At 73.0% G+C, this 113,306-nt stretch carries 99 protein-coding genes, 3 tRNA genes and 1 pseudogene (1 of these 103 only partly in view); 59 read left to right on the plus strand and 44 right to left on the minus strand.

What is annotated here, in order from left to right; genetic code table 11:
- Nucleotides 1-121 precede the first annotated feature (121 nt).
- Nucleotides 122-922, minus strand: a complete 801-nt coding sequence (locus tag ACPXCS_RS17545; RefSeq protein WP_425944984.1) for a DUF3097 domain-containing protein — start codon at nt 920-922, stop codon at nt 122-124.
- Nucleotides 923-953: 31 nt separating this feature from the next.
- Nucleotides 954-1,685: an MBL fold metallo-hydrolase gene (locus ACPXCS_RS17550; RefSeq protein WP_425944985.1), complete on the minus strand. Its 732-nt coding sequence runs from the start codon at nt 1,683-1,685 to the stop codon at nt 954-956.
- Between the two features lie 171 nt (nt 1,686-1,856).
- Between ACPXCS_RS17550 and hrcA the strand changes: the two genes are divergently transcribed.
- The 10 genes from hrcA (at nt 1,857) to ACPXCS_RS17600 (ending at nt 12,676) form a co-directional block, all read left to right on the plus strand.
- Entirely contained in the window at nt 1,857-2,873 is a 1,017-nt protein-coding gene (gene hrcA / locus ACPXCS_RS17555; RefSeq protein ID WP_333930650.1) for a heat-inducible transcriptional repressor HrcA, read from the plus strand.
- The gene (gene dnaJ, locus ACPXCS_RS17560) at nt 2,873-4,009 is read left to right on the plus strand and encodes a molecular chaperone DnaJ (RefSeq protein ID WP_425944986.1); all 1,137 of its coding nucleotides are present in this window, start codon (nt 2,873-2,875) and stop codon (nt 4,007-4,009) included. Before hrcA ends, dnaJ begins: the two co-directional genes overlap by 1 nt.
- Nucleotides 4,010-4,222: 213 nt before the next feature.
- Nucleotides 4,223-5,311, plus strand: a complete 1,089-nt coding sequence (locus ACPXCS_RS17565; RefSeq protein ID WP_425944987.1) for a nitronate monooxygenase — start codon at nt 4,223-4,225, stop codon at nt 5,309-5,311.
- Nucleotides 5,308-6,048 carry a 16S rRNA (uracil(1498)-N(3))-methyltransferase gene (locus ACPXCS_RS17570; protein ID WP_425944988.1) on the plus strand — a complete coding sequence of 247 codons (741 nt, stop codon included), beginning with the start codon at nt 5,308-5,310 and terminating at the stop codon, nt 6,046-6,048. Before ACPXCS_RS17565 ends, ACPXCS_RS17570 begins: the two co-directional genes overlap by 4 nt.
- 15 nt (nt 6,049-6,063) lie before the next feature.
- Nucleotides 6,064-6,456 carry a VOC family protein gene (locus ACPXCS_RS17575; protein WP_425944989.1) on the plus strand — a complete coding sequence of 131 codons (393 nt, stop codon included), beginning with the start codon at nt 6,064-6,066 and terminating at the stop codon, nt 6,454-6,456.
- A 49-nt stretch (nt 6,457-6,505) separates the two neighbouring features.
- Entirely contained in the window at nt 6,506-7,063 is a 558-nt protein-coding gene (locus tag ACPXCS_RS17580; RefSeq protein ID WP_425944990.1) for a hypothetical protein, read from the plus strand.
- A 90-nt stretch (nt 7,064-7,153) separates the two neighbouring features.
- On the plus strand, nt 7,154-10,300 hold the full coding sequence (locus ACPXCS_RS17585; protein ID WP_425945384.1) for a S41 family peptidase: 3,147 nt from the start codon (nt 7,154-7,156) through the stop codon (nt 10,298-10,300).
- A 98-nt stretch (nt 10,301-10,398) separates the two neighbouring features.
- The gene (locus tag ACPXCS_RS17590) at nt 10,399-10,752 is read left to right on the plus strand and encodes a histidine triad nucleotide-binding protein (protein ID WP_425944991.1); all 354 of its coding nucleotides are present in this window, start codon (nt 10,399-10,401) and stop codon (nt 10,750-10,752) included.
- A 5-nt stretch (nt 10,753-10,757) separates the two neighbouring features.
- Entirely contained in the window at nt 10,758-11,663 is a 906-nt protein-coding gene (locus ACPXCS_RS17595) for a ribonuclease Z (RefSeq protein ID WP_425944992.1), read from the plus strand.
- 20 nt (nt 11,664-11,683) lie between these two features.
- A complete protein-coding gene (locus ACPXCS_RS17600) occupies nt 11,684-12,676 on the plus strand; it encodes an adenosine deaminase (RefSeq protein WP_425944993.1) in 993 nt (330 codons plus the stop codon).
- A gap of 7 nt (nt 12,677-12,683) precedes the next feature.
- On the opposite strand, the gene ACPXCS_RS17605 is transcribed toward ACPXCS_RS17600, so the two are convergent.
- The gene (locus ACPXCS_RS17605; RefSeq protein WP_425944994.1) at nt 12,684-13,997 is read right to left on the minus strand and encodes an MFS transporter; all 1,314 of its coding nucleotides are present in this window, start codon (nt 13,995-13,997) and stop codon (nt 12,684-12,686) included.
- Nucleotides 13,998-14,199: 202 nt separating this feature from the next.
- Nucleotides 14,200-14,982 (minus strand): IclR family transcriptional regulator, encoded by a 783-nt coding sequence (locus tag ACPXCS_RS17610; protein ID WP_425944995.1) that lies wholly within the window; start codon nt 14,980-14,982, stop codon nt 14,200-14,202.
- A gap of 104 nt (nt 14,983-15,086) precedes the next feature.
- Between ACPXCS_RS17610 and ACPXCS_RS17615 the strand changes: the two genes are divergently transcribed.
- From ACPXCS_RS17615 to era, 8 genes are all read left to right on the plus strand, one after another.
- Nucleotides 15,087-16,034 (plus strand): 5-dehydro-4-deoxyglucarate dehydratase, encoded by a 948-nt coding sequence (locus tag ACPXCS_RS17615; protein ID WP_425944996.1) that lies wholly within the window; start codon nt 15,087-15,089, stop codon nt 16,032-16,034.
- A 168-nt stretch (nt 16,035-16,202) separates the two neighbouring features.
- Nucleotides 16,203-17,324, plus strand: coding sequence for a carbohydrate kinase family protein (locus tag ACPXCS_RS17620; RefSeq protein ID WP_425944997.1), 1,122 nt, complete (start codon nt 16,203-16,205; stop codon nt 17,322-17,324).
- A gap of 154 nt (nt 17,325-17,478) precedes the next feature.
- Nucleotides 17,479-18,546: a PhoH family protein gene (locus tag ACPXCS_RS17625; protein WP_425944998.1), complete on the plus strand. Its 1,068-nt coding sequence runs from the start codon at nt 17,479-17,481 to the stop codon at nt 18,544-18,546.
- A gap of 14 nt (nt 18,547-18,560) precedes the next feature.
- Complete coding sequence (ybeY, locus tag ACPXCS_RS17630; RefSeq protein ID WP_425944999.1) at nt 18,561-19,058, plus strand: rRNA maturation RNase YbeY; 498 nt, start codon at nt 18,561-18,563, stop codon at nt 19,056-19,058.
- Nucleotides 19,059-19,064: 6 nt separating this feature from the next.
- Complete coding sequence (locus tag ACPXCS_RS17635; protein WP_425945000.1) at nt 19,065-20,369, plus strand: hemolysin family protein; 1,305 nt, start codon at nt 19,065-19,067, stop codon at nt 20,367-20,369.
- Nucleotides 20,366-20,725 (plus strand): MmcQ/YjbR family DNA-binding protein, encoded by a 360-nt coding sequence (locus tag ACPXCS_RS17640; RefSeq protein WP_425945001.1) that lies wholly within the window; start codon nt 20,366-20,368, stop codon nt 20,723-20,725. Before ACPXCS_RS17635 ends, ACPXCS_RS17640 begins: the two co-directional genes overlap by 4 nt.
- A 20-nt stretch (nt 20,726-20,745) precedes the next feature.
- Nucleotides 20,746-21,099, plus strand: a complete 354-nt coding sequence (locus ACPXCS_RS17645) for a cytidine deaminase (protein ID WP_425945002.1) — start codon at nt 20,746-20,748, stop codon at nt 21,097-21,099.
- Nucleotides 21,100-21,218: 119 nt separating this feature from the next.
- Nucleotides 21,219-22,172 carry a GTPase Era gene (gene era / locus ACPXCS_RS17650; RefSeq protein WP_425945003.1) on the plus strand — a complete coding sequence of 318 codons (954 nt, stop codon included), beginning with the start codon at nt 21,219-21,221 and terminating at the stop codon, nt 22,170-22,172.
- 13 nt (nt 22,173-22,185) lie between these two features.
- Here the strand turns inward: era and ACPXCS_RS17655 are convergent, their stop codons facing one another.
- Genes ACPXCS_RS17655 through ACPXCS_RS17665 form a run of 3 tightly spaced genes read right to left on the minus strand, consistent with a single transcriptional unit; the run spans nt 22,186 to nt 24,916 of the window.
- Nucleotides 22,186-23,508 (minus strand): GH1 family beta-glucosidase, encoded by a 1,323-nt coding sequence (locus ACPXCS_RS17655; RefSeq protein ID WP_425945004.1) that lies wholly within the window; start codon nt 23,506-23,508, stop codon nt 22,186-22,188.
- Nucleotides 23,509-23,567: 59 nt separating this feature from the next.
- Nucleotides 23,568-23,834: a protealysin inhibitor emfourin gene (locus ACPXCS_RS17660; RefSeq protein WP_425945005.1), complete on the minus strand. Its 267-nt coding sequence runs from the start codon at nt 23,832-23,834 to the stop codon at nt 23,568-23,570.
- A gap of 20 nt (nt 23,835-23,854) precedes the next feature.
- The gene (locus ACPXCS_RS17665) at nt 23,855-24,916 is read right to left on the minus strand and encodes a M4 family metallopeptidase (RefSeq protein ID WP_425945006.1); all 1,062 of its coding nucleotides are present in this window, start codon (nt 24,914-24,916) and stop codon (nt 23,855-23,857) included.
- A gap of 322 nt (nt 24,917-25,238) precedes the next feature.
- Here ACPXCS_RS17665 and leuA point away from each other — a divergent pair, with 322 nt between their 5' ends.
- The 6 genes from leuA (at nt 25,239) to ACPXCS_RS17695 (ending at nt 33,411) form a co-directional block, all read left to right on the plus strand.
- Nucleotides 25,239-26,960, plus strand: a complete 1,722-nt coding sequence (gene leuA / locus ACPXCS_RS17670) for a 2-isopropylmalate synthase (protein WP_425945007.1) — start codon at nt 25,239-25,241, stop codon at nt 26,958-26,960.
- Nucleotides 26,961-27,146: 186 nt separating this feature from the next.
- Complete coding sequence (locus tag ACPXCS_RS17675) at nt 27,147-27,845, plus strand: TerB family tellurite resistance protein (RefSeq protein WP_425945008.1); 699 nt, start codon at nt 27,147-27,149, stop codon at nt 27,843-27,845.
- A 327-nt stretch (nt 27,846-28,172) separates the two neighbouring features.
- Nucleotides 28,173-30,263, plus strand: a complete 2,091-nt coding sequence (locus ACPXCS_RS17680; protein ID WP_425945009.1) for an MMPL family transporter — start codon at nt 28,173-28,175, stop codon at nt 30,261-30,263.
- A 50-nt stretch (nt 30,264-30,313) separates the two neighbouring features.
- Entirely contained in the window at nt 30,314-31,561 is a 1,248-nt protein-coding gene (locus ACPXCS_RS17685) for a sensor histidine kinase (protein ID WP_425945010.1), read from the plus strand.
- A complete protein-coding gene (locus ACPXCS_RS17690; RefSeq protein WP_425945012.1) occupies nt 31,558-32,220 on the plus strand; it encodes a response regulator in 663 nt (220 codons plus the stop codon). Before ACPXCS_RS17685 ends, ACPXCS_RS17690 begins: the two co-directional genes overlap by 4 nt.
- A 3-nt stretch (nt 32,221-32,223) precedes the next feature.
- Nucleotides 32,224-33,411, plus strand: a complete 1,188-nt coding sequence (locus ACPXCS_RS17695; RefSeq protein ID WP_425945013.1) for a sialidase family protein — start codon at nt 32,224-32,226, stop codon at nt 33,409-33,411.
- Here ACPXCS_RS17695 and ACPXCS_RS17700 read toward each other — a convergent pair.
- The 5 genes from ACPXCS_RS17700 to ACPXCS_RS17720 are packed head-to-tail and all read right to left on the minus strand — an operon-like array spanning nt 33,408 to nt 39,945.
- The gene (locus ACPXCS_RS17700; protein WP_425945014.1) at nt 33,408-34,340 is read right to left on the minus strand and encodes a dihydrodipicolinate synthase family protein; all 933 of its coding nucleotides are present in this window, start codon (nt 34,338-34,340) and stop codon (nt 33,408-33,410) included. The genes ACPXCS_RS17695 and ACPXCS_RS17700 overlap by 4 nt on opposite strands.
- Complete coding sequence (locus ACPXCS_RS17705) at nt 34,337-35,380, minus strand: oligopeptide/dipeptide ABC transporter ATP-binding protein (protein ID WP_425945015.1); 1,044 nt, start codon at nt 35,378-35,380, stop codon at nt 34,337-34,339. Before ACPXCS_RS17705 ends, ACPXCS_RS17700 begins: the two co-directional genes overlap by 4 nt.
- Nucleotides 35,377-37,350: a dipeptide/oligopeptide/nickel ABC transporter permease/ATP-binding protein gene (locus tag ACPXCS_RS17710; protein WP_425945016.1), complete on the minus strand. Its 1,974-nt coding sequence runs from the start codon at nt 37,348-37,350 to the stop codon at nt 35,377-35,379. Before ACPXCS_RS17710 ends, ACPXCS_RS17705 begins: the two co-directional genes overlap by 4 nt.
- Nucleotides 37,347-38,309, minus strand: a complete 963-nt coding sequence (locus ACPXCS_RS17715; RefSeq protein WP_425945017.1) for an ABC transporter permease — start codon at nt 38,307-38,309, stop codon at nt 37,347-37,349. The genes ACPXCS_RS17710 and ACPXCS_RS17715 overlap by 4 nt, the downstream gene beginning before the upstream one ends.
- Nucleotides 38,310-38,313: 4 nt before the next feature.
- A complete protein-coding gene (locus ACPXCS_RS17720; RefSeq protein ID WP_425945018.1) occupies nt 38,314-39,945 on the minus strand; it encodes an ABC transporter substrate-binding protein in 1,632 nt (543 codons plus the stop codon).
- Between the two features lie 362 nt (nt 39,946-40,307).
- On the opposite strand from ACPXCS_RS17720, the gene ACPXCS_RS17725 reads away from it, so the two are divergent.
- Nucleotides 40,308-40,757: a protein-tyrosine phosphatase family protein gene (locus tag ACPXCS_RS17725; RefSeq protein ID WP_425945385.1), complete on the plus strand. Its 450-nt coding sequence runs from the start codon at nt 40,308-40,310 to the stop codon at nt 40,755-40,757.
- 13 nt (nt 40,758-40,770) lie between these two features.
- Here ACPXCS_RS17725 and ACPXCS_RS17730 read toward each other — a convergent pair whose 3' ends face one another.
- Nucleotides 40,771-42,252, minus strand: a complete 1,482-nt coding sequence (locus ACPXCS_RS17730; protein ID WP_425945019.1) for an alpha/beta hydrolase — start codon at nt 42,250-42,252, stop codon at nt 40,771-40,773.
- Nucleotides 42,253-42,676: 424 nt separating this feature from the next.
- Between ACPXCS_RS17730 and ACPXCS_RS17735 the strand changes: the two genes are divergently transcribed.
- From ACPXCS_RS17735 to ACPXCS_RS17745, 3 genes are read left to right on the plus strand one after another with little or no spacing between them, the layout of a single operon-like run.
- On the plus strand, nt 42,677-42,892 hold the full coding sequence (locus ACPXCS_RS17735; protein ID WP_425945020.1) for a hypothetical protein: 216 nt from the start codon (nt 42,677-42,679) through the stop codon (nt 42,890-42,892).
- A 26-nt stretch (nt 42,893-42,918) separates the two neighbouring features.
- Entirely contained in the window at nt 42,919-43,665 is a 747-nt protein-coding gene (recO, locus tag ACPXCS_RS17740) for a DNA repair protein RecO (protein WP_425945021.1), read from the plus strand.
- Between the two features lie 16 nt (nt 43,666-43,681).
- Nucleotides 43,682-44,515, plus strand: coding sequence for an isoprenyl transferase (locus tag ACPXCS_RS17745; RefSeq protein WP_425945022.1), 834 nt, complete (start codon nt 43,682-43,684; stop codon nt 44,513-44,515).
- 26 nt (nt 44,516-44,541) lie between these two features.
- Here ACPXCS_RS17745 and ACPXCS_RS17750 read toward each other — a convergent pair whose 3' ends face one another.
- Genes ACPXCS_RS17750 through ACPXCS_RS17765 form a run of 4 tightly spaced genes read right to left on the minus strand, consistent with a single transcriptional unit; the run spans nt 44,542 to nt 47,693 of the window.
- Nucleotides 44,542-44,961 carry a Fur family transcriptional regulator gene (locus ACPXCS_RS17750; RefSeq protein WP_425945023.1) on the minus strand — a complete coding sequence of 140 codons (420 nt, stop codon included), beginning with the start codon at nt 44,959-44,961 and terminating at the stop codon, nt 44,542-44,544.
- Between the two features lie 58 nt (nt 44,962-45,019).
- The gene (locus ACPXCS_RS17755) at nt 45,020-45,922 is read right to left on the minus strand and encodes a metal ABC transporter permease (RefSeq protein WP_425945024.1); all 903 of its coding nucleotides are present in this window, start codon (nt 45,920-45,922) and stop codon (nt 45,020-45,022) included.
- Entirely contained in the window at nt 45,922-46,689 is a 768-nt protein-coding gene (locus ACPXCS_RS17760; RefSeq protein WP_425945025.1) for a metal ABC transporter ATP-binding protein, read from the minus strand. Before ACPXCS_RS17760 ends, ACPXCS_RS17755 begins: the two co-directional genes overlap by 1 nt.
- Nucleotides 46,690-46,709: 20 nt before the next feature.
- Entirely contained in the window at nt 46,710-47,693 is a 984-nt protein-coding gene (locus ACPXCS_RS17765) for a metal ABC transporter substrate-binding protein (protein ID WP_425945026.1), read from the minus strand.
- Nucleotides 47,694-47,919: 226 nt separating this feature from the next.
- Here ACPXCS_RS17765 and ACPXCS_RS17770 point away from each other — a divergent pair, with 226 nt between their 5' ends.
- The 5 genes from ACPXCS_RS17770 to ACPXCS_RS17790 all read left to right on the plus strand — a co-directional run bounded on the left by ACPXCS_RS17770 (nt 47,920) and on the right by ACPXCS_RS17790 (nt 52,706).
- On the plus strand, nt 47,920-49,302 hold the full coding sequence (locus ACPXCS_RS17770) for a glycine--tRNA ligase (protein WP_425945027.1): 1,383 nt from the start codon (nt 47,920-47,922) through the stop codon (nt 49,300-49,302).
- A 154-nt stretch (nt 49,303-49,456) separates the two neighbouring features.
- Nucleotides 49,457-50,071, plus strand: a complete 615-nt coding sequence (locus ACPXCS_RS17775) for a LysE family translocator (protein ID WP_425945028.1) — start codon at nt 49,457-49,459, stop codon at nt 50,069-50,071.
- 56 nt (nt 50,072-50,127) lie between these two features.
- Nucleotides 50,128-51,132, plus strand: a complete 1,005-nt coding sequence (locus ACPXCS_RS17780; RefSeq protein ID WP_425945029.1) for an aldo/keto reductase — start codon at nt 50,128-50,130, stop codon at nt 51,130-51,132.
- Nucleotides 51,133-51,157: 25 nt separating this feature from the next.
- A complete protein-coding gene (locus ACPXCS_RS17785; RefSeq protein WP_425945030.1) occupies nt 51,158-51,745 on the plus strand; it encodes a TetR family transcriptional regulator in 588 nt (195 codons plus the stop codon).
- A 94-nt stretch (nt 51,746-51,839) separates the two neighbouring features.
- Complete coding sequence (locus ACPXCS_RS17790) at nt 51,840-52,706, plus strand: GNAT family N-acetyltransferase (protein WP_425945031.1); 867 nt, start codon at nt 51,840-51,842, stop codon at nt 52,704-52,706.
- A 21-nt stretch (nt 52,707-52,727) separates the two neighbouring features.
- Here the strand turns inward: ACPXCS_RS17790 and ACPXCS_RS17795 are convergent, their stop codons facing one another.
- The 3 genes and pseudogenes from ACPXCS_RS17795 to ACPXCS_RS17805 all read right to left on the minus strand — a co-directional run bounded on the left by ACPXCS_RS17795 (nt 52,728) and on the right by ACPXCS_RS17805 (nt 54,681).
- The gene (locus tag ACPXCS_RS17795; RefSeq protein ID WP_425945032.1) at nt 52,728-52,934 is read right to left on the minus strand and encodes a hypothetical protein; all 207 of its coding nucleotides are present in this window, start codon (nt 52,932-52,934) and stop codon (nt 52,728-52,730) included.
- Between the two features lie 73 nt (nt 52,935-53,007).
- Nucleotides 53,008-53,205: pseudogene (locus ACPXCS_RS17800) on the minus strand (hypothetical protein); the annotation flags it as partial.
- Between the two features lie 30 nt (nt 53,206-53,235).
- Nucleotides 53,236-54,681: an MFS transporter gene (locus ACPXCS_RS17805; protein ID WP_425945033.1), complete on the minus strand. Its 1,446-nt coding sequence runs from the start codon at nt 54,679-54,681 to the stop codon at nt 53,236-53,238.
- Between the two features lie 78 nt (nt 54,682-54,759).
- Between ACPXCS_RS17805 and dusB the strand changes: the two genes are divergently transcribed.
- Nucleotides 54,760-55,893: a tRNA dihydrouridine synthase DusB gene (gene dusB / locus ACPXCS_RS17810; protein ID WP_425945034.1), complete on the plus strand. Its 1,134-nt coding sequence runs from the start codon at nt 54,760-54,762 to the stop codon at nt 55,891-55,893.
- On the opposite strand, the gene ACPXCS_RS17815 is transcribed toward dusB, so the two are convergent.
- The 3 genes from ACPXCS_RS17815 to ACPXCS_RS17825 form a co-directional block, all read right to left on the minus strand.
- The gene (locus tag ACPXCS_RS17815) at nt 55,894-57,720 is read right to left on the minus strand and encodes a CDP-alcohol phosphatidyltransferase (RefSeq protein WP_425945035.1); all 1,827 of its coding nucleotides are present in this window, start codon (nt 57,718-57,720) and stop codon (nt 55,894-55,896) included.
- 153 nt (nt 57,721-57,873) lie between these two features.
- Nucleotides 57,874-59,811, minus strand: coding sequence for a glycogen debranching N-terminal domain-containing protein (locus ACPXCS_RS17820; RefSeq protein ID WP_425945036.1), 1,938 nt, complete (start codon nt 59,809-59,811; stop codon nt 57,874-57,876).
- Nucleotides 59,808-61,220, minus strand: a complete 1,413-nt coding sequence (locus tag ACPXCS_RS17825) for an MGH1-like glycoside hydrolase domain-containing protein (protein WP_425945037.1) — start codon at nt 61,218-61,220, stop codon at nt 59,808-59,810. The genes ACPXCS_RS17820 and ACPXCS_RS17825 overlap by 4 nt, the downstream gene beginning before the upstream one ends.
- Before the next feature lie 120 nt (nt 61,221-61,340).
- Here ACPXCS_RS17825 and ACPXCS_RS17830 point away from each other — a divergent pair, with 120 nt between their 5' ends.
- Together ACPXCS_RS17830 and ppdK are read left to right on the plus strand one after the other, a co-directional pair.
- Complete coding sequence (locus tag ACPXCS_RS17830; RefSeq protein ID WP_425945038.1) at nt 61,341-62,567, plus strand: ROK family protein; 1,227 nt, start codon at nt 61,341-61,343, stop codon at nt 62,565-62,567.
- 406 nt (nt 62,568-62,973) lie between these two features.
- Nucleotides 62,974-65,721, plus strand: coding sequence for a pyruvate, phosphate dikinase (gene ppdK, locus ACPXCS_RS17835; RefSeq protein ID WP_425945039.1), 2,748 nt, complete (start codon nt 62,974-62,976; stop codon nt 65,719-65,721).
- A 142-nt stretch (nt 65,722-65,863) separates the two neighbouring features.
- Here the strand turns inward: ppdK and ACPXCS_RS17840 are convergent, their stop codons facing one another.
- The 7 genes from ACPXCS_RS17840 to ACPXCS_RS17870 all read right to left on the minus strand — a co-directional run bounded on the left by ACPXCS_RS17840 (nt 65,864) and on the right by ACPXCS_RS17870 (nt 73,954).
- Nucleotides 65,864-66,382 carry an NUDIX hydrolase gene (locus ACPXCS_RS17840; RefSeq protein WP_425945040.1) on the minus strand — a complete coding sequence of 173 codons (519 nt, stop codon included), beginning with the start codon at nt 66,380-66,382 and terminating at the stop codon, nt 65,864-65,866.
- 92 nt (nt 66,383-66,474) lie between these two features.
- Nucleotides 66,475-66,969: an excalibur calcium-binding domain-containing protein gene (locus ACPXCS_RS17845; protein ID WP_425945386.1), complete on the minus strand. Its 495-nt coding sequence runs from the start codon at nt 66,967-66,969 to the stop codon at nt 66,475-66,477.
- A gap of 110 nt (nt 66,970-67,079) precedes the next feature.
- Entirely contained in the window at nt 67,080-68,237 is a 1,158-nt protein-coding gene (locus ACPXCS_RS17850) for an alkaline phosphatase PhoX (protein ID WP_425945041.1), read from the minus strand.
- A 392-nt stretch (nt 68,238-68,629) separates the two neighbouring features.
- Nucleotides 68,630-69,571 carry an SMP-30/gluconolactonase/LRE family protein gene (locus ACPXCS_RS17855; RefSeq protein ID WP_425945042.1) on the minus strand — a complete coding sequence of 314 codons (942 nt, stop codon included), beginning with the start codon at nt 69,569-69,571 and terminating at the stop codon, nt 68,630-68,632.
- 212 nt (nt 69,572-69,783) lie between these two features.
- A complete protein-coding gene (nirD, locus tag ACPXCS_RS17860) occupies nt 69,784-70,134 on the minus strand; it encodes a nitrite reductase small subunit NirD (protein WP_425945043.1) in 351 nt (116 codons plus the stop codon).
- The gene (gene nirB, locus ACPXCS_RS17865; RefSeq protein ID WP_425945044.1) at nt 70,131-72,737 is read right to left on the minus strand and encodes a nitrite reductase large subunit NirB; all 2,607 of its coding nucleotides are present in this window, start codon (nt 72,735-72,737) and stop codon (nt 70,131-70,133) included. The genes nirD and nirB overlap by 4 nt, the downstream gene beginning before the upstream one ends.
- Nucleotides 72,737-73,954, minus strand: a complete 1,218-nt coding sequence (locus ACPXCS_RS17870; protein ID WP_425945045.1) for an NAD(P)/FAD-dependent oxidoreductase — start codon at nt 73,952-73,954, stop codon at nt 72,737-72,739. The genes nirB and ACPXCS_RS17870 overlap by 1 nt, the downstream gene beginning before the upstream one ends.
- Before the next feature lie 153 nt (nt 73,955-74,107).
- Between ACPXCS_RS17870 and ACPXCS_RS17875 the strand changes: the two genes are divergently transcribed.
- Complete coding sequence (locus ACPXCS_RS17875; protein ID WP_425945046.1) at nt 74,108-74,890, plus strand: sulfite exporter TauE/SafE family protein; 783 nt, start codon at nt 74,108-74,110, stop codon at nt 74,888-74,890.
- 23 nt (nt 74,891-74,913) lie between these two features.
- On the opposite strand, the gene ACPXCS_RS17880 is transcribed toward ACPXCS_RS17875, so the two are convergent.
- Nucleotides 74,914-75,810 (minus strand): NAD(P)-dependent oxidoreductase, encoded by an 897-nt coding sequence (locus tag ACPXCS_RS17880; protein ID WP_425945047.1) that lies wholly within the window; start codon nt 75,808-75,810, stop codon nt 74,914-74,916.
- 106 nt (nt 75,811-75,916) lie between these two features.
- Between ACPXCS_RS17880 and ACPXCS_RS17885 the strand changes: the two genes are divergently transcribed.
- Nucleotides 75,917-76,309, plus strand: a complete 393-nt coding sequence (locus ACPXCS_RS17885; protein ID WP_425945048.1) for a winged helix-turn-helix transcriptional regulator — start codon at nt 75,917-75,919, stop codon at nt 76,307-76,309.
- Here the strand turns inward: ACPXCS_RS17885 and ACPXCS_RS17890 are convergent.
- Entirely contained in the window at nt 76,247-76,912 is a 666-nt protein-coding gene (locus ACPXCS_RS17890; protein WP_425945049.1) for a class F sortase, read from the minus strand. The two genes, ACPXCS_RS17885 and ACPXCS_RS17890, sit on opposite strands and share 63 nt — an antisense overlap.
- Nucleotides 76,913-77,041: 129 nt before the next feature.
- The gene (locus ACPXCS_RS17895; protein WP_425945050.1) at nt 77,042-77,563 is read right to left on the minus strand and encodes a hypothetical protein; all 522 of its coding nucleotides are present in this window, start codon (nt 77,561-77,563) and stop codon (nt 77,042-77,044) included.
- Between the two features lie 270 nt (nt 77,564-77,833).
- Here ACPXCS_RS17895 and ACPXCS_RS17900 point away from each other — a divergent pair, with 270 nt between their 5' ends.
- Complete coding sequence (locus tag ACPXCS_RS17900) at nt 77,834-78,442, plus strand: NADPH-dependent FMN reductase (RefSeq protein WP_425945051.1); 609 nt, start codon at nt 77,834-77,836, stop codon at nt 78,440-78,442.
- Between the two features lie 376 nt (nt 78,443-78,818).
- Here ACPXCS_RS17900 and ACPXCS_RS17905 read toward each other — a convergent pair whose 3' ends face one another.
- From ACPXCS_RS17905 to ACPXCS_RS17915, 3 genes are all read right to left on the minus strand, one after another.
- On the minus strand, nt 78,819-79,268 hold the full coding sequence (locus ACPXCS_RS17905; protein WP_425945052.1) for a gamma-glutamylcyclotransferase family protein: 450 nt from the start codon (nt 79,266-79,268) through the stop codon (nt 78,819-78,821).
- A gap of 229 nt (nt 79,269-79,497) precedes the next feature.
- Nucleotides 79,498-81,669 (minus strand): molybdopterin oxidoreductase family protein, encoded by a 2,172-nt coding sequence (locus tag ACPXCS_RS17910; RefSeq protein ID WP_425945053.1) that lies wholly within the window; start codon nt 81,667-81,669, stop codon nt 79,498-79,500.
- A 102-nt stretch (nt 81,670-81,771) separates the two neighbouring features.
- Nucleotides 81,772-82,458, minus strand: coding sequence for a SanA/YdcF family protein (locus ACPXCS_RS17915; protein ID WP_425945054.1), 687 nt, complete (start codon nt 82,456-82,458; stop codon nt 81,772-81,774).
- 212 nt (nt 82,459-82,670) lie between these two features.
- On the opposite strand from ACPXCS_RS17915, the gene ACPXCS_RS17920 reads away from it, so the two are divergent.
- The 7 genes from ACPXCS_RS17920 (at nt 82,671) to dnaG (ending at nt 91,467) form a co-directional block, all read left to right on the plus strand.
- Nucleotides 82,671-83,444, plus strand: coding sequence for a sirohydrochlorin chelatase (locus ACPXCS_RS17920; protein ID WP_425945055.1), 774 nt, complete (start codon nt 82,671-82,673; stop codon nt 83,442-83,444).
- 101 nt (nt 83,445-83,545) lie between these two features.
- Nucleotides 83,546-83,902 carry a hypothetical protein gene (locus ACPXCS_RS17925; protein WP_425945056.1) on the plus strand — a complete coding sequence of 119 codons (357 nt, stop codon included), beginning with the start codon at nt 83,546-83,548 and terminating at the stop codon, nt 83,900-83,902.
- A gap of 39 nt (nt 83,903-83,941) precedes the next feature.
- Nucleotides 83,942-84,781, plus strand: a complete 840-nt coding sequence (locus ACPXCS_RS17930) for a hypothetical protein (protein WP_425945057.1) — start codon at nt 83,942-83,944, stop codon at nt 84,779-84,781.
- A 4-nt stretch (nt 84,782-84,785) separates the two neighbouring features.
- The gene (locus ACPXCS_RS17935) at nt 84,786-86,798 is read left to right on the plus strand and encodes a hypothetical protein (protein WP_425945058.1); all 2,013 of its coding nucleotides are present in this window, start codon (nt 84,786-84,788) and stop codon (nt 86,796-86,798) included.
- Nucleotides 86,799-86,837: 39 nt separating this feature from the next.
- Nucleotides 86,838-88,115 (plus strand): deoxyguanosinetriphosphate triphosphohydrolase, encoded by a 1,278-nt coding sequence (locus ACPXCS_RS17940; protein WP_425945059.1) that lies wholly within the window; start codon nt 86,838-86,840, stop codon nt 88,113-88,115.
- Between the two features lie 134 nt (nt 88,116-88,249).
- Nucleotides 88,250-89,515: an NAD(P)/FAD-dependent oxidoreductase gene (locus ACPXCS_RS17945; RefSeq protein ID WP_425945060.1), complete on the plus strand. Its 1,266-nt coding sequence runs from the start codon at nt 88,250-88,252 to the stop codon at nt 89,513-89,515.
- 29 nt (nt 89,516-89,544) lie between these two features.
- Nucleotides 89,545-91,467, plus strand: a complete 1,923-nt coding sequence (gene dnaG, locus ACPXCS_RS17950) for a DNA primase (protein ID WP_425945061.1) — start codon at nt 89,545-89,547, stop codon at nt 91,465-91,467.
- 6 nt (nt 91,468-91,473) lie between these two features.
- On the opposite strand, the gene ACPXCS_RS17955 is transcribed toward dnaG, so the two are convergent.
- Both ACPXCS_RS17955 and ACPXCS_RS17960 read right to left on the minus strand, forming a co-directional pair.
- Nucleotides 91,474-92,466, minus strand: a complete 993-nt coding sequence (locus tag ACPXCS_RS17955) for a nucleotidyl transferase AbiEii/AbiGii toxin family protein (protein WP_425945062.1) — start codon at nt 92,464-92,466, stop codon at nt 91,474-91,476.
- On the minus strand, nt 92,463-93,080 hold the full coding sequence (locus ACPXCS_RS17960) for a hypothetical protein (RefSeq protein ID WP_425945063.1): 618 nt from the start codon (nt 93,078-93,080) through the stop codon (nt 92,463-92,465). Before ACPXCS_RS17960 ends, ACPXCS_RS17955 begins: the two co-directional genes overlap by 4 nt.
- Before the next feature lie 139 nt (nt 93,081-93,219).
- Between ACPXCS_RS17960 and ACPXCS_RS17965 the strand changes: the two genes are divergently transcribed.
- On the plus strand, nt 93,220-94,542 hold the full coding sequence (locus tag ACPXCS_RS17965; RefSeq protein WP_425945064.1) for an RNA polymerase sigma factor: 1,323 nt from the start codon (nt 93,220-93,222) through the stop codon (nt 94,540-94,542).
- Between the two features lie 99 nt (nt 94,543-94,641).
- Here the strand turns inward: ACPXCS_RS17965 and ACPXCS_RS17970 are convergent, their stop codons facing one another.
- The 4 genes from ACPXCS_RS17970 to ACPXCS_RS17985 form a co-directional block, all read right to left on the minus strand.
- Nucleotides 94,642-96,570 (minus strand): ABC transporter ATP-binding protein, encoded by a 1,929-nt coding sequence (locus ACPXCS_RS17970; RefSeq protein WP_425945065.1) that lies wholly within the window; start codon nt 96,568-96,570, stop codon nt 94,642-94,644.
- On the minus strand, nt 96,570-98,303 hold the full coding sequence (locus ACPXCS_RS17975) for an ABC transporter ATP-binding protein (protein WP_425945066.1): 1,734 nt from the start codon (nt 98,301-98,303) through the stop codon (nt 96,570-96,572). The genes ACPXCS_RS17970 and ACPXCS_RS17975 overlap by 1 nt, the downstream gene beginning before the upstream one ends.
- 110 nt (nt 98,304-98,413) lie before the next feature.
- Nucleotides 98,414-99,859 (minus strand): FGGY family carbohydrate kinase, encoded by a 1,446-nt coding sequence (locus ACPXCS_RS17980; protein ID WP_425945067.1) that lies wholly within the window; start codon nt 99,857-99,859, stop codon nt 98,414-98,416.
- A gap of 150 nt (nt 99,860-100,009) precedes the next feature.
- Nucleotides 100,010-100,315, minus strand: coding sequence for a YtxH domain-containing protein (locus ACPXCS_RS17985; RefSeq protein WP_383322825.1), 306 nt, complete (start codon nt 100,313-100,315; stop codon nt 100,010-100,012).
- 159 nt (nt 100,316-100,474) lie between these two features.
- Here ACPXCS_RS17985 and ACPXCS_RS17990 point away from each other — a divergent pair.
- The 3 genes from ACPXCS_RS17990 (at nt 100,475) to ACPXCS_RS18000 (ending at nt 100,877) form a co-directional block, all read left to right on the plus strand.
- Nucleotides 100,475-100,547: transfer RNA gene (locus ACPXCS_RS17990), tRNA-Asn, on the plus strand.
- A 5-nt stretch (nt 100,548-100,552) separates the two neighbouring features.
- Nucleotides 100,553-100,625: transfer RNA gene (locus tag ACPXCS_RS17995), tRNA-Asn, on the plus strand.
- 178 nt (nt 100,626-100,803) lie between these two features.
- Nucleotides 100,804-100,877: transfer RNA gene (locus ACPXCS_RS18000), tRNA-Ile, on the plus strand.
- A gap of 59 nt (nt 100,878-100,936) precedes the next feature.
- On the opposite strand, the gene ACPXCS_RS18005 is transcribed toward ACPXCS_RS18000, so the two are convergent.
- Nucleotides 100,937-101,941: a ketopantoate reductase family protein gene (locus ACPXCS_RS18005; protein WP_425945068.1), complete on the minus strand. Its 1,005-nt coding sequence runs from the start codon at nt 101,939-101,941 to the stop codon at nt 100,937-100,939.
- Nucleotides 101,942-101,975: 34 nt separating this feature from the next.
- Complete coding sequence (locus ACPXCS_RS18010) at nt 101,976-103,226, minus strand: ATP-grasp domain-containing protein (protein ID WP_425945069.1); 1,251 nt, start codon at nt 103,224-103,226, stop codon at nt 101,976-101,978.
- 261 nt (nt 103,227-103,487) lie between these two features.
- Between ACPXCS_RS18010 and ACPXCS_RS18015 the strand changes: the two genes are divergently transcribed.
- The 9 genes in view from ACPXCS_RS18015 to ACPXCS_RS18055 are tightly spaced (at most 47 nt apart) and all read left to right on the plus strand, a layout consistent with a single transcriptional unit that may run on beyond the window.
- On the plus strand, nt 103,488-104,867 hold the full coding sequence (locus tag ACPXCS_RS18015) for an LLM class flavin-dependent oxidoreductase (protein WP_425945070.1): 1,380 nt from the start codon (nt 103,488-103,490) through the stop codon (nt 104,865-104,867).
- A 9-nt stretch (nt 104,868-104,876) separates the two neighbouring features.
- Nucleotides 104,877-106,046 carry a pyridoxal phosphate-dependent aminotransferase gene (locus ACPXCS_RS18020; protein WP_425945071.1) on the plus strand — a complete coding sequence of 390 codons (1,170 nt, stop codon included), beginning with the start codon at nt 104,877-104,879 and terminating at the stop codon, nt 106,044-106,046.
- Nucleotides 106,036-107,010: a 3-methyl-2-oxobutanoate hydroxymethyltransferase gene (locus ACPXCS_RS18025; RefSeq protein ID WP_425945072.1), complete on the plus strand. Its 975-nt coding sequence runs from the start codon at nt 106,036-106,038 to the stop codon at nt 107,008-107,010. The genes ACPXCS_RS18020 and ACPXCS_RS18025 overlap by 11 nt, the downstream gene beginning before the upstream one ends.
- Complete coding sequence (ectB, locus tag ACPXCS_RS18030; protein ID WP_425945073.1) at nt 107,007-108,332, plus strand: diaminobutyrate--2-oxoglutarate transaminase; 1,326 nt, start codon at nt 107,007-107,009, stop codon at nt 108,330-108,332. The genes ACPXCS_RS18025 and ectB overlap by 4 nt, the downstream gene beginning before the upstream one ends.
- Nucleotides 108,329-109,321 (plus strand): diiron oxygenase, encoded by a 993-nt coding sequence (locus ACPXCS_RS18035; protein WP_425945074.1) that lies wholly within the window; start codon nt 108,329-108,331, stop codon nt 109,319-109,321. The genes ectB and ACPXCS_RS18035 overlap by 4 nt, the downstream gene beginning before the upstream one ends.
- 1 nt (nt 109,322) lies before the next feature.
- On the plus strand, nt 109,323-110,552 hold the full coding sequence (locus ACPXCS_RS18040; RefSeq protein WP_425945075.1) for an MFS transporter: 1,230 nt from the start codon (nt 109,323-109,325) through the stop codon (nt 110,550-110,552).
- A complete protein-coding gene (locus tag ACPXCS_RS18045) occupies nt 110,545-111,282 on the plus strand; it encodes a TSUP family transporter (protein ID WP_425945076.1) in 738 nt (245 codons plus the stop codon). Before ACPXCS_RS18040 ends, ACPXCS_RS18045 begins: the two co-directional genes overlap by 8 nt.
- 47 nt (nt 111,283-111,329) lie before the next feature.
- Entirely contained in the window at nt 111,330-112,202 is an 873-nt protein-coding gene (locus tag ACPXCS_RS18050; protein WP_425945077.1) for an NAD(P)-dependent oxidoreductase, read from the plus strand.
- Nucleotides 112,199-113,306, plus strand: partial view of an ATP-grasp domain-containing protein gene (locus tag ACPXCS_RS18055; RefSeq protein ID WP_425945078.1) — the 5' portion only. Its footprint extends 182 nt past the window's final position; 1,108 of the gene's 1,290 nt are visible here — the first part of the coding sequence; the start codon lies at nt 112,199-112,201; its stop codon lies beyond the right edge, outside the window. The genes ACPXCS_RS18050 and ACPXCS_RS18055 overlap by 4 nt, the downstream gene beginning before the upstream one ends.

Consider the following 113,306-nt stretch of genomic DNA (forward strand, 5'->3'; position numbering starts at 1 on the left):
CCGCCGCGCCCACCCGTGCCGCCGCGCCCACCCGTGCCGCCGCGCCCACCCGTGCCGCCGCGCCCACCCGTGCCGCCGCGCCCACCCGTGCCGCCCCTCGCGGCCCGCACGCCCGCGGCGGCTACGCCGTCACGAAGTCGATCAGTTCCTCCACCCGGCCCAGCAGCTCCGGCTCCAGGTCCTTGTACGAGTGGACGCCCGACAGGATCCGCTGCCAGGCCGCGCCGGTGTTCTCCGGCCAGCCCAGGGCGCGGCAGACACCCGTCTTCCAGTCCTGGCCCCTCGGGACCCGGGGCCAGGCCTCGATGCCCAGGGACGACGGTTTCACCGCCTCCCAGATGTCGATGTACGGGTGACCCACCACCAGTGCGTGCTCGCTCGTCACCGCCCGGGCGATGCGCCACTCCTTCGAGTCCGGTACGAGGTGGTCGACCAGGACGCCCAGGCGCGCGTCGGGGCCGGGCGCGAAGCTCTCGACGATCGACGGGAGGTCGTCCACGCCCTCCAGGTACTCCACCACCACGCCCTCGACGCGCAGGTCGTCGCCCCACACCTTCTCCACCAGCTCGGCGTCGTGCCGGCCCTCGACGTAGATGCGGCCGGCGCGGGCCACGCGCGCGCGTGCGCCGGGCACCGCCACCGATCCGGAGGCCGTGCGGGCCGGGCGGGCCGCTGCACCGGAGGAGGGGCGCACCAGCGTCACCGCCCTGCCCTCCAGGAGGAAGCCGCGCGGTTCCATCGGGAACACGCGGTCCTTGCCGAAGCGGTCCTCCAGCGTCACCGTGCCGGCCTCGCAGCGCACGACCGCCCCGCAGAAACCCGTGCCCGGCTCCTCCACCACCAGGCCCGGTTCCGCCGGGACCTCGGGGACCGGCTGGGGCTTCTTCCACGGCGGGGTCAGGTCCGGAGAGTACTGGCGCATTCGGATGACGATAGGAGAAGCCGCGGGGCGATCACGGAGACACGCCGAAACGCGCCGCCAGCGCGTCCCGCTGGGCCCGGACGAACGCCGCGTCCACCACCGCTCCGTGACCGGGCACGTACAGTGCGTCGGCGCCGCCCAGCGCGAGCAGCCGGTCCAGCGCGGCCGGCCACTGCGAGGGCACCGCGTCGGGGCCGGCCTGCGGCTCGCCCGACTCCTCGACGAGGTCGCCGCAGAACACCACCTCCGGATCGCCCGGCACCAGCACCACCAGGTCGTGCGCGGTGTGCCCCGGGCCCACGTTCGCCAGCAGCACCTGGCGGCCGCCGCCCAGGTCGAGCGTCCACTCGCCGGAGACCAGGTGGTGGGGCGCGGCCAGCCGCAGCGCCGACTCCCGCGCCACGTCCTCGGCCAGGCCGTTGCGCACCGCGTCGGCGCGGAGCTCCTCGCGGTCCCGCGCCCGGGTCAGCACCGCGTCCACGCCGACCGCGCCGAACGCCTCCGCCTCCGGGAACGCCGCGGCCCCGAAGACGTGGTCGAAGTGGGGATGGGTCAGCGCGAGATGTGTCACACGGTGACCGGTGATCGACTGCGCCTGCGCGCGCACCCGCGCACCCTCGGCCGGGCTCGACCCGGCGTCGATCACCAGGACCGCGCCCTCCCCGGCGACCAGCCCCGCCGTGCAGTCCCACACCGGCAGCCGGCACCGGCCCACCCCGGCGGCCAGGCGCTCCCATCCGGCCTCTTCCCAAGTCACCGTCATACGGCGACGCTAGCCGTGCGGCCCGCCCGGGGCACGACCGCGCACGACCAGCCTTGCCGGGGGCGTACCCCACCGCCGTACACTGGGCCGGGGAACATTGGCACTCGCACGAGCAGAGTGCCAGGCCGTGAACGGCGGGCCACGGGCGGACGACTTCTGGAGGTGTGCGCGATGCTCAGTGAACGCAGGCTTCAGGTGCTGCGCGCCATCGTCCAGGACTACGTCGGCACCGAGGAGCCGGTCGGCTCCAAGGCCCTCACCGAGCGGCACAACCTCGGCGTCTCCCCGGCGACCGTCCGCAACGACATGGCGGCCCTGGAGGACGAGGGATACATCGCCCAGCCGCACACCAGTGCCGGGCGCATCCCCACCGACAAGGGCTACCGCCTGTTCGTGGACAAGCTCGCCGGCGTCAAGCCCATGACCGCACCCGAGCGGCGCGCGATCCAGAACTTCCTGGAGGGCGCCGTCGACCTCGACGACGTCGTGGCGCGCACGGTGCGGCTGCTCGCGCAGCTCACGCGCCAGGTCGCCGTCGTGCAGTACCCGTCGCTCACCCGGTCCACCGTGCGCCACGTGGAGCTGCTCTCCCTGGCGCCCGCGCGGGTGATGCTCGTGCTGATCACGGACACCGGCCGGGTCGAGCAGCGGGTGGTCGACTGCCCGGCGCCCTTCGGCGAGGCCTCGCTCGCGGATCTGCGGGCGCGGCTCAACAGCCGGGTGGCGAACCGCCGTTTCGCGGATGTGCCGGGTCTGGTGGAGGATCTCCCGGAGGCTTTCGAGCACGAGGACCGGGGTACGGTCTCCACGGTGCTCTCCACACTCCTGGAGACGCTCGTCGAGGAGAACGAGGAGCGGCTGATGATCGGCGGCACCGCCAATCTGACCCGCTTCGGTCATGACTTCCCCCTCACGATCCGGCCGGTGCTGGAGGCGCTGGAGGAGCAGGTCGTGCTCCTCAAGCTGCTCGGCGAGGCGAAGGATCCGGGCGTGACCGTCCGTATCGGTCACGAGAACGCCCACGAAGGACTCAACTCCACGTCCGTCGTGTCGGTCGGCTACGGTTCGGGCGGCGAGGCAGTCGCCAAGCTCGGCGTGGTCGGACCGACCCGCATGGACTACCCGGGAACGATGGGAGCGGTACGCGCAGTGGCACGGTACGTCGGACAGATCCTGGCGGAGTCGTAGTGGCCACCGACTACTACGCCGTACTCGGCGTGCGCCGCGACGCGTCGCAGGAAGAGATCAAGAAGGCCTTCCGGCGGCTCGCCCGCGAGCTGCACCCGGACGTCAACCCCGATCCGAAGACCCAGGAGCGGTTCAAGGAGATCAACGCCGCTTACGAGGTGCTGTCGGACCCGCAGAAGAAGCAGGTCTACGACCTCGGCGGCGACCCGCTCTCGCAGTCCGGCGGCGCCGGCGCGGGCGGCTTCGGAGCCGGTGGCTTCGGGAACTTCTCGGACATCATGGACGCCTTCTTCGGCACGGCGTCGCAGCGCGGACCGCGCTCGCGCACCCGCCGCGGCCAGGACGCGATGATCCGTATCGAGATCGAGCTCGACGAGGCCGCCTTCGGTACGACCAAGGACATCCAGGTCGACACGGCCGTCGTCTGCAACACCTGCAACGGCGAGGGCGCGGCCCCGGGCACCTCCGCGCAGACGTGTGACATGTGCCGCGGCCGCGGTGAGGTGTCGCAGGTGACCCGGTCCTTCCTGGGCCAGGTCATGACGTCCCGCCCGTGCCCCCAGTGCCAGGGCTTCGGCACGGTCGTCCCGACGCCGTGCCCCGAGTGCGCGGGCGACGGCCGCGTCAGGTCCCGCCGCACGCTCACGGTCAAGATCCCGGCCGGTGTGGACAACGGCACGCGCATCCAGCTCGCGGGCGAGGGCGAGGTCGGGCCCGGCGGCGGTCCGGCCGGTGACCTCTACGTCGAGATCCACGAGCTGCCCCACGCGCAGTTCCAGCGCCGCGGCGACGACCTCCACTGCACGGTCACGCTCCCGATGACGGCGGCGGCCCTGGGCACGAAGGTGCCGCTGGAGACGCTCGACGGCATGGAGGAGGTCGACATCCGCCCGGGCACCCAGTCCGGCCAGTCGATCCCGCTGCACGGCCGGGGCGTCACGCACCTGCGCGGCGGCGGACGCGGCGACCTGATCGTCCACGTCGAGGTCCAGACACCGACCAAGCTCGACCCCGAGCAGGAGCGCCTGCTGCGCGAACTGTCCAAGCTCCGCGGCGAGGAACGGCCGACCGGCCAGTTCCAGCCCGGCCAGCAGGGGCTGTTCTCGCGGCTGAAGGACGCGTTCAACGGTCGCTGAGGCGGAAGCCCGGGGGCTGCCGGGGGTCCGGGGGTCGCCCCCCGGGTCGGCACGGTCAGCCCGGTCGGCAGGGGCTGTTCTCGCGGCTGAAGGACGCGTTCAACGGTCGCTGGGGCCGGTCGCGCCGGGGGTGCGGAAGCGGTAGTTCCTCTGGTCTATGCCACACGGCAGGCCGGTTTCGGAGTTGTCCGGAGGACGTGACAACATGCGGTCATGTCCTCCGCACTGACCGATCTCTTCCCGCTCCCGATCGTGCAGGCCCCCATGGCGGGCGGCGTCTCCGTGCCGAAGCTCGCCGCCGCCGTGTGCGAAGCGGGCGGGCTCGGCTTCCTCGCCGCCGGGTACAAGACCGCCGACGGGATGTACCAGGAGATCAAGCAGCTGAGGAGCCTCACCGGCCGGCCCTTCGGGGTCAACCTCTTCATGCCGCAGCCGGAGTACGCCGACCCCGCCGCCGTCGACGTCTACGCCCACCAGCTGGCCGGCGAGGCCACCTGGTACGAGGCCGAGCTCGGCGATCCGGAGAGCGGCCGGGACGACGGCTACGAGACCAAGCTCACGGTGCTGCGCGACAACCCCGTCCCGGTGGTGTCGTTCCACTTCGGCGTCCCCCACCGCGAGGTCGTCGACACCCTGCACCGCGTCGGCACCTTCGTCCTGGCCACCGCCACCACCCCCGACGAGGCCCGGGCCGTCGAGCGGGCCGGGGCGGACGCCGTCATCGCGCAGGGCGTCGAGGCCGGCGGCCACCAGGGCACCCACCGGGACGTCCCCGAGACCGACGGCTCCGGCCTCGGGCTGCTGACCCTGGTCGCGCAGATCCGGGAGGCCGTCGGCATCCCGATCATCGCCGCCGGCGGCATCATGCGCGGCGGCCAGATCGCCGGACTCCTCGCGGCCGGCGCGTCCGCGGCCCAGCTGGGCACGGCCTTCCTCGCCACCCACGAATCCGGCGCGCACGCCCTGCACAAGCAGGCGCTGACCAACCCCCTGTTCGTGCGCACGGAGCTGACCCGGGCCTTCTCGGGCCGTCCGGCGCGCGGGCTCGTCAACCGGTTCCTGCGCGAGCACGGCCCGTACGCGCCCGCCGCCTACCCGGAGATCCACCACCTGACCTCGCCGCTGCGCAAGGCCGCCGCCAAGGCCGGGGACGCGCAGGGCATGGCGCTGTGGGCCGGGCAGGGGCACCGGATGGCGCGGGAGCTGCCCGCGGGGCAGCTGGTGGAGGTGCTGGCCGGTGAACTCGCCGCCGCCCGGACAGCGTTGTCGGGCGGGGGCGTCCCGGGCGGAGGCCTGCGATGACCGCGCCGGTGTTCGTCGTCGAGCACTTCGACGCGGGCGGCGGCGGACGGTACGTGCTGGACGGGCCGGAAGGGCGGCACGCCGTCTCCGTGAAGCGGCTGCGGGCCGGGGAGGACGTCGTCCTCACGGACGGGGCCGGGCGCTGGGCGGACTGCGTGGTGCTCGGCACCGAGGGCAAGGACCGGCTGATCGTCCAGCTGGACTCGGTGGGCGAGGAGCCGCCCGAGCAGCCGCGGGTGACCGTCGTACAGGCACTGCCCAAGGGCGACCGCGGTGAACTGGCCGTCGAGACCATGAGCGAGGTCGGCGTCGACGCCGTCGTGCCCTGGGCGGCGGCCCGCTGCATCACGCAGTGGAAGGGCGAGCGCGGGGCGAAGGCGCTCGCCAAGTGGCGGGCCACCGCCCGGGAGGCCGGCAAGCAGGCGCGCCGGGTGCGTTTCGCGGAGGTCGCCGACGCGGCCACGACCAAGCAGGTCGCCGCACTGCTGCGGCAGGCCGACTTCGCCGCCGTGCTCCACGAGAGCGGCGAGGAACCGCTGGCGACGGCCGAGGTGCCGACGGCCGGCGAGATCGTCCTGGTCGTGGGACCCGAGGGGGGTGTGGCGCCGGAGGAACTGGCGCTGTTCGCCGAGGCGGGGGCCGGGGCGTATCGCCTCGGGCGCAGTGTGCTGCGCACATCGACGGCAGGGACGGCGGCCGCCGCCGTCCTGCTGGCCCGTACCGGCCGCTGGTCCTGACCCCCTGGAGGCACCGTGGAACTCGCCCAAGTACGCCTGCTCGTCACCGACTTCGCCGCGTGTTACCGGTTCTACGGCGACGTCCTCGGCCTCAAGCCGCAGTCGGGCGCGGCCGAGGGCCCGTACGAGAAGTTCAGTCCCGCGGTCGGCTCCGCGGGGATCGCGCTGCAGGACCGGTCGATGATGGCCGAGGTGCTCGGCGAGGTGGGGGAACCGGCCGCCGGGCACCGGTCCCTGGTGGTGCTGCGGGTGGACGCGCTGGACGCGTACTGCGAGGAGATCACGCTGCGCGGCGGCACGGTCCTGCACGGTCCGGCGCCCCTGACCGACCGGATGCGGGTCGCCCATCTCAAGGACCCCGAGGGCAACTTGGTGGAGCTCCAAGAGTGGCTGCTGCTGCGCGGTTGACGCCTTTGCGCCCTACCGCGCCGCCCCCGTCGGTGGCAGGCTGCCCTCCATGGGGGCTTCGAGGAGGTTTCGACGGGGGCCGCGCGGCCGGCGGGCTGCTGTCGCGGCGGTGTTCGCGGTCGTCGCCGTGGGCGGCACCGTCGCCTGCGAGCCGGGCGACGGCATCGGTTCCGCGGCCGTGGCGTACACCACCGACGAGGTGGTGACCAAGGAACTCGACCGCCAGAAGGCGGGCGTGCGCTGGCTCAGCTGCACCGCGTCCTACGGCGACAGCGGCAAGAACACCAAGGCGTCGCCCTCGGCGAGCGAGAGGACCGTCGCGGCCGTCGACTGCCAGGGCGAGACCGACGACGGCAAGGACATCACCGTCGACGGCAAGGTGACCCACGCGGTGGACGGCGCCTGTGTGCGCGGGAACATCACCGCCAAGGTGGACGGCAAGGTCTGGTTCCGGGTCGACGGGCTCGGCGACTGCAACGCCACCAGCCCGCCCCCGGTGGGCGGCGGACCGGGCAACGACGGGCCGGGGGCCACGGTCACGGTGACCGTCACGCAGACCATCTGGTGCGACCGGTACCCGGACTGCCGCCCGGTCGAGGGCAAGTGATCGGAACCCTGTCCGCGCGGCGCCCTCCCTGCATAGGGTGATCAGGTGACATCGCCTGCTTATCTCCGGTTCCCGCACGTGCACGGCGACCTGGTCGCCTTCACCGCCGAGGACGACGTGTGGCTCGCGCCGCTCGACGGCGGGCGGGCCTGGCGGGTCAGCGCCGACAACACGCCGGTGACCCACCCCCGTGTCTCGCCCGACGGCACCACCGTCGCCTGGACCTCCACCCGGGACGGCGCCCCCGAGGTGCTCGTCGCCCCGGTCGACGGCGGTCCCGCCAAGCGCCTGACCCACTGGGGCAGTTCGAGGACGCAGGTGCGCGGCTGGACCCCCGGCGGCGAGGTCCTGGCGATCAGCTCGCAGGGGCAGGCCAGCCTGCGCCGCACCTGGGCGCGTGCCGTCCCGCTGGACGGCGGCCCGGCCGCCGCCCTGCCGTACGGGCCGGTCGGCGACGTGGCGTTCGGGCCGCACACGGTGCTGCTGTCCGCGCCGATGGGGCGCGAGGCGGCCTGGTGGAAGCGGTACCGGGGCGGTACGGCGGGCAAGTTGTGGATCGACCGCGAGGGCGAGGGCACCTTCGTCCGGCTGCACGAGGACCTCGACGGCAACATCGAGTACCCGCTGTGGGTGGGGGACCGGGTCGCGTTCCTCTCCGACCACGAGGGCACGGGCGCGCTCTACTCGTCCCTCGCCGACGGCTCGGACCTGCGCCGCCACACCCCGCTCGACGGGTTCTACGCCCGGCACGCCGCGACCGACGGCACCCGGGTGGTGTACTCCAGCGCCGGTGAACTCCACCTGCTGGACGACCTGGACGGGGCCGAGCCGCGCCGGCTCGAGGTGCGGCTGGGCGGGCAGCGCGCCGACCTGCAGCCGTTCGCTGTGAACGCCGCCCGCTGGTTCGGCTCGGCGTCCCCGGACCACACCGCGCGCGGCAGCGCCGTCTCCGTACGCGGCACCGTCCACTGGGTCACCCACCGCTCGGGCCCGGCCCGGGCGCTGGCCGCGACGCCCGGCGTACGGGCCCGGCTGCCGCGGGCGTTCCGCGCGGACGGCGAGGAGTGGGTGGTGTGGGTGACGGACGCCGAGGGCGACGACGCCCTGGAGTTCGCGCCCGCCACCGGCCTCGCCCCGGGCGCGACCCCGCGCCGGCTCGCCGCCGGACAGCTCGGCAGGGTGCTGGACCTCGCGGTGGCCCCCGACGGCAGCCGGGTGGCCGTGGCCTCCCACGACGGGCGGCTGCTGCTCGTGGAGCGGGAGACCGGCGAGGTGCGGGAGGTGGACCGCAGCGAGGACGGGGACGTCTCGGGGCTGGTCTTCTCGCCCGACTCGGCCTGGCTGGCCTGGTCCCACCCCGGCCCGCGGCCGCTGAGCCAGCTCAGGCTCGCCAACACCACCGACCTGTCGGTCACCGAGGCGACCCCGCTGCGCTTCCAGGACTACGCGCCCGCGTTCACCGCGGACGGCAAGCACCTCGCGTTCCTGTCGACCCGCTCCTTCGACCCGGTCTACGACGAGCACGTCTTCGACCTGGCCTTCGTCGAGGGCGCCCGGCCGCACCTCATCACGCTCGCGGCCACGACCCCGTCGCCGTTCGGGCCGCAGCGGCACGGCCGGTCCTTCGAGACGCCCGACCGGGAGGAGACCCCGGACAGCGAGGGCGCCCCCACCACCCGGATCGACCTGGAGGGCCTCGCCGACCGCATCGTGCCGTTCCCGGTCGAGGCCGCCCGCTACTCCAACCTGCGGGCCGCCAAGGACGGGGTGCTGTGGCTGCGCCACCCGGTCGCCGGGGTGCTCGGCGCCTCCCGGGCCACCCCCGACGACCCCGAGCCCAAGACCGAGCTGGAGCGCTACGACCTCGTTCAGCAGCGGGTCGAGCATCTCGCCGTGGACGCCGACCACTTCGAGGTCAGCGGCGACGGCAAGCGGGTGCTGCTGTGGACCGACGGACGGCTGAAGGTCGTCCCCAGTGACCGGCGCGCCTCCGGCGACGACGACAGCGACAGCAACATCACCGTCGACCTGAGCCGGGTCCGCCAGATGATCGACCCCGCCGCCGAGTGGCGGCAGATGTTCGACGAGGCCGGCCGCATCATGCGGGACCACTTCTGGCGGCCGGACATGAGCGGCGTCGACTGGAGCGGCGTCCTCGACCGCTACCGCCCGGTCCTGGAGCGGCTCGCCACCCACGACGACCTCGTCGACCTGCTGTGGGAGGTGCAGGGCGAACTCGGCACGTCCCACGCCTACGTCACCCCGCGCGGCGGCTCCGGCCGCGGCCCCCGCCAGGGCCTGCTCGGCGCCGACCTCTCCCGCCACGAGGACGGCACCTGGCGCGTGGACCGCATCCTGCCCTCGGAGACCTCCGACCCGGACGCCCGCAGCCCGCTGGCCGCACCCGGCGTCGCGGTACGGCCCGGGGACGCCGTGGTGGCGGTCGCCGGACAGCCCGTCGACCCCGTCACCGGACCGGGCCCGCTGCTGATCGGCACGGCCGGCAAGCCGGTGGAGCTGACCATCTCCCCGTCCGGCGGCGGCGAGCCGCGGCACGCCGTCGTCGTCCCGGTCGCCGACGAGGAACCGCTGCGCTACCACGCCTGGGTCGCCGACCGCCGCGCCTACGTCCACGAGAAGTCCGGCGGCCGCCTCGGCTACCTCCACGTCCCCGACATGCAGGCGCCCGGCTGGGCCCAGATCCACCGCGACCTGCGCGTGGAGGTGGCCCGCGAGGGCCTGGTGGTCGACGTCCGCGAGAACCGCGGCGGGCACACCTCGCAGCTGGTGGTGGAGAAACTGGCCCGCCGCGTCGTCGGCTGGGACCTGCCCCGCGGCATGCGCGCCGAGAGCTATCCGCGCGACGCGCCCCGCGGCCCGGTCGTCGCCGTCGCCAACGAGTTCTCCGGCTCCGACGGCGACATCGTCAACGCCGCGATCAAGGCGCTCGGCATCGGCCCGGTGGTCGGCACCCGCACCTGGGGCGGCGTCATCGGCATCGACAGCCGCTACCGCCTGGTCGACGGCACCCTGGTCACGCAGCCGAAGTACGCGTTCTGGCTGGAGGGCTACGGGTGGGGCGTGGAGAACCACGGGGTGGACCCGGACGTGGAAGTGGTGCAGAGCCCGCAGGACCACGCGGCGGGCCGGGACCCCCAACTGGACGAGGCCATCCGCATGGCGCTGGAGAGCCTGGAGACGGCACCGGCGAAAACGCCTCCGGGCCTGCCCGGTTGACCGGCACCGGCAAGGTCGGGACCAGCCACGGAGTACCCGCACCCGACGACGATACGATGCCCGAGTCGGACCGTATTCGGCCAACCCCCGGAGGGAAAATGGCAGGGGAACCCCAGGACGACTGCCTGTTCTGCAAGATCGTCGCGGGCACCGTCCCGGCGACGATCGTCCGCCGGACGGAGACGACCCTCGCGTTTCGCGACATCAACCCCCAGGCACCCACCCACGTCCTCGTGATCCCCAAGGCCCACTACGAGAACGCCGGTGCCCTCGCCGCCGCCGACCCGGCCCTCACCGCGGACGTGCTCCGCGAGGCCCAGGCCGTCGCGGACGAGGAGAAGCTCGACAGCTACCGCCTGGTCTTCAACACCGGCAGCGGCTCCGGCCAGACCGTCTGGCACGTCCACGGCCACGTGATCGGCGGCCGCGGCCTCGAATGGCCCCCGGGATAGCCGCTGTGTCCGTACGCGAACTCGTCGTCCTCGGCACCGCCAGCCAGGTCCCGACCCGGCACCGCAACCACAACGGCTACCTGCTGCGCTGGGACGGCGAGGGCATCCTGTTCGACCCCGGCGAGGGCACGCAGCGTCAGATGCTGCGCGCCGGGGTCGCCGCGCACGACCTGAACCGGATCTGCGTCACGCACTTCCACGGCGACCACAGCCTCGGCCTCGCCGGTGTGATCCAGCGCATCAACCTCGACAAGGTCCCGCACCCGGTCACCGCCCACTATCCGCGCTCCGGGCAGCGCTTCTTCGACCGGCTCCGGTACGCCACCGCCTACCGCGAGACCGTCGGCATCACCGAGGCGCCGGTCGACACCGACGGGTCCCTCGCCCGCACCGGCGGCTACACCCTGGAGGCCCGCAGGCTGTCGCACCCGGTGGAGTCCTACGGCTACCGGCTCGTCGAGCCCGACGGCCGCCGCATGCTGCCCGAGCGGCTCGCCGCGCACGGCGTGCGGGGCCCGGACGTGGGCCGGATCCAGCGCGAGGGATCACTCGGCGGGGTCTCGCTGGAGGACGTCAGCGAGGTGCGGCGCGGGCAGCGGTTCGCGTTCGTCATGGACACCCGGCTCTGCGACGGCGTGTACGCGCTGGCCGAGGGCTGCGACCTGCTGGCCATCGAGTCGACGTTCCTCGACGAGGACGAGGAACTCGCCGTCGAGCACGGCCATCTGACGGCAGGTCAGGCGGCCCGGGTGGCGCGGGAGAGCGGGGTGCGGCACCTGGTGCTCACCCACTTCAGCCAGCGCTACACCGAGCCGGACGAGTTCGAGCGGCAGGCGCGGGCCGCCGGGTACGAGGGCGAGCTGACCGTGGCCCACGACCTCCTGCGGGTGCCGGTTCCGAAGCGACGGTGAAACGCCCGTACGATGCATTGATGCCCATCCCCAAAGCCGAACTGCACCTTCATATCGAAGGCACCCTGGAACCGGAACTCGCCTTCGAGCTCGCCACGCGCAACGGCCTCACCCTGCCCTACGCCGACACGGACGAACTGCGCGAGGCCTACCGCTTCGACGACCTCCAGTCGTTCCTGAACCTGTACTACGAGCTCATGGCCGTGCTGCGCACCGAGCGGGACTTCGAGGACCTGGCGAACGAGTACCTGGCCCGGGCCGCCGCCCAGGGCGTGCGGCACGCGGAGATCTTCTTCGACCCGCAGGCCCACACCAGCCGCGGTCTGGAGCTCGGCACGGTCGTCGAGGGGCTGTGGCGGGCGCTGGGAAGGAGCCAGGACAACCACGGCGTCTCGACCCGGCTGATCCTGTGCTTCCTGCGCGACGAGTCCGCCGAGTCGGCCCTGGCGACCCTGGAGGCGGCCAGGCCCCACCTGGACCGGATCACCGGCGTCGGGCTGGACTCGGCCGAGGTCGGGCACCCGCCGGCGAAGTTCCGCGAGGTCTACGAGGCCGCCGCCGCGCTGGGCCTGCGGCGGGTCGCCCACGCGGGCGAGGAGGGGCCGCCGGAGTACATCACCGAGGCGCTGGACGTGCTCGGCGTCGAGCGGGTCGACCACGGGCTGCGCTGCGTGGAGGACCCGGCGCTGGTCGAGCGGCTGGTGCGGGACCGGGTGCCGCTGACGCTGTGCCCCCTGTCGAACGTCCGGCTGCGCACCGTGGACACCCTCGCCGACCACCCGCTGCCCGCCATGCTGGAGGCGAGCCTGCTGTGCACGGTCAACTCCGACGACCCGGCCTACTTCGGCGGATACGCCGGTGACAACTTCGACGCGGTGCGCGAGAGTCTCGGCCTCGGCCGGGAGCGGCTGCGCGAGCTCGCCCGCAACTCCTTCCTCGCCTCCTTCCTGGAGGACGACGAGGAACTGCGGGCGCGCTACCTCGCCGAGGTCGAGGCCTACACCTTCGGCTAGCCGGGCCTCACCGGGCCTCCGACCCCGCCTTGCCGTAGGCGCGCTGGGCGGGGACGGCCGGGGTCTCCACCTCGATCTCCACCACCGGCTGCTCCGGGGCGCCGATCTCGGGGACCGCGCCGGTCGGGGTGCCGGTGGCGGCGGCGACCAGGGCGGCCGGGTGCCCGCCGCGGCGGCGGATCGCGCCGGCCAGCAGCGGACGTCCGCCGGTGTGCAGGGCGACGGCGGTCATCGGCAGCGCGATCACCAGCAGACCGGCGCCGAGGACCAGGCCCATCACCGGGAACCCGGCCTGCGCCGACAGCACGCTGCCGGTGAGCGGTCCGGCGGCCGTGCCCAGCGAGGACGCCGAGCCGACCAGCACCGCCCACCGTCCGCGCGGGTCGAGCGAGGCGGCCAGCCCGATCAGGTACGACAGCACCACCGGGTACAGCGTGTTCCAGGCGATCTCCCCGGCCGCGAAGCTCCCGAGGCCGGTCGCGGACGCGCTCAGGACGATGCAGCCGGCGATCAGCACCGTGCCCAGGCCGATCGGCACCGCCCGGCCGAGCCGCGCACCGAGCGCGCCCGCCGCGAGGACACCGGCCAGCCCGGCGCCCAGCGCCACGGCGAACACCACACCGACGGTGGCCTCCCCGAGGTGGGCCTGCTCCAGCCCGATGCGCCCGCTCACGCCCCACAGGGAGTTCTGGGCGAGCGACCAGCAGACCATGGCGGCCGCCAGCACCAGGCCGGAACGGGCGTGCGGCAGCCGGGCCCGCTCCCGCCTGCCCGCCGGCACGGCGGGCGTGCCGGCGGGCAGGCCGGCGGTGAGCGGCCACACGGTCAGGGCCGTCAGGGCGATCGCGGACAGCGGCAGGCCGTGGCCCGGGCCGAGGTGCGGAACCGTCAGATACACGGTGCCCGCGAGGGCGGAGACGCTGAGCAGCCCGGCGGTGGAGGCCCGGTGCGGGTCCTTCTGGGCGGCGATGAGCGTGGCGGCGACGGTGGTGGCGGTGCCGGAGCCGAAGCCGCCGACCATCGCGCCGGCGACGACGGCCGGGACGGCGGTGCTCAGCGCGGCACCGCCGTAGCCGAGCACGGCCAGCACGAGACCGAGCCGGGCGAGGGTGCGGGCGCCGATCCGCTCCACCCTGGAGGCCAGGGCGAATCCGGCGGCGGCCGAACTCAGCAGCAGCGCGCTGCCGACGGCACCGGCCTGCGTGGCGGAGAGCGGAAGGGCCGAGTCGAGCCGGCCGACGGTGGTCGGCAGCAGATACGGGGCGAGGTACCCGGCCGTGAAAAGGGCGACGAGGGGCCAGGGGGTGGTGCGGGCGAACACGGGCGTTCCCAAGGCATGCGAAAGGAGCGGCAGATGAGGGGGAGGGCGACGACCGTCGACGGACAGGAACGCGCGGGCAATTTGTATCAAGCAAGTACCCGGACCCGGGAGCCCGGGGGATGTGATGTGGAGCACGTTGCGTTTGGGGTGGTGAAGCCCGGGTAAACGAGCGCTTCTCGCAGGGTGAGGCGCGCGTGCTCCGCTAGCGCCAGTGCACCGATCCGGCCCCCGTGGGCACCGTCGCCTCGATCTTCGCCCGGATCTCCCGCATTACGGCGACGATCCGCTCCTCGTGCCCGGGGGTGAGCCGGGCGACCGGCACCGAGCAGCTGATCGCGTCCTGCGCGGGGGTGTCGTAGCGCAGCGCGAACCCGAAGCCGACGATGCCGGGCACGCCCTCCTCGCGGTCCACGGACCAGCCGCGGTCCCGGACGCGCCGGAGGTCGGCCGCCAGGGACGCCCGGCTGGTGTGCGAGTTCGGGGTGAGCGCCTCGTACGGCCCCTCGGGCAGCTCCTCGTCCGGGCGTTCGGCCAGCAGCGCCTTGCCGAGCGCGCCGGCGTGCGCGGGCAGGCGCCGCCCCACCCGGCTGATCGTCCTGAGGTACTCGTGGGACTCGCGTGTGGCCAGGTAGGCCACGTCCCGGCCGTCCAGCCGGCCCAGGTGGATGGTCTCGCCGAGCGCGTCCGACGCCTCGTCGAGATACGGCCGCACCACCCGGACCCGGGGGTCGGAGTCGAGGTAGCTCGTGCCGGTGAGCAGGGCGTGGATGCCGATGCCGTACAGCGAGCCGGTGACGTCGGTGCGGACCCAGCCGCGTGAGATCAGGGTCTGCAGCAGCGCGTACATCGAGCTGCGCGGCACGCCGAGTTCGCCGGCCAGCTCCTGCAGCCGGGCCGGGCGGTCGCCGCGCGCCGCGAGGAGTTCCAGCAGCTCGACCGTGCGCGCCGCGGACTTCACCTCGCGCACGCCCCCTGTCTCCGACATGGGCCGATCGTAATCGGCCCGGGCCGCCCGCCGTGCCCGGTTGACGGCCCCTGTTCGGCTACCTAACCTTCATTCTCATACATGGATGACGTCTACATAAGGAGATGACCGTGAGCGGTGGACCGGTGGCGGTCGCGCAGCGGCTGCGGGACGGCATGGCGGGCGGCGTGCTGTCGTTCCCGCTGACCAGCTTCCGCGACGACGGCACCCTCGACCCGGACGGATTCCGCCGCTACGTCGCCGAGCGGCTGGCCGCCGCGCCCGGCGCCGTCTTCCCCGCCTGCGGCACCGGCGAGTTCTTCTCGCTGGACGAGGACGAGTACCGGCAGGTCGTCGCCATCACCGTGGAGGAGGCGGCCGGGCGCGTCCCCGTCGTCGCGGGCACCGGCTACGGCTGGGCGCAGGCCGTGCGGTTCGCGCGCATCGCCGAGGACGCCGGAGCCGACGCGCTCCTCGTCCTGCCGCACTACCTCGTCGCCGCCCCGCAGGACGGCCTGGTCGCCCAGCTGGAGGAGATCGCCGCCCGCACCCCGCTGCCCCTGATCGCCTACCAGCGCGGCCAGGTCTCCTTCACCGCCGAGTCGCTCCGGCGCGTCGCCGCCCTGCCCGGTGTCATCGGCCTCAAGGACGGCCACAGCGACCTCGACCGGCTGCAACGCCTCACCCTCGCCGCACCCGAGGACTTCCTGTTCTTCAACGGGGCCGCCACCGCCGAGATCCAGGCCCGCGCCTACGCCGCCGTCGGCGTCCCGGCCTACTCCTCCGCCGTCCACGCCTTCGCGCCCGAGATCGCCGACGCCTTCTTCACCGCCCTGCGCGACGGCGACCACGGCACGGTCGACGAACTGCTGCGCGACTTCTACGTCCCGCTCGTCGAACTGCGCGACCGCGTCCCCGGGTACGCCGTGTCCCTGGTGAAGGCCGCGGCCCGGCTGCGCGGCCATGCCGTGGGCCCCGTGCGCGCCCCGCTCACCGACCCCTCGCCCGCCGACCTCGCGGCCCTCGACGCCCTCCTGCGCTCCGGACTCGACCTGGTGGGAGCCGCCCTGTGAACCACACGCCCCCCGTACCGCGCGCGTAGGCCCGGCGCCCGGGGAAGCGGGGGGCGCGCGGCGGCCGGGCGCGAGCTGACGGGACGGGTGGGGCGGGCGTGATCGGCGTCACGCTGTCGGCGATGTGGTGCAGACTGGCCTGATCCGCACCACGTCAGGGAGCGCATCGTGATCGCGTCCACCGCCCCGGCCGGAAAGGGATCGCACCGTCAGACCCAGGTCGATCCCCTCGCCCCCCTGCGCAGGCCGGACGACCCGCCCTGGGACGTCTACCTCACCGGCACGGTCTTCCTCGACATCGTCTTCACCGGCCTCGACTCCGCCCCGGTGCGCGGGACGGAGTCCTGGGCGCGCGGCATGGGGTCGAGCCCCGGCGGTGTCGCCAACATGGCCACCGCGCTCGCCCGCCTCGGCCTGCGCACGTCCCTCGCCGCGGCCTTCGGCGACGACCACTACGGCGACTACTGCTGGGACGCCCTGGAACACGGCGAGGGCATCGACCTCTCCCCGTCGCGCACCGTGCCCGGCTGGCACTCCCCGGTGACCGTCTCCATGGCGTACGAGGGGGAGCGCACGATGGTCTCGCACGGCCACGAGCCGCCCCCCGAGGAGCCGGCCCCCTCCTGCCCGCCCCGCGCCCGTGCCGCCGTCGCCTCCCTCGCGCCCGGCGTCAGCGCGCCCTGGATCGCCCAGGCCGCGAGCCGCGGCACCCGTGTCTTCGGCGACGTCGGCTGGGACGACACCGGGGCGTGGGATCTCGCCGGCCTGCCCGACCTGCGGCACTGCGAGGCGTTCCTGCCCAACGCGGAGGAGGCCATGCGGTACACGCGCACGGACTGCCCCCGGGCCGCCGCGCACGCCCTGACCGAGTACGTGCCGCTCGCCGTGGTCACCCTCGGGGCGGACGGCGCGTACGCGGTGGACCGGCGCACGGGGGAGACGGCCGAGGTGCCCGCGATCGAGGTCGAGGCGCTCGACCCGACCGGGGCCGGGGACGTGTTCGTCGCCGGGTTCGTGGCCGGGACGCTGGCCGACTGGCCGCTGGCGGACCGGCTGGCCTTCGCCGGGCTGACGGCGGCGCTGTCGGTGCAGGAGTTCGGCGGTTCGCTGTCGGCGCCGGGGTGGTCGGAGATCGCGGCGTGGTGGCGCAGGGTGCAGTCCGTCGAGGGGCAGTCGGCGGCGGCGCTGGAGCGGTACGGGTTCCTGGCCGACCTGGTGCCCGAGGAGCTGGTGCGGCCCTGGCCGCTGCGGCGGGCCGTCCCCACGATCGGGTTCCGCCGCTCGGCCTGACCCCGCGGCCGGGACCCCCCGGGCCCCGGATCGCGACCTCGCTTCCAAAACCCCTACGGCGTTGTCACTTGCCCGTCGTACCCTGGGAGTCGCGAGGCCGCCCTCAGCTACGCGGCCGTGACGAGGAGGAACCGCAGGCCTTCAGCGCCGGCCCATGACTCAGACACCCACAGCTCACACCCCCGCGCAGGAGCAGGCGAGAGCGCAGTTCACCGTCCCCGCCCAACACCCCATGGTGACCGTGCTGGGGTCCGGCGACTCCCTCCTGCGCGTGATCGAGAAGGCCTTCCCGGCGGCCGACATCCACGTCCGGGGCAACGAGATCAGCGCGGCAGGCGACCCGAAGGACGTCGCCCTCATCGCCCGCGTGTTCGACGAGATGATGCTGGTGCTCCGCACCGGACAGCCGATGACGGAGGACGCAGTGGAACGCTCGATCGCCATGCTCAAGGCGAGCGACAGCGGCGAGAGCGACGGCCAGGAGACCCCGGCCCAGGTGCTCACGCAGAACATCCTGTCCTCGCGCGGCCGCACGATCCGCCCCAAGACGCTCAACCAGAAGCGCTACGTGGACGCGATCGACAAGCACACGATCGTCTTCGGCATCGGCCCGGCCGGCACCGGCAAGACGTACCTGGCGATGGCCAAGGCGGTGCAGGCCCTGCAGTCCAAGCAGGTCAACCGCATCATCCTGACCCGCCCGGCGGTCGAGGCCGGCGAGCGCCTCGGCTTCCTGCCCGGCACGCTCTACGAGAAGATCGACCCGTACCTGCGCCCGCTGTACGACGCGCTGCACGACATGCTCGACCCGGACTCGATCCCGCGGCTGATGGCGGCGGGCACGATCGAGGTCGCGCCGCTCGCCTACATGCGCGGCCGCACGCTCAACGACGCCTTCATCATCCTGGACGAGGCCCAGAACACGAGCCCCGAGCAGATGAAGATGTTCCTCACCCGCCTCGGCTTCGACTCGAAGATCGTGATCACGGGTGACGTGACGCAGGTCGACCTGCCCGACGGCACGAAGTCCGGTCTGCGGCAGGTCCAGGACATCCTGGACGGCGTGGAGGACGTGCACTTCTCGCGGCTGTCGTCCCAGGACGTCGTCCGGCACAGGCTGGTGGGCCGTATCGTCGACGCGTACGAGAAGTACGACACGAAGCACGGCACCGAGAACGGCGCGCACAAGGGCCGCGGCAAGGCCGGGCACAAGGGGAAGTAGACACACACAGCACCATGTCGATCGACGTCAACAACGAGTCCGGAACCGAGGTCGACGAGCAGGCGATCCTCGACATCGCCCGCTACGCACTCGCGCGGATGCGCATCCACCCGCTCTCCGAGCTCTCGGTGATCGTCGTGGACGCGGCCGCCATGGAGCAGCTCCACATCCAGTGGATGGACCTCCCCGGCCCGACGGATGTCATGTCGTTCCCGATGGACGAGCTGCGCCCGCCGTCCAAGGACGACGACGAGCCGCCGCAGGGGCTGCTCGGCGACATCGTGCTGTGCCCCGAGGTCGCCGAGAAGCAGGGCAGGGAAGCGGACACGCAGCACTCCATGGACGAGGAGCTCCAGCTCCTCACCGTCCACGGTGTGCTGCACCTGCTCGGCTACGACCACGAGGAACCGGACGAGAAGGCCGAGATGTTCGGCCTCCAGGCGGCCATCGTGGACGGCTGGCGCGCGGAGCGGGGCCTGACCGGCCCGTCCCCGGCGCCGACGGTCTCGTAGCCGCCGATGAGTCCGCAACTCGCCCTGGGCGCCGTCGCCCTGGTGGTCGTGGCCTGGCTCGCCGCCTGCGCGGAGGCGGGCCTCGCGCGCGTCTCCAGCTTCCGCGCCGAGGAGGCCGTGCGCTCGGGCCGCCGCGGCAGCGCCAAGCTCTCCCAGGTCGCCGCCGACCCGACCCGCTACCTCAACGTGGCGCTGCTGGTCCGTGTCGCCTGCGAGATGGCCGCCGCCGCGCTGATCACCTACGGCTGCCTGCAGGAGTTCGACGGCACCACACAGGCCCTGCTGATCGCCATCGCGGTCATGGTCCTCGTGTCGTACGTCGCCGTCGGGGTCTCGCCGCGCACCATCGGCCGCCAGCACCCGCTGAACACGGCGACGGTCTCGGCGTACGTGCTGGTGCCGCTGGCCCGGATCATGGGCCCGATCCCGTCGCTGCTGATCCTCATCGGCAACGCGCTCACGCCCGGCAAGGGCTTCCGGCGCGGCCCGTTCGCCTCCGAGGCGGAGCTGCGCGCGCTGGTCGACCTCGCCGAGAAGGAGTCCCTCATCGAGGACGAGGAGCGCCGCATGGTGCACTCCGTCTTCGAGCTGGGCGACACCCTGGTCCGCGAGGTCATGGTGCCGCGCACGGACCTGGTGGTCATCGAGCGCTTCAAGACCATCCGCCAGGCCCTCACCCTCGCCCTGCGCTCGGGCTTCTCGCGCATACCGGTCACCGGCGAGAGCGAGGACGACATCGTCGGGATCGTGTACCTGAAGGACCTGGTCCGCAAGACGCACATCAGCCGCGACGCCGAGTCCGAGCAGGTGTCCACCGCCATGCGCCCGGCGTTCTTCGTGCCCGACACCAAGAACGCCGGCGACCTGCTGCGCGAGATGCAGAAGGAACGCAACCACGTCGCCGTCGTCATCGACGAGTACGGCGGCACGGCCGGCATCGTCACCATCGAGGACATCCTGGAGGAGATCGTCGGCGAGATCACCGACGAGTACGACCGGGAACTGCCGCCGGTGGAGGACCTCGGCGAGGACCGCTTCCGTGTCACCGCCCGCCTCGACATCGGCGACCTGGGCGAGCTGTACGGCCTGGAGGAGTACGACGACGAGGACGTCGAGACGGTCGGCGGTCTGCTCGCCAAGGCCCTGGGCCGGGTGCCCATCGCCGGGGCGTCGTCCGTGGTGGCCCTCCCCGACGGCCGGGAACTGCGCCTGACCGCGGAGGCCGCGGCCGGCCGCCGGAACAAGATCGTGACCGTGCTCGCCGAGCCGGTCGAGCCGCCGGAGCCGCCGCAGGAGGAGAAGCCGGAGTGACCCCCCAGGAGCTGCGCGCGTTCTGCCTGTCCTTCAACGCGGCGGAGGAGGACTTCCCCTTCGGCCCGGAGATCTCCGTGTTCAAGGTGCGGGGCAAGCTGTTCGCCCTGTCCTTCCTGGACGCGCGCCCCCTGAAGGTCAACCTCAAGTGCGACCCCGACGAGGCGGTCCGCCTGCGCGGCGAGCACGAAGGGCTCATCGTGCCGGGCTGGCACATGAACAAGCGCCACTGGAACACCGTCACCGCCGACGGAGACCTCCCCGACCGGTTGGTCAGGGAGCTGATCGAGGACTCCTACGACCTCGTGGTGGCCGGCCTGCCGCGAGCGGACCGCCTCCGACTCGACCGCCCCTGACGCTTCCGTATGCTCGGATCATGACCGACAGCAGCGCGCTCGACCCCGAGGACCGCAAGATCGTCACCCTGGCCCGTTCCGCGCGGGCCCGCAACGGCGTCCCCGAGGGGGCGGCCGTACGGGACGAGACCGGACGCACCTATGTCGCGGGCACGGTGGCCCTGGACTCCCTGCAGCTCAGCGCCCTGCGCACGGCGGTGGCGATGGCGGTGGCCTCGGGGGCGCGGTCGCTGGAGGCGGCGGCCGTGGTCACCGAGGCGCAGTCGGTCTCCGACGAGGACCGGGCGGCCGTGCGGGACCTCGGCAGCGCGCAGACGCCGGTGCTGCTTGCGGGGCTCGACGGGACGGTCCGCAGCACGGTCACCGCCGGCTGAACTCCGCTGTCACCGGACCCGTGCGGGTGCGACCGGGGCGAGGCGGCCCCGGAGCCCATGACGGCGGGTGTGCGGGGCGCGGTGCGGAGGGGTCGGTTGGATCAGGGAGAATGGGCGGCATGAGCGTTCGTATGCAGTCATCCCAAGAGTCGGGCGAGACCGTCCACCGTGCCGGCTTCGCCTGCTTCGTGGGCCGCCCCAACGCGGGCAAGTCCACGCTGACGAACGCTCTGGTCGGGCAGAAGGTGGCGATCACCTCGAACCGGCCGCAGACCACGCGGCACACCGTGCGGGGCATCGTGCACCGGCCGGACGCGCAGCTGATCCTGGTGGACACCCCGGGACTGCACAAGCCGCGCACCCTGCTGGGCGAGCGCCTGAACGACGTGGTGCGCACCACCTGGGCCGAGGTCGACGTGATCGGCTTCTGCCTGCCGGCGAACGAGAAGATCGGTCCGGGTGACCGTTTCATCGCCAAGGAGCTCGCGGGCATCAAGAAGTCGCCGAAGGTCGCGATCGTCACCAAGACGGACCTGGTCGACAGCAAGGCCCTGGCCGAGCAGCTCATCGCGATCGACCAGCTCGGCAAGGAGCTGGGCATGGAGTGGGCGGAGATCGTCCCGGTGTCGGCGGTCGGCGACCAGCAGGTCGAGCTGCTGGCGGACCTGCTGATCCCGATGCTCCCGGAGGGCCCCGCCCTCTATCCCGAGGGCGACCTGACGGACGAGCCCGAGCAGGTCATGGTGGCCGAGCTGATCCGCGAGGCGGCCCTGGAGGGCGTCCGCGACGAGCTGCCGCACTCCATCGCGGTCGTGGTGGAGGAGATGCTCCCGCGCGAGGACCGCCCCGCCGACAAGCCCCTCCTCGACATCCACGCCAACCTCTTCATCGAGCGCCCCAGCCAGAAGGGCATCGTCATCGGCCCCAAGGGCAAGCGCCTGAAGGAGGTCGGCATCAAGTCCCGCAAGCAGATCGAGGCGCTGCTGGGCACGCCGGTCTTCCTGGACCTGCACGTCAAGGTCGCCAAGGACTGGCAGCGGGACCCCAAGCAGCTGCGGCGGCTGGGGTTCTGAGGGCCGGGCCCTCTCACCGGGGTCCCGTCTGCTCCCGCAGCACGTCCCGGAACCACCGGTAGGACGCCTTGGGCGTGCGCCTGAGGGTCTCGAAGTCGACGTGGACGAGGCCGAAGCGGCGTGCGTAGCCCTCCGCCCACTCGAAGTTGTCGAGCAGCGACCAGACGAAGTACCCGCGCACGTCGACGCCCGCCTCCACCGCCCGGTGCAGGGCCCGGAGATGACCGTCCAGATAGGCGATGCGCTCCGGGTCGTCCACGCCGGGGTACGCGCAGCCGTTCTCGGTGATGACGACCGGCGGGAGGCGGTCGCCGTAGCGGTCGCGGAACGAGGTGAGGAGCTCGGTGAGGCCCTCCGGTACGACCGGCCAGCCGAAGTCGGTGACCGGGCGGCCCTCGATCGGCCGCACGGAGAAGGGCAGTTCCGCCGGCATCGTGACCCCGCCGAAGTCGATCTCCGTCCCCCGCGGTGCGCCCACCCGCGTCGGGGCGTAGTAGTTGACGCCGTACCAGTCGATCGGCTCGGCGATCACCCGCAGATCCGCCTCGACGTCCCCGGGCAGCAGTGCCTCGATGCCGTCCGGGTAGCGGCCCAGCAGCAGCGGGTCGGCGAACAGGCGGTTCAGCAGCAGGTCGTAGAAGTCCGCCGCCTCCAGGTCGGCCGCCTCGGCCGAGGCCGCCCAGGTCGGGCCGTGGGAGTTGGCGATGCCGATGTCCGTGGCGCCCGCGGCGCGCAGGGCGCGGACGGCCAGGCCGTGGGCGAGCAGCTGGTGGTGGGCGACCGGCAGGGCGTCGAACAGCAGCCGCCTGCCCGGCGCGTGCACCCCCAGGGCGTGGCCCAGCAGGGTGTGTTCGGCCGGCTCGTTGAGGGTGATCCACCGGGACACACGGTCGCCGAGCCGGCCGGCGACCAGCTCGACGTACTCGGCGAACCGCGCGGCGGTGTCCCGGTCGAGCCAGTCCAGGTCCACGGGCAGGTCCCAGTGGAACAGCGTCGGCACCGGGCGGACGCCCGCCGCGCACAGGTCGTCCACCAGCCGGTCGTAGAAGTCCAGGCCCCCTGCGGAGCGCACGCGCGGCCAGGAGACCGAGAAGCGGTAGGCGTTCACGCCCAGGTCCGCCAGGAGCGCCACGTCCTCGCGGTGGCGGTGGAAGTGGTCGCAGGCCACGGCCGCCGTCGAGCCGTCCCCGACCCGCCCCGGCTCGGCCGTGAAGGCGTCCCACACGGACGGTTCGCGCAGCTCGGCCGCGCCCTCGATCTGGTGCGCCGAGGTCGACACGCCCCACAGGAAGCCGGGCGGGAAGCGGGGGATCGGAGTGCCTGCGTCAGTCGCCATGCGCCGGATCATCCGTACCGTCGGTAACGGAAGTCAACGGCCTCGCCGGTAAACGGCCGTTACGCCCCCTCCTTCAGTACGCGCGAGATCAGCGCGCGCTGTTCGCCGGTCAGCCGCGGATCGGCCGCGTACACGGTCCGTCCGTCCACGGTGATCTGGTAGGCGAACCCGTCCGGGACCCCGACCGGCGGCGTGGTCCGGCCGTCGGCCAGCGCCCGCTCGGCCAGCGCGTGCCACTCGGCGGCATCGGAGCGGCCCGAGGTGTCCACCTCGGCGTGCCGCTCGATGCCCGCGAAACCGCCCGTGCGCCGCACCTGAATACGCATGGCACCTGTCTAGTACGGAACTACAGCGTCCGCACCCCGACCTGCTCCCAGGCCTTCGACACGGCGTCGAGCTCCTCGCCGTCGCCGAAGCGCTCCCGGGCGGCCTTGACGGTGAGGGTGGCGAAGTCGGCGAACAGCGCCTGCTCCTTCAGCTCGCCACCGGTCAGCACGTCGTACCAGACCTGGCCCGCCCGCTCCCAGGCGTGCCCGCCGAGGGCCGTCGCGGCGAGGTAGAAGGCGTGGTTGGGGATGCCCGAGTTGATGTGGACGCCGCCGTTGTCGCGGCCGGTGCGGACGAAGTCGTCCATGGTGGCCGGCTGCGGGTCCTTGCCGAGCACGTCGTCGTCGTACGCCGTGCCCGGCTCCTTCATGGAGCGCAGCGCCGTGCCCGTCACGCGAGGTGCGAGCAGTCCGGCGCCGATCAGCCAGTCGGCCTCGGCGGCGGTCTGGCCGAGCGTGTACTGCTTGATCAGCGCGCCGAAGACGTCCGACAGGGACTCGTTGAGCGCCCCGGGCTGGCCGAAGTAGGTGAGGTTGGCCGTGTACTGCGTGACGCCGTGCGCGAGTTCGTGGCCGATGACGTCGATCGGGATGGTGAAGTCCAGGAAGATCTCGCCGTCCCCGTCGCCGAAGACCATCTGCTCGCCGTTCCAGAAGGCGTTGTTGTAGTCGCGGTCGTAGTGCACGGTCGCGTTCAGCGGCAGGCCGCTGCCGTCGATCGAGTCGCGCCCGAACGCCCGCAGGAACAGCTCGAAGGTCGCGCCGAGCCCGGCGTGGGCCCGGTTGACCGTGGCGTCCTTGCCGGGGGCGTCGCCCTCGCCGCGGACCTTGTGGCCGGGCAGGTCGGTGCCGTGCCGGGCGTCGTGGATCGTGCGCCGCGGCCTGCCGTCGGCGGCCGAGGGCACGGCGGTGGCGCCGAGGACGGTGGTCAGGCGGCGCTGGGTGCGCTCGTAGGCGTCGCGCTGCAGGGTGCGGCGGGCGGCACCGGCGAGGGCCGGGTCGTCGGCCTGGGCGAGCTTGTCGAGGACATGAGGCGGGACGATGGTGCAGAAGACGGGCTCGAAGCCCCCGTGAGTCGTCATGCCCGGCACCCTTGCACTGCGTGACGAGACTGTCACTAGTGGCCACCATGATTGGTGAAATACCGGGACAACGGACTTCACTCTCCGTAGTGAAGTGGTATAGCGCACTTTTTGTCCCGTTTGGGCGCCGGGTCCCGCATACTGATACGACCCCACGCGCAGAGAGGGGCTCGGCTAGCATGCTGCGCATCATGCGTTTCGGGCTGCTTCTCCTTAGCTGCCGCGGCGAGGGCCTGTAGTCGAGGCCGACTCCCTCCCCGCGGAGCTTGGTGCTGCGTCGTCGGCCGTCCTTCCGGACACCCTCTGAGGAGCCCACAGCATCATGGCGAACCGCCAGCAGCCCAGTTCCATGCCGATCCACAAGTACGGCCGCTACGAGCAGGTCGACATCCCGGACCGCACCTGGCCGGACCAGCGCATCACCACCGCCCCCCGCTGGCTCTCCACCGACCTGCGCGACGGCAACCAGGCCCTGATCGACCCCATGTCGCCCGCCCGCAAGCGCGCCATGTTCGACCTGCTGGTCAAGATGGGCTACAAGGAGATCGAGGTCGGCTTCCCCGCCTCGGGCCAGACGGACTTCGACTTCGTACGCTCCATCATCGAGGAGCCGGGGGCCATCCCCGACGACGTCACCATCTCCGTGCTGACCCAGGCCCGCGAGGACCTGATCGAGCGCACCGTGGAGTCCCTGAAGGGCGCCAGGCGGGCGACGGTCCACCTGTACAACGCCACCGCTCCGGTCTTCCGCCGGGTCGTCTTCCGCGGCTCCAGGGACGACATCAAGCAGATCGCCGTCGACGGCACCCGCCTGGTCATGGAGTACGCGGAGAAACTGCTGGGCCCCGAGACCGAGTTCGGCTACCAGTACAGCCCCGAGATCTTCACCGACACCGAGCTGGACTTCGCGCTGGAGGTCTGCGAGGCGGTCATGGACGTCTGGCAGCCCGGCCCGGGCCGCGAGATCATCCTCAACCTGCCCGCCACCGTGGAGCGCTCCACCCCCTCGACCCACGCCGACCGCTTCGAGTGGATGGGCCGCAACCTCTCCCGCCGCGAGCACGTCTGCCTGTCGATCCACCCGCACAACGACCGCGGCACCGCCGTCGCCGCCGCCGAGCTGGCCCTGATGGCCGGCGCCGACCGCGTCGAGGGCTGCCTGTTCGGCCAGGGCGAGCGCACCGGCAACGTCGACCTGGTCACCCTGGGCATGAACCTCTTCTCCCAGGGCGTCGACCCGCAGATCGACTTCTCCGACATCGACGAGATCCGCCGTACGTGGGAGTACTGCAACCAGATGGAGGTCCACCCGCGCCACCCGTACGTGGGCGACCTGGTCTACACGTCCTTCTCCGGCTCCCACCAGGACGCCATCAAGAAGGGCTTCGACGCCATGGAGGCCGAGGCGCAGGCCAAGGGCGTCACCGTCGACGACATCGAGTGGGCCGTCCCCTACCTGCCCATCGACCCCAAGGACGTCGGCCGCTCCTACGAGGCGGTCATCCGGGTCAACTCGCAGTCCGGCAAGGGCGGTATCGCCTACGTCCTGAAGAACGACCACAAGCTGGACCTGCCGCGCCGGATGCAGATCGAGTTCTCCAAGCTCATCCAGGCCAAGACCGACGCCGAGGGCGGCGAGGTCACGCCGAAGGACATCTGGGCCGTCTTCCAGGACGAGTACCTGCCCAACCCCGACAACCCCTGGGGCCGGATCCAGGTCAAGAACAACCAGTCGACCACCGACACCGACGGCGTGGACACGCTGCAGGTGGAGGCCACGGTCGACGGCCGGGACACCGTCCTGACCGGTTCCGGCAACGGCCCCATCTCGGCGTTCTTCGACGCCCTGCAGTCCGTCGGCATCGACGTACGCCTGCTGGACTACCAGGAGCACACGATGAGCGAGGGCGCCTCCGCGCAGGCCGCCTCCTACATCGAATGCGCCATCGACGGCAAGGTCCTGTGGGGGATCGGAATCGACGCGAACACCACGCGCGCCTCGCTGAAGGCCGTCGTCTCGGCCGTCAACCGCGCGACGCGCTGACCAGCCCTGGAGGCGGTTTGAGGGCTCCGTCCGCCGATGTCCGGCGGGCGGAGCCCCGTCACATACCGGCCAATTGCTGTGAGGGTCACGGAAAGGTCTCCTCCGGGGTGCTGACTCCTCCTCGTGGATGTGGCTAACATCACGCAAGCGCGGCGACGTTGCCGTGCGGCGTGACGGAGGTGCGACGTGCTGCCAGGACGGGGACGAAACGGCCGTGCCGCCGGGCTTGCCCGCATCCTGGGCACCCGTACCGCGTGGACGGCCGCGGGCGACGGGGAGTTCTTCTGCCCCGGCTGCGGCGGTGACCGCAACTACCAGCGGCTGACCGGACAGCGCCGCTTCACCCTGCTCGGCGTGCCCGTGCTGCCGCGCGGCGAGACCGGCCCGGTCGTGGAGTGCGCCGCCTGCCGCCGCCACTTCGGCACGGACGTGCTCGACCACCCGACCACGATCCGCTTCTCGGCGATGCTCCGCGACGCCGTGCACACCGTCGCCCTCGCGGTGCTGGCCGCGGGCGGCGCCGGATCCCGCACCGCGCTGGAGACGGCGGTGCTCGCCGTGCGCGCGGCCGGCTTCGACGACTGCACCGAGGAGCAACTGGCCGCCCTGGTCGAGGCGCTGGCGGCGGACACCGGCCGTATCACCGGCGAACCCTGCGGCGCCGGGCTGGCCATAGAGCTCCACGAGGCCCTCGACCCGCTCGCCCCGCACCTCGCCACCGTCGGCCGCGAGTCGATCCTGCTGCAGGGCGCCCGCATCGCCCTGGCGGACGGACCGTACACCCCGGCCGAGCGGGACGTGCTGGCGACGGTCGGAGCGGCGCTCACGATCTGCTCCGACGACGTGACCCGCCTGCTGGCGGCGGCGGCCCGCACCCCGTCCTGACCGAGCGCGGTCCCTACGCAGTCCTGACCGACCGCGGCCCTTACGCCGTCCCGGCCGAACGCAGTGGGGCGGTCGTGCGGAGGAGGGCCGCGGGCCCCGGCCGGTTCGGTTCCGCGCGGTGGGCCGGACGACGATCTCGTTCACGTCGACGTCGGCCGGCTGCGCGACGGCGAACGCGGCGGGCCGCGGTACTCCCGGGGGAGTAACCCCGCCTCCGCACCGCCCCCCGCAGTAACCCCCGGCTCGGTCTCACGCCCGACGTGCCGGGCCCCGCCGGCCGGGAGTCTGGAGTGCGTTCCAGACACCCGACCGGAGGGAGCCGGACCGATGGGGGCCACAAGGACGCGTACGGGGCGGGGGCGGGCCGTGCCCTGGGTGGTGGCGGGGCTGTGGATCGCCGCGCTGGTGCTGCTCGGGCCGCTCGCCGGGAAGTTCGGCGACATCCAGCAGAACCGCGCGGTCGACTACCTGCCCGACAGCGCCGACTCGACCCAGGTGGCGCGCGTTCAGGACGCCCTGCCGGGCGGCGAGTCGACCGACCTGGTGCTGGTGTACCACCGCGGCGGGGGACTGACCGGCGCCGACCGGCTCACGGCCGCCGAGCAGCTCGCCGAGGTGCGCGGCGCCTACGACCTGGCGGGTGAGCCGCGCGGCATCCCCTCCCGGGACGGCTCCACCCTGATGTACCCGGTCTCCAGCACGCAGCCCGGCCAGGACGAGGAGGCCCGGGACGCGTTCGTCGAGGGCGTGCGCGACATCGCCGAGGGCGGGGGCGGACTGAGCGTCGAGGTCGGCGGCCCCGGGGCGCTGAACACCGACATGAACAAGGTCTTCGAGACGCTCGACGCCACCTTGCTGCTGGCCACCCTCGGCGTCGTCACCGTCCTGCTCGTCCTCATCTACCGCAGCCCCTTCCTGTGGCTGGTCCCGCTCGCCGTCGCGGGCGTCGCCGCCGCCGTGGCCATGGCCGCCGGCTACGGACTGCACGCCCTGTTCGACGTCACCGTCACCGGACAGAGCGGCGGCGTGATGACCGTGCTCGTCCTCGGCGCCGGCACCGACTACGCGCTGCTGATCGTCTCCCGCTACCGCGAGGAACTGCGCCGCCACGAGCGGCCCTACGACGCCATGCGCACCGCCCTGCGCGGCTGCGGGCCGGCCGTCCTCGCTTCCTCCGGGACCGTCGCGGCGGGGCTGCTGTGCCTGCTCGCCGCCGACCTCAACAGCAGCCGCGGCATGGGCCCCGTCGGCATGGTCGGCGTGCTCGCGGCGCTGGCCGCCATGACGACGCTGCTGCCCGCGGTGCTGGTGCTGCTCGGGCGCCGGGTCTTCTGGCCGCTGATCCCCGCGTTCGGCAGCGAGCCGAAGGCCCGGCGGTCGCTGTTCGCCGCGATGGGCACCTCGGCGACGCGCCGGCCCGCCGCCGTGCTCGCCGGTGGCGGCGTCCTGCTCGGGGCGCTCGCGCTCGGCACGCTCAACCTGTCCGGCAGCGTCAAGCAGGAGGACTCCTTCACCGAGCGGCCCGAGTCGATCACCGCGATGCGGACGCTGGCCCGGGAGTACCCCGAGCGCAGCAGCCGGCCCGTGACCGTCATCGCCCCCGAGGGCAGGGCCGCGGCGGTGCTGGACCGGGCCCGGGCGACCGACGGTGTCGCCGAGGCGGTCCCGGGGCGCAGCGGCGGGGGCTGGACCGAGATCGCCGTCTTCACCACCGCGCCGCCGGAGACGGCGGCCGAGACCCGCACCATCGAGGCCCTGCGTGGCGGGCTCGACCCGCAGGGCGCGCACGTCGGCGGGCCCAGCGCCCAGCAGATCGACCTCGCCGCCGCGGAGGCGCGGGACCGCAAGGTGATCGTGCCGCTGGTGCTCGCCGCGGTGTTCGTCATCCTGGTCGGGCTCCTGCGCAGTCTGGTCGCGCCGCTGCTGCTGCTGGTGGCGGTGGTCGCGGTGTGGGGCGCGGCGCTCGGCATCGGAGGGCTGGTGTTCGAGCCGGTGCTCGGCTTCGGCGGGACGGATCCGGGGCTCGGGCTGCTGTCGTTCGTGTTCCTGGTCGCCCTCGGGGTCGACTACGGCATCTTCCTGATGCACCGGATGCGGGAGGAGTCCGTGAAGGGGGCCGAGCCGGAGGCGGCGGCGCTGACCGCGCTGCGCACGACCGGCGGGGTGATCGCCTCGGCGGGGGTGGTGCTGGCGGCGACGTTCGCGGTGCTGACGACCCTGCCGATGGTCGGTCTGGTCGAGCTCGGGTTCGTCATCGCGGTGGGGGTGCTGCTGGACACGTTCCTGGTGCGGACGTACCTGGTGACGACGGCGAGTGTGCTGCTGAAACGGCGCATGTGGTGGCCGGGCCGGCTCGCGCGGGCACCGCTGCGGACACCCGCGCGGGAGGGCGAGCCCGTGGCCGCGCACGCCCCCTGACCGGCCGACGGCGTCCCTCCCCTCCCGGAAGGACGCCCTCCGCGCCGAGGATGATGCCCGTGCAGCACTCCACGTCCCCGAGTCGGTCGCGTCCCGCCGAGCGGATCATGGCCGTGATCAACCGCGACCCCCTGACCGCCCCGCACGCCGTCCGCAACGACACCCTGCTCGCCCTCGCCGCTGCGGCGCTCGCGGCCGGGATCGCGCTGTTCGTCGACGACGGGCGCCGGCCCGACGCGCTCGGCTGGGCGCTGCTGCTCGCGAGCCACGTGCCGCTGCCGTGGCGGCGGCGCCGGCCGCTGCTCGTGCTGCTGCTGATCGTGGCCTGCGTCGCGCCGTACCACGCCCTGGACAACGTCCACGCCGCGCCCAGCCCGGGCACCTACATCGCCCTCTACACCGTCGCCGTCACCGGCCGCCCGCTGCGTGCCGTCCTGGTCGGAGCCGGGGTCGTCGGCCTCTCCGTCAGCGTGATGCTCACCGTCAGCACCCACGAGGCCCTGGAGGTGCTGAAGATCTCCGGCTGGGTGGTCGCCGTGCTGTTCTGCGGCGTCGACGTGCGCTTCTACCGCCAGTACGTCGCCTCCATCGTGGAGCGCGCCGAACGGGCCGAACGCACCCGCGAGGAGGAGGCCCGGCGGCGCGTCGCCGAGGAGCGGCTGCGGATCGCCCGGGACCTGCACGACCTGCTGGCCCACAGCATCACCCTCATCGGCGTGCAGACCTCCGTCGCCGCGCACGTGCTGGCCGCCGACCCCGAGCGGCTGGACCGGGAGACGGTCGCCAAGGCCCTCGACGACATCGCCGGGACCTGCCGCAGCGCCCGGGGCGAACTCCGCACGACGCTGGAGGTGCTGCGCGCGCACGAGGCCGCGCAGGACGGCGGGGACGCCCGCGGCCCGCTGCCCGGCCTGGACGGGCTGCCCGACCTGGCGCGGGCCGCGCGGCTGGCCGGTGCCCGGGTCGAGCAGAGCGTACGGATCCGGCACGTGCCGCCCGCCGTCGGCGCCGCCGCCTACCGCATCGTGCAGGAGGCCCTCACCAACGCCGTACGGCACGCCGGACCCGGACCGGCCGTCCGGGTCGAGCTGGACGAACGGGAGGGCGCCCTGCACCTGTCGGTCAGCGACGACGGCGCCGGGCCGGCCCCGGGCGGCACCCCGGGCTTCGGGCTCGTCGGGATGCGGGAGCGGGCCCGCAGCGTGGGTGGCACACTCGACGCCGGACCACGGGCCGGGGGCGGTTTCGAGGTGACGGCGGTCCTGCCGCTGACCACGACGGGGGAGAGGACCGGATGACCATACGGGTGCTGCTCGCGGACGACCAGACACTGGTGCGCGAGGCGTTCGCGATGCTCGTGGAGTCGGCCCGGGACATGGCGGTCGTCGGGCAGGCCGCCACCGGCCGGCAGGCCGTGGCGCTGGCCCGCAGCGCGCGCGCCGACCTCGTGGTGATGGACATCCGCATGCCCGACCTGGACGGCATCGAGGCGACCCGGCTCATCGCGGCCGACGAGGACCTCGCGGGGGTCCGGGTGCTCGTGCTGACCACGTACGACACCGACGAGAACATCGTGGACGCGCTGCGCGCCGGCGCCTCCGGGTTCCTGGTCAAGGACACCCGGCCGGCCGAACTCCTGGACGCCATCCGGACGGTCGCGGCCGGTGAGGCCCTGCTGTCGCCGGGGCCCACGGCACGGCTGATCGAGCGGTTCCTGCGCAGCCCCTCGCCGCCGGTGACCGGCGGGCCCGAGTGCCTGTCCGACCGCGAGCGGGAGGTGCTCACGCTGGTCGCGCGCGGCCTCAACAACACCGAGATCGCCGATGCGTTGGGCCTGAGCCCGCTGACCGCGAAGACCCACGTCAGCCGCATCATGGGCAAACTCGCGGCGCGGGACCGGGCCCAGCTGGTCATCGTCGCCTACGAGTCGGGGATGGTGACGCCGGGGAGCATCTGAGGGATGAGACTCCTCAGCCGCACCCTCCTGGTCACCTCGGTCCTGCTCACCCCCCTCACCGCGGGCACCGCCACCGCGTCGGCCGTCCCCGGCTGCACGTCCTCCGTCCCGTACGTCTCGGGCGAGGGCGGCTACGCCACGTACCGCATCCCCGCCGCCCTCGCCACGCCCCGGGGCACGGTCCTCGCCTTCGCCGAGGGCAGACGCGGCGGGGCGGGCGACAGCGGCGACATCGACGTCGTCCTCAGACGCTCCACGGACGGCGGCTGCACCTGGGGCCCGCTCACCGTGGTCGCCGCCGGGGACGGTGACACCCGGGGCAACCCGGCACCCGTCGTCGACCCGCGCAGCGGCGCCGTCGTACTGCTGACCTGCTACAACAGCGGTGACGTGACGGAGGAGCAGATCATGCGCGGCGAGGTCACGCCCGCGCAGGGCCGCCGTGTCTTCGTGCAGCGCAGCCGGGACGACGGCCGGCACTTCACCCCGCCCCGCGAGATCACCGCGCAGGTCAAACGCCCGTCCTGGCGCTGGTACGCGACCGGCCCCGGCCACGCGCTCGCCCTCACCCACGGCCCCTTCGCGGGCCGTCTGGTCGTTCCCGCCAACCACTCGGCGTCCCCGCCGGCCGGCTCCCCCGACACCGGCCGCGAACCCCGCCACTACGGCGCCCACGCGCTCCTCAGCGACGACGGCGGCCGGACCTGGCGCACCGGCTTCGTCGACGACTCCTACGACGGCAGGGTCAACGCCAACGAGTCCACGGCGGCCCAACTCCCGGACGGCTCCGTCTACTTCAACGCCCGGGACCAGCACGGCACCGACGCGGGCCACCGCCTCGACAGCCGGTCGGGCGACGGCGGCACGTCCCTCGACCGGCCCTACACCGTGCAGCCGGCCCTGCACGACGTCCCCGTCGTCCAGGGCAGCGTCCTGCAACCGCCCGGCCGCCACGCTCCGTTGCTGTTCTCCGGCCCCTCGGTGCCCACCGCCCGCCGGGCGATGGCCGTGTGGCGCAGCACCGACGGAGGCGCCACCTTCACCAGGGCGCTGACGCTCTCGCAGCGGCCCGCGGCCTACTCCGACCTGGTGCCGCTGGGCCGCGGGGCGGTGGGCATCCTCTACGAGACCGGCGTGCGGGGCACGTACGAGACGATCGAGTTCCGCCGGATCCCGGCCGGTGAGCTCTAGAGCAGCCCGGCCGCGGTCAGGTGTCCGGCGACGCGTTCGACCTCGTCCGGTGACAGCGGGACCTGCGGGGTGGCCGTCGCCGGGCAGTCGATCACGCCCCGCAGGTGCAGTGCGGCCTTGAACGCCCCGATCGCCGAGGAGCCCGGGCCCATACGGGCCGGGTCGCCGACGGACACCATGCCGAACAGGGCGCACAGCCGCTCCTGTTCGGCCCGGGCCTGCGCGGTGTGCCCGGCGCGGCACAGGCGGTCGAGGCGGACGTAGCCGTGCGGGTCGACGTTGCCGAGGCCGGGCACCGTGCCGTCCGCGCCCAGGGCGAGGGCCGCGTCGACGATCAGCTCGGAGCCGGTCAGCACGCTGAAGCCGGTGATGCCCGGGTGGTCGCGGACACCGGTCACGACCTGCCGGAAGGCGGCCAGATCGCCGCTGGAGTCCTTCAGCCCGGCCAGGACGCCGTCGGCGGCCAGCTCCAGGACGACGTCCCCGGGCAGCTTCGTGTGGACGGCGACCGGGATGTCGTAGGCGATGACCGGGACGGGGCTCGCGGCGGCGACGGCGCGGTAGTGGCGGACGATCTCCGCCGGGTGGGTGCGGGCGTAGAACGGCACGGTGACGACGACCGCGTCCGCGCCCGCAGCGGTCACCGCGGCGACGTGGTCCAGCACACGGGGCGTGGTCATGTCGATCGCCCCGGCCAGCACCGGCAGCCGCCCGCCGGCATGGCGCGCGACCGACTCGACCACCAGCCTGCGCTGCGCGTCCGTCAGATAGGCCGCCTCGGAGGTCGAACCGAGCACGAACAGGCCGTGCACCCCGCCTTCCACCAGGTGGTCGACGAGCCTGAGCAGCGAGGGGACGTCCACCTCGCCGTCCGGTGTCAGGGGCGTGCACAGGGGCGGGATGACACCGGTCGGCGGGGTGCTCGTCATGGGGCCTCCATCGGGTCGCTCCGGTGGACGAGGTCACGGGTCGACTCGTCCTCCTGGACAGGATGGTGGCAGCGGAAGCGGTGCGCAGGGGCCGACGCGGCGGAGAACCCCGGCATCTCCTGCGCGCAGACGCCGTCCGCCTTCCAGCAGCGCGTGCGGAACGGGCAGCCGCTCGGCGGCCGGGTCGCCGACGGGACGGGACCGGCCAGCGGGATGGGCTCGATCGGGTCGAGCAGGCCGGGCGTGGCGGAGAACAGGGCGCGGGTGTAGGGGTGCCGGGCCCGGTCGGTGACCAGGGCCGCCGGGGACTCCTCGACGATCCGGCCCAGGTACATGGTGATCACCCGGTCGCTCATCCGCCGCACCGTCTGGATGTCGTGCGAGACGAACACCAGGGCCAGGCCCAGGCGTTCCTTCAGCTCCAGCAGCAGGTTGAGGATCTGGGCCCGGACGGAGACGTCCAGGGCGCTGGTCGGCTCGTCCGCCACGACCAGGTCCGGGTCCAGGGCCAGGGCCCGGGCGATCGCCACGCGCTGGCGCTGCCCGCCCGACAACTGCCCGGGCAGGGCGTCGGCGAGGGCCCGGGGGAGACCGACCAGGGACATCAGCTCCCGCACCCGCTCCTCGCGTCCGGCGCGGGTGCCCCGGTCGTGCACGTCCAGCGGGTCGCGCAGGATCCGCCGGACGGGCAGACGGCGGTTCAGGGCCGTCGACGGGTCCTGGAAGATCATGCCGGTGCTCGCGCCGACGGTCCTGCGGCGCTCGGCGGCCGGCATCGCCCACAGGTCCCGCCCCCGGAACGTCACCGTCCCGCGGACCGGCCGCTCCACCCCGACGAGCACCTTCGCCAGGGTCGACTTGCCGCAGCCCGACTCGCCGACCACGCCGACCGTCTCACCGGGCGCGACGGCCAGGTCCGCCCCGGTCAGGGCGTACACCCGGTCCCGGGTGAACAGGCCGCCGCTGCGGGCCCTGTGCACGACGTGCGCGCCGGCCAGTTCCACCAGGGCGGGGGCGGGCGTGCGGACCGGCTCGCTCATGACACCGCCTCGGTCCCGGTGGCCGACAGCTCTATGGCCGGGTGATGGCAGGCCGCCGTGTGCGCCGGCGTACCGGTCAGGACGGGAGCCGTCGCCCGGCACACCTCGCTCGCGCGGGGGCACCGGCCGGCGAAGCGGCAGCCCGCCGGGAAGTCGGCCGGGGACGGCACGACGCCCTTGATCTGCAGCATGCGCTCCTGCCCCGACTCCAGCGACAGCACGCTCCCGAGCAGGCCGCGCGTGTAGTGGTGGGCCGGGGCCTCCACCAGGTCGGCGGTGACACCCGTCTCCACGACCTGCCCGCCGTACATCACCACCACCCGGTCGGTGACGTCCGCGATCAGGGCCAGGTCGTGCGAGACCAGGATCAGCGCGAAGCCCAGCTCCTCGCGCAGCCGCAGCAGCAGCTCCATGACCTGCGCCTGCACGGTGACGTCCAGTGCGGTCGTCGGCTCGTCGGCGACGATCAGCTTCGGGTCCCGGGAGAGGGCCATCGCGATCAGGACGCGCTGGCGCTGCCCGCCGGACAGCTCGTGCGGATAGCTGCGCAGGGTGCGCTCGGGGTCCAGGCCGACCATCGTCAGCAGCTCGACGGCGGAGCGCCGCCCGCCGCGCCGCACGACCTGCCGCAGCTGGGCGCGGATCGTCATGGCCGGGTTCAGGGAGGACAGCGCGTCCTGGTAGATCATCGCCATCTCGTGGCCGAGGAGCCTGCGGCGTACGCGCATCGGCTCGGCGAGCAGGTCCCGCTGGTGGAAGCGGACCTGTCCGCGCACCCGCGCCTCCCTCGGCTGCAGCCCCATGACCGCCAGCGCGGTCAGCGACTTGCCGCAGCCCGACTCGCCGACCAGTCCGAGCACTTCACCGGGGTGCACCTCGAAGCTGATGCCGTCCACGACGTCCACGCCGCCGTGCCGCCGGTCGAAGCCGATGGCGAGGTTCTCCACCGCGAGCACCGGCTGCCCGTCCCGGGGGACGTGCCGGGCCCGGGACCGCAGCCTGCGCGCCGCCTCCGGCAGGCCCGGCAGCGGCACGATCCGGCCGCTGCCGGGCTCCGGCGCCTCCAGCCGGTCGTCCTCCGGTGCCCTCACCTGCCGGTCCGACGGGGCCGCCCACGCGTCGGACACGCCCTCGGACAGCACGTTCAGGGACAGCACCGTGACCAGCATCAGCAGCCCCGGGAACACGGTCGCCCACCAGCCCCCGGTCAGCACCATGTTCTTGCCGTCGGCGATGACGCTGCCCCAGGACGGGTCCGGCGGCCGCACGCCCGCCCCGATGAAGGACAGCGACGCCTCGAAGACGATCGCCTCGGCGACCTGGACGGTGCAGAACACCAGCACCGGGGCGGCGCAGTTGACCGCCACGTGCTTCAGCACGATGTGCGGCGTGCGGGCGCCGATGACCCGCTCCGCCGTCACGTAGTCCTCGCCGTACTGGTCGAGGACGTTGGCCCGGACCACCCGGGCCACCGGTGGGATGAACAGGAACGCGATCGCGCAGATCAGCACCGTGATCCCGCCGCCGAACACCGCCACCAGCACGGCGGCCAGCGCGATGCCCGGGAACGCCATCACCACGTCCAGGCAGCGCATCAGCGTCTCGTCGACGGCCTTGCGCGAGGTCGCCGCGACCGCCCCGAGCAGCGCGCCGGCCACCAGGGCGAGCCCGGTCGCGCCGAGCCCGATCGCGAGCGACCAGCGCGCCCCGTACATCAGCCGGCTCAGGATGTCCCGGCCGAGGCTGTCCTGGCCCATCCAGTGCCCGGCGGACGGGTGCCCGGTGCCGTCGACCGGCGGCTGCTGGTCGAGCGGGTCGTGCGGGGCGAGGAGCGGCGCGAGCAGGGCCATGAGGACGACGACCGCCAGGAAGCAGACGGCGATCTTCGACAGCGGCGGCAGCCGGCGCCGGCCGCGCAGCCGCACCCCGGGCCGGGACAGGGCCGTGGAAAGGCTCTTGCGGGTCCTCACGTGCGCGCATCCCTCAGTCGCGGGTTGACCAGCAGGTAGAGGACGTCGATGACCAGGTTCACGACGACGAACCCGGCCGCCGTGGTCAGCACGACGCCCTGGACGACGGCCGGATCGCCGTTCTTCACGGCGTCGATCATCAGCTTGCCCATGCCCGGCAGCGAGAAGATCGTCTCGATGACGACCGCGCCGCCGAGGAGGTAGCCGACCCGCAGGCCGAGCACGGTGAGCGGGTTGATCAGGGCGTTCCGCAGGACGTTCCGCCCGACCACCACCCGGGGCGGCAGCCCGCTGCCGATCGCCGTCCGTACGTAGTCCTTGTCCAGTTCCTCCACCACGGCCGTGCGCACGATCCGGGTCAGCTGCGCGGCCACGGGCAGCGACAGCGCGCACGCCGGCAGGGTCATGGTCCTCAGCCAGCCGGTGAAGGAGTCGGCCGGGTTGATGTAGCCGCCGGTGGGGAACCAGCCCAGGTCGACCGCCAGGTACTGGATCATCAGCAGCGCCAGCCAGAAGCCGGGAGCGGCGACCCCGGTGAGCGAGGCGACCCGGATGATCTGGTCGGGCAACCGGTCCCGGTGGACGGCCGCCGTGACGCCCCCCACCAGGGACAGCACCACCGCGATGCCCAGCCCCAGGAAGGTGAGCTGGAGGGTGAGCGGCAGCGCGGTGGTCACCTGGTCGATCACCGGCGCCCGGGTCAGCGCGCTGGTGCCCAGGTCGCCGTGGAGCAGGTCGGCGACGAAGGCGGCGTAGCGCACCGGCAGCGGGTCGAGCAGGCCGTGTTCCTCGCGGAAGTCGCGCAGTTGCTGCGGGGTGGGGTTGGCGCCCTGGAAGAACGCGGACGCCGGGTCGACGTCCGAGAACCGCATCACCAGGAACACGAACAGCACGATGCCGAGCATCAGCGGCACGAGCAGGGCGACGCGGCGGAGCAGGATGCGCAGGACGGCCGTCATGCCGCTAGGCCCACGTGGCCCGGAGGAGGTTGATGCCCGGGTAGGGCTGGGCCCTTATGCCGCTGAGCCGCTTCGGGTCCCAGGCCGTCATCAGCTCGTTGTGGACGACCGGGTAGAGCACGGCCTGTTCGGCGACGACGTCGATGTAGTCCTGGACCATCGCCTTCTTCTTGTCCGGGTCCGGCTGCCGGGTCGCCCGGTCCATGTCCGCGAAGAGCCGCTTGGCGACGGGGTGCGAGGCCCACCGGGCGTACTGCATCCACAGGTTCCCGGGCCCGTAGTTGTAGTGCATGATCAGGTCGGCGTCGACACCGAACTGGTTGGGGTTCGAGGCGGCGGCCACGACCTGGTAGTCCTGCTTCTGGTCCATCTTCGTGAAGACGGCCGTGGTCTCCTGCGGGGACAGGGTGGTCCGCACGCCGATCGCGTCCCAGGACGCCTTGATCGTCGGCAGGCAGTCGACGATCCAGCTGACGTTCACGGCCAGCAGGTCGATGCTCAGCCCCTTGACCCCGGCCGCCTCGAGCAGCGCCTTCGCCTTGTCGGGGTCGTGGTCGTAGACGGTCTTCGCCCGGCGGTAGGACGGGTTGCTCTCGTCCAGGAAGGAACTCGACGGCGTGCCGTGGCCCTTGAGCGCCACCTCCACCATCTTCTCGGTGTCGATGGCGTAGTGCAGGGCCTGGCGCACCCGCACGTCGTCGAAGGGCTTGCGCCGGGTGTTGAACATCAGGAACAGGTTGTTCATCCCGGCGCCGCCGGCCACCGTCAGCCCGCTGCTCTCCAGCCGGCCGATGTTGGCGTAGGGGATGTTGTCCGCGATCTGCGCGCCCGCGCTCGACCCGGAGATCCTGGCGACGCGGGGGGCCGCGTCCACGATCGTCAGCCAGTTCATCCTCCGGAAGGCCGGCTTGCGCGGGCCGTTGTAGCCGTCGAACGCCTCGAAGGTCGTGTTCGACTTGGGGTGGTGCGCGGTCTGCCGGTAGGGGCCCGAGCCGATCGCCTTGCCCTTGATGGCGTCGTCCCAGGCGCCCGGCCGCCCGAACACGTGCCTCGGCATGACCTTGGCGAGCGTCAGCCGTGAAAGCCCCTCCGGGAAGGGGAACTTGAGCACCAGCTCGACGTTCCGCGCGTCGATCTTCCGGACCTCCTTCAGCCAGCTCGCGAAGAAGCCCTTGGCGAGGGTCTGGGTGTCCGGGTCGAGGATCCGGTCGAAGACGAAGACCACGTCGTCGGCGGTCACGGGCTTGCCGTCGTGGAACGTCGCACCGGCCCGCAGGGTGAACCTCCAGGACGTGCCGCCCGGGTCCTTCGGCACCTCGGTCGCCAGGGCGGCGTACGGCTCCCGGGAGATCGGGTCCGTATCCAGCAGGCCCTCGTAGATGTGGTGGTTGGCGGCCATGGAGAACGCGGACGCCGTCTGCGTGGGGTCCCAGCTGCCGTCGTTGCCGTAGCCGATCACCGCGGTCAGCGTCCGGTTCGCCCCGCTGCCGCCGTCGCCGGTGTCGTTCGTGGACTCCGGCCCCGACGAACAGGCCGACAGCGACGCGGAGACGGCGGCGGCCGCGCCCAGCGCGCCGGTGTACTTCAGGAACGACCGGCGGTGCAGCGCCGGCACGTCAGGGGTCACGTCGCGCACGGGTCCTCCAGCGAGAGGTCTGGGGGGAGGGGACTGACTTGAGGAGATACGACGTCCTACGTCCTGTGGTCAGCGCGACCATAGGAGGGGCCGTGGAGCCGGTCAAGGGCTCGCACACGAATGGCCCATCCGCCGGAGGCCGCACCCATGGCACGGACGCGTGGCCCGGGTTGACGCCCTGTCAGGGGCGCTGCGGTACCGGGTACCGCCGGAGGTGGGACGTCGGACTCCCGGGACCCGCACGGTGCCCGGCGGGCCCTGGCCGTGCACTTCGGGGGCGCCGGGGCGCGGACGGCCCGAAAGGCCCGGGAGCCCGGCGGTCCGGGCTGATCCCGCCGCCGGCGGGGCGCGGGGGCGGCATGATGGCGGGTGTGAGCGACCTGTGGAGCGAGCACGACACCGGCGTGCTGCGCCTGCCCTCCGGCCGGGCGGTGCGCGGCCGGGGCCTGCGCCACCCCCTGGACCCCGCCGCGCCCCTCCCCTCGTACGGCCTGTACCTGCTGGGCCGCCGCCCGCCCGCGGTCTCCTGGGAGTCGGACTGGATCCGCTGGCCCGACTTCCGCCTCCCGGCCGACCCGGAGGCCGCCCGGGCCGCCCTGGCCGGGGCGTGGGAGCGGGCCGCCGGGGAGCGGGTGGAGATCGCCTGCGGGGGCGGGCGGGGCCGTACGGGCACGGCCCTGGCCTGCCTCGCGGTCCTGGACGGCGTCCCCGCCGCGCAGGCCGTGGCCTACGTCCGCCGGCACTACGACCGGCGGGCGGTGGAGACGCCCTGGCAGCGGCGGTACGTACGGCGCTTCGGCCGCCCCCGCTGACGCCGGGCCGCCGTCAGGCGCAGTACAGGTCGGAGCCGGGCCGCTTGCCGGTGGCGAGGAAGCGGGAGACGGTCCGGTCGCCGCAGGCGTTGCCGTTGGCGAGGTAGGCGTCGTGGCCGGTGGAGTTCACGGTGACCATGACCGCCCGGTCGCCGAGCGCCCGGCGCAGCTTCAGGGCGCCGCCGAGCGGGGTGGCGACGTCCCGCTCGTTCTGCACGAGCAGCACGTTGGACGGCCCGCGGCCGGTGATCCGCACGGCCGGCTCCCGCGGCTCGTAGGGCAGGGCGGCGCACGCCATCGGCCCGCGCGGCATGCCCGCCGTGAGCGGGAACCTCACCCGGCTCTCGGCGACGTCCTTCTCGTACGCGGCGGCGGAGTCCGGCCAGTCGACGTCGTTGCAGATGGTGCCGAGACCGACCGCGGCGACGTTCTGCAGCACGGACTCGGGCGGGGATCCGGGCGCGGGCGGCACCGTGCCCGCGCGGGCGGCCAGGATCGTCCGGGCCAGGACGGGATAGTCGTCCGGGTCGTAGAGGCTGGACAGCATGGTCTGGCGGAGCTCGTTGCCGTCGAGCCGCCCGCTGCCGGAGCCGGGCCACGGCAGGGGCTCGCGGTCCAGCCGGGCGGCGAGGCGCAGGAAGCCGGAGCGCACCTCGGCGGCCGTGCGGGCCAGCCGGTGCGGATTGCCCGGCCGCGAGGCCCAGGCGGCGAACTCGGGGAAGTTGTCCTCGACGCCCCGCTCGAAGGCGGCGAGCCAGCCGCGGGTCACCCGGGTGGGGTCGGGGTCGTTGTTGCTGTCCAGCACGACGCGGTCGGTGCGGTGCGGGAACAACTGGCGGTAGACCGCGCCGACATACGTGCCGTAGGAGACGCCCCACGCGGAGATCCTGGACTCCCCGAGCGCGGCCCGGACGCGGTCGAGGTCGCGGGCCTCGTTGGCGGTGCTGATGTGCCGGATCAGCTCACCGCCGTTGCGCCCGCAGGCCTCGGTCATGCGCCGGGCCGTGGCCATGTTCCCGGCCACGGAGCCGTCCGGGGCGGGCCAGGGCAGCAGCTTGGTCCTGCCGAGGTCGGCGGGGTCGAGCTTGCAGTCGACGGCGGTGGAGGGGGCCATGCCGCGCGGCGCGAAGCCGATGAGGTCATAGGCGTCGCGCACCTGCTGCGGCAGCTTCTGCCCCTTGCCGGAGGGGTCGGCGAGGCTCTCCCCGCCCGGGCCGCCGGGGATCAGCAACAGCACGCCCCGGCGGGCGGACGGCTTCTCGCTCGGGATGCGGGAGACGGCGATCTGCAGGGTCCGCCCGTCCGGGTCGGAGTAGTCCATCGGGACCTCGACGGTGGCGCACCGCTGCCGGGGGTCGAGGCCTTCTCCCGGGCAGGCGGACCACTTCAGCGGCTCGGCGCTGCCGGCGGACGCGGTCAGCGGGACGGCGAGACAGAACAGGACCGCCGAGGCGGCGGCCCATGAGGCGCGACGGAAGATCTGCTGGGTGTCCATGCGCCGATCCTGACGGGCCCCGGCCCCAGCCCCCATCCGGCCAACTCCCGCATCGCGACGGGGGTTTACCCCCCGGCCCGGACGTCGCGCGCACGACGTGACCGGGCCCGAACCCCTGGGCGCCCTCCCGCAGTTGTACGGCACAGACCCTCCCCGAGTGTAGACGCGGAGAGTCACCGGTAAGACGCGAAGAGTGAAACTCCGCAAGGGCGGGGAGCACGGTGGAGGCACGACGTTCGGCGCTCTGCGCCGAAGGAGCGGAGGACACGGTGAAAGAATTGCGGGCAGAACTCGCCAAGGCCGGAATCATCCAGCCCTCATCCGGACCCGACCCGGTGAGTTTCGCGTGGAAAGCGCCCTGCCCGCTCACGGAGCCGGCCCGGCGCTGCGCCCCGGCCGCACGCCGGACCGCGGCGGTGGTGCGATGAAGCCCCCCGTCGGCGCCTACGTCGTGGACACCCGCAGCGGACGCATCGGCATCGTCATGGGGCACGAGGGCCCCTACGTCCAGTTGCGGCCGTACGGGGGCGGCCGGGAATGGGACGCCGACCCCGGCACCGTCCGGCACGCCACCCCGGCCGAGCGGCTGCGCGCGGCGACCGCGTATGCCAACGCCCGCAGCAGGGGCGAGGTCCCTTGACGCGCTGACCCTGCGAGAATGGCGCCATGAGTCTGTTCCGCGACGACGGCATCGTGCTGCGCACCCAGAAGCTGGGTGAGGCGGACCGGATCATCACGCTGCTCACGCGCGGTCACGGCCGGGTGCGCGCGGTGGCCCGGGGCGTGCGCCGGACGAAGTCGAAGTTCGGTGCGCGCCTCGAACCCTTCTCCCACGTCGACGTGCAGTTCTTCTCCAAGGGCAGCGAACTGGTCGGACGCGGCCTGCCGCTGTGCACCCAGAGCGAGACCATCGCGCCCTACGGCGGCGGCATCGTCACCGACTACGCCCGGTACACCGCCGGCACCGCCATGCTGGAGACCGCCGAGCGGTTCACCGACCACGAGGGCGAGCCGGCCGTGCAGCAGTACCTGCTGCTCGTCGGCGCGCTGCGCACCCTCGCCCGGGGGGAGCACGCGCCGCACCTCGTGCTCGACGCGTTCCTGCTGCGCTCCCTCGCCGTCAACGGCTACGCCCCCAGCTTCGGCGACTGCGCGAAGTGCGGCATGCCCGGGCCGAACCGCTTCTTCTCGGTGGCCTCCGGGGGCTCGGTCTGTGCCGACTGCCGGGTGCCCGGTAGCGTCGTACCGTCGCCGCAGACGCTCGAACTGCTGGGCGCGCTGCTTACGGGAGACTGGGGGACGGCCGACGCCTGCGAGGCGCGGTACGTCCGGGAGGGCAGCGGCCTGGTGTCCGCCTATCTGCACTGGCATCTGGAGCGCGGGCTGCGCTCGCTTCGGTACGTGGAAAAGTAAGGGAGACGAGAAGCACATGGTCGTACGCGGGTTCCTGGGGCGTCAGCGCCGCGAGTACAGGGCGCCGGAGCCGCATCCGTCCGGTGCCCGCGCGCCGAAGCTCCCCGGCGAGCTGATCCCGAAGCACGTGGCGATCGTCATGGACGGGAACGGCCGCTGGGCGAAGGAGCGGGGGCTGCCGCGTACCGAGGGGCACAAGGTCGGCGCCGAGCGGGTGCTGGACGTCCTCCAGGGCGCGGTCGAGATGGGCGTCGGAGCGATCTCGCTGTACGCCTTCTCCACCGAGAACTGGAAGCGGTCACCGGAGGAGGTGCGCTTCCTGATGAACTTCAACCGCGACTTCATCCGCAAGACCCGCGACCAGCTCGACGAGCTCGGCATCCGCGTGCGGTGGGTCGGCCGTATGCCCAAGCTGTGGAAGTCGGTCGCCAAGGAGCTCCAGATCGCCCAGGAGCAGACCAAGGACAACGACAGGCTCACGCTGTACTTCTGCATGAACTACGGCGGGCGGGCCGAGATCGCGGACGCGGCGCAGGCGCTCGCCGAGGACGTGAGGGCGGGGCGGCTGGATCCGGCCAAGGTCAACGAGAAGACCTTCGCCCGGTACCTGTACTACCCGGACATGCCGGACGTCGACCTGTTCCTGCGGCCCAGCGGTGAGCAGCGCACCTCCAACTACCTTCTCTGGCAGAGCGCCTACGCCGAGATGGTCTTCCAGGACGTGCTGTGGCCGGACTTCGACCGGCGCGACCTGTGGCGGGCCTGCGTCGAGTTCGCCTCCCGGGACCGGCGCTTCGGCGGGGCGATCCCGAACGAGGAGCTGCTGGCCATGGAGGGCAGGCAGGAGTAGGCGCGCGGGGTGGCGCCGCCGGCGGCTCAGCCGCCGGCGGCGGCCGCGCAGTCGGCGCAGGTGCCGAAGATCTCCACCGTGTGGGCCACGTTGACGTAGCCGTGCTCGGCGGCGATGGCCTCGGCCCACTTCTCCACGGCCGGGCCCTCCACCTCGACGGCCTTGCCGCAGCCGCGGCACACGAGGTGGTGGTGATGGTCGTCGCTGGAGCAGCGGCGGTAGACGGACTCGCCGTCGGCGGTGCGCAGGACGTCGACCTCGCCGGCGTCGGCGAGGGACTGCAGGGTGCGGTAGACCGTGGTGAGCCCGACCGAGTCGCCCTTGTGCTTGAGCATGTCGTGCAGTTCCTGCGCGCTGCGGAACTCGTCGACCTCCTGCAGGGCCGCCGCCACAGCGGCCCGCTGCTTGGTGGCGCGGCCCTTCACGGACGGTCCAGCGGTCGTCACCGTTGCCTCCTCACGTCTGCCTTGCCCGGGCCATTGTGCCAGCCCGTACCGGGGGCGGTCAGACGCCGACCTCGTCGGCGGCCTCCCGGCTGCCCGGAATCGCGCACTCGGTGGGATCGCCCGTGCTCTGCGCGGCGGCCCGGGCCCGGGCGCGGCGACGGGCCAGCGGGGCCGCGAGCGCCGTCAGCGCGATGAACGCGCCGATGGTGAGCAGCACGATCGTCGCCCCGGGGGGCACGTCCTGGTAGTACGAGGTGACCGTGCCGCCGATCGTCACGCTCACGCCGATGGCGACGGCGACCACGAAGGTCGCGGCGAAGCTGCGGGCGATCTGCTGGGCGGCCGCCACGGGCACCACCATCAGGGCGCTCACCAGGAGCAGCCCGACCACGCGCATCGCCACCGTCACCGTGACCGCCGCGGTGATCGCCGTGAGCAGGTTCAGCGCGCGCACCGGCAGGCCCGTCACCCGCGCGAACTCCTCGTCCTGGCTCACCGCGAACAGCTGCCGGCGCAGGCCCAGGGTGACGGCCACGACGAACGCGGCCAGCACGCAGATGGCCGTGACGTCCGACTCCGAGACCGTCGACAGGGAGCCGAACAGGTACGAGGTCAGGTTGGCGTTGGAGCCCGTCGGCGCGAGGTTGATGAACATCACACCGCCGGCCATGCCGCCGTAGAAGAGCATCGCCAGGGCGATGTCGCCGCGCGTCCTGCCGTACCAGCGGATCAGCTCCATGAGGACCGCGCCGAGGACGGAGACGAGGGTCGCCATCCACACCGGGGACCAGCTCAGCAGAAAGCCGAGGCCGACGCCGGTCATCGCCACGTGGCCGATGCCGTCGCCCATCAGGGCCTGGCGGCGCTGCACGAGGTAGATGCCGACGGCCGGGGCGGTGATGCCGACCAGGACGGCGGCGAGCAGGGCCCGCTGCATGAAGGCGTAGTCGAGGAAGTCCATCAGCTCAGCAGTCCCGTGCGGATCGGTTCGGCGCCCGCCGGCGCGTGCGGGTGTACGTGGTCGTGGCCGGGCAGGGCGTGCTGTCCGACGGCCTTCGGGGGCGGGCCGTCGTGGACGACGCAGCCGTCGCGCAGCACGACCGCCCGGTCGATCAGGGGCTCCAGCGGGCCCAGTTCGTGCAGCACGAGCAGGACCGTCGCGCCCTGGGAGACCTGTTCCCGGAGCGTGTGCGCGAGGACCTCCTGGCTGGCCAGGTCGACGCCCGCCATCGGCTCGTCCATGATCAGCAGCTCGGGCTCGGAGGCGAGGGCGCGGGCGATCAGCACGCGCTGGTGCTGCCCGCCGGAGAGGGCGTCGACCGGGTCCTTGGCCCGGTCGGCCATGCCGACGAGCTCCAGGGCGCGCCGCACGGCCGCGTGGTCGGCCTTGCGCAGCACGCCGAAGCGGGCCCGGGACAGGCGTCCGGCGGAGACCACCTCGGTCACCGTGGCGGGCACGCCGGAGGCGGCCGTGGTGCGCTGCGGGACGTAGCCCACGCGGTGCCAGTCGTGGAACCGGCCGCGGTCGGTGCCGAACAGCCGGATCTCGCCGGCGGTGGCCTGCACCTGGCCGATGACGCTGCGCACGGCCGTCGACTTGCCCGAGCCGTTGGCGCCGAGCAGCGCGACGACCTCGCCGCGGCGGACGGTGAGGTCGATGCCGCGCAGCACCAGGCGCGAGCCCAGCTCCGCGCGGACGCCGCGCAGGGATACGACGGGCTCGGTCATGCCGTCCTCCGATGGGTCGATCACTTGGCTCCCAGGGCCTTCTGCAGGGCCTTGAGGTTGGCTTCCATGACCTGGAAGTAGTCGTCGCCGCGGGACTTGTCGGTGATGCCCTCCAGCGGATCGAGGACGTCCGTCTTCAGGTTCGCGTCGCGGGCGAGGGTCTTCGCGGTCTTGTCGGAGACCAGTGTCTCGTAGAAGACGGTGGTGACGCCGTCGGCCTTGGCCTCCTCCTGGAGCTCGCGCACCCGGGCGCCGCTGGGCTCGCTCTCCGGGTCGAGGCCGGAGATGGCCTCCTGGGTGAGGCCGTAGCGCTCGGCGAGGTAGCCGAAGGCGGCGTGGTTGGTGAAGAAGACCTTGGTCTTCGTGTTCTTCAGGCCGTTCTCGAACGCGCTGTTCAGGCCGTTCAGCTTCGTGACCAGGGCCGCGGTGTTCTTCTTGTAGTCGGCCGCGTGCTCCGGGTCGGCCTTCTCGAAGGCCTTGCCGACGCCCTCGGCGACCTCGGCGTACTTCACCGGGTCCAGCCAGACGTGCGGGTCGCGGGCGTGCTCCTCCTCCTCGGAGTGGCCTTCCTCCTCGGAGTGGCCTCCCTCCTCGGAGTGGCCCTCCTCACCCTCGTGGCTGTGGCCGCCGGTGCCGTGGTCCTCGAGGGTGGTGAGCGTGGCCGCGTCGATCTTCGTCTTGATGCCGGTCTGCGCGACCGCCTCGTCGACGGCGGGCTGCAGGCCCTTGAGGAAGAGCGCCGCGTCGGCCTCCTCCAGCTGCGCCCGCTGCTTGGTGCTGATCTCCAGGTCGTGCGGTTCCTGGCCCGGCTCGGTCAGGCTGGAGACGTTCACGTGGTCGCCGCCGATCTGCTCGGCGAGGAACGCCATCGGGTAGAAGGAGGCGACGACGTCGAACTTGTCCGTGTTGCCCGTCGCCGCGCTGTCGCTGGAGCAGGCGGTCAGGGCGCCCAGGCCGAGAGCGGAGGCGAGGGCGGCGGGTATGAGGCGTCGTCGTACGTTCATGACACTCATTTTCAACAAATATGGAAACCGTTGTCAACAAACGTCCCGACCGGGGCCTTGAGGGCGCCGGAGGGGGAGCGATTTGATTGAGGGGGCGCCCCCGCCGGTAACCTGAGTCATTCGCTGGAAGCGCCTCGTTTCGCCCGCCCGTCTCCCGACCACCACCCCTCATCGAGGCACTTCGCGCCGCCCCCGTCAGTTTCGTCGTCGTAATGAAGAGAGCACCGTGGCCGCCGACAAGATCGACACCATCGTCAGCCTGAGCAAGCGCCGTGGCTTCGTATTCCCCTGTAGTGAGATCTACGGCGGCCAGCGCGCCGCTTGGGACTACGGTCCGCTGGGTGTCGAGCTCAAGGAGAACCTCAAGCGCCAGTGGTGGCGCTACATGGTGACGTCGCGCGAGGACGTCGTGGGTATCGACTCGTCCGTGATCCTGGCCCCCGAGGTCTGGGTCGCCTCCGGTCACGTCGCCACCTTCACGGACCCGCTGACCGAGTGCACCTCCTGCCACAAGCGGTTCCGCGCGGACCACCTGGAGGAGGCCTACGAGGCCAAGCACAAGCGCCTGCCGGAGAACGGCCTGGCCGACGTCAACTGCCCCAACTGCGGCAACAAGGGCCAGTTCACCGAGCCCAAGCAGTTCTCGGGCCTGCTGTCCACCCACCTCGGCCCGACGCAGGACTCCGGTTCCGTCGCCTACCTGCGCCCCGAGACCGCGCAGGGCATCTTCACCAACTTCTCGCAGGTGCAGACCACTTCGCGCCGCAAGCCGCCGTTCGGCATCGCCCAGATGGGCAAGTCCTTCCGCAACGAGATCACGCCCGGCAACTTCATCTTCCGCACCCGCGAGTTCGAGCAGATGGAGATGGAGTTCTTCGTCAAGCCGGGCGAGGACGAGAAGTGGCAGGAGTACTGGATGGAGCAGCGCTGGAACTGGTACACCGGCCTGGGCCTGCGCGAGGAGAACATGCGGTGGTACGAGCACCCGAAGGAGAAGCTCTCCCACTACTCCAAGCGCACCGCCGACATCGAGTACCGCTTCCAGTTCGGCGGCAGCGAGTGGGGTGAGCTGGAGGGCGTGGCCAACCGCACCGACTACGACCTCGGCGCCCACGCCAAGGCCTCCGGCCAGGACCTCACCTACTTCGACCAGGAGGCCGGCGAGCGCTGGACCCCTTACGTCATCGAGCCCGCGGCCGGTGTCGGCCGCGCGATGCTGGCGTTCCTGCTGGACGCCTACGTCGAGGACGAGGCGCCCAACGCCAAGGGCAAGATGGAGAAGCGCACCGTGCTGCGCCTGGACCACCGCCTCGCCCCGGTGAAGGTCGCGGTCCTGCCGCTGTCCCGCAACCCGGAGCTGTCCCCGAAGGCCAAGGGCCTCGCCCAGGCGCTGCGCCAGCACTGGAACATCGAGTTCGACGACGCCGGCGCCATCGGCCGCCGCTACCGCCGTCAGGACGAGATCGGCACGCCGTTCTGCGTGACCGTCGACTTCGACACGCTGGAGGACAACGCGGTCACCGTCCGCGAGCGTGACTCGATGAAGCAGGAGCGCATCTCCCTCGACCAGATCGAGGGTTACCTGGCGGCCCGCCTCGTCGGCTGCTGACGCCCCGACTCCGCACCCGGTGCCGGGTCCTCCTCGCGGAGGGCCCGGCACCGTCGTGTGTGGGCAACCCGGCGGGGCGCCCCGGGGATTGGTCCCGCAGCGGGGGCGCCGATTGGTCCTGTATCCCCGGGCGGGGCGGCGCCAGGCTGGGTCCATGAGCATCGCCTTCCTGCTGACCACCCTGGTGGTCGTCGCCACGCCGGGCACCGGCGTCGTCTACACCCTCGCCGCCGCGCTCTCCCGGGGCCGCCGGGCCGGTGCCGTCGCGGCCGTCGGCTGCACGCTCGGGATCGTGCCGCACCTGCTGGCCACGGTCACCGGCGTCGCGGCCGTGCTGCACGCGAGCGCCACCGCCTTCCAGGTGCTGAAGTACGCCGGGGTCGCCTATCTCCTGTACATGGCGTGGGCGACGATCCGGGACAAGGACGCGCTCGTGGTGGAGGAAGGGGCCGCCGCGCCGGTGCCGGCCCGGACGGTGATCCTGCGGGGCGTACTGATCAACCTCCTCAACCCGAAGCTGACGATCTTCTTCTTCGCGTTCCTGCCCCAGTTCGTGAGCCCGGCGGAGCCGCACGCGCTGCTGCGGATGACGGGCCTGGGCGGGGTGTTCATGCTGGCCACCTTCGCCGTGTTCGCCCTGTACGGGGTGCTGGCCGCGTCGGTGCGCAGCCATGTCGTGGGCCGGCCGCGGGTGCTGGCGTGGCTGCGGCACGGTTTCGCGGGGTCCTTCGTGGCGCTCGGGACCAAGCTGGCGTTCACGGCTCGCTGACAAGTATCGAATGACAGATATTGAAATCTGTCAGCTGTCATGGCAGGGTGGAGGTCATGACGACGCGAACCCGTTCCCTCGGCTCCACCGGCCCCCAGGTCTCCGCCCTCGGTCTCGGCTGCATGGGCATGTCCGCGCTGTACGGCGAAGCGGACCGGGCCGAATCCATCGCGACCCTGCACGCGGCGCTCGAAGCGGGCGTCACCCTGCTCGACACCGGCGACTTCTACGGCATGGGCCACAACGAGATGCTGATCGGCGAGGCGCTGCGCACGGCCCCCGCCGCCCGGCGCGAACAGGCCCTCACCAGCGTGAAGTTCGGGGCCCTGCGCGGCCCGGACGGCGGCTGGTCCGGCTACGACGGCCGGCCCGCCGCCGTGAAGAACTTCGCCGCGTACTCCCTGCAGCGGCTGGGCGTCGACCACATCGACGTTTACCGCATCGCCCGGCTCGACCCGGACGTCCCGATCGAGGAGACGGTCGGCGCGATCGCCGAACTGGTCGAGCAGGGGCACGTGCGCCACATCGGCCTCAGCGAGGTCGGCGCCGAGACCGTCCGCCGGGCCGCCGCCACGGCCCCGATCGCGGACCTCCAGATCGAGTACTCCCTGATCTCCCGCGGCATCGAGGCCGAGATCCTGCCCACCGTGCGTGAGCTGGGCATCGGCGTCACGGCCTACGGCGTGCTCTCCCGGGGGCTGATCTCCGGCCACTTCACCGCCGACCGGCAGCTCGGCGCGGGCGACTTCCGGGCGATGTCGCCGCGCTTCCAGGGCGACAACCTCACGCACAACCTCGGCCTCGTCGAGGCGCTGCGCAAGATCGCCGAGCAGAAGGGCGTCACCGTCGCGCAGATCGCCATCGCCTGGGTGCTCAGCCGCGGCGCGGACATCGTGCCGCTGGTCGGCGCCCGCCGCCGCGACCGGCTCACCGAGGCGCTGGGCGCCCTGGACGTCACGCTGGACGCGGCCGACCTCGCCGCGATCGAACAGGCCGTGCCCGCCGGAGCCGCCGCCGGCGACCGCTACCCGGCGGCCCAGATGGCGCACCTCGAAGCGTGAACCGGGCTGCGGGTACGGTCAGGGCATGGCACCGACCAGCGAGACCCTGACCGCCGAGCGCATCCTGGAGGCGACCGAGGAGGTGCTGCGCCGCCACGGCCCGGCCAAGGCCACCGTGGTCGACGTGGCCCGCGCCCTCGGCGTCAGCCACGGCAGCGTCTACCGGCACTTCCGGACGAAGGCGGCGCTGCGCGAGGCGGTCACCAAGCGCTGGCTGGACCGCACGTCGGGCGAGCTGTCCGGAATCGCGGCCGGCCACGGCGACCCGGAGGCCCGGCTGCGCGAGTGGCTGGCCGCGCTGTTCGCCGCCAAGCGCCGCAAGGCGGGCGCCGATCCGGAGCTGTTCGCCACGTACTCGGTCCTCACCGGCGAGAACGGCACGGCGGTCGGCGAGCACATCGCCGACCTGACCGCCCAGTTGACCCGTATCGTCCGCGACGGCGTCGAGACCGGCGCCTTCGCCTCCGGCGACCCGGAGGCCACGGCCCGCGCGGTCTTCCAGGCCACGGGCCGCTTCCACGACCCCGGTTACGCCCGGGAGTGGGAGGAGCCGGGGGCCGAGGCGGACTTCACGGCGGTCGTCGACGTGCTGATGCGGGGGCTGCGCGCCTGAGGGGGAGCAGCCCCCACCGGGTGCGCCCGGGCCCCGGGGCGCCCAGGATGGTAAGGGAGGGGCGGGCCGTCACGGGGGACGTTCGCGTAAGGGGATGGCGATCGTGGATCTCATACTGCGTCCGGGTCTCCCGCAGGACGCCGCGGAGTGCGGCCGGATCTGCCACGAGGCCTTCGCCGGAGTCGCCGAGGCGCACGCGTTCCCGCCCGACATCCCCAGCCCCGAGGCCGGTGTCGCGCTGATCGAGGGGGCTCTGGCGCACCCGGGGTTCTACAGTGTCGTCGCCGAGCTCGACGGGCGGATCGTCGGCAGCAACTTCCTCGACGAACGCTCGGCCGTCGCCGGGGTCGGACCCGTCACCGTCGACCCGGCCGTGCAGAACGCGGGCGTGGGCCGCCGCCTGATGCGGGACGTGATGGAGCGGGCCGCCGAGCGCGGCGCACCGGGCGTCCGTCTGCTGCAGAGCGGTTACCACAACAGGTCGTTCTCCCTGTACGTCAGCCTCGGCTTCGTCCACCGCGCCACCGTGGCCTGTGTCCAGGGCCCGCCGATCCGGCAGGCGCTGCCCGGGTACCCGGTGCGCGAGGCCGTGGACGCGGATCTGGGCGCCTGCAACGACCTGTGCCGGCAGGTCCACGGCGTCGACCGCGGCGGCGAGGTGGCCGACGCGCTGCACCAGGGCACCGCCCGGGTCGTGGAGCGCGCGGGGCGTGTCACCGGGTACGCCACCGACCTGGCGTTCTTCGCGCACGCCGTGGGCGAGACCACCCCGGACCTCCAGGCGCTGATCGCGGCGGCCCCGCGGTTCGGCGGCCCGGGCGTCCTCGTCCCGGTGAGCGACGCGGTGCTGCTGAGATGGTGTCTGGCCCACGGCCTCAAGGTCGTGCAACTGATGAGCCTGATGACCGTCGGCCTCTACCACCCTCCGGACGGGGCCTACCTGCCCTCGATCCTCTACTAGCACCACTGCCGCCCGGGCCGCTCACGCCGCCGTCGGGTCCACCGTCGCCTGGTGGGCCTCGGCCAGGTGCTCCTCCGCCTTCAGCCAGGGCAGGAACTGGGCGCCTCTGCGCCAGCCGCAGGTGTCGCATCTGATCGTGCGCTGCACGCCCGTACGCCGCACCTGCACCACGTGCTCGCGCCCGTGCAGGTCCCAGCGACTCACCTTGCTCGTGTCCATGTGCGCCATGACGCCTCCCGCGTCCGGGGATCCTGGAAAGATCCGGCCCGCTCGCAGTCAGGAGTCTGCAGCAGGACCGACATCAACAGGGCTTCCCCGGAACACGGTTATCAGGCTGTGAGCGATGTCGGGCGACCGTGCGCGGCAACCGCAGGCTCGGCAGGCCGGTCAGCGCCACCCCGGCGAGCTGCACCAGCGGGGTCACGACCAGGGCGTCCCGCATGCCCGTCGCGGGGACCAGGGACAGGACCAGCGTGCCGAGGCCGGCCACACCGAGCGTGGGTACGGGCGCCCGTGCGGTGCGGGCCGCTCAGCCGCCGGTGACGACCGGTCGGCGGGCCTCCGCCGACCGCAGCCGCTGCGCCGTCCGCTCGGCCGTGCCCCGGGCCCACCGCCCGCTCGTCAGGGCCCCCAGCACCAGCACCGCGAACCCGCACACCGTGAGGATCCACCACCCCGGCCGCGCGGCCGACACGAACGCCTCGCGGTAGGAGGACCCGCCCACACCGGAGGCGAGCACCGCGCCCACCACCGCGACGCCCAGCGTCTGCCCGAGCTGCCGGCTCGTGGAGGCGACCGCGGCCGCCACGCCCGCCTGGGCGCGCGGCATGCCGGAGACCGCCGTGTTGGTGATGGGCGCGTTGACGAAGCCGAAGCCGATGCCGAACAGGACGTAGCCGGCGAAGAGCGTGACGTTCGACGTCTCGGCCTCGAACGCGGCGAACAGGACACCGCTCGCCGTCATCGCGAGGCCCGCGATCAGCAGGGACGCACGGGGCCCCCGGGTGCCGACCAGGCGGCCGGACAGCGGCGCGCACAGGAACGTCGGCACCGCCATCGGCAGCATCCACAGGCCCGCCTCCAGGGCGGTCAGGCCCCGCACGTTCTGCAGGTACAGCGTCGACAGGAACAGGAAGCCGCCGAGCGCCGCGAACGCGCTGATCGCTATGACCGTGGCGCCGCTGAACGGGGCCGAGCGGAAGAAGCGCAGGTCGATCAGGGGCTCCGCGCGGCGCGGCTCGTACCGGAGCAGTGCGGCGAGGGCCGCCAGGGCCAGGATCACCAGCGGGGCCAGGGACGTGAAGGCCGTGCTCGGCGCCTCGATGATCGCGTACGTCAGCGAACCGAACAGCGCGATCACCAGTACCTGTCCGACCGGGTCCGGGCGGCGGGCCCGGGGCGCGCGGGACTCGGGGACGAAGCGCAGGGTGAGCAGCAGCGCCGCCAGGCCCACGGGCAGGTTGATCCAGAAGATCGAGCGCCAGCCGACCGACTCCACCAGCAGGCCTCCGACCAGCGGTCCGGCGGCCATGGAGATGCCGACGACGGCTCCCCAGGCGCCGATCGCCCGGGCCCGCTCGCGCGGGTCCGTGAAGGTGTTGGTGATGATCGACATGGCGACCGGGTTCAGCATCGAGCCGCCCACCGCCTGGACCATCCGGAAGACGACCAGCGCCTGGAGGTTCGGTGCGAGGGAGCACAGCACCGAGCCGGCGGTGAAGACGACCAGGCCCGCCATGAAGACGCGCTTGCGGCCGATCCGGTCGGCGGTGGAGCCCGCGAGCATCAGCAGCGAGGCCAGGACCAGCGTGTAGGCGTCGATGGTCCACTGCAGGCCGGAGGTACTGGCGTGCAGGTCCTGCTGCATGGACGGCAGGGCCACGTTGAGGACCGTGTTGTCCAGGCTCACGATCAGCAGGCTCATGCAGCAGATCGCGAGCACCAGCATGCGGCGGCGGGGGCTGGGCTCGGGCATGGACGTCATCGTACGCCGATTTCGATAGTGTGGCTAACTAATGAATTTTGCCATGTCATTGCACGGCACAATGGAGGCATGTCCACGCCCCTGGAGATCGGCCCGCACACCGTCCAGCCGCCCGTCGTCCTGGCCCCCATGGCCGGGATCACCAACGCGCCCTTCCGCACCCTGTGCCGGGAGTTCAGCGGCGGCAAGGGCCTGTTCGTCAGCGAGATGATCACCACCAGGGCGCTGGTCGAGCGCAACGAGAAGACCATGCAGCTCATCCACTTCGACGCCAGTGAGCGGCCCCGTTCGATCCAGCTCTACGGCGTCGACCCGGTCACCGTCGGCAAGGCCGTCCGCATGATCGCGGAGGAGGACCTCGCCGACCACATCGACCTGAACTTCGGCTGCCCGGTGCCCAAGGTGACCCGCAAGGGCGGCGGCTCGGCGCTGCCGTACAAGCGGAACCTGCTGCGGGCCATCCTGCGCGAGGCCGTCAGCGGCGCCGGCGACCTGCCCGTGACGATGAAGATGCGCAAGGGCATCGACGACGACCACATCACCTACCTCGACGCCGGCCGGATCGCCGTCGAGGAGGGCGTCACCGCCATCGCCCTGCACGGCCGCACCGCCGCCCAGCACTACGGCGGCACCGCCGACTGGGACGCCATCGCCCGGCTCAAGGAACACGTCCCGGAGATCCCGGTGCTCGGCAACGGCGACATCTGGTCCGCCGAGGACGCCCTGCGCATGGTGCGCGAGACCGGCTGCGACGGCGTGGTCGTGGGCCGGGGCTGCCTCGGGCGGCCGTGGCTGTTCGCCGATCTGGTCGCCGCCTTCGAGGGCCGCACCGACGACATCGCCCGCCCCGCCCTGCGCGAGGTCGCCGACGTCATGGTCCGGCACGCCACCCTGCTCGGCGAGTGGATCGGCGACGAGTCCCGGGGCGTGATCGACTTCCGCAAGCACGTCGCCTGGTACCTCAAGGGGTTCGCGGTCGGCTCCGAGATGCGCAGGCGCCTGGCCGTCACCTCCTCGCTGGAGGAACTGCGCTCCGGCCTGGACGAACTGGACCTCGACCAGCCCTGGCCCACCGGCGCCGACGGGCCCCGCGGCCGCACCTCCGGCAACAACCGGGTGGTGCTGCCGGACGGCTGGCTGAAGGACCCCTACGACTGCGCCGGCGTCGGCGAGGACGCCGAACTCGACACCTCCGGCGGCTGATCAGCCCTTCGAGGGGTGCGGCGTCGAGCCGTAGGCCTTCAGGAAGCGGTCGCGGAAGGAGTCCATCCGCCACACCGGCGCGTCGGAGGCGGGCCTGAGGCCCTCCGTCCAGTTCCAGCCGTCGATCTTCTCCAGGACTTCCGGGTCCTTGGCGACCAGGGACACCGGCACGTCCCGGGAGGCGCGGGGGCCGCTGACCCGGGCGATGGGCTGGTGGTCGCCGAGGAAGACCAGGACGGTGTCGTCGGTGCCGTAGCGCTGAAGCCACTGGATCAGGCTGGTGACCGAGTACCGGATCGACTTCCCGTACTCCTCGCGGGACTTCGTGGTGTCGGTGAGGACGTCCGAGGCCTTGTTCCCGGCCTTGTGGATCGCGTCGAAGCCCGAGCCGTCGCCGAGGTCGTCCCAGCCGACCATCCTCGGGATCGGGGCCCAGGGCTGGTGACTGGAGGTCAGGATGACGAACGACATCAGCGGCCTGTCGCGCTTCTTGCCGTGCACCCGCCGCTGGAACGCCTCCAGCGCGTACTGGTCGGGCATGGTCGACCAGCTGAACTTCGGCCCGCGGTACCCCAGGTCGAACGCGTCGTAGACCTGGTCGAGGCCGTACCACTCCTCCTCCGGCCAGCCCTTCTGCACGCCCGGCATCACACCCACCGTGTCCCACGCGCCCGTCTTGCGGAACGCCTTGGTCAACGTCAGGTGGTCCCCCGCGGTGACCGTGCGGTAGCGGCGCTGGTTGTCGATCCACAGGCCGGACATGGTCGTGGAGTGGCCGAGCCAGCTGCTGCCGCCGAACGTCGCCGAGGTCAGCCAGCCGCTGCGGGCGTGGAAACCGGCCTTGGCCAGGGACGCGGTGCTCGCGTCCAGGGTCCGGCCGACGCCGGGAGCCATGGCCGGGTCCTCGACGGCGCTGCGGCCGTAGCTCTCGATGAAGGTGAAGATCACGTCCTTGCCGCGCAGATCGGGCAGGAGCTGATCGGGCGGGGTGCCGCCGAAGCTGTCCGCCTTCGCCTGCTGGGCGAACGCCGCCTCGTCCCGCAGCGAGTCCACCGTCCGCTGGGCGTGCGCCCGCAGCGCGCCGGCGGCCCGCTCGGAGGCGATCGGCCCGCCGAACAGCGTGAGCCCCAGGGCGGAGCAGGTCACCCAGACGGTGCCGGCGGCCAGCGCCCCCCGGGTCGCCCGGGCCCGGTGGCGGGCCAGGGTCTCCGCCAGCCGGACCGTGGCCGCGACCAGGACCGCCGCCAGCAGCAGGACCAGCACGACCGCGCCGACGGCGGCGCCGGTCGCCATCGTTCCGCCCAGCGTGTCCCGGACGTAGGCCTGGGCGTCGGGCAGCAGGTCCCAGTCGAGCGCCGCGTTGAACCCCCGGCCCAGGTACTCGTTGAAGCCCATGTCGAGCAGGTTCACGGCCGTCAGCACGGTCAGGCCGAGCCCGTAGAGCACCGCGGCGGCCAGCCGGGGCCGGCGCGGCAGCGCCAGCACGACGACCGCGCCGACGACCGCCTCCGCCGGGACGCGGGCGAAGCTCTCCGCTTCGAGGGCCGGGAACGTGTTGGGCAGGAGCAGCGCACCGAGGACCAGGACCGCGGCGACCAAGGTCGTCGCGCGGTGGAGGGTTCGGGCGGCCCGGGGGCGGCGGGTGCGCCAGGCCCGCAGGTGCGCGAGCCGGGACCCGGGGGCGGCCGGGCCCGCGTCCGCCGTGCGGACCTCCTCCCCGAGGGGCCGCTCTCCGCGGGGCTCCTCCTCGGAGCGCTCCTCCCCGGAGGGCCTTTCCCCGGAGGGCTCCTCCGGCGGCGGCTGACGGAGGCGTGTGAAGACAGGCACCCGGAGGTCCTTCCCGTACGAAACCCGGCGAGGTGGCGGACCCGCGTGGGGGAACGGGTCCGCCGCCGTTCCGTACGGGGCGTCCACCGGGTGCGTTCAGCCCGCCGGGCCAGCGCTCGGCAAACACCCGGCAAACGGACGGCCAACCGGCCCTCAGGCGCCGCCGACCGCGGTGAGCAGCGCCAACGGGGCCGACGCCGAGCGGGATTCGCGCACACACGCGTGCGGGTACGGCACCGGCTCCGGGTGGGTGTCCCGTCCGTAGCCCGCGAGCACCTCCGGCAGCCGGTGCCCCGTCACGGCCGCCGCGTCGACCAGGCCGTGGGCGACCGCCCGGGCCTCGTCGTGCAGCCCGTAGCGGGCCAGGCCCAGGGCGATCAGCGCGTTGTCGTGCGGCCAGACCGAACCGCGGTGGTAGGACAGCGGGTGGTACGCCGGCTGCCCGGCGGCCAGCGTGCGCACGCCCCAGCCGGAGAAGAAGTCCGGCTCCAGCAGGCGCCGTCCGACCAGTTCGCCGTACTCCTTGTCCAGCAGACCCGACCACAGCAGGTGGCCGGCGTCGGAGGCGAGCGCGTCCACCCGGTGGCCGCGGCCGTCGAGCGCGAGCGCCGGGAAGGAGTGCTCCGGCATCCAGAAGTCCCGCTGGAACCGGTCGCGCAGATCACCGGCCGCCTGCTCCAGCAGGTCCGCGTACGTCCCGTCCTGCCACACCGTGCGCGCGAGCCACGCCGTGCGGCGCAGCGCGTCGTAGGCGTAGCCCTGCGCGCCCGCCGCCGTGACCGGGCCGTGCGGGCGGGCGCCGTCGGCCGAGCAGATGGCGCCGGGGGAGTCCTTCCAGTTCTGGTTGGCGAGGCCGCCCCGGTCGGCGCGGTAGACCAGGTAGCCGCGCGAGGTGAGACCGCCGTGGTCGAGCATCCAGCCGACGGCCGCGCGGGCGTGGGATTCCAGGCGGCGGGCCAGGGCCGTCTCACCGGTGAGCTCCGTGTACGCGCCGAGCAGGACGAGGAAGAGCGGGGTCGCGTCGACCGAGCCGTAGTAGCGGCGGTAGGGGACCTGGCCGAAGTGGGCCAGCTCGCCGTGCCGCACCTCGTGCACGATCTTCCCCGGCTGGGCGACCTCGTCGGTTCCGGTCCGGGTGGCCTGGGTCGCGGCCAGCGCGGGCAGCGTCGCGGCGGCCAGTCCCGGCCGGTAGGGCAGGGCGAACAGCGAGGTGAGCAGGGCGTCCCGGCCCAGCAGGGTGAGGAACCAGGGGGCGCCGGCCGCCGGGACGCGCAGTTCCTCGCCGTCGGGTCCGGTCGCCGGGACCTGGAGCGCGGCCAGGTCGGCCAGGCCCCGCGCGCAGGCCGCGGCCAGCTCCGGCCAGCCGCTCGGGAACGCCACCCCCTCCATGAACGCGCCCTCCCGGGCGATGAGATGCCGCTGGACGGCGTCGGGGGAGCGGGGCACGCGCAGGGCACGCCTGTCGCCGTGCGGGCGGGCGATGACCCGCAGGACCAGCTCGGCCGTGCCGTGCGGATCGAGGTCCACGGTCCACACCAGGCGGCGGGCGCCGGTGCCGGTCTCCTCCACGGCGTCCGGCCGGGGCTCGGCGGTCACGCTCGTCACGGACCGCCACTCGCCGCGCCGGTAGACGAACTCCACGCCGTGGTCCAGCACCTGACGGGAGCGGACGGCACCGGCCTTGGTGTACGTGCGGTGGTCGGAGCGCAGCTCGAACTGGTCGGTGAAGTCGGCGTCGGCCGTCACCGCAAGGCGGACCGTCGTCGGCACCGGGCGGTTGCTGGTGACGCGCAGGGACTCCACGAACGCGGCGTCCGCGACGGCCTGTTCACGGAAGAGCGTGTACGCGGGCGGCTCGTTGCGGCCGCCGCGCGGGACCAGGACGCAGCGCGCGGTGTCCCCGTCGGCGACCGGCGTCAGCGTCTCCGGCACGGCGCCGTCGACGGTGAGCTGCCACCGGCTCAGGTGCCGCGCGTCCCGTACGAACAGGCCGTCCGGTGCGCTGCCGCCCCGGTAGCCGCTGATGTCGCCGCGGTCGCCCACGGCGGCGAACGTCTGGCCGTGCACGAGCAGATGATGCCGGTCCGTCATCCCCGGTCCCCTCCCTTGATCGCCGTGAGGCCGTTCCGGTCCCCTGTGGGACGGTCGTGCAGCAGGTCGAGTGTGAGCGCGGCGGTCCAGCCGAAGCCGGTGGCGCCGCAGGCCTGGCCCGTGTACGGGTCGACGTACTCCGCGAAGCCGGAGGCGCCGGCGGTGTGCAGGATGCCCTTGCGCAGGGCGTCGGCCCGGCCGCGCTCGCCGTGCAGCCGCAGTCCGCGCTCCAGCAGCCAGCTGGTGTTGAACCAGGCCGGGCCGCGCCAGTAGCGGTGCGCGTCGAAGGACTCACCGAGCAGGTCGTAGCTCGGGACGAGGCGGGTCGTGCCGCCGAGGCCGAAGTGCGGCCCGCACACCGTGCGGACCAGGGCGGCCGCGAGGTCGCGCGGCAGGCCGGGCAGCAGCAGCGGGATCAGCCCGGAGACCCCGCGCTCGTAGATCTTCTCCCCGGCGCGCACGTCCCGGCACAGGAACATCCCCGCCGCCGGGTCCCACAGCCGCTCCACGAGCGCCGCCGTCAGCCGCCCGGCGCGCTCCGGCCGGCCGGGACCTGCGGCGCCCAGCTCGCGGGCGATCCGGGCCAGGGCGTACTCGGAGGCGATGAGCAGGGCGTTGAACGCGGGGTCCTCGACGGCGAAGTCGCCCGGGCCGTCGGCGTATCCGCGGTCGCGGTAGTCCGCCGCCAGCCGCACGTAACGCCCGTAGTCCAGGTCGGTGGGCCGGTCCTCGGGCGCGCCGTGCGCGAGGTCGGCGCGGCGGAAGGAGCGGGCCGGGGCCGGGGTGACCCGGGACAGCGGGCGGTCCCAGCAGGGGCTGTTGTCCATACCCTGTTCCCAGGGGTGCACGACGGAGACCAGGCCGCCGCCGCCCAGGTCGCGCCGGTGCAGCAGGTACCGGTGCCAGGCGGCGAGCCGGGGGTAGGCCCGGGTGAGGAAGCCGCGCGCCCGGGACAGGCCCGGGTCGGCGAGGTGCACCAGCCACGCGGCCAGGGCGTGGACCGGTGGCTGCACGATCCCGGAGGTCTGTACGGTGCGCGGGGCGCCGGCCGCGCGCCCGGCGGCCGAGGAGCGCCAGAAGTCGGGGCTCGGGAAGTACGCGTCGAGCGGGACGGAGGGGTTGAAGACGATGTGCGGGATCCGCCCGTCCCCCCACTGGGCCGCGAGCAGCGTCTCCAGTTCCGTCTGGGCCCGTAACGGCGACAGGTGCCGCAGGCCGATCGCGATGAACGCCGAGTCCCACGACCACTGGTGCGGGTACAGGCCGCGCGAGGGCACCGTGGAGGTGCCGGTCCAGCCGTCCTCCAGCACGGCGGCGGCCCGGACGTGCAGGGGCGGCGCGGTGTCTGACGGATCGTATGCAAGGGCGCGTCCCGTGGGACGAAGGGCGCGTTGGGCGGTGCTGTCCACTCGGGGCTCTCCGAAAGACGTCCGGCCGGCCGGCTCGGCTACGGCTACCGTGGGGTTACGTCTATTTAACACGCAAAACCCACTATGTAAGGCAAGGTTGAGAAACACAAGGGGGTGTGCATGAGCGGACGGCCCGGGAGGACCGGAAGAGGAACGGGTCAGGCCAGCGCCGGCGATCTGCTCGAACTGGTGCGCAGTCGTCGCGCCACGACCCGGGGCGCGCTGCAGCAGGCGACCGGACTGTCCCGGGCGACCGTCGGGCAGCGGCTGGACAGGCTCTTCCGCGCGGGCTGGCTGCGCGAGGGCGCCGGGGGCCCGGTGGACTCCCCGCTGGGCGGACGGCCCTCCATCACGCTGGAGTTCGACGACGAGCACGCGGTGGTCCTGGCCGCCGACCTCGACACCCGGCACGCGCGGGCGGCGGTGCTGTCGCTGAGCGGCGAGATCCTCGCCGAGCACTCCGGCACCCTCGTCGTCGAGGACGGACCGGACGAGGTGCTCGGCGAACTGGGCCGCTGGTTCGCCGAGTTGCTGGAGAAGGCCGGGCAGGGGGTCCAGCAGGTGTGCGGGGTGGGGCTCGCGGTGCCCGGGCCGGTCGACAGCGAGACCGGCCGTGTCGTGCAGCCGCCGATCATGCCCGGCTGGGACGGCTACGACCTCCGCGGCCGGCTGGCCCGCGCCCTCACCGAGCACACGGGCGCCGGCCCGGTGCCGGTCCTGGTGGACAACGACGCCAACCTCATGGCCTACGGCGAGCAGCGCACCGGCTATCCGGACTGCTCCGCCTTCGTGCTGGTGAAGGTCTCCACCGGCATCGGCGCCGGGGTCGTGGTCGACGGTGCGGTGTTCCGGGGCGTCGACGGCGGCGCCGGGGACATCGGCCACATCCGGGTGCCGGAGGGCGCCGGTGCGCTGTGCCGCTGCGGCTCCTACGGCTGTCTGGCCGCCGTCGCGAGCGGCGGCGCGGTCGCGCGGCGGCTCGCGGAGACCGGGGTGCCGGCCGCCTCCGGCTCGGACGTGCGGGACCTGCTGGCCTCGGGGCACCCCGAGGCGGTCGGACTCGCCCGGGAGGCCGGGCGCCGCGTCGGGGACGTCCTCGCGACCGTCGTGACCCTGCTCAACCCCGGCGTGCTGATGATCGCCGGAGATCTGGCCGGAACCCCCTTCCTCACGGGCGTGCGCGAACTGCTCTACCAGCGGGCGCTGCCCCGCTCCACCGCCCACCTGGACGTCGTCACCGCGCGGCTGGGCGAGCGGGCCGGGCTGGTGGGAGCCGGTGCGATGGTCGTGGAGCACCTCTACGCGCCCGAGCGGGTCGAGGAGCGGCTGCGCGCGCTCGGCGTGTGACGGGCGGGTTTCGGTCCGAAGACGCGTCCGCATGGTGAAATCCGGTCGGCTGTGGCAGCGTGATTCTCGCCACCCTTGATAAGGGTTCCGCTCAGATGAGCGGATCTTGAGCGGCTGCACTTCTCCAAAGGGTGGCACTGAGTGCCACCCTTTGATCGTTCATCGAGCGAAATCAAATGTGCGGAAACTCCGCTCACATGAGCGCTCGATGGGATTCGAGGAGGTTCTTGCGTTCAAGAAGTGAAAACATGCGGCTGTGATCGCTTGCCGAGCCTTGACTTTCGATCCGCTGGCGGACGAGTGGTTACAGGCGCATGACGCGCGAGTGGACCTCCCCAGACGCCTTTGATCTGGGTATGTTCCTCGCCGTCAGGGCAGCCACCGCGTCCTCGAGGAGTCGAGACCCGTGTCGGAAAACAAAGATCCCCACGTAGCTGAGCACGGTACGAGTGTTGAGGGCGTGAAGTTCGTTTACGACTTCACCGAGGGCAACAAGGACCTCAAGGACCTCCTCGGTGGCAAGGGCGCGAACCTCGCCGAGATGACGAACCTGGGCCTGCCGGTTCCGCCCGGCTTCACCATCACCACGGAGGCCTGCAAGGTCTACCTGGACAGCGGCGAGGAGCCGGCGGCACTGCGTGACGAGGTGAGTGCGCACCTCGAGGCGCTGGAGGCCCGCATGGGCAAGAAGCTCGGCCAGGCCGACGACCCGTTGCTGGTGTCGGTGCGCTCGGGCGCCAAGTTCTCCATGCCCGGCATGATGGACACCGTCCTCAACATCGGACTCTCCGACAAGTCCGTGCAGGGCCTGGCCAAGCAGGCCGGCGACGAGCGCTTCGCGTGGGACTCCTACCGCCGCCTGATCCAGATGTTCGGCAAGACCGTGCTGGGCGTCGACGGCGAGCTGTTCGAGGACGCGCTGGAGGCGGCGAAGGCTGCCAAGAAGGTCACGGTCGACACCGAGCTGGAGGCCGCCGACCTCAAAAAGCTCGTCACCAAGTTCAAGAAGATCGTCAAGACCGAGGCCGGGCGGGACTTCCCGCAGGACCCGCGCGAGCAGATGGACCTCGCCATCAAGGCCGTCTTCGACTCCTGGAACGGCGACCGGGCCAAGCTCTACCGCCGCCAGGAGCGCATCCCGCACGACCTGGGCACGGCCGTCAACGTCTGCTCCATGGTCTTCGGCAACCTCGGCCCCGACTCCGGCACCGGCGTCGCCTTCACCCGCGACCCCGCCTCCGGCCACCAGGGCGTCTACGGCGACTACCTGCAGAACGCGCAGGGCGAGGACGTCGTGGCGGGCATCCGCAACACCGTGCCGCTCGCCGAGCTGGAGTCGATCGACAAGAAGTCGTACGACCAGCTGATGCAGATCATGCAGACCCTGGAGAACCACTACAAGGATCTCTGCGACATCGAGTTCACCATCGAGCGCGGCGTGCTGTGGATGCTCCAGACCCGGGTGGGCAAGCGCACCGCGGGTGCGGCCTTCCGCATCGCGACCCAGCTGGTGGACCAGGGCCTGATCGACGAGGCCGAGGCGCTCACCCGCGTCACCGGCGCCCAGCTGGCCCAGCTGATGTTCCCGCGCTTCGACGAGAGCGCCAAGGTCGCGACGGTCGGCCGTGGCATCGCCGCCTCTCCGGGCGCGGCCGTCGGCAAGGCCGTCTTCGACTCCTACACGGCCGTCAAGTGGTCCCGCTCCGGCGAGAAGGTCATCCTGATCCGCCGCGAGACCAACCCCGACGACCTGGACGGCATGATCGCCGCCGAGGGCATCCTGACCTCCCGGGGCGGCAAGACCTCCCACGCGGCCGTCGTCGCCCGCGGCATGGGCAAGACCTGTGTCTGCGGCGCCGAGGAGCTGGAGGTCGACACCAAGCGCCGCCGGATGACCGTCCCCGGCGGGCACGTCGTCGAGGAGGGCGACGTCGTCTCCATCGACGGCTCCACCGGCAAGGTCTACCTCGGCGAGGTCCCGGTCGTGCCGTCGCCGGTCGTGGAGTACTTCGAGGGCCGGATGCACCCCGGCGCCGACGACGCCGACGAGCTGGTCGAGGCCGTGCACCGCATGATGGCCTTCGCCGACCGCAAGCGCCGGCTGCGCGTGCGCGCCAACGCCGACAACGCCGAGGACGCGCTGCGCGCCCGCCGCTTCGGTGCCCAGGGCATCGGCCTGTGCCGCACCGAGCACATGTTCCTCGGCGACCGGCGCGAGCTGGTGGAGCGGCTGATCCTGGCCGACACGGACACCGAGCGCGAGGAGTCCCTCAAGCAGCTGCTGCCGCTGCAGAAGCAGGACTTCGTCCAGCTCTTCGAGTCGATGGACGGCCTGCCGGTCACCGTCCGCCTGCTGGACCCGCCGCTGCACGAGTTCCTGCCCGACATCACCGAGCTCTCGGTCCGCGTGGCCCTGGCCGAGTCCCGCCAGGAGCCGCACGAGAACGAACTGCGCCTGCTCCAGGCCGTGCACCGCCTGCACGAGCAGAACCCGATGCTCGGCCTGCGCGGCGTCCGCCTGGGCCTGGTCATCCCCGGCCTGTTCACCATGCAGGTGCGGGCGATCGCCGAGGCCGCCGCCGAGCGCAAGGCCGCCAAGGGCGACCCGCGCGCCGAGATCATGATCCCGCTCGTCGGCACGGTCCAGGAGCTGGAGATCGTCCGCGAGGAGGCCGACCAGGTCATCGCCGAGGTCGAGGCGGCCTCCGGCGCGCAGCTGAAGCTGTCCATCGGCACGATGATCGAGCTGCCGCGCGCCGCCCTGACCGCCGGTCAGATCGCCGAGGCGGCCGAGTTCTTCTCCTTCGGCACGAACGACCTCACCCAGACGGTGTGGGGCTTCTCCCGGGACGACGTGGAGGCGAGCTTCTTCACCGCCTACCTGGAGAAGGGCATCTTCGGTGTCTCCCCGTTCGAGACGATCGACAAGGACGGCGTCGGCTCCCTGGTGAAGCTGGCCGCCAAGGCCGGCCGCGAGACCCGCCCCGACCTCAAGCTCGGCGTCTGCGGCGAGCACGGCGGCGACCCGGAGTCGGTCCACTTCTTCCACGAGGTCGGACTCGACTACGTCTCCTGCTCCCCGTTCCGCATCCCGGTCGCCCGCCTGGAAGCGGGCCGGGCGGCGGTCCAGTCCCAGGGCAGCGACCACCGCTAGCCGGGACGCACGGACCCGGAGCCGCCGACGGTCCCCGACCCTCACCGATCGCGGCGGCTCCGGCCCGCGAAGGACAGCGGGTCCCCCTTGTGCGGAGGGGGGCCCGCTGTCCTCTTGTGCGCAGGCGACGGCCGGCGCCGCCTCACCGCGGCAGGCCCTCCCGCAGTTGTACGACCGTGCCGGCCAGGGCCGCGGCGTGCAGGGCGGGCAGGGCGCGCAGTTGGGGCAGCAGGGCGGTGGAGCCGAGGTCGTCGAGGGCGAACAGGCCGTGGTCGTCGTGCTCGCCGCTGCGCCGGACGTCCGGTGCGGCGGCGAGCCGGCCGCCGTGGAAGTAGAAGTCGATCACCGGCCCGGTGCCCTTCACGTCGGCCCGGTGGTCGTAGCCGAGGAACCGGGGCGTGCCGTCGAGCACGATCCCGGTCTCCTCCCACACCTCGCGGCAGGCGGCCGAGAGGGGGTCCTCGCCGTGGTCGAGCATGCCGCCCGGCAGTCCCCAGAGCCCGGCCCCCGGCTGGCCCGGGGCGTAGCGCAGCAGCAGGATCCGGTCCTGCGGGTCGAGCAGCAGGACGCAGGACGCGACGATGGCCTGCGGCAGCGTCTTGACCCACTCGGCGCGCGGCAGCACGCGCGGTACGTCGGTGGCGGGCGCGGTCGTGTCCACGGTGATGTCCCTTCCGTCGGCAGGACAGCCCGGACGAACTGCCCAAACGGAGGAACGGCCGAACCCGCCGATGGTCACCGGCGGGGCCGGGCTCACGTGTCGCAGGCGACCCCGTCACCGTCCCGGTCCAGGTGGGAGGCGTACCCCGGTTCGCCCCGGCGGATGGGGGCGGCCCCGGCGGCCCGGACCTCGCTGCAGTTGTCGTAGTACACGCCCGCGCCGCCGCCCGTGTCGGTGTCGCCCCCGGCGTCGTCGACGCCGCCGGGCGCGGGCCGGGCGGTGACGGTGGTGGTGGCCCGGACGGTCTTCGTCGCGGTGACGGTGGGCGCCGGTTCCGGCTTCTCGGCGGCCTGGGTCGCGGTGGCCGTGGCCGTCGCGGTGACCGTCACGGTCGGCCGCGGCTTCGCGGCAGCGGGCTTCGCGTCGGCGCCGCTCTCCCCGCCGCCGGCGCCGATCCCGGCGCCGACGAACAGGGCCAGTGCGAGGGCGGGCAGCACATACCGCTTGCGGGCCCAGCGGGGTGCCGGCCGGTCCGGCCGCGGAGCGGGGTACGGACCGTTGTGCGGTCCGGCGTACGGATGGGTCATGGTCATCCCCCCAGGGGTGGTACGTGAGGGGATGACCGTAGATCCGGGCGGTCTCGGATGAGGGAGAGGTGACCATTTCGTGATGGTCACGTGAAGCAGTGCGGGTCGGGTCAGGTGCGGAACGGGCCGCGGACCTCGTAGGTGATGCCGCCCGAGGAACTGCCGCTGGTGCCGCGCTGGCTGGAGAAGTACAGGCGGGTGCCGTCCGGGGAGAAGGCCGGGCCCGTGATCTCCGAGCCGGACTGGCCGTCGACGCGGAGGAAGGGGGCGACCACGTCGGTGGGGGTGATGACGCAGATCTCCATGGTGCCGCCGTCCTCGGCGACGAACAGGTCGCCGGAGGCCGAGCCGGTGACGTTGTCCACGCCGGTGAGCGGGGCCGTGCCGCCGGTGACCAGGGAGTCGTCGTAGGCGAGTTCGATGGTCTGGGCGGCGGCGTTGTACTGCCAGACGCGGTTGTCGCCCTTGGTGGTGAACCAGCAGGTGTCGCCGGCGTAGTAGCAGCCCTCGCCGCCGTTGAAGCGCTTGGCGCCCGAGACCTGGTTGCGGGTCGCCGTGGCGCCGGAGGGGTCGGGGACCCGGGCCCAGGTGACGGGGCCGCTCGTGCCGCTGCCCGCCACCAGGACCTCCAGCGTGCCGGAGGAGAGGTCGCCCCAGGTCGTCGGCCGGAAGCGGTAGAAGCAGCCGTCGGTGACGTCCTCCGTCATGTAGACGACCCGCCGGACCGGGTCCGCAGCCGCCGCCTCGTGCTTGAAGCGGCCCATCGCGTCACGGCGCACGGCCGCCTGCACGCCCCAGGGGTCCGTCTCGTAGACGTAGCCGCGGTCCACCTCCTCGCAGGACAGCCAGGTGTTCCACGGGGTCTTGCCGCCCGCGCAGTTGGTGCGGGTGTTCGACAGGATGCGGTAGGCGCCGGTGATCGCGCCCGTCGACGAGAACCGCACCGCGCTCGCGCCGCCCGAGGGGTTGATCTCGGAGTTGGAGACGTAGATCCAGCCGGTGCCGTCGGCGTAACAGGCGCCGCCGTCCGGGGCGTTGTGCCAGGTGTACGACGTGTTCCCGACCCGCTGGCCGGAGCGGGCGATCACCCGGCTGGTGAAGCCGCCGGGGAGTCTGATGCCGTTGGCGTCCGGGGAGCCCAGGGCCCCGTAGGGGCCGGCGCCGGGCTGGGCCGGGGCCGCGTACGCGGCGCCGCGCCACAGGGTTCCGCCGAGGGCGGCCGAGGTGCCGCCGAGGACGGCCGCACGCAGGAGGCTACGACGTTCCACTCTCACTCCAGAGGTGCCGTACCGCCCCGCCGCCGGTCGACGGCAGGGTCGTGCGTGGGGGGAGGCGAAAAGGACGCTAGGGGCACGGGGTTGACGGAGCATGGACAAACAGTGGCCGCGGGGCGGCATGCTGTGAGCCGCCCGTGGGTGCCCGGGTGAGCCACTGTGGCCCGAGCAGAAGGTGCGGCAGCGGGTCCGCTCGGTGTTCCCGGAGGCACCGGACAAGGCCGTGGCCATCGCCGACTGCCCGTCCTTCCCGGACCCGGAGTGGCACATCCAGGCGGCCGGGAAACTGTGGAGCCGGAAGCGGGACTTCGGCGACCGGCCGCACTGCGAGCGCGCCGCGGACCCGGGCACCTCACCGGCTCCCGGGCGTTCCTCCCCGAAGGCGTCTACCGGGGCACGGCCACCGCGTTGAACGTGGTCTCGGGGGTCTGCGGGCTGGTGAAGCGGGCGTTGACGAGGTAGAGGCGGTCGCCCCAACGGGCGGCCGTGGCCGGCACGTCGAAGCGCGGGTCGGTGATCGTCCGGGTCAGGGTGGCGGTGCCGGCCCGCCGGTCGAGACGGAAGACGGTGACCTTGTTCAGACGGTTCTGGACGACGTAGAGCGTGCGGCCGACGCGGACCAGGCCGTCGCCGTTGGTCACGTCGGCCGCGCCCTCCAGCGCGATCACGGCCGCGTGGCCGGTCCGGAGGGACACGCGGTACAGGCGGCCCGCGTTGACGACGATCAGCCCGCTCCCGTCCGGGGTGGCGACCAGCCCGTTGGCGCTGTTGGTCCCGGCGGGCGCCTGCACCCACTCGCCGGTCAGCGGCAGGGCGCGGACCCTGCCCGGGCGCCCGCGCGGGACGCCGTGCAGGACCGCGGCGCGGGAGTCGGTGAACCAGGCGCGGTCCTCGTGCAGCACCACGTCGTTGATGAAGGGCGCGGTGTCCTCGGTGAGCCGGTACGTGGTGAGCAGCCCGCCGGTGCGCGCGTCGACGATCCTCGCGGTGCCGCCGCCACCGCCGGCCACGTAGAGCAGGCCGTCGCGGTCCAGTTTCAGCCCGATGGACGCGAGCCCGGTGCCGCCGGCGTGGAGCACCTCGCCCTTGCCGGTGCGCAGGTCGGCGCGGTACACGGCGCCGTTCGCGCGGGAGCCGAGGTACGCGTACGGCCTGCCGCCGATCGTGATGCCCTCGGGCAGCCAGCCGTCGGGCAGCGGGAACTCGGTCGGCCAGGCGCTCCCGGGAGCGGCCTGCGCGGTGCCGGTGCCTGCGGCCGCCGCGGCGAGTGCGGCGGCGGCACCGCCGAGCACCGCACGCCGGGACGGACGGAGAGGGTTCCGAGTCATGGTCGGGCCTCCGTGGAAGGTGGGGGTGTGACGCGACGCATCCGATGAAACGCGACGCGCCCCCGGAGACGGACCGGGTCGGCGCAACTCGACAGGAACTCGACAGCGAGGGGGCGAGGCGCCCCGCCCCGCGATACGGCTCCGCCCGGCCGGGCCCCGGCGCCGGGCACCCCCTGGCGGTCCAGGGATGCCGCGGCTCCCGTCGGCCGCGGCTACGCGGTGCGTACCTCGTACGCCGTCACCCGGACTCCCTCGTCGTCCAGGCACTGGCCGGAGGCCAGGTCGAAGCGCTGCTTCAGCAGTGGGGAGGCGACGAAGGGGCGGCCCCGGTGGGTGCCCGTCAGGCCGCGGGAGAGGACGGCCGCGCCGGTGAAGGGGTCGCGGTTGTCGAGGGCGAACAGCTCGCCGGTGCGGTCGCGGAAGAGCGCGGCCTGCCGGCCGTCGGGCAGCAGGGCGGCCACCCCGCGGCCCGGGAACAGCGCGCTCAGTTCGCAGACCGTGAACCAGTCGCCGTCCAGGGAGAGCTGGACCTTCAGGTCGGTGGTCTCGGGTGCCAGGGTCATCGCTGGGCGCTTCCTTCCAGAACGTCGGCGGGTCGCATGCCGATGGACAGCAGCGGCAGGTCGGGCTTCATCTGGTCGCGCTCGGGCACGAACGCGACGACCGGGTCGGGGGTGTCCGGCGCGTTCACGAAGGACACGAACCGGGCGAGCTTCTCGGGGTCGTTGATGGTCTCGGACCATTCGTCGCGGTAGTGCGCGACATGCGCCCGCATCAGCTGCTCCAGTTCGTCGCAGATGCCGAGCGAGTCGTGCACCACGACGTCCCGCACGTGGTCCAGGCCGCCCGGGATCCGCTCCAGCCAGGTCGAGGTGCGCTCCAGACGGTCGGCCGTGCGGATGTAGAACATCAGGAACCGGTCGATGAGGCGGACCAGTTCGGCGTCCGACAGGTCCTGCGCGAGCAGGTCGGCGTGGCGCGGGGTGGCGCCGCCGTTGCCGCCGACGTACAGGTTCCAGCCGTTGGCCGTGGCGATCACGCCGAAGTCCTTCGACTGGGCCTCGGCGCACTCGCGCTGGCAGCCGGAGACGGCCGACTTCAGCTTGTGCGGGGAGCGCAGTCCCCGGTAGCGCAGCTCCAGGTCGATCGCCATCTTCACGGAGTCCTGGACGCCGTAGCGGCACCAGGTGGAGCCGACGCAGGACTTCACCGTGCGCAGCGACTTGCCGTAGGCGTGGCCGGACTCGAAGCCGGCGTCCACCAGACGCGCCCAGATCAGCGGCAGCTGCTCGACGCGCGCGCCGAACATGTCGATCCGCTGGCCGCCGGTGATCTTCGTGTAGAGGCCGAAGTCACGGGCGATCTCGCCGATCACGATCAGCTTCTCCGGGGCGATCTCGCCGCCGGGGATGCGCGGCACGACCGAGTACGAGCCGTTCTTCTGCAGGTTGGCCAGGAAGTGGTCGTTGGTGTCCTGCAGCGCGGCCTGCTCGCCGTCCAGGACGTAGCCGCTCGCGCCGATCGTCGGGGCGAGGGAGGCGATGATCGAGCCGACCGTCGGCTTGCAGACCTCGCAGCCGTCGCCGCCCCGGGCCTCCTCACGGCCGTGGCGGTCCAGCAGGTCCTGGTAGGAGGTGATGCGCAGGGCCAGAACGATCTCGTACAGCTCCTCGCGGGTCTGGGAGAAGCAGCCGCACAGGCCCTTGTCGACCTCGACGCCGGACGCCTCCAGCTCGGCGGTGACCAGCTGGCCGAGGACCTTCACGCAACTGCCGCAGGTCGTACCGGCCTTGGTGCACTTCTTCACCTCGGGCACGGTGGTGCACCGGTGCTCGGTGACCGCGCCGCGGATCGTGCCCTTGGTGACGTTGTTGCAGGAGCAGATGATCGCCTCGTCCGGCAGGGCTGCCGGGCCGAGCTGGGCCGGGGCGCCGGCTCCGGCGGGCAGCACCAGCGACTCGGGCGGGACGGGCGGGACGGAACCGGTGAACGCCTTCAGCGTGCCGTAGGCCTCCGCGTCGCCGACCAGGATGCCGCCGAGCAGCGTGCCGTCGCGGCCGATGACCAGCTTCTTGTACAGGCCCGCGCGGGAGTCGGAGTAGACGACGTCCAGGCAGTCCTCGGTGGTGCCGTGCGCGTCACCGAAGGACGCCACGTCCACGCCCAGCAGCTTCAGCTTGGTGGACAGGTCGGCGCCGGTGAACTCCGCCTCGTCCCGGGCGATCGTCGCGGCCGCGGTCTCCGCCTGCTCGTAGCCGGGCGCGACCAGGCCGTAGACGCGGCCGTCCGCCGCCAGCGCGCACTCGCCGATCGCGAACACGTGCGGGTCGGAGACCGTACGGCACTGCTCGTCGACCGCGATGCCGCCGCGCTCGCCGACCGTCAGACCGCAGTCGCGGGCCAGCTGGTCGCGGGGGCGGACACCGGCGGAGAACACCACCAGGTCGGTGGCGAGTTCGGAGCCGTCGGACAGCTTCATGCCGCGCACGGCGCCGTCCTCGCCGACCACGATCTCCTGCGTGCCGACGCCGGTGTGGACGCTCAGGCCCATCTCCTCGATGGTGCGCAGCAGGGCGGCGCCACCGCCCTCGTCGACCTGGACGGGCATCAGCCGGGGTGCGAACTCCACGATGTGGGCGTCGAGTCCGAGTCCCTTCAGCGCCCCCGCGGCCTCCAGGCCGAGCAGACCGCCGCCGACCACGGCACCCGTGGTGGCCCGGCTCGCGGCGTACTCCTCGATGGCGAGCAGGTCCTCGATCGTGCGGTAGACGAAGCAGCCCTCGGCGTCCTTGCCCGGCACCGGCGGCACGAACGGGTAGGAGCCGGTGGCCAGCACCAGCACGTCGTAGTCGACGACCAGCCCGTTGCGGGAGGTGACCCGCCGGGCCTCCCGGTCGATCGTCTCGGCCGGGTCGCCGACGTGCAGTTCGATCCCGTGGTCCGCGATGAAGGCCAGGTCCGTCACGGACAGGTCCTCCGGGGTCCTGCCCGAGAAGTACGAGGTGAGCTGGACCCGGTCGTAGGCCGGACGCGGCTCCTCGCAGAGCACGACCACGCGGTGCGTGGCGGTCAGGCCGCGCTCGGCGAGCGCTTCGAGGAAGCGCTGGCCGACCATGCCGTGGCCGACGAGCACGATCGTGGGGGTAGCCCCGGGGGTGGCCGTCATCAGGAGCCTCCATCGTTGGTGAGCAGGTGGAGCAGCGGGCCGCCGTCGGAGGGGAGCGGCTCTGCTCCCTCCCAGGCGCGGGCGAGCGCGCCGACGGTGCCGAGTTCGCCGACGAGGACCCCGCCGACCAGGCGGTCGTCGCGGACGACGACCTTGCGGTAGGTGCCGCGGGTGGCGTCGGCGAGCTGGACGACGTCGTCGCCCGGGAGCGCCTCGGTCTCGCCGAACGCGGCGAGGTCGAAGGGGCTGTCGTGCCCGTTCAGCGTGAGCCGGGTCAGGGAGCGGGTGCCGGTGTAGCGGGCGGCCGGGTCGCCGGCCAGCAGGTCCGCGAGGGCGTCGGCCTGCTCCAGCGCGGGAGCGGCGAGCCCGTACAGGACGCCGTCGTGCTGGGCGCAGTCGCCGATCGCGTGGATGTACGGGTCGGAGGTGCGCAGTTCGTCGTCGACGACCACGCCCTTGCGCACGTCGAGGCCGGCGGCCTGCGCCAGCCCGGCCCGGGGGTGGACCCCGCAGGCGACGACCACCAGGTCGGCGTCGAGGGCGTACCCGTCGGCCAGCTCCACGGAGCGGACCGCGCCGCCGACGCAGCGCACGTCCCGCACCCGGCACTCGGTGTGGACCTCCACGCCGAGGTCGGTCAGGTGCCGCCGCACGAGCCGGGAGGCCGCCGGGTCCAGCTGGCGTTCCATCAGCCGCTCGGACTGCTGGGCGAGCACCACCTGGGCGCCGCGCAGGGCGAGCGCCCGGGCCGCGGAGACCCCGAGGAGCCCGCCGCCGATGACGACCGCCCGGACACCCGGCCGGACCGCCTTGGACAGGCCCAGGCAGTCGTCCATGGTGCGGAACGCGTGGACGCCCTCGGGCAGTTCGCGGTCCTCGGTGAACAACCCGCGCAGCGGCGGCAGCACCGGGTTGGAGCCGGTCGCCAGGACCAGCCGGTCGTATGCGATCACGGAACCGTCCGCGCAGGCGACGCTGCGCCGCTCGCGGTCGATCCCGGTGACCCGTGCCCGCACCACCTGCGCGGGTGCCGGCAGGGCGATCACCTCGGGGCTGTACCGTCCGGCCAGCACCTCGGCGAGCAGCACCCGGTTGTACGGCCGGTGCTCCTCCTCGCCGATCAGGGTCGCGGGCGTGCCGAGCTCACCGAGCCGCCGGGCGAGCCGCACGCCCGCGAGGCCGGTGCCGATCACCACCACACGCTCATTCGAGGTCATGTCATCGAGCGTGCGATGCGGGTGTTACCCGGCAGCATCACCTCTGTTTCCCACGGGGAACGCTGCCCTCAGCGGGGGCGGGGAGTGGGTGTGAGGGTTCCGGGATGCGGGCGGCCGGGGCCTGTGAGGGGCGCTTCGCATAGGGTCCCGATCATGCCCGACATATCGCTGACCATGATCGTCCTGCTCTGCCTGGCGGCCCTCGCCGCCGGCTGGATCGACGCCGTGGTCGGCGGCGGCGGTCTCTTGCTGCTGCCGGTGCTGCTGCTCGGGCTGCCGTCGCACACGCCCGCCGCGCACGCCCTCGGCACGAACAAGGCGGTCGCCATCGTCGGCACGACGGGCGCGGCCGTGACGTACGCCCGCAAGGCCCCGGTGGACGTCGGGACCGCCGTCCGCATCGGGCTGGCCGCCCTGGCCGGCTCCTCGGGCGGGGCCTTCTTCGCGGCCGGGATGAGCACCGAGGTCCTCAAGCCGGTGATCATGGTGGTGCTGCTCGGCGTCGCGGCCTTCGTGATCCTGCGGCCCGCCTTCGGCACGGCCCCCGCCACCGGTCCGGCCACCCGCCGGCAGATCCTCGCGGCGATCGGCCTCGCGGGCCTCGGCATCGGCTTCTACGACGGCCTCATCGGCCCCGGCACCGGCACGTTCCTGGTCCTCGCCCTGACCGCCGTCCTCCACCTCGACCTGGTCACGGCCTCCGCCACGGCCAAGATCGTCAACTGCTGCACCAACGCCGGTGCCCTCGCCACCTTCGCCTGGCAGGGCGCGGTCCTGTGGCAGCTGGCCGCCCTGATGGCCGTCTTCAACCTGGCGGGCGGCACCCTCGGCGCCCGCACCGCCCTGAAGAAGGGCAGCGGCTTCGTCCGCGTGGTGCTGCTGACGGTGGTGTTCGCGCTGGTGGCGAACCTCGCGTACGAGCAGTGGCTCGCCTGAGCCGTGTGCGTCGCGGACACGACCTAGGACCTCCCGCGCAGGTCCAGCAGTTCGATCATCCCCGTCCCGTCCTCGTCGCCGTGCCCCTGCGCCACCCGCTGACGCATCAGCTCCAGGTACGGCGTCAGCAGCTCGGGGCTGACGCGCTGCTCCTCGGCGGTGCGCAGGAACGTCGGGACGCCCGCCGCCTGCATCGCCAGGTTGGAGACGACGCCGCCGGTGTAGTCGCCGCTCTGCAGCCGCTCGGCGGTCTGGTGGACGGCCGGGGCCATCGCGGTCAGCCAGCCGGCGAGCAGCGGCGCGAAGTCCTTCGGCGCGATGTCCTCCGGGCGGATCAGGGCGAAGGCGTGGAGCATGCCCGCGAACATGCCGTTCATGGCGCTCAGCAGGGCCACGTCGTGCAGGGCGGCGAACCCGGGGTCGGTCCCGACCCAGTGGGTGCCGGCCGGGACGCCGAGGGTGGCGCGGTGCTCCTCGAACAGCTCGGGGGAGCCGCTGTAGAAGACGTAGCCGCCGGACTCCGGGACCCCGATCATCGGCGGTACGGCCATGATCCCGCCGTCCAGGAACCGCGCGCCGCGCGCCTCGGCCCAGGCGGCGCGCGCCCGGCCCTCGCCGGGGGTGCCGGTGGTGAGGTTCACCAGGTCCCGGCCGGCGAGGTCGGCCCCGTCGAGGGCCGCGCCGACGGAGGCGTCGTCCAGCAGGCAGGCGACCACCAGGCGGTTGGCCGCGACGGCCGCGGCGGCGCTCGGGGCGACGGCGGCGCCCTCGGCGGCGAGGGCCTCGGCCCGGGCGGGGCTGCGGTTCCAGACGGTCACCGGATGCCCGGCGGCGAGCCAGGCACGGGCCAGGGCGGTGCCCATGGCGCCGGTGCCGAGGAGGGTGAGCGGGGTGTGGGGCGCAGCTGTGGTGTCGGTCATGGCGTTTAGGCTCGTCGCGGGGGAGCGCCCGCTCAAGTACGCACTTGGAAGTGGGTGGTTACTCCGGGGGAAGGATCCAGGCAGCGGCACGGGAGGGAGCGCGGGCATGGGGACGACGGGGCGGCGGCCGGGGGCGTACGTGTGCGGAATCGACGCCGCCATGGACGTGATCGGCGGCAAGTGGAAGGTGCTCGTGCTGTGGGCGCTGCACCAGCGGCCCCACCGCTTCGGCGAACTGCGCCGGGAGCTGCCGGGCATCACCGAGAAGGTGCTCGCCTCGCACCTGCGCGAGATGGAGGCCGACGGTCTGGTGCACCGTGAGGCGTACGACGAGGTGCCGCCCCGCGTGGAGTACTCCCTCACGCCCCGGGGCGCGTCCCTGAACGAGGCGCTGGAACCCCTGGGGGCGTGGGGCAGGACCCATGTGCTGGGCGGGTCACCGGCTCCCGGTCAGATGCGCGAAGACGACGACGTTCCCCTGGTAGCCGGTGGCGCGTGACCAGCCGCCGCCGCAGGTGATCACCCGCAGCTCGGGGCGGCGGGCGGCGCCGTAGACCCGCTCGTCGGGGAAGTCCCGCGCGGCGTACACCTCGACGGCGTCCACGGTGAACACCGCGACACTGCCGTCCCGCCGGTCCACCTCGATCGTGCCGCCCTTCCTCAGGGCGCCGAGGCGGTGGAAGACGGCCGGGCCGTCGGCGTTGTCGACGTGGCCCGCGACGATCGCGGTGCCCCGCTCCCCGGGGGTGGTGCCGGCCTCGTACCAGCCGGCGAGGTCCGCCCGCTCGGCCGGCGGCACGCCGAGGCTGCCGGTGCGGGTCAGGGCGAGCCCGGTCAGCGGCGCGTCGACGCCGATCGCCGGGATGCGGATGCGGTCGGGCGGCGACGGCGGCAGCGCCGGCGCGGCGGCCCGTTCGGGCTCACCGGCCCGCCCGTCCACTCCGGCGCGGGCCTGCGCGGCGGACGGCTGCGGCGGGGCGTGGGACACGGCGCCGTCGCGCAGCAGCCACACCCCGGAGCACAGGGCGAACACCGTGACGGCCGCCATGGCCGCGTTCGCCGGGTTGCCCACGGGGCCGCCGGACCTACGGAACCTGCGCATACCCACCCTCTCCTGTTCTCCCTCTGCGTGACGGGAGCGGCCCCGTGCCCCCCTCCGGGCCGCGAGGGGCGTCGGACCCGGAGGGGGAGGGGACTTGCGGTACCGGCGACGGACAGCGGAGGGTGTCCGTCAGATCCCGTCGCCTCTCGCCCGGCGATGCAGGAGCCAGGTACCGCCCGCGGCGGCGACGGCGAGGGCCGCCACACCGGCCGCGGTCTGCACGGGGTCGGGGCCCAGGGCGCCGCCGACCCCCGTCTTCACACTCCCCCGGGGGTACACCTGTTCGTGCCCGGCCGTCAGCGTGACCACCAGGTCCGCGACGACCCGCCGGCCGCTCCCGGCGCATGTCGCGGTGATCTCGTACGTGCCCGGCTGCGCGCTCGGCGGCACCCTGAACCGCCCGCTCGCCGCCGTCCCGCGGCGCTCCGGCGCCAGCGTGAAGGCGCCGGCCCCGACCGCGCTGGCGTCACCCGTCGCCGTGCCGTCCGGCCCGCAGGCCGGCGTGCGGACCGTGACGTGCTCGCCGGGGACGACCGAGGCGGGGGACATCCGGAGGTCACCGGCCGCGGCGCCGTGCGCGGGGGCGGCGGCGAGGGCCGCGGCGGCGACGGCGAGCGCGGTGGCGGTCAGCGGCCGGGCGGTACGTCGCATCGGTGCTCCTTCGCGCGGTTCGGTCGTGCACCTGCCCTTCCGAGGTAACGGGCAGCGCGGCCGCCGCGCTTTCTGAGAGCCCGTCAGAATTGGGGTGAACGGGTGTCGGCCGCGGCGGACCCGACGGGGTGTCAGAAGGCGTTTGGCCAGGTCACCGGTCGTGCGGTGGGCGGCACCGGAAAATTCGCGTCCGGCGCGGGTGAACGGGTGACCCGCCCGGACGCGCCCGGGCTTGACCTCAAGCAAGGTCGAGGTATGAGGCTGTGACGCATGAAGACACCCTCTGACGCACCCGCCCCCGAGCGGACCGACGCCCTCCGGGTCACGCTCGTCGTCGGCAGCAACCGCCACGGCCGCTTCGGCCCGGTCGTCGCCGACTGGCTCCTGCAGCGGCTGCGCGACCGCGACGACCTGGTCGCCGAGGTCGTGGACGTCGCCGACGCCACGCTGCCGACCTCCCTCGAACCGACGCCCGAGGCGAGCGCCGTGCTCTCGGGCATCACGCCGAAGCTGGCCCGCGCCGACGCGTTCGTCGTCCTCACCCCCGAGTACAACCACTCCTTCCCGGCGGGCCTGAAGAACCTCGTCGACTGGCACTACGGCGAGTGGCGGGCCAAGCCGGTCGCCCTGGTGTCCTACGGCGGACTGGCCGGCGGCCTGCGCGCCGTGGAGCACCTGCGCCAGGTCTTCGCGGAACTGCACGCCGTGACGGTCCGCGACACCGTCTCCTTCCACAACGCCGGCGCGTCCTTCGACGACCGCGGCGCCCTGCGCGACCCGTCCGGCCCGGACGCGGCGGCCAAGACCATGCTGGACCAACTGGCTTGGTGGGCCCAGGCCTTGAAGGAGGCCAGAGCAAAACGCCGGTACACGACCTGAGCATCGAAACCGGCCCGGGCGGCGACGCCCTCAGGAACGCGGGGCACCGCACGACCAACCACGACCGCCCGGCGCCGACCACTTCAGTCCCGAACCGGCTCGGGCGGCGACGCCCTCAGGGGCGCGGGGCACCGCACGACCAACCACGACCGCCCGGCACTGACCACCTCAGTCCCGAACCGGCTCGGGCGGCGACGCCCTCAGGGGCGCGGGGCGCCGCACGACCAACCACGACCGCCCGGCACGGACCACCTCAGTCCCGAACCGGCCCGGGCGGCGACGCCCTCAGGGGCGCGGGGAACTGCGCGAGCAACCACCGACAACCCGCACCCGGCCCCCGGCCCGAGCCGACCACCCCGCGCCCGACCCCCCTTCCTCACCCGAGCCTCCGCTCCCACTCCCGCTCCCGCCCCACCACCCCTCGCCACTCCCCACCCTCGACCCGCCGCCCGGCCCGCCGCAGCCGCGCCGCCACGTCCGCCCCCGCGACATACACCCACGCCCGCACACCCGCCCCGTCCGCGTCCCGGACGACCTCCCGCTCCACGCGCACGTACAGGCTGCGCGGATCACCCGGCACGTACTCCTCCAGCCGGTCCAGCTCGGCGAGCAGCCCCGCGTACGCCCCGGGCAGCGCCGTCACCAGCTCCCCGCGCACCTCGCCGCCGCCCGGCTCCTCGACCGCGTACGGATACCCGGGCCCCTCGTACAGCACGGTGTCCGCCAGCCGTCCGGGCTCCTCGGAGCACGTGCGGCCGCGCAGGAAGAGGCCGTGGTTGACCTCCCCGGGACGCAGGGTGCCGTAGACGAAGAAAGGCAGGGTCACAGGAACGATCCTGCACCCTCACGCACCTCCACAGCGGGGCTATGGACATGCCAGGTCCGTGCCGCCTTGACTCGCGCCGGCAACCTCGGCCCCACCCCGGACCAGCGGACGACGGTCCGCGAGTCGTCCTTGACGACGACGGCACCCGGCACGTCCGCTACGACTGCTCCGGACCACCGGCTCCCCGGCGGCCCGGAGCACCGGGCGGTGGCCGCCGCCTGGCGTGCGGTCAACGTGGGCCGACCGGCTCCCGTCCGACCGTCTCCAGCCGCACCGCGCACGCCTTGAACTCCGGCATCCGCGAGGTCGGGTCGAGCGCGGGGTTGGTGAGGGAGTTGGCGCGGCCCTCGCCCGGCCAGTGGAACGGCATGAAGACGGTGTCGGGCCGGATGGCGCTGGTGATCCTCGCGGGCGCCACGGCCCGGCCCCGCCGGGACACCACGGCGACCGGATCGCCCTCGGCGGCCCCGAGCCGGGCCGCCAGCCGGGGGTGGATCTCCACAAACGGGCCGGGCGCGGCGGCGTTCAGCTCCGCCACCCGCCGGGTCTGCGCCCCGGACTGGTACTGCGCCACGACCCGCCCGGTGGTGAGCAGCACCGGGTACTCCTCGTCGGGCTCCTCGGCGATCGCCCGGTGGGAGACCGGCACGAACCGGGCCCGGCCGTCGGGCGTGGCGAACCGGTCGAGGAAGAGCCGGGGCGTGCCCGGATGGGCGGCCGGTGTCTCGCGGGCGGGGTCGTCGGGCAGCGGCGCGTCGAGCAGGGCGTCCTCGCCGTCCTCCACCGTCTCCACCGGGGCCGGGCAGGGCCAGAACACGCCGTTCTCCTCCACCAGCCTGCGGTAGGTGATCCCCGAGTAGTCCGCCGGGCCGCCCGCGCTCGCCCGGCGCAGCTCCTCGAAGACCTCCTCCGGGTCCGTCGGGAAACCCTTCTCCACACCCAGCCGGGCGGCCAGTTCGTGCAGGACCTCCAGGTCGCTGCGGACCCCGTCCGGCGGGGTGATCGCCCGACGGCGCAGCAGGACCCTGCCCTCCAGGTTGGTCGTCGTGCCCGTCTCCTCCGCCCACTGCGTGACCGGCAGGACCACGTCCGCGAGCGCCGCCGTCTCCGACAGCACCACGTCGCAGACCGCCAGGAAGTCCAGCGACCTGATGCGCTCCTCGACGTGCGCGGCGCGCGGCGCCGACACCACCGGGTTGGACGCCATCAGCAGCAGCGCCCTGATGTCGGTGCCCAGCGCGTCCAGCAGCTCGTACGCGCTGCGCCCGGGCCCGGGCAGGCTGTCGGGGTCGACGCCCCACACCTCGGCGACGTGCCGCCGTGCCGCCGGGTCGTCGAGCTTGCGGTAGCCCGGCAGTTGGTCGGCCTTCTGGCCGTGCTCGCGCCCGCCCTGCCCGTTGCCCTGCCCGGTCAGGCAGCCGTACCCCGACAGCGGGCGGCCCGCCCGGCCGGTCGCCAGGCACAGGTTGATCCAGGCGCCGACGGTGTCCGTGCCCTTGGACTGCTGCTCGGGGCCGCGGGCGGTGAGGACCATCGCCGCCTCCGGCTCGCAGAACAGCCGCACGGTCTCGCGCAGTTCGGGAACGGACACCCCCGTGATCCGCTCCACGTACTCCGGCCAGTGCGCCATGGCGGCGGCCCGGGCGTCCTCCCAGCCGGCCGTGCGCTCACGGACGTACTCCTCGTCCACCCGCCCCTCCGCGATCACCAGGTGCAGCAGGCCCAGGGCGAGGGCCAGGTCCGTGCCCGGGCGCGGCGCCAGGTGCAGATCGGCCTGCTCGGCGGTCCTCGTCCGCCGCGGGTCGATCACGATCAGCGTGCCGCCGTTCTCCTTCAGCTCGGTGAAGAACCGCAGCGACGGCGGCATGGTCTCCGCCGGGTTCGACCCGACGAGGATCACACAGCCCGACTTCGGGATGTCCTCCAGCGGGAACGGCAGCCCGCGGTCCAGCCCGAACGCCTTGATGCCGGCGGCGGCCGCCGACGACATGCAGAAGCGGCCGTTGTAGTCGATCTGCGACGTGCCGAGCACGACCCGCGCGAACTTGCCGAGCGTGTACGCCTTCTCGTTCGTCAGGCCGCCCCCGCCGAACACCCCGACCGCGTCCGGCCCGTGCCCGGCGCGCGTCCGGCGCAGCCCCTCGGTGATCCGGTCCAGGGCCTCGTCCCAGGAGGCGGGCACCAGCGCGCCGGCCCCGTCGCGCACCAGCGGCGACGTCAGGCGGACGTTCGCGGCGAGCACCGCGGGAGCCGTACGGCCCTTGCCGCACAGCGCGCCCCGGTTCACCGGGAAGTCCGCGCGCTCACTCACCTCGACGGTCCCGTCCGGGGTGGGCGTCAGGTTCATCCCGCACTGCAGGGCGCAGTACGGGCAGTGCGTGGGCGTGACGGTGTTCTGCATGCCGCCCAGCGTGCTTCGGCCGTGTTACGCCCGGGACGGCTCCCTGTTACACGGCCGGGACGGGGACCTCCCCGCCGCCCTCCGGCCCGCGTGAGGCACCGGTTACCGGGCCCCGCCCAGCGCCCGCTCCACCCCCGGCTCCCGCGGCCCGAGGAACCGCGGATCGGGCCGGAACACCGCGTCCAGGGCGGCCTTCCCGGCGGCGAGGATTTCCCGCGCGCCCCCGTAGTACCAGGTGGCGTCGTGCTCGGCGTCCACCCCGACCCCGTACGACGCGACCCCCGCCGTCTCGCACAGCGCCACCGCCCGCCGGATGTGGAACCCCTGGCTGATCAGCACGGCCTCGTCCACCCCGAAGATCTTCTTGGCGCGCACACAGGAGTCCCAGGTGTCGAACCCCGCGTAGTCGCTGACGATCCGCGCGTCGGGCACCCCGTGCCGGGTCAGGTAGCCGCGCATCGCGTCCGGCTCGTCGTAGTCCTCACGGCTGTTGTCCCCGGTGACCAGCACCACCTCGACCCGCCCCCGCCGGTACAGCTCCGCCGCCGCGTCCAGCCGGTGCGCGAGGTACGGCGAGGGCTCCCCGTCCCACAGCCCGGCCCCGAACACCACGGCCACGTCGGTCCGCGGCACAGCGTCCGCCGTCCGCAACCGGTCGCCGGTGACGATGTACATCCACGTCGACGGGAGCAGCGCGAGCACGCACAAGGCCATCACGGCCTGCGCGAGCCGCCGCTGCCCCCGGCGGGTTCGCGGCAGCCGCGGTCTGCGCAACGCCGTACGACGCATCGGACGTCCCTCCCCGGGTCGGCTCTCGACAGTCAGGGACGTCCCAGGAGGCCGCCCGGTTCGTCCGCCGGCGCGTGAGCAGCTTCACTTCCGAGCTGGAAACTCCAGGTCACGGCACCTCACACACTCCCCGCCCCGGATCGTGAACGGCTGGTAAACACCCGTGACGCCCCCGCAACGGGCAGGCAACGTGGCGCCGCGACCATCGACGCATGCCCAGTCAGCTCAGCCTCGTCCCGCCGCCCGCCACGCGCCGCCCGGTCGCGCCCGCCCTCGTCGTCGTGGCCCACGGCAGCCGCGACCCGCGCGCGCTGAGCACCGTCCGCGCGCTCCTGGACCGCGTCCGCGCCCTGCGCCCCGACGTGCCGGTGCACCTGGGCCACATCGAGCTCAACGCCCCGCTGCTCCCCGACACCCTCGCCGCCCTGGGAGACACCGAGGCCGTCCTGGTCCCCCTCCTGCTCAGCCGCGGCTACCACGTCAAGCAGGACATCCCCGAGATGGCGGCGGCCTCCCCGGCCCGCACCCGGGTGGCGGCCCCCCTGGGCCCCCACCCCCTCCTCGTCGACGCCCTCCAGGACCGCCTCACGGAGGCCGGCTGGGGCGCCACCGACCCCCGCACCAGCGCGGTCGTCCTCGCCGCCGCGGGCTCCCGCGACCCGGACGCGAAGACGGACACCGCCCGCACGGCCCACCTCCTGGCGGCCCGCCTGGGCGTGCCGGTCCTGCCGGCCTACGCCTCGGCGGCGACCCCCACGGTCCCCGCGGCCGTCCGCACCCTCCTGGCCCGCGGCCGCCGCCACATCGCCCTGGCGTCCTACTTCACGGCCCCCGGCCGCTTCGCCACGGAGTGCGCCCAGGCGGCCCCCTGGATCACCGCGGCCCCCCTCGCCACCCACCCGTCGATGGCCCACCTCGTCCTCCACCGTTATCAACAGGCGTTGGCCACGCGCGTGCCTCAGGAACCGGCCGCAGCTTCGGCATAGAGCTTGTGAGTGCCGGGAATGCTCCGGTAACTCCTGAGCGGACGCGCGGTGTTGTACCGGGACCGCCGCGGCCTGCCGGGGGCGACAGGGGGAGGCATTCCATGGGTGGATTCACCGCTACGGAGTTGTGGGTCATCGGTGTCATCGTGCTCGCCGTCCTGACGCTGATCGCGGTCGGCCTGTGGCGCGGTCGGCTGAAAAGCGCCCACGTGAAAGGCATGGGTGTGACCGCCGGCATCGAGGGGCATGCGGAGGCAAAGCCGCTGGGGAACCAGACGATCCAGGCCGACGGCCTGAAGGTGAGCAGGTCCTCCATACGCATGGTGAAGTCGGCGAGAACCTCGTTCAGGAAGGCCCGTTTCACTCGGGGGAGCCGTCTGGAGATCACGCCCGACGACGGTTACCTGCCGCGCCCTGCGGATCCGCCCTCGCCGCTCGCCGGTGAGGACCGTCGATAGCACCCACGACGGAACCGCGGACAAGGAGTAGGCAAAAGGGTGCCTGAAGATGCACAGCACCGACATATCGATCGAGCTGAGCAGCTCCGGAACGCCGCACGCGTCACAGGGCGGGAAGCGGCGCAGGAGGGTGATCGGCAGGCCTTGTTCTTCGAAGGGCCGGAGAACATCGGCAAGACGTCTCTGCTCTTCGAGATCTACCGGCGGCACCGTTCTGACGGCGCGTACTACGTGGACCTGGAAGACACGTCCCAGGAGGGGGAAGTCCTCGAAGCGCTCGCTGCGCAAGCACAGTGGCAGGGGGTCGGCTCGCCGAGCTACCGGACCACGCGGGACCGGATCGTGCAGCAGTCGAGGTCGGCGCAGATCAGCCTCCACAATGTGCGTGCGCGCCAATCGACGATCCAGTTGCTCTCCGCGAGCAAGGACCGCCTCCTGGAAACCGCCTCCATGAGCGACGCCGTGCTGGATGACCTGGTCGGCGGCGTTCGTAGGCCGGTCATCTGCCTCGACGGCTTCGAGGTGTGCGCGGGTCCGATGCGCAATTGGCTCGGCCGGCACCTGCTCCCCAAGTTGCTGTCCCGGCGAGAGGTCAGCGTTTTCGTCGCCGGACGCGAACTGCCGCGGGTGCCGTCCGCGTTCGCGGAAGCCGTCCACACCTTGGTGCTCCCACCGTTCGACGTGGCTGCTGTGGAGGAGTGGATCGAGGAACTCGGACTGGACGACCTGCGGGACAGCGCTGTGTCGATCTACAGCCGGTACGGCGGCGTGCCGGGCCTGCTCGCCGAGTTCTTCCGTCAGCACGCGGACAAGCGCGGAGACCCACCCGAAGGACAGGAAGGTTCCCGTATCACAAACCGTGACAGCAGGGACGGCTGATGGCATGACACAGGAACCCTTCGCTCACGAGGCTCTGGTCGGCTTCGACAGGCTGCCGCCGGACGAGGCGCGGCTGATCGAGGCGCTGACGGTGCATCGATGGTTCGACCCGGACGTCATTGCCTACACAGCCGCCCGTCTCGATGTGGACATGACGGCGGAGCGGCTGGCCGACTCTCCCTTCGTCGGGTTCGATCCGGTGCGCCACAGTCTGCCGGGCGGTGAGCAGCGGTACCGCGTACGGCCGATACTGAAGACGGCGTTGGAAGCGCGGATGCGCGAGGCGCGTCTGTCGGCCTTCCGCCGAGCGCATCGGATAGCGGCTGACTACTATCACCAGCCGTTGGACCCTCTGCACGCCGACCGGCTCAGCTGGTACGTCCACGAGGTGCGACATCTGGCGGCCGCCCGCCCCGAGCAGGCGACGGAGCGGCTGGCCGCATTCGCCCACGATGCCCTGATCGCCGGATATGCCGAGGCGGCGGGTCGGGCCGCCGACGCGCTCGTCGGCGGCGAGTCCACGGAGGCCGAGGACCTGTCCCTGGCCCGGATCATCCAGGCCGTCGCGGAGATCCTGAGTGAGCCCTCACAGGTCGAGCGGGCCATGGTTCTCCGCTTGGCCGACCTCCTTGCCCGCTACGGGACACATGCCGATCCGGCGGCCGACCGTCTGGTGGGGCTCGCTCGCGATCTCGTCGTCTATTACACGGAGCCACCGGCCCAGGTCACCCCGCTGACCGCTCAGGTCGTCCCCGACGCAACGGCCGTGGTGGATCCGCGAGGGATGCCGGTTCTCGGTGGTGAACTGCGCCTCCTGGAGGCTCTTGCCCAGCCGTCCAGAACCATCACCATGCGCACTCAGCGCGTGGAGTTGTTGTCCAGCGCCCTGGCTCAGCACCACGTGGTGACCAAGCTGGCCAGTGCGAACCAGGCCGGGCGAACCATGGTCCTCGCCGACCTGCTGCCGGCCGATCGAGGCGAGCGCCTGGACACGCTGCGGCTCACGGAACGCGGTATGCGACCGGTGAACGTCCTGGGTGCGAGCGAGACGGTCCGTGCCCTGGCCCGTGGTGTCGGCCGGTTGCTGGGCGCGGGGGAGGAGGCCGCCGGGACCTCGTCGCGCGCGGAGCTGTCCCACCGCCTCGGCGTCCTCGGTTGGCGCACCGGCCCCGACGAACTCCATGACCTGCTGCTGCGTACTCAGCAGTCGGACGAGGTGGAGGTCTACCTGCAGGACCGCATCGGCGACGTGATGCGCTACACGCCGGTGGTAGCCCTGCTCGATGTCTTCCCGGGCCTGTCCTCCGAGGTGGGCTACGAGTACCAGGAGAGCTGCACCACGCGGCGTGACGGCTGGGGGCGGGTGGTTGTCTCGGTGACTTTCATGCTGCCCATGGAGGTGCGCAACCGGGTGGAGTTCGTCACACCCGCAGGGCTGGAGGCGGCCGGAGTGCTGCAACGGTCGGGTCCCGCACTGACTCCCGTCCACCGCGAGGCGGATGCCTCCGGACTGCAGGAGTTCGACCTGCGCGACGGGCGGTCCTCGGAGCGGAACGAGGACGACGGCATGGCCCGCATCGAGGTGGATCTGGGGTACCGACTGACAGACAGGGAGTTCCGCGACGTACGCATGACCGCCCTTCTGTGCATGGCGCTCTCTGCGTTCGCCCTGCTCCTGATGGCGGCCAGTACCACCGTGGTGTCCGTGATCGGTACCGTCCTGGCCTCCCTCGGCGTGCTGGTCGACGTCTCTCGGGACCGCACCCACCGCGAGGACGAGGAACCGCTTCACGTCTACGCGGCCAAGAGGATGCGCCTGGTCCGGCAGAGCACTGCCGCCCTGGCCATCACTGCCGTGGCGGCGCCCAACGCCCAGAACCTCATCGGAAGCCTGATCGCCTCAGGTGTGGCGTTCCTCTACTGCCTGGTCACACTGGTCGCCGTGACGGTCATCAGGAGAACCGCCGACCGTCCCCTCAGCCCGCGGGGGCGCGCCGCACTGACCTCGAGCGGATGACACGCGGACCACGGTGTGAGCAGCCCGTACTGTCGACCCATGGCAGGCACCACGACGAACCCCACGGCCTACGACCCGACGTCAGTCGACCGCTGGGCCCCGGAACCCGACAAACGCCCCGGCCGCACGGCCTTCCAGCGCGACCGCGCCCGGGTCCTGCACAGCGCCGCCCTGCGCAGACTCGCCGGCAAGACCCAGGTGGTCACGCCCGGCACCCTGGGCCCCGCCTGGGACGCCAGCCCCCGCACCCGCCTCACCCACTCCCTGGAGTGCGCCCAGGTCGGCCGCGAACTGGGCGCCGCCCTCGGCTGCGACCCCGACCTGGTGGAAGCCGCCTGCCTCTCGCACGACCTCGGCCACCCGCCCTTCGGCCACAACGGCGAACAGGCCCTCAACGAGTTCGCGGCCGACTGCGGCGGCTTCGAGGGCAACGCCCAGTCCCTGAGGCTCCTCACCCGCATCGAGCCCAAACGGTTCACCCCCGAGGGCTCCGTCGGCCTCAACCTCACCCGCGCCACCCTGGACGCCGCCACCAAGTACCCCTGGCCGCGCGGCGCCCACCCCACCGACCCGGCGTCGCCGAAGTTCGGCGTCTACGACGACGACCGCCCCGTCTTCGACTGGGTCCGCAAGGACGCGCCCGGCACCCGCACCTGCTTCGAGGCGCAGGTCATGGACTGGTCCGACGACGTGGCCTACTCGGTGCACGACGTGGAGGACGGCCTGCACGCCGGGCACATCGACCCCAACTGCCTGCACGCCGACCCCGAACGGCAGGACGTCTTCCGGGTCGCCGTCGGCCGCTACGTGCCCTCCGGCACCGACCCCGCCGAACTCGCCGAGGCCCTCGACCGGCTCCTCGCCCAGGAGTGGTGGCCGCACGGCTACGACGGCACCGCCGTGGCCCAGGCCCGCCTGAAGGACGCCACCAGCCAGCTCATCGGCCGTTTCTGCCTGGCCGCCGAGACCGCCACCCGCGCCGCCTGGGGGACCGGCCGGCTCACCCGGTACGCGGCCGAACTGGTCGTCCCGCGCGAGACCCGCATGGAGTGCGCCGTCCTCAAGGCCGTCGCGGACCTCTACGTCATGCAGCGCGCCGAGCAGGAGCGGCTCCGCGCCGACCAGCGGATCGTCGTCGCCGAACTGGCCGAGGCGCTCACCGCCCGCGCGCCCGACGGACTGGACCCGCAGTTCCGCGCGCTGTTCGACCGGGCGCCGGACGACCGCGCCCGCAAGCGGGTGATCGTCGACCAGATCGCCTCCCTCACCGACACCTCCGCCCGTTCGCTGCACGCCCGGCTGACGGGGCACGCGTGAGACGGGCGGGGGACGAGGGTCTCCGGCACGCCCGATTGTGACCCTCCGTGGCCTGATCGGGTCACTCCCTCTTCCCGCATCACGCTCCGTGCGGGACGCTCGCAAGTGGCGACACCCTGACGAGGAGGCATCAAGTGGTCGACGCGGATCAGACATTCGTCATCGTCGGAGGCGGACTGGCCGGGGCCAAGGCGGCCGAGACGCTCCGCGCGGAGGGCTTCACCGGGCGGGTGATACTGATCTGCGACGAACGCGACCACCCCTACGAGCGCCCGCCGCTGTCCAAGGGCTACCTCCTGGGCAAGGAGGAACGCGACAGCGTCTTCGTGCACGAGCCGGCCTGGTACGCGGCGAACGACGTCGAGCTGCACCTCGGCCAGACGGTCGACGCGATCGACCGCGCGGCCAAGACCGTCCGCTTCGGCGACGACGGCACGGCCGTCCGCTACGACAAACTCCTCCTGGCGACCGGCGCCGAGCCCCGCCGCCTCGACATCCCGGGCACGGACCTGGCCGGGGTCCACCACCTGCGCCGCCTCGCCCACGCCGAGCGCCTCAAGCACGTCCTGACCAACCTCGGCCGCGACAACGGCCACCTCGTGATCGCCGGCGCCGGCTGGATCGGCCTGGAGGTCGCGGCGGCGGCCCGCGAGTACGGCGCGGAGGTCACCGTGGTCCACCGCGGGCCGACACCGCTGCACTCGGTCCTCGGCCCCGAGCTGGGCCAGCTCTTCACCGAGCTGCACCGCGAGCACGGCGTCCGCTTCCACTTCGGGGCCCGGCTCACCGAGATCACCGGCCAGGACGGCATGGTCCTGGCGGCCCGCACCGACGACGGCGAGGAGCACCCGGCGCACGACGTGCTGGCCGCGATCGGCGCGGCCCCGCGCACCCACCTCGCCGAGGCGGCCGGCCTGGAGATCGCCGACGCCGCTCACGGCGGCGGCATCGTCGTCGACGAGCGGCTGCGCACCTCCGACCCGGACATCCACGCGGCCGGCGACGTCGTCTCCTTCCCGCACGCCCTGTTCGACACCCGGCTGCGGGTCGAGCACTGGGCCAACGCCCTCAACGGCGGCCCGGCGGCGGCACGCGCCATGCTGGGCCACGACGTGACCTACGACCGGGTGCCCTACTTCTTCTCCGACCAGTACGACCTGGGCATGGAGTACTCGGGCTGGGCACCGCCGGGCAGCTACGACCAGGTGGTCGTCCGGGGCGACGCGGGCAAGCGGGAGTTCATCGCGTTCTGGGTGAAGGAGGGCCGGGTGCTGGCCGGGATGAACGTGAACGTGTGGAACGTCACGGACCCGATCCAGCGCCTGATCCGCGGCAAGGCCCGCGTGACCACGGAGAACCTCGCAGACCCCCGCGTTCCGCTCGAAGACCTCGCACCGTGAGTGTCAGTCCGTCCCCGTAGAATTCACGCGTGGCAGGACGGATCAACGACGAGGACGTGAAGGCGGTACGGGACGCGGTCCCGATCGACGCCGTGGTGTCCGAGTACCTCCAGCTGCGCAACGCGGGCGGCGGCAACCTCAAGGGGCTGTGCCCGTTCCACGACGAGAAGTCGCCCTCCTTCCAGGTCAGCCCGAGCAAGGGCCTGTTCCACTGCTTCGGCTGCCAGGAGGGCGGCGACACCATCACGTTCGTGATGAAGATCGACCACCTCACCTTCTCGGAGGCGGTCGAGCGCCTGGCCGGCCAGGCGGGCATCACCCTGCGTTACGAGGAGGGCGGGTACAACCCCTCCCACCAGCGCGGCGAGCGGATCCGCCTGGTCGAGGCACACAAGATCGCCGCCGAGTGGTACGCGGAACAGCTCGCGACCAGCCCGGAGGCCGACACCGGCCGCCAGTTCCTCGCCGAGCGCGGCTTCGACCAGGCCGCCGCCCGGCACTTCTCCGTCGGCTACAGCCCCCAGGGCTGGGACCACCTCACGCGCTACCTGCGCGGCAAGGGCTTCAGCGACAAGGAACTGCTGCTCTCCGGCCTCTCCCAGGAGGGCCGCCGCGGCCCCATCGACCGCTTCCGCGGCCGTCTGATGTGGCCCATCCGCGACATCGGCGGCGACGTCGTCGGCTTCGGCGCCCGCAAGCTCTACGAGGCGGACAACGGCCCCAAGTACCTCAACACGCCCGACACGGCGATCTACCGGAAGTCCCAGGTCCTCTACGGCATCGACCTGGCCAAGAAGGACATCGCCAAGGCCTCCCGCGCGGTCGTCGTCGAGGGCTACACGGACGTCATGGCCTGCCACCTCGCCGGTGTCACGACCGCCATCGCCACCTGCGGCACCGCCTTCGGCGGCGACCACATCAAGATCCTGCGCCGCCTCCTGATGGACAACGGCTCGGCGCGGGTCATCTTCACCTTCGACGGCGACGCCGCCGGCCAGAAGGCCGCCCTGCGCGCCTTCGAGGACGACCAGAAGTTCGCCGCCGAGACGTACATCGCCATCGCCCCCGACGGCATGGACCCCTGCGACCTGCGCCTGGCCAAGGGCGACGAGGCCGTCGCCGACCTGGTCGAACCCCGCACCCCCCTCTTCGAGTTCGCCCTGCGCCAGATCGTGAGCCGCTACGACCTCGACACCCCGGCCGGCCGCGCCGCCGCCCTCGACGAGGCCGCCCCCGTCGTCGCCCGCATCAAGAACAGCGGCGCCCAGCACGAGGTCGCCGTGCAGCTCGCCGGCATGCTCGGCATCCTCGACACCCAGTTCGTGGTCAAGCGCGTGGCCCAGCTGGCCCGCTGGGCCCGCGACCGCGGCGGCAAGAACGGACCCGGCCCGGACCGCTCCCCCCAGGGCCGCCCCTACGCCGGACCGCCCGAGCAGACCACCCCCCGGGGCCCGGCCCTCAACCTCCGCAACCCGGTCTACGCCACCGAACGCGAGCTGCTCAAGCTCGCCCTCCAGCGCCCCGAGCTGGTCTCCCCGGCCTTCGACGCGTACGGCGTCGACGAGTTCACGGCCCCGCCCTACGCCGCCGTACGCCAGGCCATCCAGGACGCCGGCGGCGCCGAACTCGGTGTCGCGGACCCCCAGGACTACCTGGTCCGGGTCCGCGAGGCCGCCCCGGACGACGCGGTCCGCGCGATGGTGACGGAACTGGCCGTCGAGGCGATCATGCTGCACAAGGGCGTGAAGGGCGTCGACGAGAACTACGCGGGCGCCCAGCTGGTCACGGTCCGCCGCCGGGCCGTGGAGCGCCGCATCCGCGACATCACCGGCCAGCTCACCCGCCTCGGCTCCCACGGCGACCCGGCCCAGCTGGCCGCCGTCCAGAACGAACTGTGGGTCCTGCAGCAGTACGACCAGACCCTGCGGGAGCACGGCGCCGCCGCCCTGTGAGGCCGCTCAGCCCTCCTCGAAGGCCGGCGTCACCGCCCGCACCAGCCGCTCGGCGAACTCCCCCTCGGCATCCCTGAACCGCGGATACTCCGTCACGAAGTGGTTCCACTCCACGTACCCGACCGCCTCCACCACGTGCTCCAGCAGAATCTCCTCCTGGTACGGGTAGGGCCACTCGCCCGACAGCCGGAACACCTCGTGCAGCAGCTCGCGGCGCAGCGGATGCCGCTCGGCCAGCAGGACCGCGTCGTACAGGTCCTTGCCCTGCACGTGCGCGTCGTTGATCACCCACAGCAGCTTCCACGCCAGCGACAGCTGCGGCGTCGCCGCCTGGACGACCGCACCGCCCGCCAGCTCCACCGGCTCGGGTTCCTCGGGCAGCCGCTCGTTGAAGACGAAGTCCAGCTGGACATGGCCGCCGGGCAGCCCGGGCGCGCCCCAGGGCAGCACCATGCGCCGGCCCGGCACCCGCTCGTAGGTCCAGATGTCCTCGACGACCGCGCCGCGCGCCGAGATGCCGACCTCCCGGCCGCGCGCGTCGGCCAGCGCCTGAGCCGCCTCGGCGATCCCGGACAGCATCCGGTCCGTGCGGCCGTCCTCCATCCGCCAGGTGTGCGGCACCACGACGAAGTCCAGGTCACCGGGCTCACGCGCGGCCTCACCGAACCAGGCCGACATCAGCACACTGCCCCGCAGCACCAGCGCGTCGACCCACGGCGAGTCCGCGATCGCGGCCAGCACGAGATCCAGGGCGTGCCGCCGGGCCGCCCGCCACGCCTCCCCCCGCTCCGGGTCGGAGAAACGCGGGTCGGTGGCCCGGTAGGCGTTGCGGTACTGCTTCAGGGCCGGGTCGAAGACGGGACGCTGCACCACGTCGTCCCCGGGCACCGGCCGCAGCGTCCTCGGCAGTCGCCCCGCCCTGCGGGTGGCCTCGTCCAGCGGCTCGCGGGGGACCTCGGTGCTGCGCCAGTCGAACCCCTCCCACCCCGTCCCGGTCATGTCCGTACCCCCACCGGCTCCTCCAGCCATCCGTCGTCCACCGTCACGTCGCTGTCGTACAGCACGAACTCCCGCTCCACATCCAGCACGTCGCAGTCGCCGAGCCCCGCGAGCAGACGCTCCAGCGCCCGGCCGGCGCCCTCGGCGTCCACCGCGCGGCAGCGCTGGGTCACGAACCGCTCGTGCCGCGCGCCCCGCACCCGCCGGGCGTTCCACGACAGATGGGCCCCGTGCGGCACCACCCGGGCCGCCAGCGCCGCCAGGTCCGTGTCCGCGGTGAGCAGCAGCTTCACGTGGTGCTCGAAGTACCGTCCGTCGTCGCACGGTTCGCGCGGCACCTCCGGCGCCCACGGCGCGGACTCGATCTTCACACGCACCGGATCGAAGCCGTCCGCCCGCAGCCGCGCCGCCACCTCCCGCACCCGCGCCGCCTCCACGCCGTACGACGGCGAACCGGACAGCGTGAGCATCGGCTGGTCCCGCATCCGGCCCCTGGCCAGCACGATGTGGGTGAGCTTGAACCCGCCCGCGGCCGCCCAGCGGCGCAGCCGCGCGGACTCGCCCGGACCGGAGCAGGCGACCGTCACGTGCGATTCGTACAGGGAAGCGGACATCGGCCGATCGTCGCAGACCAGGGGCGGGTGAGGCATCCGGGTTTCCCACGAGGGGCGACCGCACGGTCACGGACCGGAAGCAAAAAGTCACCGCACGCCCCTCGTGGCGAGGATGTGTCTTACCCCACACTGGGTTCCGGTGCCTGAGTCCTCGGAACGCGGCCGGCCCGTCACCGACGGGTCCCAGATCCCCGCGGTTCCGCTCATCGCGTACGGGACGGAATGCGGCGAGGCCGTCGACTCCGCCCCCGAAGTACCGCTGTCGCACCCCCTGGCAGCGATCATCCTGGAGGTCGCCCCCGTGCAGACCCAGACCCTCACCCAGACCGACGTCCGTGGTGCCCTCGGCACCGCCGGGGCGGTGCCGGAAGCGGCGGGGGCCGACGCCCTGTCCGCGGTCCCGGCGCAGAGCCGCGTCGCGCACCACCGGGAGACGGAGGCGGAGACGGAACCGGAACCGGAACCGGAGGAGCCGCCCGCCGAGTCCGTCGGGACCGCCGGGGCCGCCGAGGCCGCGGAACCGCCCCCGGCCCGCGCCGACACCGGCAGCGGCCCCTCCTCGGACCTCTTCCGCCAGTACCTGCGGGAGATCGGCCGCATCCCGCTGCTGACCGCGGCCGAGGAGGTCGAACTCGCCCGCCGTGTCGAGGCCGGGCTGTTCGCCGAGGAGAAGCTGGGCAACGCGCCCGACCTGGACAGCCAGTTGGCCCTGGATCTGGACCGGCTCGTCGTCATGGGCCGGATGGCCAAGCGCCGCCTCATCGAGGCCAACCTGCGCCTGGTCGTCTCCGTCGCCAAGCGCTACGTCGGCCGCGGCCTGACCATGCTCGACCTCGTCCAGGAGGGCAACCTCGGCCTCATCCGCGCCGTCGAGAAGTTCGACTACGCCCGCGGCTACAAGTTCTCCACGTACGCCACCTGGTGGATCCGGCAGGCCATGTCCCGCGCCCTGGCCGACCAGGCCCGCACGATACGGGTCCCGGTGCACGTCGTGGAACTCATCAACCGGGTCGTCCGCGTCCAGCGCCGCATGCTCCAGGAGCGCGGCTACGAGCCGACGGCCGAGGAGGTCGCCGCCCACCTGGACCTGCCGCCCGAGCGGGTCGGCGAGGTGCTGCGCCTCGCCCAGGAGCCGGTGTCGCTGCACGCGCCCGTCGGCGAGGAGGACGACGTCGCCCTCGGCGACCTCATCGAGGACGGCGACGCGGCCTCACCGGTGGAGTCGGCCGCGTTCCTGCTGCTCAAGGAGCACCTGGAGGCGGTCCTGTCGACCCTGGGGGAGCGGGAGCGGAAGGTGGTCCAGCTCCGTTACGGCCTGGCCGACGGCCGCCCGCGCACCCTGGAGGAGATCGGCCGCATCTTCGGGGTGACCCGGGAGCGGATACGGCAGATCGAGTCCAAGACCTTGAACAAGCTGCGGGACCACGCCTTCGCGGACCAGCTGCGGGGCTATCTGGACTGAGCCCGTCCGCGGCCCGGTGGGGGCCGGCCGCGCAGTTCCCCCCGCCCCTGAAGGGACGTCAGCCGCACGTACTCGAGGGGCGCGGGGAACTACGGCGCATCAGTCCACCTCTGCCACCGCCTGCGCGAACTGCGCCTCGTACAACCGCGCGTACGCCCCACCGGCCGCCAGCAGCTCGTTGTGCGCGCCCTGCTCCACGATCGCTCCGTTCTCCATGACGAGGATCGTGTCGGCGTCCCGAATGGTCGACAGGCGGTGCGCGATGACGAACGAGGTCCGCCCGTGCGCGAGTTTCGCCATGGCCTTCTGGATCAGCACCTCGGTCCGGGTGTCGACCGAACTGGTCGCCTCGTCCAGCACCAGGATCACCGGGTCGGACAGGAACGCCCGGGCGATGGTGATGAGCTGCTTCTCACCGGCGCTGACGCCCGTGCCCTCGTCGTCGATCACCGTGTCGTACCCGTCCGGCAGCGTCCGGACGAACCGGTCCGCGTGCGCGGCCCGGGCCGCCTCCTCGATCTCGCCGCGGGTCACCTCCCGGGACGCCCCGTACGCGATGTTCTCCGCGATCGTCCCGCCGAACAGCCAGGTGTCCTGCAGCACCATGCCGATGCCGGCCCGCAGTTCGTCCCGTGACATCCGGGCGATGTCGACGCCGTCGAGGGTGATGCGCCCGCCGGTGACGTCGTAGAACCGCATCAGCAGGTTGACCAGGGTCGTCTTGCCGGCGCCGGTCGGGCCGACGATGGCGACCGTGTGTCCCGGCTCGACCTTCAGCGACAGGTCCTCGATGAGCGGCTTGTCGGGGTCGTAGCGGAACGACACGTGCTCCAGCGCCACCTGCCCGCGCAGTTCCCCGGGCCGCACGCCCGGCACCGGGTCGGCGTCCTGCTCCTCGGCGTCGAGCAGTTCGAAGACCCGCTCGGCGGAGGCGACGCCCGACTGCACCAGGTTCGCCATGGACGCGACCTGCGTCAGCGGCATGGAGAACTGCCGCGAGTACTGGATGAACGCCTGCACGTCGCCGATCGACAGCGCGCCCGAGGCGACCCGGAGCCCGCCGACGACCGCGACCAGCACGTAGTTGAGGTTTGACACGAACATCATCAGCGGCTGCATGACCCCGCTGTTGAACTGCGCCCGGAACCCCGCCTCGTACAGCGCCTCGTTCTGCTCGGCGAACTGCGCGGCCGACTCCTCCTGCCGCCCGAACACCTTCACCAGGGCGTGCCCGGTGTACATCTCCTCGATGTGCGCGTTCAGCGTGCCCGTGGAGCGCCACTGCTGCACGAAGTGCGGCTGCGACCGCTTGCCCACGCGCGTGGCCACGACGAACGACAGCGGCACGGTCACCAGCGCGACCAGCGCCAGGATCCAGGAGACGTAGAACATCATGGCGAGCACGCCGATGATCGTCAGCACCGAGTTGATGAGCTGCCCCATCGACTGCTGCAGCGTCTGCCCGATGTTGTCGATGTCGTTCGTGGCCCGCGACAGCACCTCGCCGCGCTGGCGCTTGTCGAAGTAGGACAGCGGCAGCCGCGACAGCTTGGTCTGCACGTCCTCGCGCAGCCGGAACATCGTGCGGTTCACGGCCCGGTTGACCAGCCGCGTCGCCACCGCCATCAGCAGCCCGGCGACCGTGAACACGCCCAGCGCGAGCAGCAGCACATGGCCGACGGCCGTGAAGTCGATGCCCTCGCCGGGGGTGAAGTCGGTGCTGCGCAGCATGTCCGCGACGTCGCCGTCGCCGCGCTGCCGCATCTGCTCCAGGACCTGCTCCTTGCTCGCCCCCTCGGGCATGCCGCGCCCGACGATGCCCGCGAAGACCAGGTCGGTGGCCTTGCCGAGGATCTTCGGCCCGACGACGTTCAGGCCGACGCTGAGCACCACGCACAGCAGCAGCACGTAGATGGTCACGCGCTCCGGCCGGAACTGCGCGACGAGCCGTCCGCCCGATTTCCTGAAGTCCAGCGAGCGCTGGTCGGGGCCGCCCCCGGCCATCATCCGCCCCATGGGCCCCGCCATCAGGCAGCCTCCGCTTCCGTCAGCTGGGAGAGCACGATCTCCCGGTAGGTCTCGTTGTCCGCCATCAGCTCGTGGTGCCGGCCGGTGCCGACGACCCGGCCCTCGTCGAGGACGACGATCCGGTCGGCGTCCCGGATGGTCGCCACCCGCTGGGCGACGATCACCACGGTCGCCTCGGCGGTCTCCCGCGCGAGCGCCGCCCGCAGGGCCGCGTCCGTGGCGTAGTCGAGCGCGGAGAAGGAGTCGTCGAAGAGGTAGATCTCGGGCCGCTGCACCAGCGTCCGGGCGATCGCGAGCCGCTGCCGCTGCCCGCCGGAGACGTTGGTCCCGCCCTGCGCGATGGGGGAGTCGAGCCCGCCCTCCAGCCGCTCCACGAAGTCCCTGGCCTGCGCCACCTCCAGAGCGTGCCAGAGCTCCTCGTCGGTGGCGTCGGGATTGCCGTAGCGCAGGTTGGTCGCCACCGTGCCCGCGAACAGGTACGGCTTCTGCGGCACCAGCCCGACGGTCCTGGCCAGCAGCTGCGGATCGAGCTCCGCGACCGCGACCCCGTCGACGAGGACCTGCCCCTCGGTCGCGTCGAACAGCCGCGGCACCAGTCCGAGCAGGGTCGACTTGCCGCTGCCGGTCGAGCCGATGACGGCGGTCGTCTCGCCCGGCCGCGCCACCAGGTCCACCGCCCGCAGCACCGGCTCCTCGGCACCCGGATAGCGGAAGCCCGCCCCGCGCAGCTCCAGATGCCCGTGCCGGCGCAGCTCCCGCACCGGCGCCGACGGCGGCACCACGCTGGAGGAGGTGTCCAGCACCTCCTGGATGCGCTCGGCGCACACCTCCGCGCGCGGCACCATCATGAACATGAAGGTGGCCATCATCACGGACATCACGATCTGCATCAGATAGGCGAGGAACGCGGTCAGGTCACCGATCTGCATCCCCCCGCCGGCGATGCGGTGCGCGCCGAACCACACCACGGCGATCGACGACAGGTTCACCACCGTCATGACGATCGGGAACATCAGCGCGAGCAGGTTGCCGGTGCCCAGCGCGAACTGGGTGAGGTCGGTGTTGGCCTTCCGGAAGCGCTGCTGCTCGTACTCGTCGCGGACGAAGGCACGGATCACGCGGTTGCCGGTGATCTGCTCGCGCAGCACCCGGTTCACCGTGTCCAGCCGCTCCTGCATCGACCGGAACAGCGGCCGCAGCCGCCGCACGATCAGCGTCACGCAGATGCCCAGCACCGGTACGACCGCCACCAGCACGCCCGACAGCGGCACGTCCAGGCCCAGCGCCAGCACGATGCCGCCGACGCACATGATCGGCGCCGACACCATCAGCGTGAACGTCATCAGCGCCAGCATCTGCACCTGCTGGACGTCGTTGGTCGTCCGCGTGATCAGCGACGGCGCACCGAAGTGGCCGACCTCACGCGCGGAGAACGACTGCACTTGGTCGAAGACGGCCGCCCGCAGGTCCCGCCCGAGCGCCGCCGCGGTGCGGGCACCGTAGTAGACGGCCCCGATGTTGCAGACGACCTGGACGAGCGAGATGCCGACCATCAGGGCGCCGTAGCCCATGATGTAGCCGGTGTCGCCGTTGACCACGCCCTGGTCGATGATGTCGGCGTTCAGCGTGGGCAGGTAGAGCGTGGCGCAGGTCTGCAGGAACTGCAGCAGCACCAGCAGGGTGATGGGTCTCTTGTAGGGCCTGAGGCAGGTCCGCAGAAGTCGTATGAGCACGCTGCTTCTCTCGGGGTGGTCGACGGGGCGGTTGGTTGCCCCTGGCCCCTATCGTCGAACACTCCACCCGCGTTACCTCAACCGAATTAACCCAACAGGCGGTCGAGGCCTCAGAACGCCCCGGGGTGCGTCTGGTCCCGCACGGACACGAACTGCTGCCGCACCGCCTGCCCCACGGCCAGCTCCTCCCCGGGCTCCAGCACCTGCGCGACCGCGCCCTGCCACAGCGGCGGCATCCGCGTGTCGAGCGTGCCCTGCGACACCCCGAGCGCCCAGGCCGCCTGCCGGGCCGCGCCGATCGCCGCGTAGTCCGCGGGCTGCGGCACGACGACCTGCGTCCCGAACAGCATGGGCGCCGCGGCCTGCACGGCGGGCAGTTCGGCGGCCGGCCCCAGCAGGAACACCCGCCGCACCTCCACGCCCCGCCCGCGCAGCACGTCCAGCGCGTCGGCGAGCCCGCACAGCATGCCCTCGAACGCGGCCCGCGCCAGGTGCTCCGCCTTCATCGACTCGCGCCTGAGGCCCGCCAGGGTCCCGGCGACGTGGGGCAGGTTCGGTGTCCGCTCGCCCTCCAGATAGGGCAGCAGCACCAGCCCGTGCGCTCCGGGCGTCGACTTCATCGCCAGGTCGGACAGGCTCTCCAGATCGGGCAGCCCCAGCAGCTCGGCGGTCCCGCGCAGCGTCCGCACGGCGTTCAGCGTGGTGACCACGGGCAGGTGCATGCCGGTCGCGTCGGCGAGTGCGGTGATCATCCCCGAGCCGTCGACGAGCGCCTCCGGGTGCACGGCCATCACCGACCCGGACGCCCCCAGCGACACGACCGCGTCCCCGAGGCCGATGCCCAGCCCGAAAGCCGCCGCCATGGTCTCGCCGGTCCCCACGGAGATCAGCAGCCCCTCGGGCGTGGTCCCCGCCGCGTCCGCCGGGCCGATCACCTCCGGCAGCATCGCCTGGTGCCCGAGCGCCAGCTCGACCAGGTCGGTCCGGTAGGTGCCGGTGGCGGCCGACCAGTACCCGGTCCCGGACGCCCCGCCCCGGTCGGTCGTCCTGCGGACGGGCCGGCCCAGCAGCTGCCACACCAGCCAGTCGTGCGCCTGCAGCAGGATCGCGGTGCGCTGGGCGTTCTCCGGCTCGGTCCGCGCCAGCCAGCGCAGCTTCGTCACCGGCTGGGCGGCCTGCGGCACACAGCCCACGGCCTGCGCCCACGCCTCGCGCCCCCCGAGCGCGTCGACCAGATCGGCGGCGGCGACCTGCGTGCGCTTGTCGCCGCCGACCATCGCCGGGCGCACCGTGTTGCCCTGCGCGTCCAGCGGCACGACCGCGTTCTGCTGCGCGGAGACGCCGATCGCCTGCACGCCCTCCAGCAGTCCGCCGCCCGCGGCCTCGCCCAGGGACAGCAGCCAGGCCTGCGGGTCGACGTCGGAGGGCCGGCCGCCGTCGGGACTCTCCACCGGATGCGGCGCGTAGCCCTGCCGGAGCACGGCTCCGGTGTCCGCGTCACAGACGACGATGCGAGTGAATTCGGGTGAACTGTCCAACCCGGCGACTATCCCCATGGCCAAAATTCTGCCGTACGGCTGCGCCGGGCCGGGCCGCGGGCGCCGCAGGGGGCGGTGCCGGGTGGTGACTGCGGGTCTCGTCGTGGCTGGTCGCGCAGTTCCCCGCCCCCCTGAGGGCGGCACCACACCGGCATCGAAGAGAACCGCTCAGGTGTTGCTCGTGCCCCAGTCGTCCGCGCCGCCGTTGTGGGTGGCGCGCTCCTTGAGGTGACGGACGCGGTCGGCCACCGAGTCCGGGACGCGGTCGCCGACCTTGTCGCTGACCACGTGGTACGCCTTGCCCGCGAACTCGCGCCCCTGCTGGGCCGCCGTCTCCGCGGTGTTGCGGACGGCGGGGTTCTGCGCGAACTGCCGGGCTGACTTCTTCAGCTGCTCGTAGCGCTCTCGTCCGGCCCTCGTGCCCAGCACGTAACCCAGGACGACTCCGGCGACGAACGTGAGCCGGTAACGCATGGCTGCCACCCTTCCCTTGCGTAGGTCTTCGGTGCGGCGTCGGCGCCGGGGAGTACCGATTGGCGGAGCACCCCCCTGCTTGCGCTAATGTATGTGTCGCAGCGAGCGCGCGCCCCCTGGCGAATACCCAGGTAGGTACGTTCGATGCAAACGAGACCTTCCTCGGTAGCTCAATTGGCAGAGCAGCCGGCTGTTAACCGGCAGGTTACTGGTTCGAGTCCAGTCCGGGGAGCTCGGTCCTCCGTAGCTCAATTGGCAGAGCAGCCGGCTGTTAACCGGCAGGTTACTGGTTCGAGTCCAGTCGGGGGAGCACGATGAACGAGGACCCCTCAGGGGTCCTTTTTCATGTCCGGTGGAACCGCCCGGCCCGTGGCGGAGTCATCAAGGTCACGAACGCCGTGGCCGAGCCGACCATCCGAAGCAGGAGATCGTATGAGCGGCTATGCTGCGGCAGACGGCGCGCACACATGTACGCGACACGCCGCTATGGGGCGGTAGCTCAGCCGGTTAGAGCAGCGGACTCATAATCCGTCGGCCGTGGGTTCGAGTCCCACCCGCCCCACTGCGCGCTCCCCGCGCAGAACCGTTTCCATCCGCGGGGCCGGGGAGCGGCGGCGTTCCTCAGGCGGCGGCGTTCCCGTCGACGCGCCGGCTCAGGTCGCCGGCGGTCAGGCCGCCCGGTTCCCGGCCCAGCAGCACGCTCTCCCGCGCGGCGGCCGCCAGGGCCGCGTTCACCGGGGTGGGCACGCCGTGTGCGCGGCCGAGGAGCACGATCTCCCCGTTGAGGTAGTCCGTCTCGATCGAACCCGCGCCCCGCGCCAGGCTCTGCCAGGTCGAACTGCGCGTGGGCTCCCCGGGGAGCGGCTGGACGTCGACCGTGCCGCTGCGCAGCCCGGTGATCTCCGCTCCGCCCGCGTAGCCGATGCCCGCGGCGTCCAGGACCGCGGTGCCCTCGGCCTTCGCACGGGCGATCAGGTCCTGGGCGGCCGCGTCCGTGGCGGAGCCGCACACGGCCTCGACGGCGTTGGCGAGGTTGCCGAGGAGCTTGCCGTACTTCCAGCGCATCACGTCCGCCACCACCGGAGCCAGGAAGCAGGACTTCTCCAGGTCGTCGGCGATCCGCCGGGCCGTGCCGCCCGTGCCGGCGCCGTACCGGCCGACGACCAGGGCGCCGGTGTACGGGCCGCAGGGCGCCACGACCTCGCCGGGGACCAGGTGGCTGCTGGGCAGGACGACGCACATGCCGTACACCTCGCGGAAGCGGCGCAGGGCCAGGCGCTCGTTCTCCACGCCGTTCTGCGCGCACACCACGGGCAGGCGCTCGCCCGCCAGGCCGCCGCCCGCCACCGGCCGTGCGGCCCAGGCGTCCAGGGCGGCCACGCTGTCCTGGGTCTTGACCGCGAGCACGAGCACGTCGTCCTCGCGCAGGCCGACCTCCTCGGGCCCGGCCGCCACGGGCACGTCGAGGGTGAGCGTGCCGGTGGGGACCGTGAGCCGCAACCCCCTGTCGCGCAGCGCGTCGGCGTGCGCGCCGCGGGCGACCAGGACGACCTGCCGGCCGCTCTCGTGCAGCCGGCCCCCGATCGAACCGCCGACCGCTCCCGACCCGATGATGATGTAGCGCATGTGGCCTCCGGCTCCCCGCTGGTGCGATCCGATGTCAGGTGGGGGGCGCGTGGCCGTCGTCGCCGTGGCGTCCGGTCCACCGCACCCCTGCGGCGTACCACCGGGCGAGGTCCTGCGCCCGGCGCTCGACCTCCTGGTCGTCGGCCCCGGTCAGCACGTAACCCGCCACGTACACACCGGACTTCACGCCTCCCCGGTACGCCGTGCCCACCGTACCCCGCAGCCGTTCCTCGACCACGAAGGACGGGGGACCGGCGGGCAGGGCCGCGAGCGTGCCGTGTTCCGGATAGAAGACCACCCAGCCCGCGCTGCGTCCGGGCGCGACCACGTGCACCCCGGTCCCGGCCGGCCCGTCCGGGGCGACCTGGGAGCGGAACCACTCCCGGTCGAGGTCGAAGCCGGTGGCGGCGCGGATGGCGGGCGCGGTCAGCGCGCCGCCGGTGCGGCTGCCGATCTCGCACAGCACCAGGCGGTCGTCGGGCGTGTGGAAGACCTCCAGGTGGAAGGTGGTGCACTCGGGGGTCGGCAGCGCGGCGAGGACCTCGCGCGCATAGCCGATGAGCCGGCCGGTCAGCGGGTGGTCCCGGGTGAGCTGCGCCGAGCCGAGGTAGGTGCCGTCGTGGAAGGACAGGCAGTCGTTGAGGTAGCGCGAGACGAAGGCGGCCACCGGTGTCCCCGCCACCACCAGCCCGTCCACCACGTACATGGGACCCTCGACGAACCGCTCCACCTGGGCGTGCTCCGGCAGGCCCGCGGCGAGGAGCCCGGCCAGGTCCGCGGGGCCGCGCAGCACCCGCGTGCCGGTGGAACCCGAACCGAAGGCCGGTTTCACCACCACCGGATAACCGTGCTCGCGGAGAAATCCGAAGAGGTCGAAGGCGACGCGCACGGCGGCGAATTCCGGGACCTCCAGCCCGCTGCGGCGCACCAGGGTCTTCATATGGACCTTGTCGCGGAACGCGAGAGCGCCGGCGAAATCCTGCCCGGGCACGCCGAGCAGTTCCCGCAGTCGCGCGGCGCGCAGCAGATCGCCTTCCATGCGGGCGAGCACGGCGGTGAACGGCAGGCGCGCGGCGAGGTCGAGGGCGGCCTGCTCCGCGCCGCCGTCCCGGTGGTAGGCGGCGACGGGCACGGCGCCCGGGATGTGCCGGTACTGCGGGAACCTGGCCGCGGAGACCAGCAGGTGCGGGCGTACACCCGTGTCGGCGGCCCACTTGTCGTACGGGGTGTCCGCGTAGTCGCTGTCCACGAACGCCAGGACGTCGCGTTCCGCTCCTGCTGTCACCAGCACCTCCCAGGGCCTGTGGAAGCACGCATCGGGACGCGTGCGGCATCGAGGTTAGAAGTGTGCGGCGGTACCCGGCCGGTACCGGCGAATACCTCGTTAAAGGCCGGAAAAATCGTTCTGCTCGCCGTGGTCAAAAGAAGCAGAAGGGGTTTTCCGAGGTAAAGCCACAGTGCACGCAGAACCGTGTCCGGGCCCGGGCGCTCCTCTAATGTCCCTGTCCATCCGGAGAACCCGCCTGCAAGGACACGGAGATCTGTCATGGGCGTGACCCGCCGTACGCTCCGTCTGGGAGCCTTCCTGCTGACCCCCGGCTACCACGTGGCCTCCTGGCGGCACCCGGCGGCCCGGGCGGACGGCGGACTGGACTTCGCCCACTACCGCGAGCTGCTGCACACCGCCGAACGCGGCAGGTTCGACATGTTCTTCGTCGCCGACGGGGTGGGCATCCGCACCCCCTACCGCGACGCCGACGAGCTGAGCCGCTGGGGCCGCTTCCTCCAGTTCGACCCGCTGACGCTGCTGTCCGCCCTCGCCGTGCACACCACGCACATCGGCCTCGCGGCGACCGCGTCGACGACGTACAACGAACCGTTCCACATCGCCCGGAAGTTCGCCTCCGTCGACCACCTCAGCGGCGGCCGCGCGGCCTGGAACATCGTCACCTCGGTGACCGACGCCGAGGCGCGCAACTTCAACCGCGACTCCCAGCCCGACCACGCCGCGCGCTACGAGCGGGCCCGGGAGTTCATGGAGGTCGTCACCGGCCTCTGGGACAGCTGGGACGACGACGCGTTCCGCTACGACAAGGAGGCCGGGCGCTACTTCGAGCCCGGCGGGATGCACCTGCTGGACCACAAGGGCGAGCACTTCTCGGTGCGCGGACCGCTCAACGTGGCCCGCCCGCCCCAGGGTTACCCGGTGCTGATCCAGGCGGGCGCCTCCGCCGACGGCCAGGACTTCGCCGCCCGCTGGGCCGAGGTGGTCTTCACCGCCGCCCAGACCCTGGAGGAGGCCCGGACGTTCTACGGCGGCATGAAGCGGCAGGCCGCCGCCTACGGCCGCGACCCGGAGGGGATGAAGGTGATGCCCGGCCTGTTCCCGGTGGTCGGCCGCACCCGCGCGGAGGCCGAGGACAAGTACGCCGTGCTCCAGGACCTGGTGGACCCGGTCGTCGGACTGGGACTGCTCACCCAGCTGCTCGGCGACGTCGACATCTCCGGCTGCCCGCTGGACGGGCCGCTTCCCGAACTGCCGCCCACCCAGGGCAGCACCAGCCGCCAGCAGCTCGTCTACGACAAGGCGCGGCGCGAAGGCCTGACGATCAAGGAGCTCTACCGGTCCCTGACCGGGGGCCGCGGGCACCGCATCGTCATCGGCACCCCCGAGGACGTCGCCGACCTCATGGAGGAGTGGTTCACCGGCGGTGCGGCGGACGGCTTCAACGTGATGCCGCCCGTTTTGCCGCAGGGACTGGACGACTTCGTCGACCTCGTGGTGCCCGAACTGCAGCGCCGGGGTCTGTTCCGCACCGAGTACGAGAGCACCACCCTGCGCGGCAACCTCGGCCTCGACCGGCCGGCCCGGGGCGCCGCCGCCGAACTCCCGCTCAGCACCGGCCCGGTACTAGTCCAGGAGTGAGCCCACCTCATGCCGTCTTTGGCCAGAACCCTCAGCGAGATACCGCCCTCCCCGCTGGTGACCGTCGACCGGCTGCTGCGCTCGGGCGCGCACGCCGAACCGGTGCCGCTGCAGCAGGGCAGGACCGTCTTCGAGCCGTGCGCGCGGCCCGGCACCTGGGAGCGTGACGAGTTCGGGATCGCGGCCCACGAGCACGCGCCGCCGGCCGGAGTCCCCGCCCTGCGGGCGGCGTTCGCCGATGCGGCGAGCCGCCGCCGGGGCACCCCGGTCGACCCCGGGCAGGTCCTGGTCACCGGCGGCGCCACGCACGCCATCGCCGTGACCCTGCACGCGATCCTGAACCCCGGCGACGAGGTGCTCATCCTGTCCCCGCAGTGGCTGTTCGCCACCGGCCTGGTGTGGGCGGCGGGCGGCACACCGCGCGAGGTGCCGGTCTTCCTCGAACTGAGCGAGGACCCCGGCTTCGACTTCGTCGCGGCGATCGAGCGGGCCGTGGGGCCGCGCACCCGGGCCGTCTACTTCAACAACCCCAACAACCCCACGGGGTACCGCCTGGACGAGCGGGCCCTGGGCGAGCTCGTCGCGCTGGCCGGGCGGCACGACCTGTGGCTGATCGCCGACAACGCCTACGAGAACTACGACTTCAGCGACGCCGGGTTCATCGACACGGCGACCGTGCCCGGCGCGGCCGAGCGCACGTTCTCGGTGCACAGCTGCAGCAAGACGTACGCCATGCCCGGCGCGCGCGTGGGTCACCTGATCTCCCCGCCCGGCGTGGAGGAGACGCTCACCAAGTGGTCGCTGCACACCCTGTACTCGGTGTCCACGGCCGCGCAGTACGCCGCCTTCCGGGCCCTGTCCACACCCGCCGGGGAACTGGCGCGGCGCCGGGCGCTGGCGGAACGGGCCTGGCGGCGGGCCGACTCCGCACTGGAGATCCCGCACACCCGCGTCGCCGGAGGGCTCTACACCCTCCTCGACCTGACCCGGTACGGCGACGGCGCCGCCTTCGTGCGCCGCTGCGCCGAGGCCGGGGTCGGACTCGCACCCGGCCGGGTGTTCGGCGGCCACTGCGACGACCGGGCCCGGCTCTGCTTCACCGCGGCTCCCGAGGAGGCGGTCGCGGACGCCATCGGCCGTATCAACAAAATCTACTGGGAGGGCGGCCTTGACCGTTGACACCATCGTGGCCAGGCCCGCGGCGGCATCCGCGCTGGCTCCGTATCTGCACCGGTTCGACAGCCCCGCACAACTCGGACTGAAGATCAACGCCTATCGGGGATACGAGGTCGAGGGCCTCGCCGAGGCGCTGCGCGCGGAGGACCTGCGCGACGCTCCCGTCGAGTGCGTGATGGTCGGCGACTCGTACTTCATGACGCACCTGGGCCGCAGCGGCACCACGCTGTCCGGCGCCGCCGAGCAGGACTGGGGCCTGGCGACCCTGACCGGCCTGGTGGCCGAGGTGCGCAAGGCGCTGGACACCGAGTTCCCTGCGCACCGCAGGCCCTTCCTGCTCGCCGACCTGCCGGACGGCACGACCCGCAGCGCCGCCACGGCCCGGGCCGCCGCCGACCGGTTCACCGCGGCCGGCGCGGACGCGGTCAAGATCGAGGTGGCCGGCGAGGGCGGGTTCGGCTGCGTCGAGGCCGTGGCCGCGACCGGCACGCCGACACTGGCCCACCTCGGCTACACGCCGCAGAGCGGCGGCCTGTCCCGGCACGGTGACGCCCTGGACGGCGCGCTGGCGCTGTTCGCGCAGGCTCGCCGGGCCAGGGACGCGGGCGGCTGCGGCCTGATCGTCGAGATGGTCAGCGAGGCCGTGAACCAGGCCCTGAGCCGCCCGCACCCCGCAGGCCTGCCGCTGTACTCGGTGTTCAGCGGCCGGGCCCGCTGGGGCGGCCAGAGCCTCAACCTCTGGGACGCCGTGGTACGCCCCGTACCCGGCGGACGGTACTTCCCGCCGACCCCGGTGATCGACGCGGCCGACGTGGCCGACCGCTACACCCCGGAGCTGATCGCCGACCGGATGCGCGAGCTGGTGCGGCTCACCCTCGCCGGCTGGTTCCCGCTGTCCCCGCGCACGACGCAGAGCCCCCGTGAGACCGCGGAGATCACCGCCATCGACCCCTGGAGCGCCTCATGACCACCGTCGAACCGGGCATCACCGCGCACGCGGCGGCCGAGGCGGACACGGCTGTCTTCGACGAGCTGGAATCCGCCGTGCGCACCTACTGCCGGCGCTTCCCCGCCGTCTTCACCCGGGCGTCGGGGCACCGCATGTGGGACGCCGCCGGCCGCGAGTACATCGACTTCCTCTCCGGCGCCGGCGCGCTGAACTACGGCCACAACCCGCCCGAGCTGCGCGCCGCCCTCATCGACTACCTGCGGGCCGACGGGCCGGTGCACGGCCTGGACCTGCACACCGGCGCCAAGGCCGCGTTCCTGCGCCGCTTCCGCGAGGTCGTGCTCGCCCCGCGCGGGCTCGACCACCGGGTGCAGTTCACCGGGCCGACCGGCACCAACGCCGTGGAGGCGGCGTTCAAGACGGCCCGCCGGGTCACCGGGCGCACGGACATCATCGCCTTCACCGGCGGCTTCCACGGCCTGTCCCTCGGGGCGCTCGCCGCCTCCGCCACCGCCTTCAAGCGCGGCGCGGCCGGTGTGCCGCTCGGCCACGTCACGCGGATGCCCTACGAGGGCTACGCGGGCGACGGCGTGGACACCCTCGACTACCTCGCCCGGATGCTCGACGACCCGGGCAGCGGTGTCGACCTGCCCGCGGCGTTCGTGGTGGAGACCGTGCAGGGCGAGGGCGGTCTCGCGGCGGCGAGCCCGTCGTGGCTGCGCCGGCTCGCCGCCCTGGCACGCGAGCGGGGCATCCTGCTGATCGTCGACGACATCCAGGCCGGCTGCGGACGCACCGGCACCTTCTTCAGCTTCGAAGAGGCCGGCATCGTCCCCGACCTGGTCTGCCTGTCCAAGTCCATCAGCGGCTTCGGCCTGCCGATGGCCCTGGTGCTGGTCCGGCCCGAGTTCGACCGGCTCGGCCCCGGCGAGCACAGCGGCACCTTCCGCGGCAACAACCTCGCCTTCGTCACCGCCACCGCCTGCCTGGACCGCTGGGCGGAGCCGGAGTTCGCCGAGCGGGTGCTGCGCAACGCCGCCGAACTCCAGGCCCGGCTCGGCGAACTGGCCGCCCGCTTCGCCGACCTCGGCTGCACCGTGCTCGGCCGCGGCCTGATCCGCGGGCTCGGCTTCACCGACCCGGCGCTCGCGGACCGGGTGTCGCGCGCCGCCTTCACCCGCGGGCTCCTGGTGGAGACCTCCGGTGCCCGCGGCCAGGTCCTCAAGATCATGCCGCCGATCGTGGCGGGCGCCGACGAACTCGCGCCCGGCCTCGCCGTCCTGGCCGACGCGATCGCGTCCGCCGCGCAAGCCGACGCAACCGAGGGGGACCTGGCGTGAGCATCGCCGAGCACGAGCGGACGATCGAGGACGAGCACGCGGACGCCCACGCGGACGGTCACGGGCACGGCATCGACGAGAGCGTGCTGCGCCGGATCGCCGACTCCTGGCCGCGACGCGCCACGATCCGCACCGACCTGGACCGGATCTCGGAGCCGGAGGAGTACGACGAGCAACTGCCGGACTACCCCGAGCGCCTGCTGCCGTTCGCCCAGCACCCGCTGTACCTCGCGGCCACGCCCGAGCAGCGCCGGAAGGTCCTCACGATGGCCTGGCTCGTGTACAACGAGCGGGTCATCGCGGCCGAGGAGTACGTCGCCAACCCGACCTTCGCCATGATCATGCACGGCGCCTTCCCCGGTGCCGACGGCGTCCACCTCAAGCGTGCCGTCCAGCAGACGCACGTGGACGAGGTCTGGCACACCTACATGCACATGATCGCCATGCAGCGCACCCGCGAGATCCGGCAGGTCACCGGCGAACCCGCCTACCCGCACACGGTGACCTACCGCCGCCTGCTGCAGGCCGGCGCGAAGGTGTCGGAGTCCTGGGAACGCGACCTGCTGAAGCTGGTGTGGACGACCGTCTCGGAGATCAGCGTCAACGCCTATCTGGAACTGCTCTCCCGCGACAGGACCGTCCAGCCGCTGCACTCCCTGGTGCCCCGGCTGCACGCCCGCGACGAGTCGGCGCACTCCTCCGTCATGGTCGAGGTCGCCAAGGCGCTCTACGTGCACATGAACGCCGAGCAGCGACGCGCCTTCACCGACGCGCTGCCCGAGGCGCTGCACGCCTTCGTGGAGCAGGACTTCGCGGTCTGGCCCGGCATCCTGCGCGCGGCCGGGTTCGAGAAGGCGGACGAGATCGTCGAGGACTGCCGCCGCCAGGCGGGCAACGGCCTGCTCGTGCGCGACTTCTCCGGGGTGCGGCGCATCGTGCGCGAGATGGAGCTGGAGGACCGGGTCGAGTTCGACTTCGGAGCCGAGTGACGTGAAGCTCACCGCAGGTGGCCGCCGGCTCGCCGTCGCCGCACTCGTCCAGTCGCTCGGCATCGGCCTGTTCATGGCGAGCTCGATGGCGTACTTCACGCGGCAGGTCGACCTCTCGGCGAACCAGGTGGCCTCCGGGCTCGCCCTCGCCGGTGTGGTGGCCCTCGGGATCTCGCTGCTCGGGGGAGTCCTCGCCGACCGGTACGGGGCGCGGCGGGTGCTCGCCGCCGTGTACGCGGGGCGCGGCGTGTGCTGCGCGGCGTACGTGGTCGTCACCGACTTCCGGCAGTTCATGGCGGTGACGCTGTGCGCGGTGGCGTGCGACCGGGCGGGACCGCCGGTGCTGCAGGCACTGGTCGCCGTCGCCGTGCCCGAGCGCCAGGAGCGCACCCGGCTGCTCGCCGTGGTCAACGTGGTGCGCAACTGCGGACTCGGGGCCGGCGCCCTGGCGGCCGGTGCCGCCCTCGCCAGCGACACCCAGACCGCCTACCGGATCACCCTGGTGGCCATCGGTCTCGCCTTCCTGGGCGGTGCCGTGCTGGTGCTGCGGGTGCCCGAACGGGCGGCGCCGGTGCCCGGGACCGCCCCGGAGCCGTCCGGACGACGGCGCCCCGGCAGCCGGGTGCTGCCCGACGGGCGCTACCTGACACTGACCGTGCTCAACTTCCTGCTGTTCTTCTTCGACACGATGCTGCTGGTCGCGATGCCCGTGTGGATCCTGGAGCACACGGACGCCCCGCGGGTGACGGTCTCCGTGCTGTTCGCGCTGAACACCGCGCTCGTGGTGGTGCTGCAGATCCCGGTCAGCAGGCTGGCGACCGGCCAGCGGCGGACCACCCGCATGCTGACCTGGACCGGTGCCGTGCTCGCCGTGAGCAGCCTGTGCTTCGCCGCGTCCGGCTCCGTCGCGTCCGGGCCCGCGGTGGCGTGGCTGGCCGCGGCCGTGGTGCTGCTGACCCTGGCCGAGGTGATCGCCAACGCCGCGGTGTGGGATCTGTCCATCGCCCTGGCCCCGCCGGAGCAGCGCGGCCGCTACCTGTCGGTCTTCAACCTCAGCGTGGCCGGACAGCGGGTCCTCGGGCCGGTGCTGGTCACCGGGCTGCTGCTCGGCGCGGGCGCCCTCGGCTGGGTGGTGGCCGCGGCGGTGCTCGTCGCGGCGGGCGGCGCGGCCGAGCGGGTCGCCCGCGCGGCCGGCGACCGGATGCGTCCCGCGGTGCCCGCGGATGCCTGAACTGCCCGCCCTGGTCTGCGCGTCGGCCGCGGTGTTCCTCGGAGCGCTGGTCCAGGGCAGCCTGGGCGTGGGACTGGCCCTGGTGTCGGCGCCGGTGGTGCAGATCGCCGCGCCGGGCCTGATGCCCGGGTCGCTGCTGCTGGTGGCGGCCGTCCTGGCCGTGCTCGGGGCGGCCCGGGAGATCTCCCACACCGACTGGCACGGCGTCTCCTGGGCGCTGGCCGGGCGCGTCGTGGGCACGGCGGCGGCCTCCTACGTGATCCTCGTGGTCCCGGGGCCGGTGCTCGACCTGCTCTCGGCGGGGATCACGCTGGGCGTCGTCTCGCTCCTCGTCCTCGACCCGGCCCGGCTGCCCCGCACCCGGGGCACCCTGCTGGCCTCCGGCGCGGTGGCGGGTCTGACGGGGACGACGTCGTCCATCGGCGGGCCGTTCATCGCGCTCGTCTACCACCGCGAACCCGGGCCCACGGTCCGCGGCACGCTCGGTGTCTTCTTCACGGCCGGGGCCCTGCTCTCGCTCGGCTCCCTCACCGCCGTCGGCCGTCTGCCGGCCGGGCAACTGCTCTTCGGGGCCCTGCTGCTGCCCGCGGTGGTGGCCGGGTTCGCGCTGTCGGGGCCGGTCCGCACACACGTGGACGGCCGGCGGATGCGGGGCGCGGTGCTCGTCCTCGCGGTGGCCGCCGCGCTCGTCCTGACCGTCCGGGGGCTGCTCGCCACCGTCACGGCATGAGCGCGTCCGACCGGACGCGCGCACAGCTATCGAGAAGGGAACGGATCATGCGGGTGGGATGTGCGGGTCTGGGGGCCATGGGCGGCGGGATGTGCCGCCGGCTGGCGGATCGCGGCTTCGACGTGGTGGCGTACGACGTCGACGCGGGGGTCGCGGCCGCGGCCGCCGCGCACCCGGGCGTACGGGCGGCGGCGGGCGTCGCCGAGCTGGCCGCGCCCGTGGTGGTCACCATGCTGCCCGACGGGAAGGCCGTGCGGCAGGTGGCCGAGCGACTGCTCCCGCACCTGGCCGAGGGTTCGCTGATCATCGACACGGGCTCCTCGGCACCCGAGGACACCCTGGCCCTCGGCACCGCGGCCGCCGCGTACGGGGTGTCCGTGGTGGACGCCCCCGTCTCCGGCTCCCCGGCCGCCGCGCGAGCCGGTGAACTGACGCTGATGGCCGCCGGGGAGAGCGGGGACGTGGAACGCGCGGAGCGGGTGCTCGGCGCGCTCGGCACGGTGTACCGGGTCGGCCCGGCGGGTGCGGGGCACGCGCTGAAGGCACTCAACAACCTGCTGTCCGCGGTCAATCTCGCCGCGGTCGCCGAAGTCATGCTCGCCGGGCGGGCGTTCGGCCTGGAACCCGCGACGATGCTGGAGGTGATCAACGCCTCCACCGGCCGCAACCACGCCTCGCAGACCAAACTCCCCGACCATGTGCTGCCCGGCAGCTTCGACTCCGGCTTCGCGCTGCGCCTGATGCTCAAGGACATCCGCATCGGCACGTCGCTGCTGGACTCGGCGGGTGGCCCCGCGGCCTTCGGGCACGCCTGCCGCGCCCTGTGGGAGCAGGCGCACGAGGAACTGCCGGCGGGCGCCGACAACGTCGAGGTCGTGCGCTGGCTGGAGCACGCCTCGGGACGGGAGCTGCGCGCATGACGCACGACAGCGCACCGCGCATCGCGATCATCGGTGGCCAGGTCGCCGCCCTGAGGAAGGCGCGGCAGGCCGGCTTCGACATCGTGTGGGTGCACGGACCGCACGAACTCGACCGGGCCGGGCTGGAGTGGGTGACCGAAGCGCATCTCACCGACTACCGCGACCCGCGGGCGGTCGCCGATCTCCTCGCCGCCGTGCACCGCCACCGGCCGCTGGCCCGGGTCGTGTCGATGATCGAGGACGGCCTGGAGTCGGCGGCCGCCGCGACCACGGCGCTCGGCCTGCCGGGCACCGGCCTCGACACCGTCCGCCTGCTCCAGGACAAGCTGGCCTTCCGGGCTCTGCTCGCCGAGCGCGGCATCGAAGGGGTCGCCGCCCGGCTGGGCCACGACGAGGCCGACATCCGCGCCTTCGTCGCCGAGTTCGGGCCCACGGTCATCAAACCGCGGTACGGGTCCGGCAGCCTCGGCGTACGACTGGTGCGGGACGCCGACGCGGTCGCCGAGGTGGCGGACTGGGCGGCTCGGTTCGGGCTGCACACCTTCGTCATGGAGGAGTACCTGCGCGGGCCCGAGTTCAGCGTGGAGGCGTTCAGCTTCGCGGGCGCGCACGTCGTCGTCGCCCACACGGCCAAGGAGAAGCTGGAGTCGTTCGTGGAGGTCGGCCACGTGCAGCCGGCGGACCTCGACGCGCGGACCACGGCCCGCATCGAGTCGCTGGTCTCCCGGATGCTCGACGCCATCGGCGTCGAGGACGGCCCGTCCCACACCGAGGTCATCGTCACCTCCGACGGTCCCCGCCTGGTGGAGTCCCACAACCGGCGCGGCGGAGACCGGATCGCCGACCTGGTCCACGAGGTGTACGGGACCGACATCGACGCCCTGGCCTTCCTCTGGTACGCGGGCCGCACCGCTCCCGTCACGCCCGGCCCCGCCCGCGGCGGCGGCGCCATCCGCTTCCTGACCGCCCCGCCGGGCGTCGTCGAGTCCGTCACCGGAACCGCCGAGGTCCGCGCGGACCCGCAGGTGGTGGCCGTGCAGGTCTCCGTCGCGCCGGGCGACACCGTGGCCCCCATCGCCTGGTCGTACGACCGGTCGGGGCTGC

Origin of the sequence: Streptomyces sp. DT190 (genome assembly GCF_049846985.1) — a bacterium.
Lineage (GTDB): Bacteria > Actinomycetota > Actinomycetes > Streptomycetales > Streptomycetaceae > Streptomyces.

What these genes read in the sequence shown, in the direction of transcription:
- ACPXCS_RS18045 (WP_425945076.1), top strand. Translation starts at nt 110,545, where the DNA reads ATGCCTGAACTGCCCGCCCTGGTCTGCGCGTCGGCCGCGGTGTTCCTC.
- ACPXCS_RS17645 (WP_425945002.1), top strand. Translation starts at nt 20,746, where the DNA reads ATGACCGACAGCAGCGCGCTCGACCCCGAGGACCGCAAGATCGTCACC.
- ACPXCS_RS17590 (WP_425944991.1), top strand. Translation starts at nt 10,399, where the DNA reads ATGGCAGGGGAACCCCAGGACGACTGCCTGTTCTGCAAGATCGTCGCG.
- ACPXCS_RS17775 (WP_425945028.1), top strand. Translation starts at nt 49,457, where the DNA reads ATGAGCATCGCCTTCCTGCTGACCACCCTGGTGGTCGTCGCCACGCCG.
- dusB (WP_425945034.1), top strand. Translation starts at nt 54,760, where the DNA reads ATGTCCACGCCCCTGGAGATCGGCCCGCACACCGTCCAGCCGCCCGTC.
- ACPXCS_RS17680 (WP_425945009.1), top strand. Translation starts at nt 28,173, where the DNA reads ATGGGGGCCACAAGGACGCGTACGGGGCGGGGGCGGGCCGTGCCCTGG.
- ACPXCS_RS17955 (WP_425945062.1), bottom strand. Translation starts at nt 92,466, where the DNA reads ATGACCGGGACGGGGTGGGAGGGGTTCGACTGGCGCAGCACCGAGGTC.
- ACPXCS_RS17715 (WP_425945017.1), bottom strand. Translation starts at nt 38,309, where the DNA reads ATGACGGCCGTCCTGCGCATCCTGCTCCGCCGCGTCGCCCTGCTCGTG.
- ACPXCS_RS17780 (WP_425945029.1), top strand. Translation starts at nt 50,128, where the DNA reads ATGACGACGCGAACCCGTTCCCTCGGCTCCACCGGCCCCCAGGTCTCC.
- ACPXCS_RS17925 (WP_425945056.1), top strand. Translation starts at nt 83,546, where the DNA reads ATGGGTGGATTCACCGCTACGGAGTTGTGGGTCATCGGTGTCATCGTG.
- ACPXCS_RS17805 (WP_425945033.1), bottom strand. Translation starts at nt 54,681, where the DNA reads ATGCCCGAGCCCAGCCCCCGCCGCCGCATGCTGGTGCTCGCGATCTGC.
- ACPXCS_RS17705 (WP_425945015.1), bottom strand. Translation starts at nt 35,380, where the DNA reads ATGAGCGAGCCGGTCCGCACGCCCGCCCCCGCCCTGGTGGAACTGGCC.
- ACPXCS_RS17830 (WP_425945038.1), top strand. Translation starts at nt 61,341, where the DNA reads ATGAGCGGACGGCCCGGGAGGACCGGAAGAGGAACGGGTCAGGCCAGC.
- ectB (WP_425945073.1), top strand. Translation starts at nt 107,007, where the DNA reads ATGACCACCGTCGAACCGGGCATCACCGCGCACGCGGCGGCCGAGGCG.
- ACPXCS_RS17685 (WP_425945010.1), top strand. Translation starts at nt 30,314, where the DNA reads ATGATGCCCGTGCAGCACTCCACGTCCCCGAGTCGGTCGCGTCCCGCC.
- ACPXCS_RS17610 (WP_425944995.1), bottom strand. Translation starts at nt 14,982, where the DNA reads ATGTCGGAGACAGGGGGCGTGCGCGAGGTGAAGTCCGCGGCGCGCACG.
- ACPXCS_RS17895 (WP_425945050.1), bottom strand. Translation starts at nt 77,563, where the DNA reads ATGCGACGTACCGCCCGGCCGCTGACCGCCACCGCGCTCGCCGTCGCC.
- ACPXCS_RS17920 (WP_425945055.1), top strand. Translation starts at nt 82,671, where the DNA reads ATGCCCAGTCAGCTCAGCCTCGTCCCGCCGCCCGCCACGCGCCGCCCG.
- ACPXCS_RS17915 (WP_425945054.1), bottom strand. Translation starts at nt 82,458, where the DNA reads ATGCGTCGTACGGCGTTGCGCAGACCGCGGCTGCCGCGAACCCGCCGG.
- ACPXCS_RS18020 (WP_425945071.1), top strand. Translation starts at nt 104,877, where the DNA reads ATGCCGTCTTTGGCCAGAACCCTCAGCGAGATACCGCCCTCCCCGCTG.
- nirD (WP_425945043.1), bottom strand. Translation starts at nt 70,134, where the DNA reads ATGACCCTGGCACCCGAGACCACCGACCTGAAGGTCCAGCTCTCCCTG.
- ACPXCS_RS17735 (WP_425945020.1), top strand. Translation starts at nt 42,677, where the DNA reads ATGAAGCCCCCCGTCGGCGCCTACGTCGTGGACACCCGCAGCGGACGC.
- ACPXCS_RS17940 (WP_425945059.1), top strand. Translation starts at nt 86,838, where the DNA reads ATGGCAGGCACCACGACGAACCCCACGGCCTACGACCCGACGTCAGTC.
- ACPXCS_RS17760 (WP_425945025.1), bottom strand. Translation starts at nt 46,689, where the DNA reads ATGACCGAGCCCGTCGTATCCCTGCGCGGCGTCCGCGCGGAGCTGGGC.
- ACPXCS_RS17890 (WP_425945049.1), bottom strand. Translation starts at nt 76,912, where the DNA reads ATGCGCAGGTTCCGTAGGTCCGGCGGCCCCGTGGGCAACCCGGCGAAC.
- ACPXCS_RS17545 (WP_425944984.1), bottom strand. Translation starts at nt 922, where the DNA reads ATGCGCCAGTACTCTCCGGACCTGACCCCGCCGTGGAAGAAGCCCCAG.
- ACPXCS_RS18015 (WP_425945070.1), top strand. Translation starts at nt 103,488, where the DNA reads ATGGGCGTGACCCGCCGTACGCTCCGTCTGGGAGCCTTCCTGCTGACC.
- ACPXCS_RS17745 (WP_425945022.1), top strand. Translation starts at nt 43,682, where the DNA reads ATGGTCGTACGCGGGTTCCTGGGGCGTCAGCGCCGCGAGTACAGGGCG.
- era (WP_425945003.1), top strand. Translation starts at nt 21,219, where the DNA reads ATGAGCGTTCGTATGCAGTCATCCCAAGAGTCGGGCGAGACCGTCCAC.
- ACPXCS_RS17655 (WP_425945004.1), bottom strand. Translation starts at nt 23,508, where the DNA reads ATGGCGACTGACGCAGGCACTCCGATCCCCCGCTTCCCGCCCGGCTTC.
- ACPXCS_RS17730 (WP_425945019.1), bottom strand. Translation starts at nt 42,252, where the DNA reads ATGGACACCCAGCAGATCTTCCGTCGCGCCTCATGGGCCGCCGCCTCG.
- ACPXCS_RS17725 (WP_425945385.1), top strand. Translation starts at nt 40,308, where the DNA reads ATGGCGGGTGTGAGCGACCTGTGGAGCGAGCACGACACCGGCGTGCTG.
- ACPXCS_RS18005 (WP_425945068.1), bottom strand. Translation starts at nt 101,941, where the DNA reads ATGCGCTACATCATCATCGGGTCGGGAGCGGTCGGCGGTTCGATCGGG.
- ybeY (WP_425944999.1), top strand. Translation starts at nt 18,561, where the DNA reads ATGTCGATCGACGTCAACAACGAGTCCGGAACCGAGGTCGACGAGCAG.
- ACPXCS_RS17880 (WP_425945047.1), bottom strand. Translation starts at nt 75,810, where the DNA reads ATGACCGACACCACAGCTGCGCCCCACACCCCGCTCACCCTCCTCGGC.
- ACPXCS_RS17755 (WP_425945024.1), bottom strand. Translation starts at nt 45,922, where the DNA reads ATGGACTTCCTCGACTACGCCTTCATGCAGCGGGCCCTGCTCGCCGCC.
- ACPXCS_RS17855 (WP_425945042.1), bottom strand. Translation starts at nt 69,571, where the DNA reads ATGACTCGGAACCCTCTCCGTCCGTCCCGGCGTGCGGTGCTCGGCGGT.
- ACPXCS_RS17785 (WP_425945030.1), top strand. Translation starts at nt 51,158, where the DNA reads ATGGCACCGACCAGCGAGACCCTGACCGCCGAGCGCATCCTGGAGGCG.
- ACPXCS_RS17980 (WP_425945067.1), bottom strand. Translation starts at nt 99,859, where the DNA reads ATGGGGATAGTCGCCGGGTTGGACAGTTCACCCGAATTCACTCGCATC.
- ACPXCS_RS17580 (WP_425944990.1), top strand. Translation starts at nt 6,506, where the DNA reads ATGGGGGCTTCGAGGAGGTTTCGACGGGGGCCGCGCGGCCGGCGGGCT.
- ACPXCS_RS17665 (WP_425945006.1), bottom strand. Translation starts at nt 24,916, where the DNA reads ATGACGACTCACGGGGGCTTCGAGCCCGTCTTCTGCACCATCGTCCCG.
- ACPXCS_RS17875 (WP_425945046.1), top strand. Translation starts at nt 74,108, where the DNA reads ATGCCCGACATATCGCTGACCATGATCGTCCTGCTCTGCCTGGCGGCC.
- ACPXCS_RS17820 (WP_425945036.1), bottom strand. Translation starts at nt 59,811, where the DNA reads ATGACGGACCGGCATCATCTGCTCGTGCACGGCCAGACGTTCGCCGCC.
- ACPXCS_RS17600 (WP_425944993.1), top strand. Translation starts at nt 11,684, where the DNA reads ATGCCCATCCCCAAAGCCGAACTGCACCTTCATATCGAAGGCACCCTG.
- ACPXCS_RS17845 (WP_425945386.1), bottom strand. Translation starts at nt 66,969, where the DNA reads ATGACCCATCCGTACGCCGGACCGCACAACGGTCCGTACCCCGCTCCG.
- ACPXCS_RS17870 (WP_425945045.1), bottom strand. Translation starts at nt 73,954, where the DNA reads ATGACCTCGAATGAGCGTGTGGTGGTGATCGGCACCGGCCTCGCGGGC.
- ACPXCS_RS17695 (WP_425945013.1), top strand. Translation starts at nt 32,224, where the DNA reads ATGAGACTCCTCAGCCGCACCCTCCTGGTCACCTCGGTCCTGCTCACC.
- ACPXCS_RS17795 (WP_425945032.1), bottom strand. Translation starts at nt 52,934, where the DNA reads ATGGCGCACATGGACACGAGCAAGGTGAGTCGCTGGGACCTGCACGGG.
- ACPXCS_RS17985 (WP_383322825.1), bottom strand. Translation starts at nt 100,315, where the DNA reads ATGCGTTACCGGCTCACGTTCGTCGCCGGAGTCGTCCTGGGTTACGTG.
- ACPXCS_RS17690 (WP_425945012.1), top strand. Translation starts at nt 31,558, where the DNA reads ATGACCATACGGGTGCTGCTCGCGGACGACCAGACACTGGTGCGCGAG.
- ACPXCS_RS17900 (WP_425945051.1), top strand. Translation starts at nt 77,834, where the DNA reads ATGAAGACACCCTCTGACGCACCCGCCCCCGAGCGGACCGACGCCCTC.
- hrcA (WP_333930650.1), top strand. Translation starts at nt 1,857, where the DNA reads ATGCTCAGTGAACGCAGGCTTCAGGTGCTGCGCGCCATCGTCCAGGAC.
- ACPXCS_RS17790 (WP_425945031.1), top strand. Translation starts at nt 51,840, where the DNA reads ATGGCGATCGTGGATCTCATACTGCGTCCGGGTCTCCCGCAGGACGCC.
- ACPXCS_RS17960 (WP_425945063.1), bottom strand. Translation starts at nt 93,080, where the DNA reads ATGTCCGCTTCCCTGTACGAATCGCACGTGACGGTCGCCTGCTCCGGT.
- ACPXCS_RS17765 (WP_425945026.1), bottom strand. Translation starts at nt 47,693, where the DNA reads ATGAACGTACGACGACGCCTCATACCCGCCGCCCTCGCCTCCGCTCTC.
- ACPXCS_RS17615 (WP_425944996.1), top strand. Translation starts at nt 15,087, where the DNA reads ATGACCGTGAGCGGTGGACCGGTGGCGGTCGCGCAGCGGCTGCGGGAC.
- ACPXCS_RS17660 (WP_425945005.1), bottom strand. Translation starts at nt 23,834, where the DNA reads ATGCGTATTCAGGTGCGGCGCACGGGCGGTTTCGCGGGCATCGAGCGG.
- ACPXCS_RS17700 (WP_425945014.1), bottom strand. Translation starts at nt 34,340, where the DNA reads ATGACGAGCACCCCGCCGACCGGTGTCATCCCGCCCCTGTGCACGCCC.
- ACPXCS_RS18050 (WP_425945077.1), top strand. Translation starts at nt 111,330, where the DNA reads ATGCGGGTGGGATGTGCGGGTCTGGGGGCCATGGGCGGCGGGATGTGC.
- recO (WP_425945021.1), top strand. Translation starts at nt 42,919, where the DNA reads ATGAGTCTGTTCCGCGACGACGGCATCGTGCTGCGCACCCAGAAGCTG.
- ACPXCS_RS17625 (WP_425944998.1), top strand. Translation starts at nt 17,479, where the DNA reads ATGACTCAGACACCCACAGCTCACACCCCCGCGCAGGAGCAGGCGAGA.
- ACPXCS_RS17910 (WP_425945053.1), bottom strand. Translation starts at nt 81,669, where the DNA reads ATGCAGAACACCGTCACGCCCACGCACTGCCCGTACTGCGCCCTGCAG.
- leuA (WP_425945007.1), top strand. Translation starts at nt 25,239, where the DNA reads ATGGCGAACCGCCAGCAGCCCAGTTCCATGCCGATCCACAAGTACGGC.
- ACPXCS_RS17970 (WP_425945065.1), bottom strand. Translation starts at nt 96,570, where the DNA reads ATGGCGGGGCCCATGGGGCGGATGATGGCCGGGGGCGGCCCCGACCAG.
- ACPXCS_RS17570 (WP_425944988.1), top strand. Translation starts at nt 5,308, where the DNA reads ATGACCGCGCCGGTGTTCGTCGTCGAGCACTTCGACGCGGGCGGCGGC.
- nirB (WP_425945044.1), bottom strand. Translation starts at nt 72,737, where the DNA reads ATGACGGCCACCCCCGGGGCTACCCCCACGATCGTGCTCGTCGGCCAC.
- ACPXCS_RS17565 (WP_425944987.1), top strand. Translation starts at nt 4,223, where the DNA reads ATGTCCTCCGCACTGACCGATCTCTTCCCGCTCCCGATCGTGCAGGCC.
- ACPXCS_RS17550 (WP_425944985.1), bottom strand. Translation starts at nt 1,685, where the DNA reads ATGACGGTGACTTGGGAAGAGGCCGGATGGGAGCGCCTGGCCGCCGGG.
- ACPXCS_RS17935 (WP_425945058.1), top strand. Translation starts at nt 84,786, where the DNA reads ATGACACAGGAACCCTTCGCTCACGAGGCTCTGGTCGGCTTCGACAGG.
- ACPXCS_RS17635 (WP_425945000.1), top strand. Translation starts at nt 19,065, where the DNA reads ATGAGTCCGCAACTCGCCCTGGGCGCCGTCGCCCTGGTGGTCGTGGCC.
- ACPXCS_RS17885 (WP_425945048.1), top strand. Translation starts at nt 75,917, where the DNA reads ATGGGGACGACGGGGCGGCGGCCGGGGGCGTACGTGTGCGGAATCGAC.